This is a genomic window from Pseudoalteromonas sp. A3, assembly GCF_025942345.1.
GTDB lineage: Bacteria > Pseudomonadota > Gammaproteobacteria > Enterobacterales > Alteromonadaceae > Pseudoalteromonas > Pseudoalteromonas atlantica.
In genome coordinates this window covers 173,015-288,357 of sequence record NZ_JAPCKL010000005.1, presented here as the reverse complement: position 1 = coordinate 288,357, position 115,343 = coordinate 173,015, and the positions used below count along the sequence as shown (strand labels likewise).

108 protein-coding genes and 1 tRNA gene (2 of these 109 running past the window's edge) are annotated in these 115,343 nt (G+C 40.7%); 53 read left to right on the top strand and 56 right to left on the bottom strand.

Annotated elements, in window-relative coordinates:
* On the bottom strand, positions 1-188 hold the start of the coding sequence (fadJ, locus tag OIZ54_RS11790; RefSeq protein WP_264390453.1) for a fatty acid oxidation complex subunit alpha FadJ. Its footprint begins 2,035 nt before the window's first position; 188 of the gene's 2,223 nt are visible here — the first part of the coding sequence; its start codon is at positions 186-188; its stop codon lies beyond the left edge, outside the window.
* Complete coding sequence (fadI, locus tag OIZ54_RS11785; RefSeq protein ID WP_024031879.1) at positions 188-1,498, bottom strand: acetyl-CoA C-acyltransferase FadI; 1,311 nt, start codon at positions 1,496-1,498, stop codon at positions 188-190. The genes fadJ and fadI overlap by 1 nt, the downstream gene beginning before the upstream one ends.
* Before the next feature lie 329 nt (positions 1,499-1,827).
* Here fadI and OIZ54_RS11780 point away from each other — a divergent pair, with 329 nt between their 5' ends.
* From OIZ54_RS11780 to OIZ54_RS11740, 9 genes are all read left to right on the top strand, one after another.
* Positions 1,828-2,784 carry an AAA family ATPase gene (locus OIZ54_RS11780; protein WP_264390452.1) on the top strand — a complete coding sequence of 319 codons (957 nt, stop codon included), beginning with the start codon at positions 1,828-1,830 and terminating at the stop codon, positions 2,782-2,784.
* 3 nt (positions 2,785-2,787) lie between these two features.
* Entirely contained in the window at positions 2,788-3,732 is a 945-nt protein-coding gene (locus tag OIZ54_RS11775) for a DUF58 domain-containing protein (RefSeq protein WP_004587308.1), read from the top strand.
* Between the two features lie 2 nt (positions 3,733-3,734).
* A complete protein-coding gene (locus OIZ54_RS11770; RefSeq protein ID WP_264390451.1) occupies positions 3,735-4,169 on the top strand; it encodes a DUF4381 domain-containing protein in 435 nt (144 codons plus the stop codon).
* Positions 4,162-5,148, top strand: a complete 987-nt coding sequence (locus OIZ54_RS11765; protein ID WP_264390450.1) for a vWA domain-containing protein — start codon at positions 4,162-4,164, stop codon at positions 5,146-5,148. The genes OIZ54_RS11770 and OIZ54_RS11765 overlap by 8 nt, the downstream gene beginning before the upstream one ends.
* Positions 5,148-7,037 carry a vWA domain-containing protein gene (locus OIZ54_RS11760; RefSeq protein WP_264390449.1) on the top strand — a complete coding sequence of 630 codons (1,890 nt, stop codon included), beginning with the start codon at positions 5,148-5,150 and terminating at the stop codon, positions 7,035-7,037. The genes OIZ54_RS11765 and OIZ54_RS11760 overlap by 1 nt, the downstream gene beginning before the upstream one ends.
* The gene (locus OIZ54_RS11755) at positions 7,031-8,695 is read left to right on the top strand and encodes a BatD family protein (protein ID WP_121637182.1); all 1,665 of its coding nucleotides are present in this window, start codon (positions 7,031-7,033) and stop codon (positions 8,693-8,695) included. Before OIZ54_RS11760 ends, OIZ54_RS11755 begins: the two co-directional genes overlap by 7 nt.
* A gap of 63 nt (positions 8,696-8,758) precedes the next feature.
* Positions 8,759-9,316 (top strand): sigma-70 family RNA polymerase sigma factor, encoded by a 558-nt coding sequence (locus OIZ54_RS11750; RefSeq protein ID WP_039972214.1) that lies wholly within the window; start codon positions 8,759-8,761, stop codon positions 9,314-9,316.
* Entirely contained in the window at positions 9,316-10,068 is a 753-nt protein-coding gene (locus OIZ54_RS11745; RefSeq protein ID WP_054982184.1) for a DUF3379 family protein, read from the top strand. The genes OIZ54_RS11750 and OIZ54_RS11745 overlap by 1 nt, the downstream gene beginning before the upstream one ends.
* Positions 10,069-10,228: 160 nt before the next feature.
* A complete protein-coding gene (locus tag OIZ54_RS11740) occupies positions 10,229-11,074 on the top strand; it encodes a Tim44 domain-containing protein (protein WP_096042041.1) in 846 nt (281 codons plus the stop codon).
* A 279-nt stretch (positions 11,075-11,353) separates the two neighbouring features.
* On the opposite strand, the gene OIZ54_RS11735 is transcribed toward OIZ54_RS11740, so the two are convergent.
* From OIZ54_RS11735 to OIZ54_RS11720, 4 genes are all read right to left on the bottom strand, one after another.
* The gene (locus OIZ54_RS11735; protein ID WP_264390448.1) at positions 11,354-12,544 is read right to left on the bottom strand and encodes an amino acid aminotransferase; all 1,191 of its coding nucleotides are present in this window, start codon (positions 12,542-12,544) and stop codon (positions 11,354-11,356) included.
* Positions 12,545-12,624: 80 nt separating this feature from the next.
* Positions 12,625-13,284 carry a GAF domain-containing protein gene (locus tag OIZ54_RS11730; RefSeq protein ID WP_264390447.1) on the bottom strand — a complete coding sequence of 220 codons (660 nt, stop codon included), beginning with the start codon at positions 13,282-13,284 and terminating at the stop codon, positions 12,625-12,627.
* A gap of 56 nt (positions 13,285-13,340) precedes the next feature.
* Positions 13,341-14,990 carry a fused response regulator/phosphatase gene (locus OIZ54_RS11725; protein ID WP_264390446.1) on the bottom strand — a complete coding sequence of 550 codons (1,650 nt, stop codon included), beginning with the start codon at positions 14,988-14,990 and terminating at the stop codon, positions 13,341-13,343.
* Positions 14,990-15,295, bottom strand: a complete 306-nt coding sequence (locus OIZ54_RS11720; RefSeq protein WP_004587319.1) for an STAS domain-containing protein — start codon at positions 15,293-15,295, stop codon at positions 14,990-14,992. Before OIZ54_RS11720 ends, OIZ54_RS11725 begins: the two co-directional genes overlap by 1 nt.
* Positions 15,296-15,424: 129 nt before the next feature.
* On the opposite strand from OIZ54_RS11720, the gene OIZ54_RS11715 reads away from it, so the two are divergent.
* The gene (locus tag OIZ54_RS11715; protein ID WP_024031864.1) at positions 15,425-15,754 is read left to right on the top strand and encodes a translation initiation factor; all 330 of its coding nucleotides are present in this window, start codon (positions 15,425-15,427) and stop codon (positions 15,752-15,754) included.
* A 12-nt stretch (positions 15,755-15,766) separates the two neighbouring features.
* On the opposite strand, the gene OIZ54_RS11710 is transcribed toward OIZ54_RS11715, so the two are convergent.
* Complete coding sequence (locus OIZ54_RS11710; protein WP_264390445.1) at positions 15,767-18,781, bottom strand: EAL domain-containing protein; 3,015 nt, start codon at positions 18,779-18,781, stop codon at positions 15,767-15,769.
* A gap of 358 nt (positions 18,782-19,139) precedes the next feature.
* Here OIZ54_RS11710 and OIZ54_RS11705 point away from each other — a divergent pair, with 358 nt between their 5' ends.
* Positions 19,140-20,297: a chorismate mutase gene (locus OIZ54_RS11705; protein ID WP_054982179.1), complete on the top strand. Its 1,158-nt coding sequence runs from the start codon at positions 19,140-19,142 to the stop codon at positions 20,295-20,297.
* A gap of 104 nt (positions 20,298-20,401) precedes the next feature.
* Here OIZ54_RS11705 and tyrA read toward each other — a convergent pair whose 3' ends face one another.
* The 6 genes from tyrA to ffh all read right to left on the bottom strand — a co-directional run bounded on the left by tyrA (position 20,402) and on the right by ffh (position 25,379).
* Positions 20,402-21,535 carry a bifunctional chorismate mutase/prephenate dehydrogenase gene (gene tyrA / locus OIZ54_RS11700; RefSeq protein WP_264390444.1) on the bottom strand — a complete coding sequence of 378 codons (1,134 nt, stop codon included), beginning with the start codon at positions 21,533-21,535 and terminating at the stop codon, positions 20,402-20,404.
* 251 nt (positions 21,536-21,786) lie between these two features.
* Positions 21,787-22,146 (bottom strand): 50S ribosomal protein L19, encoded by a 360-nt coding sequence (rplS, locus tag OIZ54_RS11695; protein ID WP_004587324.1) that lies wholly within the window; start codon positions 22,144-22,146, stop codon positions 21,787-21,789.
* Positions 22,147-22,179: 33 nt separating this feature from the next.
* Positions 22,180-22,947 (bottom strand): tRNA (guanosine(37)-N1)-methyltransferase TrmD, encoded by a 768-nt coding sequence (gene trmD, locus OIZ54_RS11690; RefSeq protein ID WP_004587325.1) that lies wholly within the window; start codon positions 22,945-22,947, stop codon positions 22,180-22,182.
* The gene (gene rimM, locus OIZ54_RS11685; protein ID WP_004587326.1) at positions 22,947-23,483 is read right to left on the bottom strand and encodes a ribosome maturation factor RimM; all 537 of its coding nucleotides are present in this window, start codon (positions 23,481-23,483) and stop codon (positions 22,947-22,949) included. The genes trmD and rimM overlap by 1 nt, the downstream gene beginning before the upstream one ends.
* A gap of 17 nt (positions 23,484-23,500) precedes the next feature.
* Positions 23,501-23,749, bottom strand: coding sequence for a 30S ribosomal protein S16 (gene rpsP, locus OIZ54_RS11680; protein WP_004587327.1), 249 nt, complete (start codon positions 23,747-23,749; stop codon positions 23,501-23,503).
* A 250-nt stretch (positions 23,750-23,999) separates the two neighbouring features.
* Positions 24,000-25,379 (bottom strand): signal recognition particle protein, encoded by a 1,380-nt coding sequence (gene ffh, locus OIZ54_RS11675; protein WP_024031859.1) that lies wholly within the window; start codon positions 25,377-25,379, stop codon positions 24,000-24,002.
* Positions 25,380-25,632: 253 nt separating this feature from the next.
* On the opposite strand from ffh, the gene OIZ54_RS11670 reads away from it, so the two are divergent.
* The gene (locus tag OIZ54_RS11670; protein ID WP_024031858.1) at positions 25,633-26,439 is read left to right on the top strand and encodes an inner membrane protein YpjD; all 807 of its coding nucleotides are present in this window, start codon (positions 25,633-25,635) and stop codon (positions 26,437-26,439) included.
* Positions 26,440-26,500: 61 nt separating this feature from the next.
* A complete protein-coding gene (locus tag OIZ54_RS11665; RefSeq protein ID WP_004587330.1) occupies positions 26,501-27,769 on the top strand; it encodes an HlyC/CorC family transporter in 1,269 nt (422 codons plus the stop codon).
* A gap of 60 nt (positions 27,770-27,829) precedes the next feature.
* Here the strand turns inward: OIZ54_RS11665 and OIZ54_RS11660 are convergent, their stop codons facing one another.
* Together OIZ54_RS11660 and gshA are read right to left on the bottom strand one after the other, a co-directional pair.
* Positions 27,830-28,441: a transglycosylase SLT domain-containing protein gene (locus OIZ54_RS11660; RefSeq protein ID WP_024031857.1), complete on the bottom strand. Its 612-nt coding sequence runs from the start codon at positions 28,439-28,441 to the stop codon at positions 27,830-27,832.
* A 133-nt stretch (positions 28,442-28,574) separates the two neighbouring features.
* Entirely contained in the window at positions 28,575-30,161 is a 1,587-nt protein-coding gene (gene gshA, locus OIZ54_RS11655) for a glutamate--cysteine ligase (RefSeq protein WP_096739939.1), read from the bottom strand.
* Between the two features lie 617 nt (positions 30,162-30,778).
* On the opposite strand from gshA, the gene OIZ54_RS11650 reads away from it, so the two are divergent.
* The gene (locus tag OIZ54_RS11650) at positions 30,779-32,326 is read left to right on the top strand and encodes a methyl-accepting chemotaxis protein (RefSeq protein WP_055253022.1); all 1,548 of its coding nucleotides are present in this window, start codon (positions 30,779-30,781) and stop codon (positions 32,324-32,326) included.
* 46 nt (positions 32,327-32,372) lie between these two features.
* Here the strand turns inward: OIZ54_RS11650 and clpB are convergent, their stop codons facing one another.
* The 3 genes from clpB to rluD form a co-directional block, all read right to left on the bottom strand.
* Positions 32,373-34,949, bottom strand: a complete 2,577-nt coding sequence (clpB, locus tag OIZ54_RS11645) for an ATP-dependent chaperone ClpB (RefSeq protein ID WP_004587334.1) — start codon at positions 34,947-34,949, stop codon at positions 32,373-32,375.
* Between the two features lie 97 nt (positions 34,950-35,046).
* Positions 35,047-35,778 carry a peptidoglycan editing factor PgeF gene (gene pgeF / locus OIZ54_RS11640; RefSeq protein WP_264390443.1) on the bottom strand — a complete coding sequence of 244 codons (732 nt, stop codon included), beginning with the start codon at positions 35,776-35,778 and terminating at the stop codon, positions 35,047-35,049.
* Positions 35,778-36,755, bottom strand: a complete 978-nt coding sequence (gene rluD / locus OIZ54_RS11635) for a 23S rRNA pseudouridine(1911/1915/1917) synthase RluD (RefSeq protein ID WP_004587336.1) — start codon at positions 36,753-36,755, stop codon at positions 35,778-35,780. Before rluD ends, pgeF begins: the two co-directional genes overlap by 1 nt.
* A gap of 141 nt (positions 36,756-36,896) precedes the next feature.
* On the opposite strand from rluD, the gene OIZ54_RS11630 reads away from it, so the two are divergent.
* Positions 36,897-37,661, top strand: coding sequence for an outer membrane protein assembly factor BamD (locus OIZ54_RS11630; RefSeq protein ID WP_024031852.1), 765 nt, complete (start codon positions 36,897-36,899; stop codon positions 37,659-37,661).
* 278 nt (positions 37,662-37,939) lie between these two features.
* On the opposite strand, the gene OIZ54_RS11625 is transcribed toward OIZ54_RS11630, so the two are convergent.
* Positions 37,940-40,162, bottom strand: coding sequence for a TonB-dependent receptor (locus OIZ54_RS11625; RefSeq protein WP_264390442.1), 2,223 nt, complete (start codon positions 40,160-40,162; stop codon positions 37,940-37,942).
* Positions 40,163-40,575: 413 nt separating this feature from the next.
* On the opposite strand from OIZ54_RS11625, the gene OIZ54_RS11620 reads away from it, so the two are divergent.
* From OIZ54_RS11620 to OIZ54_RS11610, 3 genes are all read left to right on the top strand, one after another.
* On the top strand, positions 40,576-41,166 hold the full coding sequence (locus OIZ54_RS11620; protein WP_096739941.1) for a LuxR C-terminal-related transcriptional regulator: 591 nt from the start codon (positions 40,576-40,578) through the stop codon (positions 41,164-41,166).
* Positions 41,167-41,468: 302 nt separating this feature from the next.
* Positions 41,469-42,599 carry a porin gene (locus tag OIZ54_RS11615; protein ID WP_096739942.1) on the top strand — a complete coding sequence of 377 codons (1,131 nt, stop codon included), beginning with the start codon at positions 41,469-41,471 and terminating at the stop codon, positions 42,597-42,599.
* Between the two features lie 12 nt (positions 42,600-42,611).
* On the top strand, positions 42,612-43,019 hold the full coding sequence (locus OIZ54_RS11610) for a phosphate ABC transporter substrate-binding protein (RefSeq protein ID WP_096042052.1): 408 nt from the start codon (positions 42,612-42,614) through the stop codon (positions 43,017-43,019).
* 227 nt (positions 43,020-43,246) lie between these two features.
* Here OIZ54_RS11610 and OIZ54_RS11605 read toward each other — a convergent pair whose 3' ends face one another.
* From OIZ54_RS11605 to rlmE, 8 genes are all read right to left on the bottom strand, one after another.
* Positions 43,247-44,872, bottom strand: coding sequence for a methyl-accepting chemotaxis protein (locus tag OIZ54_RS11605; protein ID WP_154944761.1), 1,626 nt, complete (start codon positions 44,870-44,872; stop codon positions 43,247-43,249).
* Between the two features lie 209 nt (positions 44,873-45,081).
* Positions 45,082-45,166, bottom strand: a tRNA-Leu gene (locus OIZ54_RS11600).
* Positions 45,167-45,248: 82 nt separating this feature from the next.
* A complete protein-coding gene (gene secG, locus OIZ54_RS11595) occupies positions 45,249-45,596 on the bottom strand; it encodes a preprotein translocase subunit SecG (RefSeq protein ID WP_004587340.1) in 348 nt (115 codons plus the stop codon).
* A gap of 1 nt (position 45,597) precedes the next feature.
* The gene (gene tpiA / locus OIZ54_RS11590) at positions 45,598-46,347 is read right to left on the bottom strand and encodes a triose-phosphate isomerase (RefSeq protein WP_055253015.1); all 750 of its coding nucleotides are present in this window, start codon (positions 46,345-46,347) and stop codon (positions 45,598-45,600) included.
* An 80-nt stretch (positions 46,348-46,427) separates the two neighbouring features.
* The gene (gene glmM / locus OIZ54_RS11585) at positions 46,428-47,768 is read right to left on the bottom strand and encodes a phosphoglucosamine mutase (RefSeq protein WP_264390441.1); all 1,341 of its coding nucleotides are present in this window, start codon (positions 47,766-47,768) and stop codon (positions 46,428-46,430) included.
* Positions 47,768-48,613, bottom strand: a complete 846-nt coding sequence (gene folP / locus OIZ54_RS11580; RefSeq protein WP_264390440.1) for a dihydropteroate synthase — start codon at positions 48,611-48,613, stop codon at positions 47,768-47,770. The genes glmM and folP overlap by 1 nt, the downstream gene beginning before the upstream one ends.
* Positions 48,614-48,683: 70 nt before the next feature.
* Positions 48,684-50,627: an ATP-dependent zinc metalloprotease FtsH gene (gene ftsH, locus OIZ54_RS11575; RefSeq protein ID WP_004587344.1), complete on the bottom strand. Its 1,944-nt coding sequence runs from the start codon at positions 50,625-50,627 to the stop codon at positions 48,684-48,686.
* A gap of 66 nt (positions 50,628-50,693) precedes the next feature.
* Entirely contained in the window at positions 50,694-51,323 is a 630-nt protein-coding gene (rlmE, locus tag OIZ54_RS11570) for a 23S rRNA (uridine(2552)-2'-O)-methyltransferase RlmE (RefSeq protein WP_004587345.1), read from the bottom strand.
* Between the two features lie 88 nt (positions 51,324-51,411).
* Between rlmE and yhbY the strand changes: the two genes are divergently transcribed.
* A complete protein-coding gene (gene yhbY, locus OIZ54_RS11565; protein ID WP_004587346.1) occupies positions 51,412-51,708 on the top strand; it encodes a ribosome assembly RNA-binding protein YhbY in 297 nt (98 codons plus the stop codon).
* 136 nt (positions 51,709-51,844) lie between these two features.
* On the opposite strand, the gene OIZ54_RS11560 is transcribed toward yhbY, so the two are convergent.
* Entirely contained in the window at positions 51,845-52,969 is a 1,125-nt protein-coding gene (locus OIZ54_RS11560) for a serine hydrolase domain-containing protein (protein ID WP_374274993.1), read from the bottom strand.
* 136 nt (positions 52,970-53,105) lie between these two features.
* Between OIZ54_RS11560 and OIZ54_RS11555 the strand changes: the two genes are divergently transcribed.
* The 6 genes from OIZ54_RS11555 to OIZ54_RS11530 all read left to right on the top strand — a co-directional run bounded on the left by OIZ54_RS11555 (position 53,106) and on the right by OIZ54_RS11530 (position 59,264).
* Positions 53,106-53,909 (top strand): hypothetical protein, encoded by an 804-nt coding sequence (locus OIZ54_RS11555; RefSeq protein WP_029773447.1) that lies wholly within the window; start codon positions 53,106-53,108, stop codon positions 53,907-53,909.
* 87 nt (positions 53,910-53,996) lie between these two features.
* The gene (locus OIZ54_RS11550) at positions 53,997-54,854 is read left to right on the top strand and encodes a MipA/OmpV family protein (protein WP_004587349.1); all 858 of its coding nucleotides are present in this window, start codon (positions 53,997-53,999) and stop codon (positions 54,852-54,854) included.
* Positions 54,844-55,227, top strand: a complete 384-nt coding sequence (locus OIZ54_RS11545; RefSeq protein WP_248531130.1) for a DUF3019 domain-containing protein — start codon at positions 54,844-54,846, stop codon at positions 55,225-55,227. The genes OIZ54_RS11550 and OIZ54_RS11545 overlap by 11 nt, the downstream gene beginning before the upstream one ends.
* Before the next feature lie 195 nt (positions 55,228-55,422).
* Complete coding sequence (locus OIZ54_RS11540) at positions 55,423-56,130, top strand: response regulator transcription factor (RefSeq protein WP_054982162.1); 708 nt, start codon at positions 55,423-55,425, stop codon at positions 56,128-56,130.
* Between the two features lie 17 nt (positions 56,131-56,147).
* A complete protein-coding gene (locus tag OIZ54_RS11535; RefSeq protein ID WP_055253011.1) occupies positions 56,148-57,440 on the top strand; it encodes a sensor histidine kinase in 1,293 nt (430 codons plus the stop codon).
* Between the two features lie 471 nt (positions 57,441-57,911).
* On the top strand, positions 57,912-59,264 hold the full coding sequence (locus OIZ54_RS11530) for a sodium-dependent transporter (RefSeq protein ID WP_248531131.1): 1,353 nt from the start codon (positions 57,912-57,914) through the stop codon (positions 59,262-59,264).
* Positions 59,265-59,365: 101 nt separating this feature from the next.
* On the opposite strand, the gene OIZ54_RS11525 is transcribed toward OIZ54_RS11530, so the two are convergent.
* On the bottom strand, positions 59,366-59,815 hold the full coding sequence (locus OIZ54_RS11525; RefSeq protein WP_248531132.1) for a GNAT family N-acetyltransferase: 450 nt from the start codon (positions 59,813-59,815) through the stop codon (positions 59,366-59,368).
* Positions 59,816-59,873: 58 nt separating this feature from the next.
* Entirely contained in the window at positions 59,874-60,617 is a 744-nt protein-coding gene (locus OIZ54_RS11520; protein ID WP_004587355.1) for a sporulation protein, read from the bottom strand.
* A gap of 266 nt (positions 60,618-60,883) precedes the next feature.
* On the opposite strand from OIZ54_RS11520, the gene OIZ54_RS11515 reads away from it, so the two are divergent.
* The gene (locus OIZ54_RS11515; protein ID WP_248531133.1) at positions 60,884-62,458 is read left to right on the top strand and encodes a cation:proton antiporter family protein; all 1,575 of its coding nucleotides are present in this window, start codon (positions 60,884-60,886) and stop codon (positions 62,456-62,458) included.
* A gap of 405 nt (positions 62,459-62,863) precedes the next feature.
* Positions 62,864-63,085, top strand: a complete 222-nt coding sequence (locus tag OIZ54_RS11510) for a DUF3820 family protein (RefSeq protein WP_138577502.1) — start codon at positions 62,864-62,866, stop codon at positions 63,083-63,085.
* Between the two features lie 312 nt (positions 63,086-63,397).
* Here the strand turns inward: OIZ54_RS11510 and OIZ54_RS11505 are convergent, their stop codons facing one another.
* The 6 genes from OIZ54_RS11505 to ilvY form a co-directional block, all read right to left on the bottom strand.
* The gene (locus tag OIZ54_RS11505; RefSeq protein ID WP_248531134.1) at positions 63,398-64,645 is read right to left on the bottom strand and encodes an ATP-binding protein; all 1,248 of its coding nucleotides are present in this window, start codon (positions 64,643-64,645) and stop codon (positions 63,398-63,400) included.
* Between the two features lie 23 nt (positions 64,646-64,668).
* Complete coding sequence (locus OIZ54_RS11500) at positions 64,669-65,361, bottom strand: response regulator transcription factor (RefSeq protein WP_024031826.1); 693 nt, start codon at positions 65,359-65,361, stop codon at positions 64,669-64,671.
* Positions 65,362-65,375: 14 nt separating this feature from the next.
* Complete coding sequence (locus OIZ54_RS11495) at positions 65,376-65,756, bottom strand: DUF3019 domain-containing protein (RefSeq protein WP_024031825.1); 381 nt, start codon at positions 65,754-65,756, stop codon at positions 65,376-65,378.
* 1 nt (position 65,757) lies between these two features.
* Positions 65,758-66,621, bottom strand: a complete 864-nt coding sequence (locus tag OIZ54_RS11490; protein ID WP_282451978.1) for a MipA/OmpV family protein — start codon at positions 66,619-66,621, stop codon at positions 65,758-65,760.
* A gap of 111 nt (positions 66,622-66,732) precedes the next feature.
* Positions 66,733-67,779, bottom strand: a complete 1,047-nt coding sequence (locus OIZ54_RS11485; RefSeq protein ID WP_248462546.1) for a GGDEF domain-containing protein — start codon at positions 67,777-67,779, stop codon at positions 66,733-66,735.
* Positions 67,780-67,900: 121 nt separating this feature from the next.
* The gene (gene ilvY, locus OIZ54_RS11480) at positions 67,901-68,806 is read right to left on the bottom strand and encodes an HTH-type transcriptional activator IlvY (RefSeq protein ID WP_121637162.1); all 906 of its coding nucleotides are present in this window, start codon (positions 68,804-68,806) and stop codon (positions 67,901-67,903) included.
* A 139-nt stretch (positions 68,807-68,945) separates the two neighbouring features.
* Here ilvY and ilvC point away from each other — a divergent pair, with 139 nt between their 5' ends.
* From ilvC to OIZ54_RS11465, 3 genes are all read left to right on the top strand, one after another.
* Positions 68,946-70,418, top strand: coding sequence for a ketol-acid reductoisomerase (ilvC, locus tag OIZ54_RS11475; protein WP_029773436.1), 1,473 nt, complete (start codon positions 68,946-68,948; stop codon positions 70,416-70,418).
* Positions 70,419-70,582: 164 nt separating this feature from the next.
* Positions 70,583-72,502 carry a methyl-accepting chemotaxis protein gene (locus OIZ54_RS11470; RefSeq protein WP_024031820.1) on the top strand — a complete coding sequence of 640 codons (1,920 nt, stop codon included), beginning with the start codon at positions 70,583-70,585 and terminating at the stop codon, positions 72,500-72,502.
* A gap of 79 nt (positions 72,503-72,581) precedes the next feature.
* A complete protein-coding gene (locus OIZ54_RS11465) occupies positions 72,582-73,760 on the top strand; it encodes a tetratricopeptide repeat protein (RefSeq protein ID WP_264390439.1) in 1,179 nt (392 codons plus the stop codon).
* Here the strand turns inward: OIZ54_RS11465 and OIZ54_RS11460 are convergent.
* Entirely contained in the window at positions 73,746-74,060 is a 315-nt protein-coding gene (locus tag OIZ54_RS11460; RefSeq protein ID WP_004587367.1) for a GIY-YIG nuclease family protein, read from the bottom strand. The genes OIZ54_RS11465 and OIZ54_RS11460 overlap by 15 nt on opposite strands.
* A 107-nt stretch (positions 74,061-74,167) precedes the next feature.
* Between OIZ54_RS11460 and OIZ54_RS11455 the strand changes: the two genes are divergently transcribed.
* Complete coding sequence (locus OIZ54_RS11455; RefSeq protein ID WP_004587368.1) at positions 74,168-74,527, top strand: outer membrane protein assembly factor BamE; 360 nt, start codon at positions 74,168-74,170, stop codon at positions 74,525-74,527.
* Positions 74,528-74,591: 64 nt separating this feature from the next.
* On the opposite strand, the gene OIZ54_RS11450 is transcribed toward OIZ54_RS11455, so the two are convergent.
* Entirely contained in the window at positions 74,592-74,909 is a 318-nt protein-coding gene (locus tag OIZ54_RS11450) for an RnfH family protein (protein WP_264390438.1), read from the bottom strand.
* Positions 74,909-75,346, bottom strand: a complete 438-nt coding sequence (locus OIZ54_RS11445) for a type II toxin-antitoxin system RatA family toxin (RefSeq protein WP_055253005.1) — start codon at positions 75,344-75,346, stop codon at positions 74,909-74,911. The genes OIZ54_RS11450 and OIZ54_RS11445 overlap by 1 nt, the downstream gene beginning before the upstream one ends.
* A 145-nt stretch (positions 75,347-75,491) precedes the next feature.
* Here OIZ54_RS11445 and smpB point away from each other — a divergent pair, with 145 nt between their 5' ends.
* Positions 75,492-75,971: an SsrA-binding protein SmpB gene (gene smpB / locus OIZ54_RS11440; RefSeq protein WP_004587371.1), complete on the top strand. Its 480-nt coding sequence runs from the start codon at positions 75,492-75,494 to the stop codon at positions 75,969-75,971.
* Between the two features lie 379 nt (positions 75,972-76,350).
* Positions 76,351-78,942, top strand: a complete 2,592-nt coding sequence (locus OIZ54_RS11435) for a TonB-dependent receptor (RefSeq protein ID WP_264390437.1) — start codon at positions 76,351-76,353, stop codon at positions 78,940-78,942.
* An 88-nt stretch (positions 78,943-79,030) separates the two neighbouring features.
* On the opposite strand, the gene OIZ54_RS11430 is transcribed toward OIZ54_RS11435, so the two are convergent.
* Together OIZ54_RS11430 and fadR are read right to left on the bottom strand one after the other, a co-directional pair.
* The gene (locus OIZ54_RS11430; protein ID WP_004587374.1) at positions 79,031-79,636 is read right to left on the bottom strand and encodes a peroxiredoxin; all 606 of its coding nucleotides are present in this window, start codon (positions 79,634-79,636) and stop codon (positions 79,031-79,033) included.
* A gap of 235 nt (positions 79,637-79,871) precedes the next feature.
* On the bottom strand, positions 79,872-80,585 hold the full coding sequence (fadR, locus tag OIZ54_RS11425) for a fatty acid metabolism transcriptional regulator FadR (protein WP_004587375.1): 714 nt from the start codon (positions 80,583-80,585) through the stop codon (positions 79,872-79,874).
* A gap of 519 nt (positions 80,586-81,104) precedes the next feature.
* Between fadR and dsbB the strand changes: the two genes are divergently transcribed.
* Positions 81,105-81,623, top strand: coding sequence for a disulfide bond formation protein DsbB (gene dsbB / locus OIZ54_RS11420; RefSeq protein ID WP_024034224.1), 519 nt, complete (start codon positions 81,105-81,107; stop codon positions 81,621-81,623).
* A 1-nt stretch (position 81,624) separates the two neighbouring features.
* Positions 81,625-81,927, top strand: coding sequence for a DUF6170 family protein (locus OIZ54_RS11415; RefSeq protein WP_054982151.1), 303 nt, complete (start codon positions 81,625-81,627; stop codon positions 81,925-81,927).
* 11 nt (positions 81,928-81,938) lie between these two features.
* On the opposite strand, the gene OIZ54_RS11410 is transcribed toward OIZ54_RS11415, so the two are convergent.
* Complete coding sequence (locus tag OIZ54_RS11410; protein ID WP_024034225.1) at positions 81,939-82,235, bottom strand: ComEA family DNA-binding protein; 297 nt, start codon at positions 82,233-82,235, stop codon at positions 81,939-81,941.
* A gap of 345 nt (positions 82,236-82,580) precedes the next feature.
* On the opposite strand from OIZ54_RS11410, the gene OIZ54_RS11405 reads away from it, so the two are divergent.
* The 3 genes from OIZ54_RS11405 to OIZ54_RS11395 all read left to right on the top strand — a co-directional run bounded on the left by OIZ54_RS11405 (position 82,581) and on the right by OIZ54_RS11395 (position 84,677).
* On the top strand, positions 82,581-82,895 hold the full coding sequence (locus OIZ54_RS11405; protein WP_055253001.1) for a YebG family protein: 315 nt from the start codon (positions 82,581-82,583) through the stop codon (positions 82,893-82,895).
* Between the two features lie 137 nt (positions 82,896-83,032).
* Positions 83,033-84,196: a M23 family metallopeptidase gene (locus tag OIZ54_RS11400; protein WP_055253000.1), complete on the top strand. Its 1,164-nt coding sequence runs from the start codon at positions 83,033-83,035 to the stop codon at positions 84,194-84,196.
* Positions 84,186-84,677 (top strand): bactofilin family protein, encoded by a 492-nt coding sequence (locus OIZ54_RS11395; RefSeq protein WP_004587381.1) that lies wholly within the window; start codon positions 84,186-84,188, stop codon positions 84,675-84,677. Before OIZ54_RS11400 ends, OIZ54_RS11395 begins: the two co-directional genes overlap by 11 nt.
* A gap of 7 nt (positions 84,678-84,684) precedes the next feature.
* Here OIZ54_RS11395 and OIZ54_RS11390 read toward each other — a convergent pair whose 3' ends face one another.
* Positions 84,685-85,158 carry a hotdog fold domain-containing protein gene (locus OIZ54_RS11390; RefSeq protein WP_029773430.1) on the bottom strand — a complete coding sequence of 158 codons (474 nt, stop codon included), beginning with the start codon at positions 85,156-85,158 and terminating at the stop codon, positions 84,685-84,687.
* A gap of 183 nt (positions 85,159-85,341) precedes the next feature.
* Between OIZ54_RS11390 and OIZ54_RS11385 the strand changes: the two genes are divergently transcribed.
* The 3 genes from OIZ54_RS11385 to OIZ54_RS11375 are packed head-to-tail and all read left to right on the top strand — an operon-like array spanning position 85,342 to position 87,698.
* Positions 85,342-86,535, top strand: a complete 1,194-nt coding sequence (locus tag OIZ54_RS11385; RefSeq protein WP_055252998.1) for a multidrug effflux MFS transporter — start codon at positions 85,342-85,344, stop codon at positions 86,533-86,535.
* Positions 86,532-87,173 carry a LysE family translocator gene (locus OIZ54_RS11380; protein ID WP_121637156.1) on the top strand — a complete coding sequence of 214 codons (642 nt, stop codon included), beginning with the start codon at positions 86,532-86,534 and terminating at the stop codon, positions 87,171-87,173. Before OIZ54_RS11385 ends, OIZ54_RS11380 begins: the two co-directional genes overlap by 4 nt.
* A 60-nt stretch (positions 87,174-87,233) precedes the next feature.
* Positions 87,234-87,698: a methylglyoxal synthase gene (locus tag OIZ54_RS11375; protein WP_004587385.1), complete on the top strand. Its 465-nt coding sequence runs from the start codon at positions 87,234-87,236 to the stop codon at positions 87,696-87,698.
* An 11-nt stretch (positions 87,699-87,709) separates the two neighbouring features.
* Here OIZ54_RS11375 and yegD read toward each other — a convergent pair whose 3' ends face one another.
* The 6 genes from yegD to OIZ54_RS11345 form a co-directional block, all read right to left on the bottom strand.
* Positions 87,710-89,074 (bottom strand): molecular chaperone, encoded by a 1,365-nt coding sequence (gene yegD / locus OIZ54_RS11370; protein ID WP_264390436.1) that lies wholly within the window; start codon positions 89,072-89,074, stop codon positions 87,710-87,712.
* A gap of 61 nt (positions 89,075-89,135) precedes the next feature.
* Positions 89,136-89,978 (bottom strand): DNA ligase, encoded by an 843-nt coding sequence (locus OIZ54_RS11365; RefSeq protein ID WP_264390435.1) that lies wholly within the window; start codon positions 89,976-89,978, stop codon positions 89,136-89,138.
* A 33-nt stretch (positions 89,979-90,011) separates the two neighbouring features.
* On the bottom strand, positions 90,012-90,668 hold the full coding sequence (locus OIZ54_RS11360) for an HAD family hydrolase (RefSeq protein ID WP_264390434.1): 657 nt from the start codon (positions 90,666-90,668) through the stop codon (positions 90,012-90,014).
* A gap of 53 nt (positions 90,669-90,721) precedes the next feature.
* Positions 90,722-91,021 (bottom strand): hypothetical protein, encoded by a 300-nt coding sequence (locus tag OIZ54_RS11355; RefSeq protein WP_004587389.1) that lies wholly within the window; start codon positions 91,019-91,021, stop codon positions 90,722-90,724.
* 106 nt (positions 91,022-91,127) lie between these two features.
* On the bottom strand, positions 91,128-93,404 hold the full coding sequence (locus OIZ54_RS11350; protein ID WP_096042067.1) for a TonB-dependent receptor: 2,277 nt from the start codon (positions 93,402-93,404) through the stop codon (positions 91,128-91,130).
* 410 nt (positions 93,405-93,814) lie between these two features.
* Positions 93,815-94,678, bottom strand: a complete 864-nt coding sequence (locus tag OIZ54_RS11345; RefSeq protein WP_024034237.1) for a mechanosensitive ion channel family protein — start codon at positions 94,676-94,678, stop codon at positions 93,815-93,817.
* Between the two features lie 197 nt (positions 94,679-94,875).
* Here OIZ54_RS11345 and OIZ54_RS11340 point away from each other — a divergent pair, with 197 nt between their 5' ends.
* The 5 genes from OIZ54_RS11340 (at position 94,876) to OIZ54_RS11320 (ending at position 100,596) form a co-directional block, all read left to right on the top strand.
* A complete protein-coding gene (locus tag OIZ54_RS11340) occupies positions 94,876-95,082 on the top strand; it encodes a hypothetical protein (RefSeq protein WP_004587392.1) in 207 nt (68 codons plus the stop codon).
* 212 nt (positions 95,083-95,294) lie between these two features.
* Positions 95,295-97,430 carry a M3 family metallopeptidase gene (locus OIZ54_RS11335; RefSeq protein ID WP_096042068.1) on the top strand — a complete coding sequence of 712 codons (2,136 nt, stop codon included), beginning with the start codon at positions 95,295-95,297 and terminating at the stop codon, positions 97,428-97,430.
* 103 nt (positions 97,431-97,533) lie between these two features.
* Entirely contained in the window at positions 97,534-98,397 is an 864-nt protein-coding gene (locus OIZ54_RS11330; RefSeq protein WP_264390433.1) for a carboxylate/amino acid/amine transporter, read from the top strand.
* A 55-nt stretch (positions 98,398-98,452) separates the two neighbouring features.
* The gene (locus tag OIZ54_RS11325; protein WP_154944794.1) at positions 98,453-99,784 is read left to right on the top strand and encodes a glycerophosphodiester phosphodiesterase family protein; all 1,332 of its coding nucleotides are present in this window, start codon (positions 98,453-98,455) and stop codon (positions 99,782-99,784) included.
* A 77-nt stretch (positions 99,785-99,861) separates the two neighbouring features.
* On the top strand, positions 99,862-100,596 hold the full coding sequence (locus tag OIZ54_RS11320; RefSeq protein WP_029773421.1) for a dienelactone hydrolase family protein: 735 nt from the start codon (positions 99,862-99,864) through the stop codon (positions 100,594-100,596).
* Positions 100,597-100,608: 12 nt separating this feature from the next.
* Here the strand turns inward: OIZ54_RS11320 and OIZ54_RS11315 are convergent, their stop codons facing one another.
* Positions 100,609-101,532 carry a LysR family transcriptional regulator gene (locus OIZ54_RS11315; protein ID WP_024034243.1) on the bottom strand — a complete coding sequence of 308 codons (924 nt, stop codon included), beginning with the start codon at positions 101,530-101,532 and terminating at the stop codon, positions 100,609-100,611.
* 164 nt (positions 101,533-101,696) lie between these two features.
* On the opposite strand from OIZ54_RS11315, the gene OIZ54_RS11310 reads away from it, so the two are divergent.
* The 5 genes from OIZ54_RS11310 to OIZ54_RS11290 all read left to right on the top strand — a co-directional run bounded on the left by OIZ54_RS11310 (position 101,697) and on the right by OIZ54_RS11290 (position 107,388).
* The gene (locus tag OIZ54_RS11310) at positions 101,697-102,380 is read left to right on the top strand and encodes a type 1 glutamine amidotransferase domain-containing protein (RefSeq protein WP_064386837.1); all 684 of its coding nucleotides are present in this window, start codon (positions 101,697-101,699) and stop codon (positions 102,378-102,380) included.
* 104 nt (positions 102,381-102,484) lie between these two features.
* Positions 102,485-103,066, top strand: coding sequence for a rhomboid family intramembrane serine protease (locus OIZ54_RS11305; RefSeq protein WP_264390432.1), 582 nt, complete (start codon positions 102,485-102,487; stop codon positions 103,064-103,066).
* 90 nt (positions 103,067-103,156) lie between these two features.
* Positions 103,157-103,996, top strand: a complete 840-nt coding sequence (yghU, locus tag OIZ54_RS11300; RefSeq protein WP_264390431.1) for a glutathione-dependent disulfide-bond oxidoreductase — start codon at positions 103,157-103,159, stop codon at positions 103,994-103,996.
* 145 nt (positions 103,997-104,141) lie between these two features.
* Positions 104,142-106,082 carry a putative bifunctional diguanylate cyclase/phosphodiesterase gene (locus OIZ54_RS11295; RefSeq protein ID WP_264390430.1) on the top strand — a complete coding sequence of 647 codons (1,941 nt, stop codon included), beginning with the start codon at positions 104,142-104,144 and terminating at the stop codon, positions 106,080-106,082.
* 4 nt (positions 106,083-106,086) lie between these two features.
* Positions 106,087-107,388 (top strand): MFS transporter, encoded by a 1,302-nt coding sequence (locus OIZ54_RS11290; protein WP_264390429.1) that lies wholly within the window; start codon positions 106,087-106,089, stop codon positions 107,386-107,388.
* A 128-nt stretch (positions 107,389-107,516) separates the two neighbouring features.
* On the opposite strand, the gene OIZ54_RS11285 is transcribed toward OIZ54_RS11290, so the two are convergent.
* Both OIZ54_RS11285 and OIZ54_RS11280 read right to left on the bottom strand, forming a co-directional pair.
* A complete protein-coding gene (locus tag OIZ54_RS11285) occupies positions 107,517-107,969 on the bottom strand; it encodes a hypothetical protein (RefSeq protein WP_004587402.1) in 453 nt (150 codons plus the stop codon).
* Positions 107,970-107,980: 11 nt separating this feature from the next.
* Positions 107,981-108,256, bottom strand: a complete 276-nt coding sequence (locus OIZ54_RS11280) for an EF-hand domain-containing protein (protein WP_004587403.1) — start codon at positions 108,254-108,256, stop codon at positions 107,981-107,983.
* Positions 108,257-108,510: 254 nt separating this feature from the next.
* Between OIZ54_RS11280 and OIZ54_RS11275 the strand changes: the two genes are divergently transcribed.
* Positions 108,511-109,365, top strand: a complete 855-nt coding sequence (locus OIZ54_RS11275) for a PA4780 family RIO1-like protein kinase (protein WP_024034251.1) — start codon at positions 108,511-108,513, stop codon at positions 109,363-109,365.
* Positions 109,366-109,383: 18 nt separating this feature from the next.
* On the opposite strand, the gene OIZ54_RS11270 is transcribed toward OIZ54_RS11275, so the two are convergent.
* The 4 genes from OIZ54_RS11270 to OIZ54_RS11255 all read right to left on the bottom strand — a co-directional run bounded on the left by OIZ54_RS11270 (position 109,384) and on the right by OIZ54_RS11255 (position 114,390).
* Positions 109,384-110,058 (bottom strand): response regulator, encoded by a 675-nt coding sequence (locus tag OIZ54_RS11270; RefSeq protein WP_029773415.1) that lies wholly within the window; start codon positions 110,056-110,058, stop codon positions 109,384-109,386.
* A 9-nt stretch (positions 110,059-110,067) separates the two neighbouring features.
* Positions 110,068-111,522: an ATP-binding protein gene (locus tag OIZ54_RS11265; protein ID WP_264390428.1), complete on the bottom strand. Its 1,455-nt coding sequence runs from the start codon at positions 111,520-111,522 to the stop codon at positions 110,068-110,070.
* 260 nt (positions 111,523-111,782) lie between these two features.
* Positions 111,783-113,711 carry an alpha/beta hydrolase family protein gene (locus OIZ54_RS11260; RefSeq protein WP_264390427.1) on the bottom strand — a complete coding sequence of 643 codons (1,929 nt, stop codon included), beginning with the start codon at positions 113,709-113,711 and terminating at the stop codon, positions 111,783-111,785.
* A gap of 70 nt (positions 113,712-113,781) precedes the next feature.
* Positions 113,782-114,390, bottom strand: coding sequence for a flavin reductase family protein (locus OIZ54_RS11255; protein WP_154944808.1), 609 nt, complete (start codon positions 114,388-114,390; stop codon positions 113,782-113,784).
* 84 nt (positions 114,391-114,474) lie between these two features.
* Between OIZ54_RS11255 and OIZ54_RS11250 the strand changes: the two genes are divergently transcribed.
* A protein-coding gene (locus tag OIZ54_RS11250) for a cryptochrome/deoxyribodipyrimidine photo-lyase family protein (protein ID WP_264390426.1) crosses the window boundary here: on the top strand, positions 114,475-115,343 show its 5' portion. The gene runs 634 nt beyond the window's last position; 869 of the gene's 1,503 nt are visible here — the first part of the coding sequence; the start codon lies at positions 114,475-114,477; its stop codon lies beyond the right edge, outside the window.

Genomic DNA, 115,343 nt, shown 5'->3' with positions numbered 1-115,343 from the left:
AAGTTATCGCTTTTACCACTTATAAATACCATACCCTTTACTGACTCTTGTTTCGCTTGTTCAAGTAAAGCTTTTAAGTCATCTGCGAATGAGTCGCGCAGGGTATTCATTTTCTCACCCGGCACATCAATGGTTACTACGGCAATTTTGTTTTCATCTACCGTTAAATTAAATACTGAATCTGTCATTACGCGCTCTCCAATACAAAGGCTGCACCTAAACCACCAGCAGCACACGCTGTTGTTAATGCTAAACCGCCACCACGACGTTTAAGCTCGTGTAAGCTTTGCGTAATTAAGCGAGCACCGGTTGCTGCAAATGGGTGACCATATGCCAGTGAGCCGCCGTTAACGTTAAACTTATCCATGTTAATTTCGCCAATTGCTTTGCTACGACCAAGTTGCTCTTGCGCAAACTTATCTGATGCAAACATTTTCATATTGGCAAGTGTTTGCGATGCAAAGGCTTCGTGCATTTCAATTAAATCTAAATCAGCAAGTGTAATACCTGCTCTATCAAGTGCGATAGGCGTTGAATGCGCTGGGCCCATTAGCATGTCTTTTTCTACACCAATTGCCGAAAACGCAAAGCTACGTACATAACCTAAAATTTCGTAGCCTAGTGCTTTTGCTTTGCTTTCGCTCATCATCAGTACGGCGGCTGCACCATCGGTTAATGGTGTTGCATTAGCAGCGGTAACCGAGCCATGTTGGCGATCAAATACCGGTTTAAGCTTAGCGTAGCCTTCAACTGTAGAATTTTTACGAATGTTATTATCTTCTTCAATAAAGCTTTTATATGGCGGTAAGTGCGCCGTCATTACTTCATCTTTTAACTTGCCATCGGCCCATGCTTGGGTTGCAAGTGAATGCGAGCGATGCGCTAGTGCATCTTGATCTTCACGGCTTATGTTATGTGTTTTAGCCATTTGCTCAGCAGTTTGCCCCATTGAAAGGCCTGTTGAGTACTCAGCAACCGCAGGCGGTACTGGTAATAAATCTTTTAAACGCAGTTTTGAGAATATTTGTAAACGCTGGCCTAAGGTACGTGCTTTGTTTAAATCAACTAAGCTACCTGCCAATTTTTTACTTACGCCAATAGGTAATACTGAAGATGAATCGGCGCCACCGGCAATACCTACATTTACAGAGCCTGCCATAATAGATTCAGCTACATTAGCAATGGCCTGAAAGCTGGTAGCACACGCACGCGATACTGAATACGCGTCTACGCCTACTGGCATACCCGTACCTAAAACAATTTCACGTGCAATATTTGGCGCTTCTGGCATTTGTACTACTTGACCAAATACAAGTTGATCGATTTCTGACTTGTCGAAATTTAATCGTTCAAGCATTTCGTTGACCACCAACTTACCCATATCAAGGGCTGGTACATGGTGAAACGCTGTTGCTTGTTTTGCAAAAGGAGTACGTAAGCCGCTAACGATGGCAATACGGTCGCCTTTTGGTGTTTTTAGTATGTTTTGCTCAGACATTTATGCTCTCCCGCTGACAGGTCTGACCTGTTTGTTTTCCTCGATTCTAAACAACCCGTGTGCTAAAGCCAATAGATAAACACAAATTTATACAAAAGCACTAAAGGTAGATATATACATAGTGCTTAATATTGACTACCACAATAGGCTTTTTTACGCGTTTTTACAAAGTTTTGTGGTACGCTAAAAACCGTTAAAAAATAACGAACTATTTTTAAAAATACAGTCTAACTCTTGAGTTACTCACTTATAAACCTTATAACTAGGTCAGTATTAATCACCTAAAATAAATTAGGTACAAACCCAGCTGACGAGGAAGTCTATTTATTATGGCAGCTAACGCATTCAAACAATTAAAAACGTACTTAGATACACAAATTATTGGCCAGCCAGAGCTTACTCAAGCACTCCTTATTGCCATTTTAGCTGATGGCCATCTATTAGTAGAAGGCCCGCCAGGGCTTGCAAAAACCCGAGCTGTTAACGCCCTTGCTAAAGGTATTGAAGGCTCGTTCCAGCGCGTGCAGTTTACGCCCGACTTATTACCTGCCGATGTAACTGGCACCGATATTTACCGCCAACAAACCAGCGAGTTTGTGTTTGAGAAAGGCCCTTTATTTCATAATCTTATTTTAGCCGACGAAATAAACCGTGCCCCAGCAAAAGTACAATCAGCACTACTAGAAGCCATGGCTGAGCGCCAAGTAACGGTAGGCAAAAACACCTACCCGCTAAGCGATTTGTTTATGGTAATGGCTACCCAAAACCCGCTGGAGCAAGAAGGGACTTACCCACTGCCAGAGGCACAATTAGACCGCTTTTTATTACATCTAAGCATTGATTACCCAGGTGCAGAGCACGAGCTAGATATACTCCGGTTAACCCGTGGTGAAGCACTTAATAAACAACAAGCGGTTATGCAACAAATTACCCAAAGCGATTTATTTGCCGCTCGCCAAGCTATTTTAGGCTTGTATTTAGCCGAGCCGCTTGAGCAATATTTAGTACAGCTTATTATTGCCACTCGTGAAGGAGCTAAGTTTGATGAGCAACTTGGCCGTTGGATTGAGTTTGGTGCAAGCCCGCGTGCCACCATTGCACTTGATAAGTGTGCCCGTGCCCACGCTTGGTTACATGGCCGCGATTTTGTAGCACCCGATGACATTCAAGCCGTTGTACATAATGTACTGCGCCATCGTATCATTTTAAGCTACGAAGCACAGGCTGATGGCATTACTAAAGATCAGGTTATAAGCCGCATTGTTGAACTTGTAGCCGTACCCTAAGTTATGCAAACACAATTAGACTCAAAGGCGTGGCTAAAAGAAAGCCACAGCCACGGTGTAAATTTAGCGCTAAAAGAACTGCTGTATTACAAAGCTAAAGCACAGTTATTAGAGCTGGCACCAAAAGTTAAAATTAAAAACAGTTTAACTGGGCAATACCTTGCGCCCCATAAAGGCCGAGGCATGGAGTTTGCCGAAGTGCGTCATTACCAGCAAGGTGATGACATTCGCTCTATTGACTGGCGAGTAACAGCGCGTACTGGCGAAACCCATACAAAGCTTTTTCAAGAAGAAAAAGAGCGTCCTGTTTTTGTATTTACTGATTTTTCAAACTCTATGCTATTTGGCTCAAAGCTGCTGCTTAAGTCGGTACAGGCTGCGCACATTAGCGCGCTAGTTGCGTGGTCGGCGTGTCAACGCGGAGATAGAATTGGCGGTATCGTGTTTAATCAACACTCGCATTTAGAACTAAAGCCCAGCGCCCGCGAAAAAGCGGTATTAAAGCTGTGTCATAATCTATGCGACAGCCACCAGCAAGCACTTAACAATATAGATAAACAAGCAACCAATAACTTTAGCGATAATTTAAAACGCCTTAACCACTTAGCTAAACCTGGCAGCTTAGTGTATTTAGTCTCTGACTTTAATGCCTTAGATGATGCAAGCTTTAAACAATTAGAAATACTAAGCCGCCACTGTGAGCTGATAGGCTGTCATATAAGTGATCCGTTTGAACATACGCTCCCCGCGTTTAAAAACGCTGTCACTGTTAATGCCAACGGCCAAGATTTTGCGCTACCGCTTATGGATAAAAGCTTTAGAGAACGCTTTGCAAAAAACGCCGAGCAAGCATTTAGCACACGTCTAAATCGCTTAACTAAATCGGGTCTTAACTTAATATCATTCAATGCAGCAAGCCCGCTTGAGCTGCAATTAGTGAGAAAATAACCATGCAAACCAATCCACTCGATGGCCTGCACGATATCATAGCGCCAAGCCAAGTTAGTTGGTGGCCACTCGCCCCTGCTTGGTGGGTTATTATTACCCTGTTGTTTATAGCACTGTGTGCAGCTGCTTTTTGGTTTTACAAAAATTATAAATTTAAAAAGCCTAAGCGCTACGCAATCGATTTAAGCCACAACGAGCAAAGCGCGCAAACACTTCATATTATTTTAAAGCGCCTAGTAATAGAGTATTACGATAAACACCTAGCAACGCAATCAACAGCTAACTGGTGTAACACACTTAATACCTTAACCGGTTTAAGCTTTACCGAGCATGAGCTTTTAAGCCTGTATAATGCGCAGCAAACCAATGACGCGCTTAACGAAAAATTACGCCAAGGCATAAAGCAATTTAAACTAAAGGAGCCAGTACATGTTTGAATTTAGCTGGCCATGGTTGTTTTTATTACTACCTCTGCCCTTATTACTTTTATTATTAAAACCTGCTGCCAGTAAAGCCCATACCCGGTTACGTATTCCAAGCTTTGCCAAACATAATTTAGCCAGCCAAAGCCTTGAAAAAAGCGCACGTAAACTAACTATTTTTGAATGGCTACTTTGGCTATTACTGGTCACTGCTGCAGCCAACCCGACATGGTTAGACGACCCTATTTCATTACCAAACGAAGGGCGCGATATAATGCTTGCGGTCGATTTATCTGGCTCAATGACCGAACAAGACATGGCTTACAACGGCCAATATGTTGATCGCCTCACTATGGTAAAAGCGGTATTGAGTGACTTTATAGAACAGCGCCAAGGCGACAGGTTAGGCCTAATATTATTTGGCGACACCGCATTTTTACAAACGCCACTGACTCGCGATGTTAAAACCGTAAGTAAAATGCTCAGTGAGTCTCAAATAGGCTTAGTTGGACGTGCCACTGCTATTGGCGATGCGCTAGGTTTATCAGTAAAGCGTTTTGCCAACAAAGATAAAAGTAACCGTATTGTGGTGCTATTAACCGATGGCCAAAACACCGCAGGTAATTTAAAACCTGAAGATGCCCTACTCCTTGCCCGCGAAGAAGGCATAAAAGTATATACCATAGGTGTAGGCTCAGATAACCCCCGTGGATTTAGCCTATTTAATATGGGTGGTATGAGTGGAGGCAGCTTAGATGAAAGCTTGTTAAAAGACATTGCCGAACAAACCGGTGGGTTATATTTTAGAGCCAAAGATGTAGCTGGCCTTCAGCAAATTTACGCAGAGCTTGATAAGTTAGAGCCAATTAGCGCAGATGAGCAAACATTTCGCCCGCAAAGCTCATTGTTTTACTACCCACTACTTATTGCTATTTTACTCATTAGTTTAAAAGTAATGTTAAGCACCTTACGTGCATTAAAGGAGCCTAACTAATGGACTTTACATTTATTCGTCCCGCTGTTTTGTGGCTTTTAATACCTGCACTTGCGTTGTTTTTTATAGCCTTTATTAAGCATAAAAAACAAAGCGCAGATAACCTAATTGCCCCTCATTTGGCGCCGTTTATTATGAACGAGTCAAACACTAAAGCCAGCCAGCCACTTTGGCTGCTCGCTGTATTTTGCTGTTTAGCTATTATTTTTAGTGCAGGTCCTAGTTTTGAAGAAAAACAGGTCCCTGTATTTCAAAGTAAAAGTGCCCGTGTGATTGTAATGGATATGTCGTACTCAATGTACAGTACCGATATAGCACCAAATCGTTTAATGCAATCACGCTTTAAAGCACTCGATATGATTGAGCTATTTAAAGAAGGCGACACCGCTTTAGTTGCTTATGCCGGCAGTGCATTTACTATTTCGCCACTTACAAACGATGCCACTACGCTTACTAATTTAATTCCGAGTTTAAGCCCCGACATTATGCCCGACAAAGGCTCTAATGTTTTAGCTGGCCTTGATATGGCAAAAGAGCTTTTAACGCAAGCAGGCTATATTGATGGCGATATAATATTAGTCACCGATGGCATAGACCAAGAAGAGCAAAGCGATATTACTAGCTTTACCAGTAATTCTTCTTATCGGCTAAATATTTATGGCGTAGGCACAGAGCAAGGCGCTCCTATTAAATTACCTGAAGGCGGTTTTTTAAAAGACAGCTACGGTCAAATAGTTATTCCCACCATTAACATAAGCCGCTTAAAAAGCCTAGCGACGCGCAGTGGAGGAAAGTTTGCCCTTTACCAACCAAGCAGCAGTGACATAGCCACTTTTGCACCAAGTGCCAACAGTGAGTTATTAAAAGATGAAAAACAAAGCCATGCCCTGTGGCGCATAGACGCAGGTATATATGGGTTACTTATTTTACTGCCCTTAGGCCTTTATTTATTTAGAAGTGCAGCATTTATAGGTGCCTTTTTAGTACTCAGCGTTTTGCCAACCCAACAGGCAAGTGCATTAGAGCTCCCCTCTTTTTTAAAAAACACTGATCAGCAAGCGCTTGATGCTTATAAAAATAAAGATTTTGAACGGGCCGCCAATGCCGACTCAAGCAGCTTAAAAGGGTCTGCATTGTACCAACAAGGTAATTTTGATGCCGCACTAGAAGCCTTTAGTAAAGATAAATCAGCCACTGGTTTTTATAACTATGCCAACGCGCTTGCCAAATCAGGACAGCTAGAACAAGCCATAGATGCTTACAAACAAGCACAAACGCTACAACCTAACTTTAGCGAAGCCGCTGATAACCAAGCTTTGGTTGAGCAGTTGCTCGAGCAACAGCAGCAACAGCAAGAGGGTGATTCGCAAGATAATCAGCAACAATCTGATCAAAGTGAGCAACAAAACAATCAGCAATCAGATCAAAACCAACAAGGTGAAAATAGCGATTCTCAATCAGAGCAAAGTCAAGGCGAGCAATCACAAGAGCAGCAAGATGAGTCTGACACTGAGCAAGACCAACAAAGTGCTGAGTCGGGTTCACAATCAGATAAACAAAATGAGCCAGAACTACAAACTCAGCCGCAAACTAACCAAGAGCAAAAACAGCCTGAGCAAACAAACGAAGAACAAGCTGAAAATACTCAGCCGCAAACAGCGCAGCAGCAAACGTTAACAGATGAGCAAAAGCAAAACGCTCAACAACAAGCCGCGCAAGCACAAACGCGTGAGCTCACCAACGAAGAGAAAGAAAAAGCCCAGCAGCTTAACCAGTTATTAAGAAAAGTACCGGACGATCCGGCAATTTTATTACGGAATAAAATGCAATTAGAAGCCCAAAAAAGACAATATCAACGTCGCCCTACAGGAGTAGAAAAATCATGGTAATGCGATTATTTTGCTGTTTATTGCTATTAAGTGCGATGCCATCATGGGCCGCCACCAAATTAGAGGCAAGTGTAGATAAAAACCCAGTCCTTGCTGGCGAATTTTTTATGCTTAACATTTCAGTTGACGACACAATAAAAAGCGAGCAACCCGACACCTCGGTGTTACTTAAAGACTTTGTAGTTGGGCCAACAAGTTTAAGTACACGCACCAACATTATAAATGGCAGCATTAACAAGCAAACAACCTGGTCTGTTAAGTTAATGACCCGTAATGAAGGTGAATACACCATTCCGGCTTTTAACGTCGCCGGTTTAAGCTCGCAGCCAATAAAATTAAAAGTGGCAAAGCGCGCTGCCGATGCTGATAAAAATAACGATATTTTTTTAAAAACATCGCTCTCAAGTGACTCGTTGTTTGTTCAAGAAGCTGGCGTATATACGATTAAACTCTACCTAGCAAAAGAGCTGCTTGATGGCAGCCTAAGTACGCCCAGTATGCAAGATGCACAGCTTACTCAATTAGGTAAACAAACCGAAAGCTATGAGCTTGTAGATGGTAAACGTTATTTAGTGATCACCCGAGAATACTTACTACAACCGCAAAAAAGTGGTGTATACACCATTGTTGGCCCTACGTTTCAAGGCCGTGTACAGCAAAATTACCGCCAATTAGAGGTGTCGGCTTTAGGGGATGATCAGCAACTTGAGATAAAACCTATTCCGGCAAACTATAAAGGCGCATGGCTACCCAGTGAGTTAGTTAATATTGATGAGCAGTGGCAGCCTGATGAAAATACAGTAGAAGTTGGCACGCCTATTACACGCACTATTACTTTAACCGCGTTAGGGGTTACTAAAGAGCAACTGCCCGAAATTGATATGAAAACCATTGCGGGAATTCGCAGTTACCCCGATGATGTAGAAACAAACAATGCCGTAAGAAACGGACGGGTTGTATCTCAGCAAACAGCGTCATTTGCGTTATTACCACAAAAAGCGGGCACCTACACCCTCCCAGAAATAACACTGCCTTGGTATAACACCAAAATAAACCGCATTAGTTACGCTACATTGCCTGAGCGCACTATAACGGTAACTCCTAGCGCCAATGCTATAAACCCAGGTGCTATTGCAAACGACAACCTTAATACAGGTGAGCCAACTTTGCCTGCTAATAAAGTAAGTAATACACAGCAGCCCAATACAGCAATAGCCGCGCCGCAAAGTGTTATTCCGCTTTGGTTAATTATTGTTGCCGTGCTTGGGTATATTTTTTGGATAATCACTGCAATTTTTTATTGGTTAAGCCGTTCTACTAATAATGAGCTAAAAAATAACAGTGTATCTGTAAATAAAGCCCAGCCACTTTCATTAAACGCGCTTAAAAATACAGCTAAATCAAATAATCTCAATGCATTTTATAGCGAACTAAATGCGGTAGCGATTAAGCTAACGGGCAAAAAAGTGACTGCGATAGATACGTTAATACACAACATCAATAATGATGAACTGGCGACTCAGGTTAACCGTTTACAGTCAGCTCTTTATGCAAATAGCAGTGCGGATGTCGATCTTAATGCTATTATTAACATAATTGAGCAGCACCAAGTTCAACGTACAAAGTCGCAACAAGCTGTATTAAAAGACCTTTATTAACTAGTTTGATAAATTTAGGTCTTTTCATGCATTAAATAATAAATTTTAATTAAAAAAGTACTTATGCTTGGAAAGAAAAAATCAAATAATCAGGTCTTAGTTGATATGGCAGAGAAACAAAAGCGCTATGAAGCCTTGGTCCATGTATATAATAAGGAGCTTTATCGCTTTGCTTATTGGTTATGCCGTGACCCACATATTGCAGATGACCTAGTACAAGAAACGTTTTTACGTGCTTGGCGCTCGCTTGACTCATTATTGGATCAAAAAGCCGCCAAGCCGTGGCTGCTGACTATTTTGCGCAGAGAAAATGCACGTCGCTTTGAGCGCAAGCAGTTTGACTACAGCGATGTAGAAAACGATACACTTGTCGATGAAACCAGCCATTCGTTAGATGATGAAATGGAGCAAACGGTTATCCAACGCCAAATTGCGCTGCTATCTGATGAATACAGAGAACCCTTACTTCTGCAAGTTGTTATGGGGTGCTCTGGTGAAGAAATAGCAGAGATTCTCGATTTAAATAAAAACACGGTTATGACTCGTTTGTACCGTGCCAGAAACCAACTTAAAGAGGCTTTAAGCCGTGATGATGAACAACTTAAAGGGGCATCAAAATAATGGATGAACTTGAGTTTCGTCGACGCACTATTGCGCAGCCAAACGATTTAGATAAGGAGCTTTTAGAGTTTGCTAAAGAGAGCTCTGAGCGACAAAACTTTATAAGCGATATGAAAGACTTTGATAAACAAATTCAAGATGCGTTAGATGTGCCTGTGCCTGACAACCTTGCTGAGCGTATTCTTTTAAACACCTCGTTAAAAGAAAAAGCAATGCAAGAAGAGCAAGCAACTGGAGATAACGTTGTAGATGCACGCTCACGTTTTAAGTTTGACCGTGTTCACTTAGCCCTAGCCGCGTCTTTTTTTGTAGCTATTGGCGCATTCTTTTTTAGCACAGAGCAACACATTGCTCATGAAGCAGGCGAACATGCTTTAACCCATGTTTACCATGAAATTACCGCCCTTGAAAAAACCAATGCTATTAGCCTACAAAGCGTTAACGATAAGCTTGCACTGCTTGGCGCTCATATAGAAGAGCTGCCAGGTAAAATTACTTATGCGATGTTTTGCGACTTTAAAGGTGAAAAAGGTCTGCACTTAATTTTTGAGTCGGACTTTGGCCCCATGACGGTCTTTATTGTTCCTTCTGAGAATAAGTCGTTTGGGTTTGGCGAAGATGATTTTCATGATGCGCGCTTTGCAGGTCATATTAATCGAGGCGACAAAGCCGATACTATTTTAGTGGCTAATTCCGGCGCGCCAATTAATGTGTACAACGAGCGGGTTACCAATGCCATTCGCTGGCTGTAACTAGCGCTTAACGACTAAAAACCGCTGAGTAACACTGAGCGGTTTTTTTGTGCCTATTCAGCGCTCATTTTTCATCCAAAACAATTGATTTTAAATGTAATTATTAATTTTTACTGAAAAGTTAATTATACTCACCGCTCAGTTTAACTTAGGGAATTACATGAAGAACATCATCGTTATATTTTCATTACTTGCACTACTGTGTACAGCAAGTTTTGATGCACACGCACGCAAAAAGTTTGGTAGTAGTAAACGCGGTACAACCCCAGCAACACAACAAACCACACAAAAGCAAAAAGCCGATACCACAGCACCTGCAGCCAAGACAAAAAGCAGTAAAAAAGGCATTATGGCCGGCGTATTAGGCGGATTGTTAGCCGGCGGTTTAATTGCCGCTATGCTAGGAGATAACTTTGAGGGCATGCAGCTATTAGAAATTATTTTATTAGCAGGCGTTGCCTTTATTTTGTTTAAACTTATTACGGGGTTTATGCGCGCTCGCCACTCCCCGCAATTAGCCGGTACTCACGCTACGGGGCACTCTGCTTTTAAGCAAGCAGCCACAGAGCAACCTACCAGCAGTGGTTTTACCCAGCAAAGCGCACACACTGAGCAAGTACCTTTCAATTTACCCCCTAATTTTGACGTAAATGGCTTTTTACAAGGCGCGCGTAGCCACTATCACACTATGCAAACTGCGTGGAATAATGCCGATTACGCCACGATGGCTGAGTATTTAAGCCCATCGTTAGCTCAAGAGTTTAAAACTGAGCGCGAAGCGATTGAACGGGTAGCGACTGAGGTGATGTTTATTGATGCCGAGCTTGTACGCGCTGAAACAACAGCAAATTCGTGGCAAGTAAGTGTGCAATTTAAAGGCAAATACCGCGACTTAGACGATAAAAAAGAAGAGCCTATTTTAGAGATTTGGCACCTTGAGCGTGCTACCACCTCAGATGCTCCATGGCTAATTGTAGGCGTAGAAGACTTAATCGATAGCGAATAGTGCTGTAATTATAGTTATACCAATTCGCCTAATTAAGTGATCAACTTTAAGGGAGGATAAACGTGTTGAGAGCTCGGCAAAAAAATTCGCTATTTAGGTGTTTTAATTTAGAGTTTTTTACGCAGGTAGCGACACGTTTAGCCCCGTAAAATGATTAAGTATTATTGCGGATTGGTATTGGTGGCAAACGTTGGCTAATTGGTATAAATAACAGCTAAAAAAAACCGCCCAGCCTAAAGTTTAGGCTGGGCGGTTTTTTATTACTGTTATGTAGTAGTATTATTTACAAACGTCAGCAACGGCGTTTGCGAAATACTCAATGTTAGTATCACTAATACCCGCTACATTTACGCGGCTAGAACCAACAATGTAAATACCGTATTCTTTTTGTAGGCGCGCAATTTGCTCTTTATTAATGCCTAAGAAAGAAAACATACCGTGTTGACGTTCAATAAACGAAAAGTCTTGCTCTATCTCTTTTGCTGCTAAGCTTTCTTTAATTAAGCTACGTAAACCATTAATACGATTACGCATTTCATCAAGCTCACTGTGCCATATTTGTGTAAGCTCTGTGCTGCTTAAAATAGTGTTTACAATGTCAGCACCGTGCGCTGGAGGCATAGAGTAAATACTACGAACAACGCTTAATAGCACTGAATTTGAAATATCAGCGGTTGCAGTGTCTTTTGCAATAATTGAACACGCACCAATACGCTCACGGTATAAACCAAAGTTTTTAGAACATGATGAACAAATAATTAGCTCTTCTACTGCATCAGCTAAAATGCGCAGTCCACGTGCATCTTCTTCAAGTGACGAGCCAAAGCCTTGGTAAGCAATATCAATAAGTGGTGTAAAGCCAACTTCTTTTGCAAGCTGAGCAACTGTGTTCCACTGTGTCTCGTTTAAGTCCATACCACTTGGGTTATGACAACAAGCATGAAGTAGCACAATATCCCCTTTTGGTACTTGCTTAAGGGTGTTTATCATGTCGTCGAACAATAGATCTTTGTTTTCGTAATCGTAGTACGGGTATTCTTTAACGTTTAAGCCCGCAGCTTCAAACAAGCTAATGTGGTTTGCCCATGTTGGCGTAGTTACCCACACTGTTGCGTCTTTATTGCAACGCTTAACAAATTCAGCCGCAACGCGAAGTGCACCTGTACCACCTGGTGCTTGTGCTGTACGTACGCGGTTTGCTAAAAGTGCTTGGTGCTCACCTAGTAATAGGTTTTCCATTTTTTGACAGTAGTCTAAGTTACCCGCTAAACCAATGTAAGATTTGCTTGTTTCGTTTTCTAAACGAAATGCTTCAGCTTTTTTTACCGCTTTTAATACCGGTGTGTTGCCTTGCTCATCTTTATAGACACCTACACCTAAATCAATCTTGTTAGGGTTTGTATCTTGTTTATAGGCTGCCATAAGGCCAAGAATAGGATCTGTTGGTACTGGTTTTAATTCTGAGAACATTAGCTATCTCTTATCATTAATTAGGGGTTGGCTGTTGTAGTAAGCTTAACATAAAAGCTTACCTTCTTGGCTAGTGATATTTACACTAGAAAGTGAGGAATTTTAATGCAGCACGCAACTAATACAGCCAGTGTACGGCTATCAAAAAAGTCGTTACTAAATGCCTCTGCATCTATAATACCGACGCATTCATGTTGCTCATTAAATAAGGGTAAACAGGTTTCAGCTTTCACTTTAGGGTCGCACGTATAGTACTCGCCACCTTGTGCTAAATAGTTTTCTACGTTGTTAATTACACGCCCGCGCTTAGACAATGCAACTTGTACATTATTGCTGCCTGCTGCAAATGCTTCAGTAAGAGGAAACAGTGGACGGCTTGGCGCACCTTGATACGCCAGCTTTAATAATTGCGGACCCTGAGCAGTGTCAACCGCTTGATAAATACCATACCAATCGACCTGTGTTTGCTGCTCTATGTAATTAACTATATTTTGTAGGTTTGCTAGTTTTTGCTCGTTTTGAGAAGTCGCGCTCACGTGATCAGTAATTTTAAATGGCTCATCTTGTAAATAACCAAACAAACTACACGCACCGCCTTCACCGAGTTCAGGAATTTGATATTCCCAACGTACAGACGGCAGCGCGCTTGCAGCAATATACTGTTCTAGCTGCTCTAGCTCTTTGGCAATTAATTGTGGGTCTATCTTTAATTGCGCTATATCAAGGTAAGAAGAAATCATTTGGCCATCCATACATCTAAAATTTTTTAGATAATAACATGGAAATTTTTTCTGAGCTATAGCAACTTGTAACACATTTCGACTTGGTTACCACTTGCGTTATACGTGACTTTTTCTGCCACTTCTTCGAGTAACGATAAGCCACGGCCAAACTCTGCGTTGAGTTCGGTGCGTGTAGAAGAGTCACTTGAGAATCCCCTACCCGAGTCACAAATAATAAAGTACAAGCACAAGGTATCTGGGCAATAACGCATATCAATAATAATCATCGCCTCTTTCATTTTACTCAGTGCTTGCTCTCTTAATTCATAGTATTTAAAAAAGCCATCGTCTTGTTTTTTTATGTCTGAATCAAGGCCTAACACACCATGATCAAGTGCATTGTTATACGCCTCAGAAAGCAATAAAAATATATTTGAGCGATGCGACCTAAGCCCCTCAACACTGCTTAATACATTAACAACATCATACACAGGGTCTGTGCATTTAATTTGCTGCGCGTTCAAGCTGAGTGAAAAGTTAAATGCCAAATTAGAATACGCCTCTTTGGCCTCAGGCTCTGGGGTTAGCGGCAAACAATTAAGCAGCACTAAGCTTAAGTCGTCTAATTGCTCACTGCCATTGGCAAAGGTATTTACATTATCTATAACACGCTGACTGCTGATCATCGACTTGCTTTTAAGTGCTGCTAAAAAGCGCTGCTCACCATAAAAAATATCGGCGTCGTTGTTAGTTTCTATTATGCCATCGGTTGAAAGCACTAAGCGGGTGTTTTTATCAACTTCTAAATTAATTAGCTCATATTCAAATTCATCGCGGTCTAAAATCCCCAGTGCCATGTGTTGCGACTCAAGCGTTTGCTTTACTTCACCATCGGTATTTATTAAGTACGCATCTGGTAAGCCACCAAGCCATGCTGAAATACTTTTGCCCGAGGCACTGAGTTCAATAATAGTCGCCGCGCAGAACATGTGCTCTGGCAGTAAATTATGCAGTAATATATTGATCTCAGAGGCGATATCGTTAACAGCCATGCCTTTTTGCACCATAGTGTAAAACACCCGTGATGCAGGTAATGCTCCAATCGCGGCCGCTAACCCATGCCCGGTAAAATCACCCAACATGCAATATAAATTGCCTATTGGGCTTTGCGCGACTAAAAACATGTCACCGTTAAACATAGAAGCAGGAGAAAGGCTAAAGTCTAAATGGTCTTTAAACTTATCTTGGTTTTCGAGCGAGTTATTAAAAATGTGCTCAATTATTTCGTGCTCGCGCTCTATTTGATTGCGATGATACTCAAGTAAGGTGTTTTGTTGATGGGCTTTTTTACTTAATTCGCGCGTACGGCTGTGCGCTTTAATTTTTGCGTTTAAAATTACTTTTTCAAACGGCTTTTGAATAAAGTCATCCCCGCCTACTTCTAAACAACGCTCAAAGCTGCTTTGATCTTCAAGCGAAGTAATAAAAATAATGGGAAGATAAACGTCGTTGTATCGCTGCTTTATCAGCTTTGCAGCTTCAAAGCCATCCATTACCGGCATAAGTACATCGAGTAGAACAATATCAATCGCTTCTTTTTCTAACACCTCAAGTGCTTCTAGGCCGTTAAACGCAATTGATATTTTATAGTTTTCTTCGAGCAGCATTTTTTCGAGCAGGATGCGATTAAGCGCCTGATCGTCAACAATAAGTACGTGGGTCATTAGTTAATATCAAACTTCTTATCAAAACGTGATATTTGCAGTATTTTTTTAAGCTGAGGCTGACAATTACTGATCTCTATTGTTTGTACCTGGCTTTCAATGGTTTTTTTCATGTTAAGCAACATACCAAGAGCAGAGCTATCCATATAGTCGGTCTCTCTTAAATCGATAATCACTTTATTTGTTTTAGGCTCAATTTGGGCATAGGCTTGGCGAAATGATTGCACTAAATTAAAGTCAAATTTGCCTTTAATTTGTATCGTTAAAGTACTTTCATCAACCGATAAACTCTTTGTTAAACTCATTATAAACTCCAATAATATTTCCTTTGACCTAAATATAACCTGTTAAAAGTATTTAGCAAAAATAAAAACACTCGCCAGCAAATTTGTTATTATTTAATACATCAATAAAAACGTTTATTTAGGTAAATTATGAGTGATAACCGCTTAGTATATTCAACCGATATGGGCCGAATTAGCCAGCCAAAGGTTGAGCAAGAACCCACTGCAAAACTATTTAAAGATGGCTTTATCCGCATAGAGCGCCAAACTAAGGGCCGAAAAGGTAAAGGTGTGATGTTGGTTGTGGGTATAGATCCAAAAGCACACGATCTAAAAAAGCTAGCTAAAACCATAAAAAGTAAAATGGGCCAAGGTGGCGCGGTAAAAGAAGGCATTATTGAAGTTCAAGGCGATGATCGCGAAAAACTAAAAGGGATTTTAGAAACCCTTAAATTTAAAGTAAAAATTGCGGGTGGCTAAACCCGCAACTTTTTATTTGCTACTAACAATGTTAGGCGTATCGTTTAAGTTTTTGTATAACGCTGGCAGTTCGCTCTCAGCAATCGGTTTGCTGTAATAAAACCCTTGCACAATATAACAATTATTATTTTGCAAAAACTCTACTTGTTCAATCGTTTCAACCCCTTCTGCAACTACGTCTAATTTAAGCTTTTGCGCCATGGCTATAATAGCGGCGGTAATTTCCATGTCATTAGAATCGGCAGGGATATCTTTTACAAACGAGCGGTCAATTTTTAATATGTCGACCGGGAATCGTTTTAAGTAACTTAGTGACGAATAGCCAGTACCAAAATCATCAATCGATATTGAAATGCCCAGTGCTTTTAGTTCATGTAATTGCGTAATGGCAGCTTCAACATTGCCCATTAGCATACTTTCGGTAAGCTCCAAGTGTAACCGCTTAGCACTTACCCCGGTTTGTTTAATTATACTGTTGAGCATGGGCACTAAATTAGCGTCTTTAAACTGACGTGCCGATAAATTAATAGATACGTTGTTATCTCGTCCAGCTTGCGCTAAACGCACGGCAAACTCGCACGATTGCTGTAGTACCCACTCACCGAGTTCAACAATGAGCCCTGTTGCCTCAGCTATAGGAATAAACTTGGTCGGCGATATAAGCCCTTCTACAGGGTGGAACCAGCGTAGTAGCGCTTCATAGCCTACAACGTGCTGAGTTAATGAATTTATTTGCGGCTGATAATAAACCTCAAACTGTTTTTCTTTAATTGCATGGCGTAATTCGTTTTCAATGAACAGCCTTTCATTGGCAGCCGCGTTAAGCTCTTGGCTATAAAAGTGGTAAGTATTACGCCCTTTTGCTTTTGCCTCATACATTGCTAAATCAGCATGTTTTAAAAGCTGATCTTCTTCAAGGCTATCGTAAGGGGCCATTGTAATACCAATACTAGCGCTGACTATCACTTCGTTATTGCCAAGCTTTATAGGCACATTAAGTGTTTTTTGAATAGTATTTGCGACATCACTGGCATGCTCTTGGCTTTCAATACCACTGAGTAATACAGCAAATTCGTCGCCCCCTAGGCGGGCAATTGTATCTTCGGCGCGTAAGCGTGCTTTAAGGCGGTTAGCAACTTCAATTAGTAACTGATCGCCTGCATCGTGGCCTAACGTATCGTTAATGCGTTTAAATTCATCTAAATCAAAGTAAAAAAGCGCAAACGCATAATGGCCGCGCTCAGCCAAAGCCATTGATTTACGCAGCTGCATTCTAAAAAATGTTCGGTTTGCTAAGCCCGTTAAGGTGTCAAAGTACGCAAGCTGCTCCATTTTGCGCTGGCTTTCTTTAACAAACGAAATATCTTGTGCGGAGGCTACATAACTGGTGATCTCACCGCCGTCTTCGCGAATAGGAGAAACACTTAACGATACCCAAATAGGCTGTTTATCATTGCCCTGAATCAAGGTATCACCACGCCAGTAGTTTCTACTGCGAAGGTCGATATTGATATCTTCAACCAAAATGGCCATCTCAGATGCGATAATATTCAACAGCGGCGCACGGTTAAAGTGGCTCTCTGGGTAGCCTGTCATCTCCAGCATTTTGGGATTAACATATTCTATAACAAAGTTTTCATCGGTGATCACCACACCGGTTCCTGAGAAGGCAACGGCTTTAGAGAGCCTATTAGCGGCTTTCTCGGCAATTTCTTTTTCTGTAATTCGCTGGTTTAACCCATCTATAAGCTTACGAATTTCTACGGTCATATCTCTAAATGAGCCGTTTAGCGTGCCTATTTCGTCTTTGTTCTCTGGCGGGAATTCGGTTAGTAATTGCCCTTTACCAAAGCCAGTAACTGCATGTACTAATGTGTGAATTCTGCGAAGCACTAGCTGATACAGCGCTTGGTGTAACAATAAGGCAACCAAGACCGCATAAAGCACAAACAAGCCAAAAAACTTCAGTTTTAAATCTTGCAGAGCAGAGAGCGTTGATGAGCGTTTTTTATAAACCCCAATATACCAGTCTAATTTATCAATTTTACGAATATTAATAATGTGTGCTTCATCGTTTTGTACAAACGAATTAGCATACTCTGGTAATTTCATGGTAATTGCTTCATTTATAATGGCTTGCAATTGCGGATTAACAAATTCGTTTGTTGTTATTGTTTTATCCTTGCTGCCATAACTTGCTTGTAGCGCTGGGTTAAGACTCGGGTGCGCAAGCAGTTGGCCTTTTTTATCAAATACCAGTAAATGTTTTTCTTTATCGCCCACAGGTAAAAATGAAATCAACGTGTTTAAATCTATATCGCTGCCGGTCACGCCTAAAAATTCATTATCAACATACAAAGGGACAAGCAAACTAATAACCCATTTATGCCATACTTTATCGTAATAAACCTTAGACCAAACGGGTTCTCTGCTGGGGTTTAAATCACTTTGTACATACTTAAATGTTGCACCATTAGAGCCTCTGAGTTCAGCCGGTGCGTTTAACGCCCAATTGGGAGGCGAGACACGGATGAAATCGTCTTTGGTGATCATATAAAAATTAAAAAAGTCGTGAATTAAGGTTGGTGAAATGACTTTCCATAACGACTCTGAGTTATTAAATAAACGCTTATAAAAAGGAGAATAATGCTGCTGAGGAAGAAATGCGGCTGAAAGGCCGTCGCTCGATGCACTGCGTATAGTGCCGTCGCTATTAAATTGTAACTGGGTTTTGTTAGATAAATTGATTGCTGAACTATCACTAAATAGCTGCTCCGACACAACATTATTAGCCTGTTTGGCAACGGCTGATTTTGTTTTGATTAGTGCGTCAAATTGCCTGATAAGTAATTCGGTGGAGCTTTTAAGTACTTCATGCTCTTCGAAAACTAATTGTTTTTCTTCAGATTTAAGCATCAGCGCGGCAGCGCACACACCGGCAATTAAACAAATTGCAGATATAAGCAACGACAGCTTTACACTTAAAGAATTTAGTCCAAAACGCGATGGAGGGCGTCTATACACCACAGGCCAACCTTACTATTTTAGTTGTTGTTATTTTTAGCTAATACCTGAAATATACCAGATCCCTATTCATATTTATAAACTATTTGTAAATTTTATCTAAATGTTAGCTAGGAGCTGATAATTATTCATTATGTCTATTTAAACTGGCTTGCTTGTTGACTTTGCTAGTAACACCTCATACATTAACAGCATGAAAATTATCTTATCTTGCACTTTTTTTTCTTTTTTTAGCTTCTTTATATAAAAGAGGCTGAACTGTTTGTGAGATAAAATCAATCGAATAGCAAAGCCTCCCACTTGGGAGGCTTTTTTGTTTTAGTTGCACTAAGCAACTTATTTTTGGAATGAGGAAACCAAAATGACCAACGATGTTTTAAACGCGCTCAGACACGACATTAACGAAATAGACTCTGATCTATTGGTGTTATTAGCTAAGCGCCGCCGTATTAGCCACGGTGTTGTTGAGTATAAAATTGCGAATAACAAACCGATTCGTGATGAAGCGCGCGAACTAGCCTTACTCGAAAAGCTGATTGGTTATGGCAAGTCGCTTGGTCTAGATGCGTATTATGTGAATAACGTTTTTCAAACCATTTTGGAAGACTCTGTGCTGCATCAGCAAGCCATGCTGCAAAAAAACTTAAACCCCGATGCATTAAGCGAAACACATCGCGTTACTTACTTAGGCGGGCAAGGCTCGTACAGTCAACTAGCATGTCATAAATACTTTAGCCGCCGCCCTGGTAAGTTAGTCGAAATTGGCTGTACTTCGTTTGATGAAATTACGGGCAAAGTAGAAAATGGCCAAGCAGATTTTGGTTTGCTGCCTATAGAAAACACTAGCTCGGGCAGTATTAACGAAGTATTTGATTTATTACAACATGCTCAAGTATCAATTGTAGGTGAAGTTACACACAGTGTAGAGCACTGCTTACTTGCCACCCCAGATACTGAATTAAGCCAATTAACTAAAATTTATGCCCATCCTCAGCCATTTGCTCAATGTAGTCGCTTTTTACAAGGCCTCGGTGATTTACAACATGAAACCTGTGATTCAACCTCAAGTGCTCTTCAGTCAGCTTTAAATACGCCAAATAGTGCGGCTATTGGCTCAGCGCAGGCAGGTAAAAACGTTGGCCTTGAAGTGATTAAATCAAACCTTGCGAATCAAAGTGAAAACCACAGCCGCTTTATCGTGGTGGCGCGCAAACCTCTGCAGGTATCTAAACAAATACCGACTAAAACCAGCCTTATTATGGCCACTAAACAACAAGCAGGTTCATTGGCTGATGCGCTAATGGTGTTTAAGCAACATCAAATAAACTTAGTTAAACTAGAGTCTCGTCCTGTACCGGGTAACCCGTGGGAAGAAGTGTTTTATGTAGACTTAGAAGCAAACCTTGCCGATAGCCAAGTACAACATGCCTTAGAGGAGCTAAAAGAGCATACTCAATATGTACGCGTTTTAGGCTGTTATCAAAGTGAGTCTTTACAAGCTGTGAGTGTAAATACCTAACCTAACACGCAAATACTAAAAAGGGCCTAAGTAGGCCCTTTTTTAATCGCTCATTTAAAATGCTTTCAACGTATAGCTTAAGTAACTACACATTTTTAACCCTTTTAATCTAATACCTTGGCGTCATTTGCTTTATTTAGCAGGCTACGGCTTTGCGTTAAAAAGTGCGCGGTCGAGTCTGAAAAATACGCTTTAGCATCAGCAAATGCATCGATGAGTGCGCCTTTATCTCCCGCTTTTAGCTTTTCAAGAGTTTGTGCAAAGGTCTCTTGGTATTGCGCTAATAAACTCTCAACATTATCAAACTGGGCCAACATTATATCTGAGTATAGCTCAGGAGATTGCGCAAATAAACGCCCTACCATCATCAACTCTAACTGATAAATAGGAGACGAGCAGCTTCTTAGTTCCTCAAGCGTATGGCTTTGCTTTGCTAAAAACTGCCCATAAACAAAGGTCGTTAAGTGGCGCATTACTTGTATTATTTGCATTGCTTCATCATGCTTTTTAGCATCTAACTCAACAAGTTGGCAACCCCATACTTGCAACTGCTGTAGTAAGCCTTTCGCAGCATCATGCGCTCGGCCTTCACACACAACAACAGTTTGTTTAACCCAGTGAGAAATATCAGGGCCAAACATAGGATGCAGGCCAACAACGGGCCCAGAGTGCGCCGCCTTTAATGCCTTAATGGGTGATTGCTTAACTGAGGTAATATCAACAAGCAAACAGTCATCATCAAGTTTAGGTAGCTTAGCAACAACGGCCTCAAGTGCATTGATAGGCACGCTGATCATCACTAATTTTGCGCCAGCTAAAATGGCTTTAGCATCGTTTTGCTGATCTTTATCTAAAATCTTAACTTCATAACCTGAACGAATAAACTGCTGAGCAAATAACTGGCCCATTGCCCCTTGCCCACCTACAATTACAATAGGTGATAAATCAGGAGCTGCACAGGCAAGTTTAGCTTGTTGGTTTTGATAGGCTTCGCGCATCATGCGCCTTAATATGTCTTCAACAAGTTCAGGGCTGACTCCTTGTTTAATCGCTTCATCACGACGAGCAGCGAGCAAAGCAGCTTCTCTTTCAGGGGCATGCAGGGGGGCGCCATTTTGCTGCTTAATAGCACCAATTTTTTGGGTTATTGCATTTCGCTTTGCAAATAAAGCAACTAATTGCGCATCGCATTCATCAATGCCATCTCGTAATTGTGATAAATCACTTAATTCAGCCACGTTTCTCATTCCACCTATAAACAACTCATTTCGTAAATATATATTTACATTTAAGTAAACTAATCAATACGTTAAATACTAACAGGATCAAGTATGGGTTAAAAGGCTAATGTAGCAACGCAAGTGAAGATTACTTAATACAGAGGGGTGCTTTTGTGAAGAGGTAGTATGTTATTTAATACTTAAAAACCAAAACGGGTTGCAACCGTGAGGCTGCAACCCGTTTTCTTTGCGTTGATAAACAGCGCGTATTAGTTAAGTTTTTCTCTAATACGTGCAGATTTACCAGAACGCTCACGTAGGTAGTAAAGCTTAGCACGACGAACCGCACCGCGACGCTTAACTGTTACGCTATCAATAAGAGGGCTGTGCGTTTGGAATACACGCTCAACACCTTCACCGCTCGAAATTTTACGAACTGTGAATGCTGAGTGAAGACCACGATTACGCTTAGCGATTACAACACCTTCAAAGGCCTGTAGACGCTCTTTGTTACCTTCTTTTACACGTACCTGTACAACTACTGTATCACCAGCGCCGAATGCTGGTACGTCTGTTTTAAGCTGCTCTTCTTCAAGCGCTTTAATAATATTTTGGTTTACTTTTGCCATTATGTTTCTCACTTTCCTAGGTGTAACTGTCTTCTAGCCACAAGCTTTTTGGTACTCTTGCTGAAATTGTGCGAGTAATACCGCTTGCTCCTCAGTCAGAGCTAGGTTATGCAACAAGTCAGGACGTCGTAGCCAAGTTCTGCCTAATGACTGCTTAAGCCGCCATTTTGCTATCTCTTGGTGGTTTCCACTGAGTAGTACAGCAGGCACCTGTTTGTCGTCCAATGTTTCTGGCCGTGTATAGTGAGGACAATCTAGCAAGCCATCCGAAAATGAGTCTTGCTCTGCTGACTGGTTATGACCTAACACGCCTGGCACTAATCTCGCTACTGCATCAATTAATGTCATGGCAGGTAATTCACCACCACTCAAAATAAAATCACCAATTGACCATTCTTCGTCAACGTATGACTCTATTATTCTCTCGTCTATACCTTCATAGCGACCGGCAATCAAAATCAGCTTTTCAGAGTTTGCGAGTTCGCTAGCCCCTTGCTGATCTAATTTGCGCCCTTGCGGGGACATATAAATTACTTTTGCGCCATCACCTGCCGCTTTTTTAGCGTCAAGAATGGCTTGTTTTAATGGTTCAACCATCATTAACATACCTGGGCCGCCCCCGTAAGGACGGTCATCTACGGTTCTGTGCTTATCTAAAGCATAGTCACGTGGATTCCAGCAGTTAAAGTCAATTAAGCCATTTTTCACTGCGCGACCAGTGACACCTTGGTGTGTAATAGCATCAAACATGTCTGGAAAAAGGCTTATCACCCCTACCCATAATGAACTAGTTTGAGTCATTAAAACCCAGGATCCCAGTCTACGGTAATTTCTCTCGCTTCGTATTTAACTTCTTTAATTACTGAATCAGTTAAAAAAGGAATCAAACGCTCAGCTTGACCAAATGCATCTTTACTGTTTGCCTTAACAACCAGTACGTCATTCGATCCTGTCTCCATCAGGTCATCAACAGTGCCTAAATTATAACCTTTATCAGTTACAACCGACATGCCAATGAGATCTCGCCAATAAAACTCGCCTTGCGGGAGTTCTGGTAATTGCGCTGAATCAACAGATATTTCAGCATGGGTATAAGCCATTGCTTCGTCTCTGTCGTTTACTTGCGCAATTTTAGCGATAAAGCCTTTGTTGTGGCGACGCCAGTCGACCACTTCTAAGGTCTGCCATTTACCTTGTTGCCCTATCAACCACGGGCTGAAATCGAAGATCCCTTGGGGATCATCAGTAAATGAATGTACCTTAAGCCAGCCCTTTATACCATATGGGGCACCGAGCTTTCCTACGACAATAATTGATGAGGTGTTCTCTTGACTCATGGTTACACTTACGCCTATTAAGCCGCTTTACGAGCGTCTTTAACTAACTTAGCTACACGATCAGAAAGACCTGCGCCCTGACCTACCCAGTGATCAACACGAGGTAAATCTAAACGAAGTTTTTCTTCTTGACCTGAAGCAATTGGGTTAAAGAAACCAATTTTCTCGATGAAGCGACCGTCACGCGAGAAACGGCTATCCGCAACCACAATTTGATAGAAAGGGCGTTTTTTAGCGCCACCACGTTGCAAACGAATAGTTACCATACCGTCCTCTAAATAGATTGACTGTTTTCATTAATAAGATTTACTCCCCAGTATGGGGAGCTGGGGAATTGTACGAGTTTTTAGCAACAATGCAAGTAAGAAGTGAAGCAAAAAGCCACTTTAGTAGGTTAAACTGTGATCTGAGCCACAATTAATAGATTATCATGCACCACGCGCATAATTTATTCAACAAAAAAGGGCCAATTAGCCCTTTTGTTATACATTATATAGCGGCTATTTAAGCGCTACATTAAAATTTAGGGCCACCGCCACCCATCATTCCAGGTGGTAACATGCCTTTCATGCCGCGCATCATTTTTTGCATGCCGCCTTTACCTTTCATTTTTTTCATCATTTTTTGCATTTGCGTAAACTGTTTTAGCAGTTTATTTATCTCTTGTACCTGTGTACCAGAGCCTGCGGCTATACGTTTTTTACGAGAGCCTTTAATAATCTCAGGACGCGCACGCTCTTGTTTGGTCATAGAGCTGATGATTGCTTCCATTTGAATGAAGGTTTTGTCACCCATTTGGCCTTTTACAGCATCGGGTAAGTTTTGCATACCAGGCAGCTTATCTAGCATCGACATCATGCCACCCATATTTTTCATTTGCTTTAATTGCTCTGCAAAATCATCAAGGGTAAAGCCGTTGCCTTTAAATACTTTTTCAGCGACCTTAGCTGCTTTTTCCTTATCGACTTTCATTTCGACTTCTTCGATTAATGAAAGTACATCCCCCATGCCTAAAATACGCGATGCGATACGATCGGGATGGAACGGCTCTAGTGCATCTGTACGCTCACCCACACCCATAAATTTAATTGGCTTGCCGGTAATATGACGAATAGATAAAGCAGCACCACCGCGTGCATCACCATCTGTTTTAGTTAAAATAACACCGGTTAGAGGTAGCGCTTCATCAAATGCTTTAGCGGTATTCGCCGCATCTTGACCCGTCATTGCATCAACCACAAATAATGTTTCGATTGGGTTGATTGCTTTATGAAGGTCTTTAATTTCGCCCATCATTTCGTTATCTACGTGCAAACGGCCGGCGGTATCGACTAAAACAACGTCTATAAATTTCTTTTTAGCATGAGAAATAGCAGCGGTGGCGATATCTACTGGTTTTTGCGAAATATCACTTGGGAAAAAATCCACGTCAACTTCGCTGGCAAGTGTTTCAAGCTGTTTAATAGCCGCCGGACGGTATACATCGGCACTAACAACTAGCACTGACTTTTTCTTACGCTCTTTTAAAAACTTAGCAAGCTTACCAACACTGGTTGTTTTACCCGCACCTTGTAAACCAGCCATCATAACAACGGCTGGCGGCTGTGCATTTAGGCTAAGCTCTTCGTTGGCTTCACCCATCGCTTTTTCAAGCTCTTCGCGCACTATTTTTATAAATACTTGGCCAGGGCTTAAACTTTTAGTTACTTCAACACCTACGGCACGTTCTTTAACTTGCTTTACAAACTCGCGAACAACAGGCAACGCAACGTCAGCTTCTAAAAACGCCATACGTACTTCACGCAGCGTGTCTTTAATGTTGTCTTCTGTTAAACGGCCGCGGCCACTAATATTTTTTAAGGTTTTACCTAATCGTTCTTGGAGGTTCTCAAACATGTAACGGTTCCGATAAGACGTTTATATTGACCCAATAAGCTCACGCTTATTTGCATTTTACTTATTAGATGGGAGCAATAGTATTAAATTTCAATTAAAAACAGTATACCGTAAATGATGGCGCACAATACAGTATTGAAGCACAGCTTATTGAGTTTCTTTTTTTAGGTCTATGCAATTGCTTTGCTATAAAATACAATGTGCTTATAACAACAAGAATTATTTGACTCTAATTATAAGTGGCCCAAGCACAATGCTGATTATTAGTTTAACTATTATTGCCAGTTTATTTTATGTGTTAGCAACGTCTCACGTGTTAACACGCCTGTTTCATCAACAAGGTCCTAGCCAAAAGGTAACGGTTATTTTAAGTACCGTGGCTATACTAGCGCACATGCTGCTGTTGGTTAATTCGGTGTTTCGCTCCGACGGGCAAGATTTAAGTATTGTTAATGTTGCACTACTGACCTGCTGGGTTATTGTGGTGTCGGTTACTGCGGTGTCGTTAAAGTTCCCTGCTACATTGCTGTTACCGGTCGTCTATGGCTTTGCAGCCCTACTCACCATTGCGAGTTTGTTTATACCGCACCATATTTTATTACAAAGCTTTAATATTGAAATAGGCCTTATCACACATATATCGCTATCACTGTTAGCATATTGCGTGTTAATTATTGCCACTTTATACGGCGTGCAGTTTTACTTTATTGATAAACGCTTAAAACGTAAAGATTTAGCAATTGTGCATAGCCATTTACCACCATTAATGGTGGTAGAACGTCAGCTCTATCAACTATTAAACTTAGGTACGGTGTTACTTACCTTTGCCTTATTAACAGGGTTTGTGTTTTTAGATGGGATGTTTGCAAAAGAATTTATCCATAAAACCATATTATCGCTTGTCGCATGGGTTATTTTTGTCACTGTTGCGCTTGGGCACATGAAAAAAGGCTGGCGTGGTAAACCTGTGGTTATTACCATCATGGTCGCTGCATTTATCCTCACACTTGCTTATTTTGGCAGCCGTTTTATACAAGAAGTGGTGTTAAATAAGTTTTAACTTGACTCTGTCAGCTCACTCTAGCTTAATACGCATTGGTTTATAAAAAAAGGATCCATCGTTGGACGACATATCGACAAGTACCTTGTTTATCATTTTAGGTTTATTGGTGCTTTTTTCTGCTTATTTCTCGGGTTCAGAAACCGGGATCATGTCAATTAATCGTATACGCTTGCGCCACCTTGCAAAAGAGGAACATCGCGCAGCTAAACGAGTCAGTAAATTACTTAGCCGTCCTGATAGACTCATTGGCCTAATATTAATTGGTAACAACCTTGTAAATATCGCTGCTGCCCAGGTAGCCACTATCATTGGTATTCGTTTATACGGTGATTTAGGTATTGGTATCGCAACCGGTGTGTTAACGCTAGTGGTACTAATATTTGCAGAAGTAACCCCAAAAACGCTTGCTGCGTTGTACCCTGAAAAAGTAGCCTTTCCAAGCTCTATAATTCTCAAAGGGTTACTCAAAATACTATTCCCATTTGTGGTTGTTGTTAACTGGATGACCAACGGTATTTTACGTCTATTTGGTATCAGCTCAGCACAAATAGATGAGCACAGCATGAGTAAAGAAGAACTTAAAACAGTGGTAAATGAGTCAGGCGCATTACTGCCAGCTCGTCACCAAAGCATGCTGACTTCTATTTTAGACTTAGAGCAAGTGACCGTTGAAGATATTATGATCCCTCGTAACGAAATAGTGGCGATTGATATTAACGACGATTGGAAGCTCATTAGCCGCCAATTAACTCATGCTCAGCACACCCGTGTATTACTTTATCGCGACAATATTGATGACGCGGTAGGTTTTATTCATTCGCGTGACGCTCTTCGTCTTTTAACCAAAGAGCAATTTGATAAACCGTCATTATTGCGTGCTGTACGTGAGATTTACTTTATTCCTGAGGGGACATCCCTAAATACCCAGCTATTAAAGTTCCAACAATCAAAAGAGCGTATTGGTATAGTGGTTGATGAATATGGCGACATACAAGGTCTCGTAACCCTTGAGGATATTCTTGAAGAAGTGGTTGGCGATTTTACTACCACGCAAACTCGTACGCCAAGTGAAGAAGTGACCACACAAAGCGATGGCTCTTACCTTGTTGATGGCGGCGCTAACGTGCGCGACTTAAACAAAGAGATGGGCTGGGAGTTTCCTCTTGATGGCCCTAAAACACTCAGCGGTTTAATTGTAGAATACCTAGAAGATATTCCAGATGCTAATTTAAGCCTTAAAATAGCCGGCTACCCTGTTGAGGTGTTAGAGGTAAAAGAGAATATGATCAAACAGGTAAAAATTAAGCCAAATCAACGTAAGTTGTAAGTGTAAATAATGCATTAAAAAAGGAGCCTTGGCTCCTTTTTTTGCTTTTAATATATGTAGTTAGCCAAAAAGCAGTCGCTCAAACCAGCCTTTATCAAGCTCCTCTTCACAACGTTTAAGCTGCGCACCATAACGGCTTGCGCGGTGTTTTACTTTATTAGCGACACTCATTAGCCACTTTTTCTTTTTATAGGTACCGCGCTTATAACCGCCCCACCCTTCGTGATAATTTAAGTATTGGGCGTAAGCATCCCATTTAGAGATACCATTTACTTTATGTGTTTTATAAACAAACCATGCCATAAAGTCGATTGCATCGTCAAAATCATCTCTGTCAGCCCCACTGTTACCCGTTTCACGAATATAGTCAGACCAAGTTGGAGTTTTTGCTTGTGAGTACCCGTAAGCATCACTGGCACGCCCAGTTGGAATTATCCATAAAAAATACTCCATGGGTGGTGCGGCATCATGACGAAACGAACTTTCTTGGTACATCATGCTCATAAGAACATGTTTAGGTGAGCCCCATTTTTCTTGTGCATCTTTTGCATCAAAGTACCAATCTGACTTTTCTTCAAAAATTTTACAAAGATCATTAGGTTGCTTTGGCGGCGCAGTGGCACACCCAGCTAAAGAGAGAGCAAAAGATAAAATAATTGCATTTTTTTTCATTTTTATAAGATCTCACTGAACTTTTTAAAAAAGCGTGGGTCTGAGTATATGAATGCAGCAGTATAGCATTGTTTCATCCCTGAAGAATATTTACGCAGCCACCTTGGGCTGCGTTTTTTTTGCTTAAAAAAACTTAAGCGGGTGCTTTGGCATTAAAATATTCATCTAAAAAGTCAGTAAAGCTTAGCGTGTCGGCGCGCTCTATTTCTTCTCGCGCTTTATCCGAGAGAACAACTTGTTGCTCTAGCCATTCTTTAGAAAACACATTGTAGTTGGCTTGCGCATGGCTTTGCTTATATTTATTAGCCAATTGAATAGCAAATAAACCGTTATCTATACCCGCACTTTCTAGCTCGCGCACATAACGCCCTGAAAAAGTCAGCGCAGGGTTATCAACCCAAGTAGCCATTTGTGCGATGGTTTCGCTGTAATAGGTCACCCCATACGCCTTATCCATATGCTCAGCGACTTCACTTAGTTGGTCAAAAATTTCTCCCCCCCAACTTTGTAACGTACGCTGTTGGTTGTTGTCGTTAAGCATAACACCTAACTGACGCCCCTGATTAACCACTGTGTCTAAATTCTCAGTGCTGCGGGCTTGCTCTTTCCACTGCATTTCTGGAGAGTCTTTCAACAAACAATACGTTAAAAACACATCTAAAAAATGAATTTGCTCTATATCAATGCCCGTTTCACTAAACGGGTTTACATCCAGCGCTCTAATTTCAACATACTCAATGCCTGCTCTTAATAATGCATCCGTTGGTTTTTCACCACTTTTAGCATTACGTTTAGGGCGGATCGGCGAATAAAATTCGTTTTCGATTTGCAGAATATTTTTATTAAGCTGCTTAGGTGTTGCTGTGGTGTAGTCATCAATATCGCCGTATAAGTCAGAAGGCGTGTTGATTGCTTTTTTAAGCCCAGCAACGTACTCATCAAGCGAGTTATACATTACGCGTAATGAAGATTGCGCACTGTTGGTGTAACCTAAATCACCCAAGCGTAGCGCGGTGCCTACTTCTAAATAAAGTGTGCCTTTACCTAGCTTTTTAAACGGTAGGTCAGTTTTGCGACCTTGTAAAAAAGAATTACATAATGCAGGTGAGGCACCAAACAAGTAACTAATTAACCAAAGCTCGCGTTTAAAATTACGAATAAGCGCTAAATAACCATCCGAAATAAATGCTTCTAGGCTTTGCTCACTTTGCTTTAAGGTGTGTAAAGATTGCCAAAGTGTTTCTGGAAAAGAAATATTAAAATGAACACCCGCAATCGCTTGCATCATACTACCGTAACGGTTTTTTAATCCTTCACGGTATAGGGTTTTCATACGCGCAGTATTTGAGTTACCAAATTGAGCCAGTACGATGTCATCTTGATCTTCAATAAAGCATGGCATACTGATGGGCCATAAAAGCTCATCACCCATGTGCTCAAGTGTAAACTTTTGCAGGTCTTTTAATTGCGCTAAGGTTTCTGTTGCTGATTCACTAACAGGGGTAATAAATTCAAGTAATGACTCTGAAAAGTCGGTAGTAATATGTCCGTTTGTTAATGCACTACCTACGCCTTTAGGATGTCCTAAAGTGGAAATGGCGCCATTACCTTTAATACGCAACGACTCTCGCTCAATACCACGTTTGATCCCTTTAATTGCGTGCTGATGCGGTGTTGCTGATAACGCGTTTAGCGCGCTAGATAAATCATGTATAGTCAAAAAATGCTTCCTCGGCCACGTGGCTTAATCATAGGGTTATGGGGGCTAATTGCCCATACTCAAGATTAAATTGTTAAGAACAATATAATTTTTCAAAATTTTTAGCTATTTACCCTGTTGAGCATGCGCTTGATACAATAAGCATCAACCAGCAAGCTAATCTTGCCACTGCTCACGCTAATATACAATCGCTTTGCTAGGGCGTGTTGGCCTTTGTGAATTGAAATTTGTCCAAACTAAGGGCGATTCAATTGCGGCGCGATATTTGTAACCTAATGGGCTCGATAACTGCCCTGCGTTATTCTAATGACTTACATCCATGTAAGAATAAGTAAAAACCGAACAAAGCTTTCGCGTCCTGCTCTTACCCCTTGCCTAAAAACCAAACACACTGCTGTAAATTCAGCCACCAAAAATCAACGTGCCCCAAAACATAAAGACCCTGAATTAATAGATTACACTTCATAAGCTTTAACATTTTAAACGCAGTATTTGATATAGATCATAAAAAGTCGCAATTTTGATGACAATTTTATTTAGCGCAGCGCCTTTACTTCACCTCCTTTTGTTTACCCAATACAATGACAAGTTAATTAAAAAGGATGGTTAAAACTAACATGCGTCATAATCAAAGCTTAATAAATGAAGAGGTTCACTTTAGTGATGCTCAGCAATTGGTATCCACGACCGATTTACGAGGAGTCATTACGTATGCAAATAAGGCATTTAGCGATGTAGCAGGCTTTAATGCCCAGGAGCTCGTTGGTAAAAATCATAATATTGTGCGTCACCCAGATATGCCCAAAGCAGCATTTAAAGAAATGTGGAGTACGCTAAAAAGCGGCCACTCATGGCGCGCCATAGTAAAAAATAGATGTAAAGATGGGCGCTATTACTGGGTTGATGCATTTGTAACCCCTATCTTTGAAGGTGATCAGTTAGTTGGCTATCAATCTGTACGTACAAAACCAGATAAAAAACATGTTTTAACAGCCCATAAACTATACGAAAAATTAAATAGCGGTAAAGCCGCTTTTAATTTTAAAGAGCGCACACACTTGCGCCAAATGCTTACGTTAGCCGTTGTATTTAGCTGGCTAATAATGAGTGGGTTTGCCTTTTCAACCATGGCAGCGGTTATCAACGTATTAATTTGCGTGTTTATTTTGGCCTTAAATTATCAAGAGCTAGTGGCAACCCCTGCTAAATTAAACACCTATAAACAGCATTCTGACTCTATCTCGCGCTATGTTTTTTGCGATAACTCGCCGCTAAGTGTGAGTGACTATAAAGAGCAAATGTTACTTGCTAAGCTCAGAACTGTATTGGGGCGCGTAAAAGATGCTACCTATGCCTTTAATAACATTGCTGAAAACCTAGATGATAAATCGACGCTCACCGAAAAAGGCATTGAGGCGCAAAGCACACAGCTTACACAAATCGCCACTGCTATGGCGCAAATGACCGCCACTATTGGTGAGATTTCGAATAGTACAACAACTACCGCCGACAAAGTTAATTCGACTCAGCACAGCTGCGCGGATATAAAACAACATATTGCTGATAACAAAAAAATGGTATCGGAGCTGGCAACCCACGTAGATCATGCTGCCAATACGGCTAATAACCTCGCGCAGGAAGCAGATAAAATAGGCCAAGTAATGAATGAGATAGAAGGTATTGCTGAGCAAACTAATTTACTAGCGCTTAATGCTGCAATAGAAGCCGCAAGAGCAGCCGAGCATGGCCGTGGTTTTGCCGTAGTTGCTGATGAAGTACGTGCCCTTTCTTCTCGTACGCAAAGTGCTACGGGGCAAATTCACAGCTCGATTAAAGATATACAAGATACATTGGTTAATTGGTCAAAGGTAATGCAAAGTACAAAACTACAAGCTGAGGGCTGCGTACAAACAACCGAGCAAACACACCAAGAGCTCGATAGTATATTCAATCAAATTAGTGAAATAGCTTTGCTAACAAATAGTATATCGACGGCTGCAGAGGAGCAGCAGATGGTGAGCCATGATATTGCTAATAATGTAGATAATATAAAAGAGGTGAGTAACGAAAACTTAGCTTTAAGTTTTGACGTTGCTAAAGATGCCGCAGAATTAGTTGCCGGCTCTCAAAAAGTAAACAACCTACTTTATACATTTAAAGTATAAAGCAATGCAATAAGCCGCCTGCTTGGCGGCTTATTGTGCGTCTAGATTAGCGTTTTGAAAAAATCAGGCCCTGCTCGTTTGCATCTATCACGACAATATCGCCAGGGTTGTACTCTCCCCCTAATAGCTGCTGAGCCAGTGGGTTTTCGATTGTTTGCTGAATAGCTCGTTTTAATGGCCGAGCACCGTAAACAGGGTCGAACCCGCTAGAGGCTATTTTTTCAAGCGCCGCATCACTGATCTCTAATAAGTAGCCCATTTCTGTTAAACGCTCGCGCAATTTAACAAGCTGAATATCGGCAATTTCTTTAATATGCTCATTGGCAAGTGGATGAAATACGACAGTTTCATCAATACGGTTTATAAATTCTGGCCTAAATTCATTAACGAGCACATTCATAACTTTGCTCTTAAGCGTTGCGTAGTCGTTCGTGCCCGCTTGCTCTTGAATAATATCTGAGCCTAAATTTGAGGTCATAATAATAACCGTATTTTTAAAATCAACCGTACGCCCTTGCCCATCAGTAAGGCGGCCATCATCGAGTACTTGCAATAAAATATTAAATACATCGGGATGCGCTTTTTCTATTTCATCAAGCAAAATTACAGAATAAGGCTTACGGCGAACGGCTTCGGTTAAATAGCCGCCTTCTTCGTAACCAACATAACCGGGAGGCGCACCCACTAAACGTGCTACAGCGTGTTTTTCCATAAACTCTGACATGTCGATACGCACCATGGCATCTTCTGTATCAAACATAAAACCTGCAAGCGCTTTAGTAAGCTCTGTTTTACCCACCCCAGTGGGTCCTAAAAATAAAAATGACCCTATTGGTCGATTAGGATCGGCAAGCCCCGCACGAGAGCGTCGTATCGCATTCGCGACCGCAACAACTGCTTCGTCCTGCCCTATCACTTTACTGTGAAGTTGCTCTTCCATTTTTAACAGTTTTTCTCGCTCACCTTGCAGCATTCGCGATACTGGGATCCCGGTCCAACGAGAAAGTATTTCTGCAATTTCGTCTTCGCCTACTTGGTTTTTTAGTAAGCTCATTTCTTGCATTTCAGCTTGCGAGGCTAAATCAAGTTTTCGCTCAAGCTCTGGAATTCTTCCGTATTGCAGCTCCGACATACGCTGTAAATCGCTCGCTCGGCGGGCAACCTCTAAATCAAGGCGCGCTTGTTCAAGCTCAGCTTTAATTACTTGCGTGCCTTGTAACGAGGCTTTTTCTGCATTCCATACTTCATCAAGCTCTCGGTATTGCGCTTCTAAGTCGGTGATGAGCTGCTGCATTTCGCTGCGCCGCTTTTGGCTTGCATCGTCTTTTTCTTTAGCTAAAGCGTTATCTTCAAGTTTTAATTGAATAATACGGCGCTCAAGCTTATCTAAAGACTCAGGCTTAGAATCTATTTGCAAACGAATTGAAGAGCCAGCCTCGTCAATTAAATCAATGGCTTTATCTGGTAATTGTCGGTCACTAATATAACGGTGCGATAAATGCGCAGCGGCGACAATTGCCGGGTCAGTAATATCCACCGAGTGATGTAACTCGTAGCGCTCTTTTAAGCCGCGTAAAATGGCAATGGTGTCTTCAACTGAGGGCTCTTCAACCAATACTTTTTGAAAACGACGCTCAAGTGCGGCATCTTTTTCTATGTATTGGCGGTATTCATCAAGCGTAGTGGCGCCCACACAGTGTAGCTCCCCTCTAGCAAGCGCTGGCTTTAACATATTGCCAGCATCCATAGCGCCATCGGTTTTACCTGCGCCCACCATAGTGTGAATTTCATCAATAAATAAAATCACTTGGCCTTCTTCTTTAGCCAGCTCGTTGAGCACCGATTTTAAACGCTCTTCAAATTCACCACGGTATTTAGCACCCGCCACCAGCGCGCCTAAATCTAGCGATAAAACACGCTTACTTTTTAGGCCCTCTGGCACTTCGCCATTTATAATGCGCTGCGCTAACCCCTCTGCAATGGCCGTTTTACCTACCCCTGGCTCACCAATAAGCACGGGGTTATTTTTAGTACGGCGCTGCAAAACTTGAATCGTGCGACGGATTTCGTCATCTCGCCCAATAACGGGGTCGAGCTTACCTTGCTCTGCGCGCTCGGTTAAATCAATGGTGTATTTTTCAAGTGCTTGTCGGGTTTCTTCGGCGTTAGGGTCATCGACCTTTTGGCCACCGCGAATTGCTTTTATAGCACTTTCTATTTTAGTTGCAGTGATATTAAGCGCTCTAAAAATATCACCTAAAGGGCCTTTGTCGTCACAGGCCGCTAATACAAATAATTCGCTCGAAATATACTTATCTTTACGTTTTTGCGCGTACTTATCACATAAGTTAATAAGCGAAGCCATGTTATTAGAAAGCTGTACGTCGCCCCCTACTCCTTCAACTTTAAACAGCTTTTCTATTTCTTGAGAAAGCTTGGTGTTGAGCTCATCCGCACTCACGCCTGCTTGTGCAAGCAAGGCGCGCACGCTAGAGCCATTTTGCTGTAAAAGCGCATACATTAAATGTACGGGTTCAATAAATTGATGATCGCGCCCTAATGCTAGCGACTGAGCATCTGAAAGCGCAGATTGAAATTTACTTGTGAATCTATCTAAACGCATGAGGGTTTACCTATTTAATAAACTAATTACTTAATAAATGGGTATGTTAATAGAATTGTTCAAGGTGTTAAGAAGAATATTGTGGGGAAATAGTGTTTTATTTGCGCCAGATCAAACTTGCCATACGTCCTGTTTTACCTTCTCGCCGATAAGAGAAAAACAATGATGGCTGAGAAACAGTACAATAATCGCCTCCGCTAATATTAATAACGCCGAATTGCTCAAGCTCAATGCGAGCGATTAGGTAAATATCGCACAAGTATTTATTATTGCTTTGTAATTTAAACGCCTCTTTAAACAACGAGGATTTTGCAATAAATCGCGTAGCAACCTCGGCGCCCACTTCAAATTGCTCAGCACCAATAGCAGGCCCAAGCCACGCATATATTTGCTTACTAGGCGCGCTAAAACAGGCAAGCGTATTTTTTATGATCCCTTTTTCAAGGCCGCGCCAACCACCATGCACTGCTGCAACTTCATGGCCATCATGACTTGCAAACAGAATAGGCAGGCAATCTGCACTCATAATAGCAAGAGGCTGATTTTTAACTTTTGTATACAACGCATCAGCACTGTGTAATGTTTGAAAATTAAAATCTGCATCAACGCAGAGCACATCGCCACTATGCACTTGATTAAGCCACAGTGGCGGGTTTGGCAGGGATTGCTCAACCAAAGCACGGTTTTTTAGCACATGCTCTGGATCATCATCAACATGTAGGCCTAAATTTAAGCTATTAAAAGGCGGCTTTGACACGCCGCCTTCTCGTGTGGTACTGAGCGTACCTACCGAGGTTAAATTAGGCCAAGGTGCTGACAAAAAAGCCATTAATACTCTATGTTAGGGTTAGCTTTGGTATCTTCTCTAAGCACCTGAGTCATTGCCACCATGTCATCTGGAATAGGCGCTTGCCAGGTCATCATCTCGCCCGTAATAGGGTGCGCAATACTCAATTTTACTGCGTGTAAGGCTTGGCGATTAAATGTACGTAACATTTCAAACAGCTCTGGCGTAGCACCTTTAGGTGGACGAGGACGCCCGCCGTAGGCTCTATCACCAATTAACGGGTGGTTTATATACGCCATATGAACACGAATTTGGTGTGTACGGCCGGTTTCTAGGCGAAGGCGTAAACGTGTATGAGCACGGAATTTTTCAGCAACACGGTAATGTGTAATAGCAGGCTTACCCATTTCGTGAACTGCCATGTGTGTACGCTGCGTTGGATGACGGCCAATCGGCTTTTCAACCATGCCACCTGCGGTCATAGTACCATTACATAAAGCTTCGTATTCACGCGTAAAGTTTTCGCGTTTTTGCAGTGCTTTAACTAAATGTGTTTGCGCCTGAATAGTTTTAGCCACCACCATTAAGCCTGTGGTGTCTTTATCTAGACGGTGCACAATACCTGCACGCGGTACGTTAATAATATCCGGAAAATGATGCAGCAATGCATTTAGCACTGTGCCATCTGGGTTACCTGCACCTGGGTGAACGACTAGGCCCATAGGTTTGTTGATAACCAAAATATCATCATCTTCATAAACAATGTTTAATTTGATATCTTGTGCTTCGTATTCGCGTGGTGCTTCAATGCTGGTTTCAACATTTACAACTTCACCACCGAGTAGTTTTTCTCGTGGTGTGTTATAGATTTCACCGTCAACGGTGATTTTATCATCCAATATCCATGTTTTTATACGTGAACGTGAATAATCAGGGAACAATTGCGCTAATACTTGGTCTAGACGTTTACCACCTAACTCGGTAGGAACCTCGGCTTGAAGTGAAATTTGTTCTGACATTAGTAACTTTACCCAATTTACCAGTGCAAGCTGTGCCTGACTGGGTTAGAATCGCTTTTAATAAAAGCATAATATAATACGCATAGTTTACTCGGTTTTACCGCCGTGGCCTAGCCGAAGACATCGAAGGTAACAAATAAAATGATAAATAAAATAGGGAAACGTGCATTCGCCATTGTTTTTTCAGCTTCTGTACTTACTTTAGGGGCCTGTTCTTCTGCGCCTGACCAAGAAGATATCCAACGCGTTCCTAACAAATCTGCACACGCTTTGTATGAAGATGCAAAACAAACGCTCGACTCAGGTTTATACGCCCGTGCAATTGAGCTGTTAACCGCTATTGATTCACGCTACCCATTTGGCCCTTTCTCAAAGCAAGTACAAATGGATTTAGTGTATGCCCATTACCAATCAGGTAATACAGAGCAAGCATTAGCGACCATTGACCGCTTTATTCGTTTAAACCCAAACCACAAAGATTTAGATTACATGTACTACATGCGTGGCTTGGTTAACATTAAAGCAGATAAAAATGCCTTCCAAGAGTATTTTGGCATAGACAGAGCTGACCGCGATGCAAACCGTACACGTGTTGCATTTACCGATTTATCAACGCTTGTAAAACGCTTTCCAAAGAGTGATTACGCACCAGAGGCTAAACGTCGCTTAGTGTGGCTTTTAAACCGCATGGCGCGTTACGAGCTAAAAGTGGCTAATTACTACTACGAACGTGAAGCTTACCTAGCGGCCGCTAATCGTGGTAAGTACGTTGTTGAGCATTACTCGCAAAGCAGCTATTTAGAGCCTGCACTTGAGATGATGGAAAAAAGCTACGAAAAGCTTGGCCTGACAGATTTAAGTGAGCACGCAAGACTAACGCGTGAATACAATGAATCTAACAAATAAGAATGGCAGAGGTTTTTATTTAAACCTATGTTGATTGTTTAAAAGCCCTCTCTGAGGGCTTTTTTATTGCCTAAAAATAGGTTTTGTTGGTGGCAGTGGCACTTTTTAATACTTAGCGGTTAGCCATCGCACCACACTGAATAGATCAATAGCAATTGCACTACACGCTTGTATAGCGCTTTTAAAAAAGGGATTCACTATTGATCTAAGTTTTGCTTTTTACAGGTGGAAAAAAAGGTAAGCCTAAGCTTACCTTTTAATTAACTCATTGCGGGTTATTAAAGCTCAAAGTCTTTTTTGAATTTTAAACCAAACTCGCTACGGTCATTACTGCGCATTACACCAACAAAACCTGACTGTTGTAAACGACCTACATCGTAAACCTCATTTAATACGTTTTCACCGTATAAGGTTACTTCCATATCGCCATAAGGGTTAGTGTAAGAAATATTAAAACCAACTAATTCACGCGAATCAATAGTCTCGCTTTCATTGTAAACCGACTGGCCTTGCATTTCGCTTCTGAAAGAGTAGTTAGCGTTAAATGCGACGGTTGCACCGCTGTCTAAATCCATAAAGTAAGAAGGGGCAATCATTACAGTCCAACGTGGTGTTAATGCTGGTGAATCACCTTTACCAATACCTTGTACGCCTGCATCTACTTCTGTAATTTCAGAATCTAAGTAACCTACAGAGCTGCGAATTGTGAAATCGTCTGTAATGGCAACGGTAGTTTCAAGCTCAATACCTTGCGCTTTAGATTCACCTGCATTTTCAACAATCGTTACAAAACCACCGCCTGCAGTAGGGTCAGAAAATGGTAAAGCAAGGTCAGTGTAATCTGTTACAAATACAGCCAACATCATAGATACATTTTCATGTACCTGACCTTTTAAGCCCATTTCGTAGTTAATTGCTTTAGTTTCATCAAACGATACAAACTGATCGGGGCCGCCAAATGGACGTGGAGGGAAACCGCCTGTTTGGTACCCTTTTTGAATTTGACCATATACATTCATGTTATTGCTGATTTGATATGATGCGTTTACATCCCATGTTACAGCGTCAAACTCTGCACTTACGTATTTACGTTCAGCAAATGTTGGGAAAATCGCATCGGCATCTTTCTCATCTTTTGAGTAACGAAGGCCACCACCAATACTTAAATCATCTGTTAAATCGTAACTTGTATTAAAATATACAGCATATGAGTTTGTTTCTTGGTTAATTTCAAAATCGCCATAGCCACCAAATGAAGGTGTAACACCATCGTTTAATAAGCCATTAGGTGTATTGAATGGGCTAAATACAAATGGACCTGAACGTGTAAAGCCATCTTCATTAAAGAAGTAAAGGCCTGATACAAAGTCCATATTGTCGTAAGTCGCATTTAGTTGAATTTCAAACGAGTATTGGTCTGCACCACCCTCTTCTGGGAACTCAGATAAGTTAAGAGGTGACGCATCATCATCAAGTCCACCTTCGTATTCAGAAGTACGGTAACTTGAAATAAATTTAGCCGTGTACGTATCATCAATTGCCCAATCAGCAGTAAATGACGTACCCCACCCTGAGTAAGACGTAGATTCAATACCAGCAACGGTAGTGCCTAAATCATCAGGGTCAGATGGGATCATATCCTGTGTTAATAAAGGAAAGTCACCATTAAATACATCATTTGCATCAAGCGGCTCAGTTAACTCAATAGTGTAAGGCGATTGACCCGACTCGTTATCAACACCGTCAAGTGAAAAAGTAAACGCTAAATCGCTATTGGCCTGCCATTTAAGGGCTACGCGACCGCTAAATTCTTCTTCTTCACCAATTTCTTTTTCTGGATTAGCTAAATTGACAGCTTCACCCACACCATCGCGCGTTTTGTATGATGCACTTGCAGACATACTCACTTCATCTGTTAGCGAGTTATTAAAGTATACATCGCCAGCAATACGTCCGCGGCTACCAATTTTAGCTGTAGTTGAAACAATCCCTTCATCACCTGGTTGCTTAGTAATTACATTTACTGCGCCACCTAAGGTATTACGACCATATAATGTACCTTGTGGTCCACGTAGAACTTCAACACGCTCTACATTTGGTAACGATAAGTTTGACCCCATTTGACGGCCTAAGTAAACACCATCTAAATAAACACCTACACCCGGATCGGTTGTAATTATGTGATCTTGTAGACCAATACCACGAATAAACACAGAGGCATGCGCCGCATTACCTACACCGTAGCGAGTGATATTTAAGTTTGGAACGTATTTACCAATATCTTCTAGGTTACTCATATTGGCTTTATCAATTAGGTTAGCACCAATTGATGTGATAGCGGTTGGAGATTCAAACAAGCTCTCTGTACGTTTACGAGCTGTAACTTCGATTTTTTCAAACGCGTCTTGTTTTGCTGTTGTTTTAGCTTCTTCAGCATTTACTGAGGTAGTTAGTGCAGCGACAACTGCGAGGCTTAACTGTGAGAGTTTGCGTAGTTTCAAAATATTCTCCAAAGGATACCGTATAATTTAGTTATGCGAACTTATTGGCTTGGGCAATAAGTTTTGGGCATAAAAAAAGACGCCTAATAGCATCTTTCCTCTGGAAGGGCATTATATTACATATTTGTGAAGAAATGTATAAAAATTTTCATTTAATAAACATACAGGTACAAATTAATTATAATTTTTGATTATTGTTGGATAATATTACTTACATTATAAATAATTAAGGCAGGCTATAAGGCCTCACTTTTAAGCAACCTATTCAAATACATAGCAAAACAGTGTAATAGATATAGATGAACTAATTTTCTTTATAGTAATAGTTGCTTCAAATAACGGCTTTAAACTTCATTGAAATCGTCAATAAATAACAATATAGTATAATTATCAACCTTATGGATTGAATCGTTATGGAATCAGACAATACTAGTAATAAAAGTCTTAAATGTTTTAATAACCCTGATTACACCTCGCTATTTTGCGTAGCTGCGAAATACAATATTTTACTGGTTAACTACCAAGCACTTAACATAATTACTACCCATGATTTAATTACGCAATTTATGGCGCAGAATAAGCAACAAGGGTTAGTTATTTTTGATGTCCCTAAAAATTGCAATGCACTTTCTTTAAAAGAGTGGCCTAATCTAAAAGGGTTATTTTACGAAAATACCGATGAAAAATATTTTCAAAAAGGCCTTGAGGCAATTGAAAAGGGGAAGCTCTGGTTTCCACGAGATATTTCTGATTGTTGGATGAAGCAAATGCTAGCCACTGAGAAGCAGTCAGCGGTACAATCAAGCAACTTAACTAGCAAAGAAATAAAAGTGTTAAACTTGTTATTCTCAGGGCTACACTCCAGCGCCATTGCAGACAACTTATTTATTAGCGAAGCAACAGTTCGTGTGCATTTGCACAAAATTTATCAAAAAATTTCTGTTAAAAACAAGCAGCAGGCCTTGTTGTGGTGTCAAGCCAATCTTAATAAAGTAAATAATTAAGCTTAAAGATGTAGCATAACGACAAATGCTTTTAGGCTTTTAGGCTTTTATATGCGCAATAAGCTTATATTAATAAAATAGTATTCCACTCTTTAATCATCATTTAGTACCTAAATAAAAAAATATCTAATGAAATCATACTGCTTTAGATAATTGTTTCTATGATTTAACATTTGTAACCAAAAGAAAAACACGGTCGGTAAGGTTTTTTTAACTAACTTCCTAAAATTATTAGATAAAAACTAAAATCACTTCTATAATCCCCATGAAATCAACATCTAAATAACAAATAGGAAATACATATGAAAAAGCTATCTGTAGCAGTAGCAATATGTGCCGCACTTGCATCTAGTTACACGAGTGCTGAAGTTCGCATAAATGGCTTTGCATCTATAGTAGGTGGCAAAAGTCTAGACAGTGATCAAACTTTATACGGATATGATGACGATATCTCATTTAAAAATGAGAGTAAGTTCGCCTTACAACTCTCTGCTGACCTTCAAGAAAAGCTAACAGCTACAGCGCAAATTATTGCGCGTGGAGAGGATGACTTTGACGCAACATTCGAATGGGCCTATGTTACCTATGAATACAGCGATGAACTGCAATTAAGCGCTGGTAAAATGCGTGTCCCTTTTTACAAGTACTCTGACTTTTTAGACGTTGGCTATGCTTATCGCTGGGTTCGCCCACCGAGATCTGTATACGGTATTCCTTTTTCTACTTATGAAGGACTTAGCGTAGTATACAACAGCCAATTAGGTGACTGGGATTCTACATTACAAGGCTTTTACGGCGCTTTCGACGGTGATATTGATGTATTTGGAGATAGCTTACCTGCTGAGTTAAATAACTTAGGTGGTGTTAACTGGAGTGTTTCTTACGACTGGTTTAGTGCGAGAGCCGCATACATTGTTGCTGATACTTCAATCTCTTCTGATGACAGCGACCTAATTCAACTTATCGACGTTCTAAACACGAGTGGATTGACCGATACTGCCAATGATCTTGTAACTGATGAGGACGAGACCACGTTTTTCGGAATTGGTTTCTCAGTTGATTATGACAACTTCTTATTTGATGCTGAGTACACTCAATTTGAAGTAGAAGGCAGTATTTTAGCTGAACAGTCACAATACTATGTATCTGGAGGTTACCGATTCGATGATGTAACTGTTCATGTAACTTATGAGAATAATGATGATAAACACGATTCATCACGTTTCAATACGCTTGAGTCAATTCCATTATTAAATACTACTGTAAATTACGCATTAGAAAGTATGCGCGCGCAAAGCAATGTATACACCATTGGTGCACGATACGACTTCCACCCATCGGCTGCATTTAAAATTGATTTTAGTCGTTTTGATGATGACGTAACTGATATTGACACTGATGTAGTAGCTGTCGGCGTTGACTTAGTATTCTAATTGGAGCGAAATATGAAAAAATTAATCCTAGCCAGTGTACTGTCGGTATGTGCGTTTAGCGCCTATGCTGAAGTTGCGGTAATAGTAAACCCTGGCAATGCAAGTGCACTTGATGGCGATACTATTAAAAAGATTTACCTAGGAAAAGCAAAGTCATTTGCTAACGGTAATAAAGTGAACCCAGCCACTCAAAATGGTACCGCTGTTGCTGATGAATTCAATTCTAAAGTAGTTGGTAAATCAAGTAGCCAATTAAATGCCTATTGGTCAAAACTTGTTTTTACCGGTAAAGGTACACCACCAGAGAAATTTGATTCTGACCAGGCTGTTATTGATTTTGTTGCTAGTAATGGCGACTCAATTGGTTACATAGACAGCAGTAAGGCAACAGATAAAGTTAAGGTAGTTGCTACGTTTTAAGCGCGGTAGCTAGATATAAAAAAACCACCGATTAGGTGGTTTTTTTATATCTAAATATTACGGCTTTATACTAATACCCTTAAATAAATAAGCAATTGAGAGGCAGACAAAGTGTGTAGTAAGCTAAGCAAAAAATTATTATTTAGTTGCTCTAAATAACGTTTTTTTGAATGCAGCTAGCACTTGGCTTAGCCTCTAAAATGCTTAAGTATTATTGCAAGTTAATATTACTCAATTTTAAACTTCGCGGTGGCATCTAAAAGGTTATCTGAAAGGTAGTGTAGGTTTTTCGCTACATCCCTCACCGCCGCGAGTGAGTCCATGGTGTCTTCAAACGATTCATGCATATTCGTCACATTTTCTACAACCATCGCAGCAACCGATGTTTGCTCTTCTGTTGCAGCGGCGATTTGTGAGTTCATGCCATTTATTTCTAGCATTTGCTCTGCAATTTTTTCTATCGAAACGCCAGTTTTCTCTGCTGCTGTTGCGTTATCTGTGGCCATATCTCGCGCTGATGTCATCGCCGTCACAGACTCATTTGCAGCCTCAGTCAAGGTGCTAAGTAACTCACGAATTTCATTCGTTGAATGTGCTGTACGTGATGCAAGCTCTCTTACTTCATCCGCAACCACGGCAAAGCCTCTACCGTGCTCACCTGCACGGGCCGCTTCGATAGCAGCATTTAGTGCTAATAAATTAGTTTGCTCAGCAATAGATGTAATCACATTAAGAATTTGAGACACATTTTTTGTATCATCAGCTAACTTATTGATAGTTGAGGCGGCTTGATTTATTTCATCACTTAACGTACGCGAGGCGGTGACTGACATTTGAACTTGAGTTCTGCTTTGTTCTACCTCTTTTTCTGCTGTTTGCGCTGCATTTGATGCACTTGCCGCCGATTGAGAAATATCACCCACGCTTTGCTTCATCTCTTCCATAGACTGTTTAACCACCTCAGCCTCTGTTGTTTGCTTTGTGGTTGCGCGTTCAGCCTGCTCCATACCTTGCACTAAGCGAGTTGAGTTCTCCATTAGTGGCTCACATACCGCGATTACTTCAAGTACTGTTTTTTTCAGCAAAGCGATGAAGGAGTTGAAGTTAATTGATACTTGACCAATTTCATCCTCTGAATTTACGCTCAGATTAGTGCTCAGCGACCCTTTACCGTTTGCGAGTAGACTCAGGTTATTAGCGGCATCACTTGCAGAGGCAGCAATACGTTTAGCAATCCAAATAGCCATAAATAGCAGTAAAATTAACGAAACAATAGATACCACCAACATAAGTGTTAGTGCGTGATCAGAACGCTCTTTAGTACTTGCAACTAACTCAAAAAAGCGATCGTCCGCTTTTGCTTGAGCGGTTTTAAACTTTTCAAGCACATCATTATACAGTGCTGTTTTTCTTTGTGCTTGTTGCTGAATTTTACTGAAGTCAGCTGTTCCATTTACCATGCCATTGGCAATACTGGCTGATATTTTTTCGTAATTTGCTAACTGAACTTTCGTGTCACTATGAATATACGAAGCGTTTATTTGCTCAACCGCATTTATGTTGTTGCTTAGTGCATTGTATGTGTCTGCTGCTTTCTCTACTAACTCCTGCTCACCAAATGTAACTGCTTGCGTATAAAACTCATCGAGCTTTTCTAAAAGACTTACATTTGCTGATGTTAACTTAACAACCTGATATGAAGACTTTTCCATTTCATCAAGTGCGATTCTATTGTCATTCATTGCAAAGTAATTAATCAAAACGATTGCTAAAAATGCTACAACCGCAATGCTGGTAATCGCATGTATTTTTTTACTTATGCTGAGGTTTTGAAAAGAGAAGCCTGAAGCCATTGTGTATACCTTATTTTGTTGTCTATATCTATTATCGGCTTATTACCTATAAGTGTTAACTAAATTTGTAATATTTCTAGTTTTTTTTACAAATACAGCGAGTTTTAAACAACTAATAAACGCAAAAAGGATTGAACGATTAATAAGCGAGCAAATGGAGAATTTCCCATAAAAAAACCAGTAGCATTGCTGCTACTGGTTTTATAATTTGGTGCGGATGGGGGGACTTGAACCCCCACGCCCGAAAGCACTACCCCCTCAAGGTAGCGTGTCTACCAATTCCACCACATCCGCAATTTTTAAGCTTTCGCTTAGGTGTTAAACTTATTGACTTACTTGAGGAGTATAAGTCGTTTAACGTTAGCTTTACGCTAAATTAGTTTGGTACGTCAGAGCTCTGCTGTTGAGTAACAGGTACGTCTTCTTCTGCTGGCGCTACAGTTTCTACTGCAGGTGCAGCTTCAAGGTTTTCCCACTCATCGGTCTTTTTAATTTGACCGGCAGTTAAGTTACCTAACACAATACTTAAAACAAAAAACACTGTTGCTAAGCTTGTTGTTGTTTTGGTCATGAAGTTACCTGCACCTGATGAGCCAAAAACTGTGCCCGAAGCACCGGCGCCAAATGAAGAACCCATGTCTGCGCCTTTACCTTGCTGGATTAAAACCATACCAACTAAAGCTAAAGCAACAACTAAATAAACTACTAATAAAATTTCGTACATCTTATACGGTCCCTTTTGCACTGTTACAGATTGCAGTGAACGAATCTGCTTTTAGACTAGCACCGCCAATAAGCCCGCCGTCTATATCTGGTTGTGCAAATAATAATTCGCTATTTTTTTCGTTAACGCTACCACCATATAAGATGGTAAGCCCTTGTGCTAAATCGCTATCTAATGAAGCAATTTTGTCACGGATAAATTTATGAACAGCTTGTGCCTGTTCTGGCGATGCAGTCTTACCTGTGCCTATGGCCCAAACGGGCTCGTATGCTATCACAGAATCTTTCAGTGCTGCTACACCTAATTTCTCAATTACTGCATCAATTTGTGCAGCAACCACGTGTTCGGTTTGACCGTTTTCTTGTTCGCTCTCGCTTTCGCCGATACACAAGATAGGTGTTAGTCCCACTTGCTGCGCACGGGCAAATTTTGCGGCTACGGTTGCATTGCTTTCTTTGTAAATACTGCGTCGCTCTGAATGACCTACGAGTACGTACTTAGCACCTAAATCTTTAATAAGCTGAGCATCCACTTCACCGGTAAAGGCGCCAGGGGTATTTTCACTTAGCGTTTGGGTACCCGTGGTAACACCACTGTCAACCAGTGCGGATACTAATGGAAATGGAGGAAATAAAACAATGTCTATCTCATTTGATTTAACACTGTTAATGGCATCAGACAGTTGAGTGACAAGCTCTAAAGAGCCATTCATTTTCCAGTTGCCTGCGACCATTGCCTTACGTATTGCCATTTTCCACTCCAGATTAGAAAGCGGGCGAGATATTAACTTTTCTCGCCCTAAGTTACAAGAGGTTATTGTTCTCAATCAGTTTATTTGCTCATAGATTCGACAACTGCTGCAATTTTTTGCGCACTGTCTATGACTATTTTTTCTTGTTCGGCTTCAACCATAACACGTACTACCGGTTCAGTGCCTGATTTACGAAGTAAAACACGGCCTTTTTCGCCTAAAGCTTGCTCTACTTGCGCAACCGCATCTTGTACTTCTGGTGCTTGTGTAGGGTCTGTGCCAGGTGCGTAACGTACATTAATCATTTTCATTGGGTACTTTGTAAAACCAGCCCCTAAATCTTGTAATGTGCGATTTTGAGCCACCATTGCAGCCAATACTTGAAGGCTTGAAATGATACCATCACCCGTGGTGATTAAATCAAGATTTAATACATGGCCTGAGCTCTCACCGCCAATTCTCCACCCTTTTTGCTGCAGCATTTCCATTACATAACGGTCGCCAACTTTACTGCGCGCAAATTCAATTCCTTTTGCTTTTAATGCATTTTCAAGCCCCATGTTCGACATAACCGTGCCAACAACACCACCACCTAGCATATGATCTTCAGCCGCTTGACAGGCAATAATGTAAACTAAGTCATCACCGTCAAATACGCGACCGTTGTGATCAACCATCATTACGCGATCACCATCACCATCGTAAGCAATACCCACATCAGCATTATGCTCTAGCACTTTGCGCTTTAACGTATCAACGTGTGTAGCACCACATTCATGGTTTATATTCACCCCATTAGGCTCACATGCATGAGTAATCACCTCAGCGCCTAGCTCACGCATTACCGACGGTGCAATATGGTAGGTTGCGCCATTGGCACAATCTAGTACAACTTTTAAACCTTCAAGTGATAAGCCTTGTGGAAATTGGCTTTTACAAAATTCAATATAGCGCCCATCAGCACTTACTAAGCGCGAGGCTTTACCAAGTTTATCTGAGGCAACACAGGTCATTGGTTCATCAAGCATCGCTTCAATTTGTAGCTCAACGTCGTCATCCAGTTTTAAGCCTTGGCCATTAAAAAACTTAATCCCGTTATCATAATAAGGGTTATGCGATGCACTAATTACAATACCAGCTTCGGCTCTGAACGTTTGCGCCAAATATGCTACAGCGGGCGTTGGCATTGGCCCAAGCAGTACGACATCTATCCCTGCGGCAATTAAACCAGCTTCAAGCGCGGTTTCTAGCATGTAACCTGAAATACGGGTATCTTTACCTATAATTACTTTTTTTGTTCCACTTAGAGACAAAACTCGACCTGCGGCCCAGCCTAATTTCATTGCAAACTCAGGGTTAATTGGAGCTGTGCCCACTAAACCACGTACCCCATCGGTACCAAAATATTTTCTTTCGCTCATTATAAAGCTCCTTTTTCGCAAGCTTGGAGTACACCAAGCACATCTGCTGTTTCTTTTACATCGTGTACACGAATAATTTTTGCGCCATTTTGCGCGGCAATTAACGCACCGGCTAAGCTGCCCGCTAATCGCTCATCTGTTTTTCTGTTTAGCAAATTACCTATCATCGACTTGCGTGAAAGACCTGCTAAAAGCGGTAGTTCAAATTTATTAAATGCATAAAATTTAGCAAGTATTTCAAAATTATGCTCTAGGGTTTTGCCAAAGCCAAAACCTGGGTCGAGGATAAGTTGCTCCACCTTAATACCCGCTGTTTCGCATGCGCTTATGCGCTGCTCAAAAAAGAGGTTAATTTGCGCTAGCAAGTCAGTATAAGTGGGTTCACTTTGCATTGTCCGTGGCTGCCCTTGCATATGCATTAAACAAATTGCTACATCGGGATACTTAGCGAGTGTGCTAAGGGCGTGGGGCCCTTGTAATGCACGTACGTCGTTAACTATATCAGCACCTGCTAAAATCGCCTGCTCCATGACCTGCGCTTTACTGGTATCTACCGATATTACGCAGTCACTTTTAGCTCTAATTGCTTTTATTGCAGGTATCACTCGATTAAGTTCATCGTCTAAATTAACATCTGGCGCGCCTGGACGTGTAGACTCCCCGCCAATATCAATGATAGTTGCACCCTCGTCTAACAACTGCATTGCCTGTTGCACCGCGTGCGCTGTATCTAAAAACTTTCCACCATCAGAAAATGAATCTGGGGTCACATTTAAAATACCCATCACACATGGTTTTTCTAAATTAAGTTTACGCCCACGGGGAAGGTTTATTATGTTAGTCATCGCCAACCTTTTAGTTATTTGATACAAAAAAGCCCCGAAGTACGGGGCTTTTAAAGTATTATTTTAACGATTATTCAGCTTTATCATCAAGGTTTGTTTCATCTTTTTTCGATGAATCATCCGGTTTTTGGCTTTCATCAACCGGCTTTTCTTGAGGTGCGACTGTTTTAGTTGGCTTATCGTCTAAACGGTCGTGTGCATCACGTGGTTCACGCACAGGCTGACGCGCCATTAAATCATCAATTTGTTTAGCATCAATTGTTTCATATTTCATTAATGCATCTTTCATCGCATGAAGAATATCAATATTTTCTTTTAATATATCTTCTGCTCTTTGATAATTACGGTCCGAGAATAAGCGTACTTCGGCATCAATTACTTTAGCTGTTTCATCAGACATGCTCATTGCGCGACCACCGCCGCCACCCATGTACATCTCGTTTTGATCTTCAGCGTAAAGTAACGGACCTAGTTTTTCACTCAAGCCCCACTGCGTTACCATTTTACGTGCAATATCTGTTGCACGCTCAATGTCGTTACTCGCACCCGTTGTTACTTTGTCTTCGCCATAAATAAGTGCTTCAGCAATTCGGCCACCGTAAAGGCTTGAAATCATTGACTCTAAAAGCTCTTTAGAATGGCTAACACGGTCCTGTTCAGGTAAGTACATAGTTACACCAAGGGCACGGCCACGTGGAATAATCGACACTTTATAAACTGGATCGTGCTCTGGCACCATACGGCCAACAATAGCATGACCCGCTTCATGGTAAGCCGTCATTTCTTTCTCTTGCTCACTCATCACCATGGTCTTGCGCTCTGCACCCATCATGATTTTATCTTTAGCGGCATCAAATTCAGCCATACTTACAACACGTTTATTACCACGTGCGGCATAAAGTGCGGCTTCGTTTACAAGGTTTGCTAAATCAGCACCAGAGAAACCAGGCGTACCACGTGCAATAACTGCCGCTTCTACGTTATCGCCTAATGGCACTTTACGCATATGTACTTTAAGAATTTGCTCACGGCCACGAATATCAGGCAAACCAACCACTACTTGACGGTCAAAACGACCAGGACGAAGTAATGCAGGGTCTAGTACGTCAGGGCGGTTAGTTGCCGCTATAACGATAATACCTTCGTTACCTTCAAAACCATCCATTTCTACTAGCATTTGGTTTAGTGTTTGTTCACGTTCGTCGTGTCCACCGCCCATGCCAGCGCCACGCTTACGACCTACAGCATCAATCTCATCTATAAAGATAATACAGGGTGCAGCCTTTTTAGCTTGCTCAAACATGTCACGTACACGCGATGCGCCCACACCAACAAACATTTCAACAAAGTCAGAACCTGAAATGGTGAAAAACGGTACTTTTGCTTCACCGGCTACGGCTTTTGCAAGTAATGTTTTACCCGTACCAGGAGGACCCACCATTAGTACGCCCTTAGGAATACTACCACCAAGTTTTTGGAACTTAGAAGGGTCACGTAAAAAGTCTACTAACTCTGTTACGTCGTCTTTTGCTTCATCACAACCTGCTACATCAGCAAAAGTTGTTTTAACTTGGTCTTCGCTCATCAGGCGCGCTTTGCTTTTACCAAACGACATTGCGCCTTTACCGCCACCACCTTGCATTTGACGCATGAAGAATATCCATACCCCTATAAGCAGCAACATTGGGAACCAAGAGATAAAAATACTTGCTAAAAACGATTGTTCTTCAGGCTGAACGCCTTTCACATTTACATCATTTTTAAGTAAATCATTAATTAAATCTTCATCGTACATTGGCATTGTGGTTTGAAAACGCTCACCACTGCTTTTAGTACCTGTAATATTACCCGTTCCACGGTCAATAATAACTTCTTGTAAAGAGCCGCTACGCACGTCTTTTACAAATTGAGTGTAACTTGTTTGACGATCAACTTGATCGCCGCCATTAAAGCTCTGAAATACTGACATTAGCACAACTGCAATAACCAGCCAGAGTATTAGATTTTTCGCCATATCGCTCAAGGGGTTAACCTCTTGTATCCAATTAATTTAAATTCAACTAAACGCCAAGCAACTGTACTACAGTTTGTAGCCGGTCGCTACTATATATACTTCCCGAGAACGGGCACGTGAGGCATCAGGTTTGCGTATTTTCACTGCTTTAAAACTATTACGAACGTCTTGCAAGTATTGATCAAAGCCTTCACCTTGAAACACTTTAACAACAAATGCACCATTTTTCTTTAATACTTGATGACACATATCAAGTGCTAATTCTACCAAATACATGCTACCCGCTTGATCTACCGAGTTATTACCGCTCATATTTGGTGCCATGTCAGAGAGTACCACATCAACATTTTTACCATCAATGCGTTTTAACAATGCATCAAGTACGGCTTCTTCACGAAAATCGCCTTGTAAAAAGTCAACCCCCGCAAGTGAGTCCATAGGTAATATGTCACACGCAACAACCTGACCTTTATCAGATACTTTCTCGGCTAAGTATTGTGACCAGCTGCCAGGTGCAGCACCTAAATCAACAACGGTCATACCAGGGCGAAGCAGTTTATCTTTATTTTGGATCTCATCTAATTTGAAAACAGCTCGAGAACGCCAGCCTTTTTTTTGCGCTTGCTGAACATATTGATCATCAAAATGTTCTTTCAGCCATCGCTTTGAACTGGCTGAATGTTTTTTATTTGTCATAAATTAACACGCAACTAATTAGTAATATTCTTTAGATGGCGTTAGAATACCCTTAATTCAAGCCATATTCAGCAAAATTTGTATAAACATGACATTATCAAACAAACAAAAGCAGTTTTTAAAAGGTCAGGCGCATAGCCTTAAGCCTGTAGTTTTACTAGGTTCTAACGGTTTAACCGAGGGCGTAGTAGTCGAAATTCAAAGTGCATTAGAAATTCACGAATTGATTAAAGTAAAAGTACCTACTGACGATCGTGAAACAAAAGCACTTATTTTTGATGCAATCGTTCGTGAAACCGGCGCTACTAAGCTACAAACAATAGGTCACACTGTTGTATTGTATCGTCAAAGTGCAGAAAAAAAGATTCAATTACCACGCGCATAAGTTAATTGTGCAGTGAGTCTTTTTATAAAAAAACCAGCATTAAGCTGGTTTTTTTATTATATGCGCTTATTTATGCTTTTTACCTTTAAACAATAAATTTAAAGCACGGCGCTTTTTAAGCAATTTTAGGCCTGTTTTATTTAGTGCGTTTGTATTTTAATAAACGGTCTAAAAATTCAGTAGTTAATTCGTTTATCACGCCTGTTTCCGCGTTAACAATCAAGCTAAAACCCACATTTAAATGCGGTATAACCACCAAATCACTGCGATAGCCTTGCACCCAGCCACTATGATAATAAAGCGTTTCATCGTTGTAGTTATAAACACGCCAGCCTAATCCATAATAAGCTTGTTCTAATTCCTTTTTCCATACTCGTCTATAACGCTCTTTTTTTGTAAGTGTATAAGGACGTGTTTGTGTAGCAAGTGCATCTAAAGAAAGTACATCTAGGTTTTGCCCTAATTGCGCATTTAACCATTTTGCCATATCGGTGGCACTTGCATTTACGCCCGCAGCCGGACCAACTTTATAATAGTTTTTTTTCAGCTTGGCTGTGTACCAACGCTTTTTGCCTCTAACGTGCGGCAGCGCATAATTTTTGTCCTGCACCATTGCATCGTAGCCTAAGCTAGTATCGCTCATTTTTAATGGTGTAAAAATCCCCTCTTGCAACCACTGGTCATATTTTTTATTGGTACTGCTGTAAATTACATCATCAATTAAACTAAACATCACATTTTGATAGCCATAGCATTGGCCTGGTTCGCAAATGGGCTTTACTGTTAATAGCTTTTCGACAATATCGGGGTAATTCATTCTTGATTCGATTAAATTGTCATACGCATTAGGGACCAACCCGCTGGAGTGGCTTAATAAGTGAAACACTTTTAAATTGTCTTTATAAACCGTGCCTTTAAAGGCAGGTATATAATCACTTACCGGTTTAAATAAATCTATTAACCCTTCACTTGCAAGCTTTGCAGTTAACGACCCTGCAAATGTTTTTGACACAGAAGCCAACCTAAAGCGGGTGTGGCGGTTAACCTGTGTGCCACTTCTTGCCTTAGTGCGGCCCATGGTGTGGATATAATCAGCGTTACCAATACTCACTATCGAAAGCGCAGCGCCAGGAATACCTTTACTGTTGAGTTTTTTTTCTGCGTAGCGTCCATACTGTTTTACGAATCCATCCCAGCTTGAGTCTGCTTTAGCTATTGCCTGAAGCGGTAAAGATAGACAAATAGCGACCCAAACGTACATAAAATTAGTGAGATACTTCATTCGTTACAAATTTATTCTTTTTTAACTACATCTATGTGCATAATATCATGAAGTTTTGATAGGACTAACGTACAATGTTGCGATTATTGGCTTTTTAAGTGGATGTTAAGTATTTATGCGTTTTATAGTTGTATCACTTTTTATATTATTATCAGCAGGTTGTGCAATTACCAAACAGCCGGCCGAGCCTTTGGCTTTACCGTTAAAGCCAACATTAAAGAGCGAAACTTACCAGCTTGAGTATAAAACAGAGCACGCATCGCCAAAAGTTAAGTCTGTACAGTTACCGGCGCACAAAGTAACACGCGGCCAAACAGTGCGTATTACAACCGATAAAGCAAGCGTAACAGACACGCTATTAAAGCAAATAACACAAGCCTTGAACGATAAAGGCTTAGAAGTGACTGATAGCAAAAACAGTGACTACACGTTAGCTATTCATCAGTTAGATTTAGCATTTACTGACGATACAAAATATGCGTTAACTCAACCTGAAAACCCTTACCCTTTATTTGCCAAAGTAGCGCAGCAATACCCTACTCAACAATGCGCCACCATACTAGCGCAAGTGAGCATGCGCATTACGCACCGCGCCTCTGGCGATGTGGTGTGGTTTGCAAAATCATCAATAGACAGCGCAAGCTTCCACCGTGAGCCTTTATTGTTTAGCTTTGCCCAAGAGCAAAAAATTACTAATGAGTTAGAAGTGGCAACATTTGTACATCAACAAAATACCGAGCAAGCCCGTATAGCGCGCGCAGGTAAGGAAGTAACTGTACCGCCCTTTAAAACCATTACTAAATTAAGCAGCTTAACTAAACTACAAGGCCCATGTACGCGTACAGAGGTGAGTGCCTTAACGCCTATGATGCAATATTACTTAAGCAGTATTTTAATTGACAAAATAAAAGTGCAATAACGTAAAAAACTACATTTTTTTACAGATTCAAGGATTCACTTACCAATATAATACGCTTAATAACAAATAATAATTAGGTCCCCAGGGATGAAAAACGCTTTCTTACAGCATACTTTTATTAATAGCGTATTGCTTTGCGCCAGTTTTTTGAGCTTTCAAAGCCAGGCAAGCAATCGATACTATGCTGATAACACGCTAGAGCCCACCCAAGGTTTTGCGTGGGATTGGAGCGCTGGGGCTGGTTATTATGTAGAAGACTCTTACCTAATTGGCCTTGATTCCTACGACGATGGCATTGAACTCGATTTAAGCCTGGCTATTTCCTACGAAAACTTTTATCTCGACTTTGATCATAACCAGTTAAGCGGCGGCTTAGTTGTGGGTTACAGCCTTATAGATAAATTTGATTGGGGCTTGGATATATTAGGCACCAATACTCAGGCTGGCTTTGATGACAAAGGTTTAGGTTTTTACAACCACGGTGTAATAGAAGAGCTTGCGGGTATAAAATCGCGTAATTACGATTTTGATGCTGGGCTAAGATTAACGCGCCGCTTTGAAAACTCGCAAATTTCGTTTGAGTTTTTACATGATATTACAGGTACACATAATGGCTGGGTGTTTAACACCTTTTTTAGCCATATTTTGCCATGGCGTAATTGGGAGTTTAGATCTGGGGTGGGTATTAGCGCTTATTCGGGCAGTTTTACTAACTATTACTTTGGTATAGATGCAGACGAAGCCACCGCTAATCGCCCTATTTACACCCCTAATGGCAGTACCAGTATTATGTTTGAATTTCATGCTGAGTACCCTATTTCTCAAGATTGGGTGTTTTTGTCTGGCTGGTTAACAACGTGGTTTTCAAAAGAAATAGACGACAGCCCCATTATTTCTCAAGGGTATCAACATAAAGCCAAGGTAGGCCTACGTTATGTATTTTAGATGGATCTGTTTATTATTGATCTTCCCTGCTATTTCATCTGCTAAAACAACAGATAAAACGGCCCCATTAATTGCGCTGCCCGACACCTGTGTTGCACTACGTGAAGGCCGCAATTGCTACGCTGATGTAACCCTTAGCTGGCAGCAAGCAACTATTGGTAATTACTGCCTAAGAGACGCAACATCGAAATATATAATGCAATGCTGGTTAAAGCAGCAACAAGGCGTATTTGAATATACCTTCGACTCCCAGCAAAGTATTTCTTTTGAATTGTTTGATAGTAATACAGCCCAAGTTATTGCCACAACAGAGGTTAAACTGCAGTGGGTTTATCAAAATAGACAAAAAAAACGCCGCTGGCGCTTGTTCTAATTAGAGGTATGACATTTCGTGATTGATTTTACAGCAATGTGTTTGGTAATTAAGTAAGTCAGCGCTTATAAAGTGTGGTCGTTCACCTAAATAGGCTCTAACGCAGCACAAATCCCAAACTTATGCAGCCCTTAGGGTTATTTAAGGGCGAGTTTCAATCCACACACGGCAACCCTCTAACACTAAGGAAGCTTTATGGATAATTACGGCACTATTTTATTAGTTGAAGATGACACCTCTTTAGCCCAATGGGTTGCAGAGTACTTAACCGAGCAAGGCTATACCACCCATGTTTGCCACCGAGGCGATGAAGTAATAAGCCAGGTAAAAAACTTAAACCCTAACATAGTGTTGCTCGACATTATGTTGCCAGGCCAAGACGGTATAAGTGTGTGCAGAGAGCTACGTAGCTTTTACACCGCGCCCATTATTATGCTAACCGCCCGCGATGATGAAATGGATGAAGTAATTGGTTTAGAAGTAGGTGCGAGTGATTACATCATGAAACCAGTGCGCCCTCGCGCATTACTGGCCCGTATAAAAGCAGCACTGCGCCTTACCAGCGAACCGACTAAAGTAACCACTAACGAGAGTGTGATTACTGTAGGCGCACTCAGTATTGATACTCAATCACGCAGTGTAACGCTTAATAATCAAGATATGGCTATTTCTAGTGCTGAGTACCTCCTACTGCACTATTTAGCCAGTAATGCAGGCCAAGTAGTCTCGCGTGATGCTGTGTTTAAAGCAACCAAAGGCCGTGAATACGATGGGCTTGATAGAAGTGTTGATGTACTAATATCTGCGCTGCGCAAAAAGTTTCATGATGACCCGCAAAACCCAGAAAAAATTAAAACAATTTGGGGGCGTGGTTATTTACTTGTTGCCACTGCGTGGGAATAGTAACCGTGGCGGTTTAAATGAAAAAATTTTACATTTCACTACTCGGTAGTGCGCTGCTTTCTATTGTTGTATTGGGCTGGCTAATCGATGCATTTAGCCAACAAACTCAAACACCGCATGATGAATTTAGCCTACAAAGCCAAATGATCAACGGCTTTAGTAAACATTTGAGTAGTGTAGCGACCTCAGAGCGCGCAGCTTATGTAAAGCAATTGGCAAACGACTTTAATGTAAAGCTTGATTACAAAAACAATGAATCCCTTGCCCTGCCACCGTCTTTAATACTACAAATGCATACCCAAAGCGGCCTTATTTTAGAAGACCAGCAAGGTTTTTATATGCTCTACAGTAGCGAAGTATTGTCGCCTTATCATCTTTCCATGCGCCTAGACAAAGGCTTTGAAACAGATCAGCGCAACGATATTATTTTAACTTTGTTGTTTTATGCTGGGCTCTGCATTTTTATGGGCTTTATTATTGCCCCACTTGCTAAACGCTTAACAGTATTAAACGATGCGGCTAAAAAATTTGCCGCAGGAGATGTGCAAGCGAGAATAAAGGTCTCTCACTTTACCTACATAAGAGATGTTGAGCTTACATTTAACCGCATGGCTAGCCAGATAGAAAAGCTCGTGGCGGAAAACAAATTAATGGCATCGAGCTTATCGCACGATATTAGAACCCCTATCGCATGTTTACGCTTTGGCTTAGATGCAGCGCTCGACAGCGCAGACATGCCTAAAGTTAAGCAATACCTTGTGCGTATGGAAAACGATCTTGATCATATGGAATCGATGCTTAAAAGCTATTTAGCCTTTGCAACCCTAGAGCAAAATGCCAACCAGCTCACCTACTCGCAAACTAATTTATCGCACTATCTTGAGGATTTACTTACACAGCTTTCGCCTAAAATTGAAACCAGCCAACTTAAAATACAACTAAACAGTAGTGACGATATGGTTTTTGCTGACTTACATTGGCTTGCCCGAGCTATTAGTAATTTAATTGGCAATGCCTGCGACTTTGCAAAAGACACTATTTATGTCAGTGCAAAGCGCGATGAGCATTATTTATATATTACAGTTGAAGATGATGGCCCAGGCATCGCACCAGAGAACTTTAATAACGTTTTTAGCCCATTTTTTAGAGAAGAAAGCCACCGTAACCGTGCTGATAAAAGTTATGGCTTAGGCTTAGCCATTGTTGCAAAAGTGGCAGATTGGCATCACGGCAGTGTAAGCGTTAGTAAAAGTGCGCGGCTTCAAGGGGCGTGTTTTACCCTTAAAATTGGCCAGCATCACGATTCGTAAAATATTATTTACACAACTGTAATTAGGGCCTGTTGGCCTTTTAGGGTTATAATTTGTTCTATCTAGGGGCTGTTTAATCGCGGCGCGAGGTTTGTAACCTAGTGGGCTACGTAAAAACCGAGTAACAAAGAGTAAATAGCCCCTAGGCAGAACCCTTAGGGCAGCGCCTGTTTGGCATTTATACGTCGTTATCGCCTATTTATGGGGAACAACCACACTACATAGGCTCTGCCTTGCCTAAACACCAAACAGACTGCTGCAAATTTAACCTCGAAAGGTAAACAGGCCCTAAAATTTATTACACAAAATCAACTCCTTATTCTAAACCTGTTGATAACATTAATTAAATGCATCGCGTGATAGACACACCAGACGATAATTATTGTCACAATTGGGCAAATAAGTACTTTTTATTTATTTGCAATTCCAGTAAATTGTCAGCGCCGTCAAAAAATAGAGAAGTACAACAATATGAGCGCAGTTAGAGGTGAGTTTAGCTCTCGCTTTGGATTTATAATGGCCGCCGCAGGCTCTGCAGTAGGTTTAGGTAATATTTGGGGTTTTCCTACCCAAACAGCTAGCAATGGTGGTGCCGCTTTTTTAGTCGCTTATTTGGTACTCGCGTTCTTTTTAGCATACCCCGCACTTATGGCTGAGCTTATAATTGGCCGCCACGGACAAGCTAATGCGGTGTCTTCTTTAACAAAAATAACATCACACGCGTGGCAAAAGCGCTTTGCTTTTATCGTGGGTTTTGGCGGAATTTTATGTGCGGGCTTTATTTTAAGTTTTTATGCCATTGTGGCAGGCTGGATGCTCAGCGCAACAATTGAACCTATCACTACTTTAGCTGGTGCAAACCAAGCTTCAACGTGGTTAAGTGAGCAGTCACTTACACGAAACATCATTTTTACAGTGGTATTTATCATACTCACCGTGGCTATTATTAGTCGTGGCGTAGAAAACGGCATAGAAAAATGGTCTAAGCGTCTGATGCCTGCGCTTTTAGGTATTTTATTTGCCCTAATTGCTTACGTTATGACCCAAGAAGGTGCTATGCAAGGGCTTAAAGCCTATTTAGTGCCTGATTTTTCATCTATATTTGATGCAAATTTACTCGTAAGTGCACTCGGTCAAGCGTTTTTCTCTTTGTCATTAGGCACCAGCGTGATGATTATTTATGGCTCTTACATAAGTAAAAAAGAAAACCTAGTCACGCTAGGCGCATATGTAACCTTAATAGATGTGTTTATCGCGTTTGTAGCGGGCCTTTTAATTATACCTGCCATGTATGTCGCACAAGCTCAAGGCGTAGAAATTTTTTCATCTACAGGCAAACTTCTCTCTGAAGACACACTCGTGTTTCAAGTGCTACCAGCATTGTTTGATGGTATGGGCTCTGTGGGTTTATTTATAGGCTTTGCATTTTTTGCCCTAATGAGTATAGCCGCACTTACCTCCTCTATTTCAATGTTAGAGGCGCCGGTATCGTATACTGTGGAACGCTTTGCAATGAGCCGCCTGCAGGCTACATGGCTAATTGGCGCGCTAATAAGCGCAGTGAGCATTACCATAGTATGTAACTTAGGAAGCTTATTTGGTTTAGTGATCACCCTAACAACTAAAGTTGCTCAGCCTTTACTTGGCTTAATGTGTTGTATTTTTGTTGGCTGGATTTGGTACCGTGGCTCACTACTAAAAGCAATACAGCAAGGTAACCCTGAGGTTCATAACACACTATTTTGGAAAGTATGGCCTGTATACACTAAGTTTGTGTGCCCTATAGCTATTGGTGCTGTGTTTTTACATTCGGTGTTAAGTTAAAACGTTATTTTTAACTTACCCGAGTTCAGGTTAAGTACTAAATTAAGCAAAGCCCACGCGTTAAGTGGGCTTTTTAATAGCTTAAATTTACTCGTAATAAATTAGCTTAGTGTATTTAGCACCATATCTTGATGAGGGATGCCATCTTCTAGGTATTGCTCCCCTACTTCTGTAAAGCCAAAAGATCGATAAAATGCTAATAAATAGGTTTGTGCGCCTATATAAATATGACGCTGTGGCCACTGCTTTTTGCAACATGCTATGGCCGCATTTACAAGCTCAGTAGCCCGCCCTTTACCTCGCTCACTTTTACAAACCAGTACACGGCCTATTGCACTGTACTGCTCGTTTTTTTCATAGCAGCGGACATAAGCTAATAAACTATTATCTGCAATTGCATATAAATGCTGAGTACTAGGGTTAATGTCTACCTCATCGAGTTCAGGGTAAGGGCATGTTTGCTCTACTACAAATACATCAACACGGCCGCGCATTATCGTAAATAAAGTACGCGTATCAAGCGCATCAAAATACGCACATTTAAACGACATATAAAATCCTAAAATAAAAAACCCAGCCTAAGCTGGGTTTAGTTAAACTACGCATCACTTAGGCAAACAAACGCTCTAATTGGTCGCACAACTGCGATAAATTCACATGGTCGTGCTCTATGGTTAAATCAACATAACCATCGCCTCTAAATGCTCTATCCAGCTCAATTAAAACATGCGTTTTGTGTGCTTCTGGTACAAACGATAATTCAATTTCTTGAATACCAAATAAGCTGCGGCTATTAGGCTTGTACTCTAACTCTTGATAACACCCCGATACCGACTGAAAAGTAGGCGCACGTAAATGGCCTTTTTCAACATCAGCTTTTAATAAACTAAACCCTAATTTATCCATTGCTTGCATACAGGTTTTAACAGCTTCGTTAGGGTAAATATGCAAGTGATCTTTATCTGTAGGGTCTAGTGCTAAATCAATATCAAGGCCTGTTTCAATCCATACATGTGATTGGTTGTAGCCGGCATTAATTTCGGTAATTGGCGTTTCTGGATGAAGGCGCGCTTCAAATGGAATGCTTTTAACTTCGCCTGGCTCAACAGTGCCTATGTCGGTTATACGCCACTGATCAATTACATGATTAGTAAAGTACTCACCTTCTTCGCCATCAACTTTAACGCGAGTCATTAAAAACAAATCAAGGCCAGCAATTTCTTGAGCCACATCGCCTGCAGTTATAACGATATTAGCGTTAAAAAGTTGCCCTGGCTGAAGATGCTCAGTTTCTAAAATTGTATCTACTTTTGCAGCGCCAATACCTACCGACGCTAAAATCTTTTTAAACATATCTATCTCCTTAAGCTGAGCGGCTCAGTTTGTTGCTCAAGCTTAAACTCCTTCGTTAAAGCATCTTAACCATATTTAAAAGCCAATGTCAGTGAAAAAATGTTATTTACATGCTATTTACGATTAAATACGTGTTTAATGTGCATTTTTTATACGTAGCTGGGCAAGTAATTGATTAAACGCGCTCATTTTTAGGGCTATTTTTATTTTCAATGGTATAAAATTTTCGCTACACTGCAATCCCAAATGAAGTGATATTAAGAATTATGGAACTAATCTATTTTGCCGCCGCGTTTGTTTGTGGCTTTGGTGTTTATCAATTAAAACTTCCTCCCCTTATTGGCTTTTTACTTGCCGGTTTTGCATTAAATTTATCTGGCTATAAAAGCACCGAACTACTCGATACCATTGCGGCACTGGGTGTAACACTTCTTTTATTTAGTATTGGCTTAAAACTTAAAGTAAACAGCTTAATCAAGCCCCAAGTATGGGCACCCGCTACCCTACACATTATTTTTAGCAGTGCATTATTTAGTGGCTTTATGTTACTGCTAGGTATTTTTGCTGTGCCTATGTTTGTTGATTTAAGCTGGCAAAGTGCCTTATTAGTTGGGTTTGCGCTAAGCTTTTCAAGCACTGTATTTGCGGTAAAAGTACTTGAAGAGCGCGGTGAAATGGCAAGCCTACACGGAAAAATAGCCATTGGCATTTTAGTTATGCAGGATATTTTTGCGGTTATATTTTTAGCCATTAGCACCGGCAAAGTACCTAATATGTGGGCTCTTGCTTTAATTATTGCACTCCCTTTAGTGCGCCCACTTATGTATGCAGTGCTTAACCGCTCTAAACATGGTGAGCTATTGCCGTTATTTGGCTTTTTCTTTGCGTTGGTAGCCGGTTATAACGCTTTTGATTTTGCAGGTTTAAAGGGCGATTTAGGCGCGCTAATTATGGGGATGATGTTTGCGCCACATAAAAAGGCGGGAGAGCTTTCAAAATCGCTGCTTAATTTAAAAGATATTTTGCTGGTCGGTTTTTTCTTAAGTATTGGTTTAAACGCAGAGCTTACAGCTAATTCATTAATTGTAGCGTTAATCCTTATATTTGTGCTGCCAGTTAAAACCTTACTTTATTATGTGTTTACGAATACCTTTAAACTCAGAGCGCGCACCTCGTTACTCACTGCATTTAGCCTTGCTAATTTTAGTGAGTTTGGCCTTATTGTGTGTGCTGTGGCAGCCTCTACAAGCATGATCACCTCAGAGTGGCTGGCGGTAATGGCTATTGCGGTGTCTATTACCTTTGTTATTGCATCGCCTCTTAATAAACGCTCAAACGAGTTATACGTAAAAATTGAGCGCTGGTTATTAAAATTCGAAAGCAAAACCCGCTTAGCTGAAGAGCTACCCGTTAATTTAAACGACACTAAAATCGTTATATTTGGTATGGGACGCATAGGTACAGGTGCCTACGAAACAATAAATGCGACTCACCCTAATGTAGTGGCGGGCATTGATATAAAACCAGAGGTGGTAGAAAAACATATTAAACGCAATAGAAAGGTACTCCTTGCCGATGCCACCGACCCTGACTTTTGGCAGCGCGTTAACCACTCTCATGTTGAAATGGTGATGTTAGCTATGCCAAAGCATATGCAAAATATTTTTGCACTAGAGCAATTACAAGCCTCAGGCTATAACGGCCAAGTAACAGCTATCGCCAATTACCCTGATCAACAAAAAGAGCTTGAACAAATGGGCGTAAACTCGACCTATAACTTTTATTTAGAAGCAGGAAGTGGTTTTGCCGAGCACGTAAAGCAAGAGCTATTTGAAAAATAGCACTTTTATACTAAACAATAAAAACAACCAAATGAAAACGCCTTATTTTTAATAAGGCTTTTTTATTAGTTTTAGTTTAAAAACTCATTTTATTTACATTCCTTTACATTACTTCTCTCTATCTGTAAAAAAAACAGATAAACTACCGGTGTTGTTTAAATAAACGCCTTCGCACCTATGTCGCATAATTAGACTCCAGCTAATTAATGCAAGGTAAGCATTTATTTATCAACACAAATTTATTCAATCAGAGGGCCTACTCCCTCGTTCAATAGGCTGTTTCTTGCCCGTCACAGCCTATTTTATTTCTGTTTACTTGCCCGCTTACCCAGCCACTATTTAATGCGTTTATTATTAATAAGCAGTAGTATTACTATTATACGTTTTATCAATTACTGACTTATTATGGATACAGCCGAACTCAAGCTCGCCATTAATACAATTATGCCCTTTGGAAAATACGCAGGCAGACCCTTATTGCTTTTGCCAGAGCCCTACCTAGTGTGGTTTAAACAGCAAGGGTTTCCAGAAAGTAAACTCGGAGCGCAGCTTGCAATGATGTACGAGGTTAAATTAAACGGGCTTGAGCAAATGCTGATGCCCCTACTTAAAAAAAATAAAAAATAATTGAGAACTTTTTCCACGTAGCCGGGTCTACTATTTTGCTACTTGTTGATTTTGGTTTTTAACCACAAAAAGCGCCTTAGGCGCTTTTTTTATGTCTGGCGTTTTTAGGTAAGTTACTTTTATACCAATCCGCATAATAAAGTGATCTATTTTGAGGATGGAAAAACGTGTTGATAGCTAAGCAAAAAATTTGCTATTTAGTTGTTCTCGGCAATTACTCCTGCATTGCTCTACCTTCTGCATCCATGCAATCGTAAATGAGAATTTTTAACGTAGGTAGCGACACATTTGTCCCTACAAAATGATTAAGTATTATTGCGGATAAGTATTAGGTAAGGTAACTATAAACTTAGCGCCACCAAGCGATGAGTCAGTGATTGAATAGTGCCCTTTATGCCACGATACAATTTTTGCCACTATTGCTAAGCCTAAACCAAAGCCCCCTGTGCTTTTATCACGGCTTTTATCTAAACGAGTAAAAGGTTTAAATACGCTTTCTCTGTCGCTTTTTAAAATACCTTCTCCGTCATCTTCCACAATAAAGTAAATTGCATCACCCTGCGCTTTGAGTGTGACATCAACACGACTAACAGCGTACTTTAACGCATTGCCCACCAGGTTTTGCATTACACGCGCAATAAAGTGCGCATCACACTTGTACACTAAAGCCTGTGGTAACACCGCATTAAACTCTATGCCGCTTGCAAAATTTAGCTTATTAATGACCGATTGTGTTAAGGCCGCCAAATCAACGTCGCTTGTCACTAAGCTTGGTTGCTGCGAATCAAGCCGAGCATATTCAAGCATTTCACACACAAGCGCTTCAAGTTCGCTTATATCTGCCTGCATATTAGTTAGGTAATGTTGCCCTTTTTCCGATTGCAGTGTTTCTTCTAACATGGCTATACCAAATTTTAATCGTGCAAGAGGCGTTCTAAATTCATGAGATACAGAGGAGGTTAGTTCTTGTTGCGCACTAAGAAGATGCTCTATGCGCTGCTGCATTACTTTTAGAGTATCAGTAACGGGTAAAAAAAACGATTTAGAAGGACTGCTTAAGTTAAAGTCTTGCGAGCCATCTACCGCTTCGCACGCATGGCTTAATTTAGAAAAATCACGCCATAGTAAAAAGCTCCACAGCCCCACAGGTAACCCTACAATAGCCAGTAACATTAAATACGGGATAACAGAACTTTCAGGTGCTTTTATAACGCCTACTGGACCAATTTGAAGTAGTTTGTTATCACCAAGCTCAACATACCACACTATGCGCTGCTTTTTATCATACAGGTACAGGTAATGATTTTTATCTAATGAGGCTTGCTGCTTAAGGGGTAAAATAAGATCTTTGCGGGCAATAACTTGGCTTTCAAAGCTGTGTTTTAGCTTATCTAGCCCATCATCGGTTTGCGATAATAACCAAAGTGCTTGGCCAAACTCATCATCTAACAGCACTTGCTGCTGCGTCTCTTCGTAAGGCCAAATTTGTTCTATAACACCACTAACAATAAATAAAGAAACAATGATATAAACATATAAACTTATAAATAGTTTGCCCATTATTCCTTATTTACCTTCATATATTATTTTTCCCAGGCGTCTGATACAAACAAGTAACCTTGCCCCCACACGGTTTTTATACGGTAAGGTTTATCGCTGTTATCACCTAGCTTTTTGCGAATTCGTGACACGCGTACATCAACGGTACGGTCAAGCCCATCGTATTGACGGCCAATCATATGTTGATGAACATGTTCACGGCTTAGTACTTCGCCTGCATTTGAGGCAAGTAGCCATAATAGCTCAAACTCATGCGATGTAAGTACTATTTCGTTTTCGTTTAATTTAACAATTCGGCTGGTTTTATCAATGACTAAATCACCAAACTGAATCTCTTCTGCGGCCTTAACCACGGGTTGCCCGCGACGCAGTAATGCATTTACACGCGCCAGTAAAACACGCGGTTCTGCAGGTTTTACCACATAATCATCTGCGCCAAGCTCTAAGCCAATTACCTGGTCAAAGTCTTCACCTTTTGCAGTAAGCATTAAAATTGGCAACGAAAACTTATCACGTACTTGTCGACATACGCTAAAGCCATCTTTACCTGGCAACATAATATCTAAAATCATTAAATCAGCAGCGTTATTCTCAAGATAACTAAATACTTCATCACCACGGCTTAATACGTCTACTTCTAAGCCATTATGTTCAAGATAATCTTTTGTTAGTTGTTGTAAACCTAGGTCATCTTCAACAAGTAAAATTTTTGGCATGAGTTGCTCCTAAATTAAAAATAGCTCCATGGAGAGCGAAGCCTGCGCCTACTTTTTTTAGCATCAGCACTTTGCACTTCAACGTGTGTTTTAGCAATTAACACACCGGTATGAGGATTGATTAAGGAGTATATGGTCTCTACCTGAACACGCGCTTTATACTCAAACTCACCAACAGCCTGCTGTTGCCAGCATTTAATCAGTTTGTTTTGTTGGTACAGGCATGCATCGCTTGGCGATGGTTGCTGCCAATTAAACTTTAAATCAAGATCGCAAAACGCTTGCTGCTCAGACACAACACACACTTTGGGAGAGACCTTTAAAGACGCATTTTGCGCTACAACGGGAGGGCTAAACAGAAAAACTGTAAGCACAATCAACATTAAATACTTCATATTAAAAAGTATGATCGAATCCTATAAAAGCAGTCATTGAATAGTTACGTTCAAAAAGCGGACTGCCATCCATAGCTGAATAGTCGTAATATGCTACATGAAAACGAAGACTGTTAGCCTCACTCAATGGCCAACTGGCGTCGATTTTAGCATAAGGTTGCCAGCTACTACCAACGTCAATTTTACCTAATGAGGTTTCGTGTGCTTTTAAACCATAATAGTAGCTGTTTAATTCAGCTGATTTATAGTTAACCCCAAGCGTTGGCTTTAACTTTAAACGCCCTACTTCACTGTGGTACTGCCATTGTATAGCGCCTCGAGTACCGTTATAAACATTACTTATATCGTGTAATAACTGTATCGATAGCACATGATTTTGCTGCACATAATGATAGCTGCCCCCAGCATCTAGGGCTAAATGGCGATTATCAATATTATCGATATTTATTTTTTTAGGCTGAGGATTATTTTGCGCTAATGCAGAAGCACCTGCGGTTGCTGGTAAAACAAAGAGGTTATTAGGATGCCAATCAATAAAAAAGCGTGACTCTGCGTTAAGTTCTGAAACGATATTAAAATGATGCTTTTGATTTTCTACAAGTGTGTAGCCAAGGCGACCATTATCGAAAAACCAGCGCTCGCCATAAAAAGCAATGCGTGGGATCACAGGGAGCGGGACGTTTTTTCCGCCATGCAGAGGGTTGGTAATAACACCCGCGCCGACACTTAGATTTACATGCCACTTCTTAACAGTAATATGTTGCTGTGCATACTCTTGTTCGTTGTAGGCCTGCGAAGCTGTGCTAGGCACGCAAACAAGACACACCACAAAGCAAAAAATGTAAATAAAAGTATTGAGCCGCATTAACCTAATCTAAATGAGTAAAATAAGTAAGTCACCCATACTAGCAAGGTAAGCACAAATGTGCGCCACCTGGTTACAATCATTCACAATTTTTATACATGCGTATCACATTTAAATATCAGAGGCTATTTCAATACGGTTGCGACCATGTGTTTTAGCTATATATAAAGCACGGTCGGCGCGCTCAATAAGTACCGAACCTTTCGTGAATGGACGTAAAATAGCGAGCCCAAAACTTGCAGAAATTGCACGTTTAGAATTTACATCGTCTTTTTTACGGATAGTTAATGAGGCAATATCTAAACGAATTTTATCAGCAAACACCATAATCTCGTTGATGCTGTCAAAATACCCGGTAATACAAAACTCATCACCACCATAGCGGTAAACATTCAGGCTATCGGAAATATTTTGCGAAACTTTTTTGGCTACTAATTTAAGTACTTCATCGCCTTTTTGATGACCAAAATCGTCGTTAAAACGCTTAAAGTGATCAATATCAAACATGATTAGTACCGCCAATACGCTCTCGTCAGCTTGCTCTGAATAGGTTTGACAAAACTGCTGAATATCATCATCAAACTTTCTTCTATTAAAAAAGCCTGTCAGGGGGTCTGTATCGGCTGCTTCTTGAGAAAGGTTAAGTGCTTCTTTTAAATCTTTAATTTCGTTATAGGCTACCGCAAGCTTAGTTTGAAATTCTCGCGCATAGTCTTGCATAGCCACCGACTCGTCGGTTAAGCGTTCAACACAACCGAGTATTTCGTTAAACGAATTTACATTAGCTAAACTTGCCAACTCATTTTGAGAATCTACCAACGACGTGGTAAAGCTTTTAGAATGATCGAGGGTAACGCTTATATCATGCTGTACTTGCTCCATAGTGCCATGGAAGCGATCAGCCATTTCTTGAAAAAACACTAAGTCATCTTCGCTTAAATGCTTATCAAAAATTTCTTTTGCTTTATTTTGAGTACATGTTTGTTGCTCAGCAATGACGTGATCAAGCTCAGCATTTAATGCTGGCTTACTGCCTTGCACATAGCAATACCAAATAGCGTAATTGATAGGCGTTACCGGCATTCGGTATTTTACCATCAGAGGAATTGCTTTTTTTAAACATTGAGCAGAATGAGCGAGCGATACAGCATGATCCATAATTATTATAAACTCTCGTGCGTCATTATTTTTTATTATTAAGCTTTCATGTTAAGTAATAGTAAACTCATACGCAACTGTTAATCATACTATTTACTGAATTATATTAATCGTTAAAAGCTTAAATAACATTTGCGCCTAAAGTTTGTGCAATATTCCATAATGCACTGATTGCAGGGTCGTTAAGTTCTTTTTTTAGCACCGCCAAACCAATATCAAACCCTTCTGGCTGGTAATTTTCACTAGGCAGTACGTGTACCTTGTCTTGTAGCGGACTATTATCTAGCACTATTTTGGGAACCATGGCGACACCTAATCCTAGGCTCACCATAGACACCATAGCTTCGTGCCCTGCTACTTGTGCATAAATTTTTCCATGCACATTATTTTTCCGCCACCACTGCTCTAACCGCTGCCTAGAAAAACCTTGCTCAGGTACAATAAACTCCAGTTCTGACCAATCAATATGTGGGGCGTTTTTCGCTATTTTTTCGCTGATCGGGCATTGAATTTTAGGGCCAATAAGAACCAGTGGAGAGTGACCTATATTAACAAAAGCAATTTGGGCAGGCAGTTTACTTGGCCGTGCAGCAATAGCCATTGATTCATGGGCATCCAGTACTCGGTTTATTGCCAACGCCGGATCGCCGGTATTTAGCGTTATTTCTATATGCTGATGCTGCGCGCGGAGTTGTTCTAATATTTGATGCAAAAAACTATACGAGGCGGTGACTGAGCAATAAATACTCACATTACCGTAAATATGCTGGGTTGGGTCTTTCACATTCGCTTTAAAGCGCTGCCAATTAGCCAGTGTAGAGGTGGCGTAATCAATAAACGACTCCCCTTCTTTAGTTAATTTTACACTTCGGTTATCGCGTATAAATAAAGCAACGCCGACCTCATCTTCAAGCTGCTTAATATTGCGACTTAATGTAGGTGCACTTATATGGCACAGCTCGCTCGCCCTGGCAAAATGGAGCGTTTTAGCTAACGCTAAAAAGTAATTTAAATGCTTATGATCCATTACACGCCTCTATGTTTCATTTTTTGAAATACTTTAGTGCAAATATATCATTTTACGCAAGCAAAGTTTTTTTTTATGGTGTGTTTAAGCAAAGCAAATACGCTTTGCATCTAACAAACACGAATTATAGGACACTAACATGGCGAATTATTTTAATACCTTACCTTTACGCGAGCAGTTAGCTCAATTAGCGCAATGTGAATTTATGGACCCAAGTGAATTTACCGATGGTGTTGATGCACTTAAAGGTAAAAAGCTGGTTATTGTTGGCTGTGGCGCACAAGGTCTTAACCAAGGTTTAAACTTACGTGACTCAGGCCTAGATGTATCGTACACGTTACGTCAATCAGCAATTGATGAGCGTCGTCAGTCATACTTAAATGCATCTGAAAACGGTTTTACTGTAGGCACCTACGAAGAGCTAATTCCGAGCGCTGACGTAGTATTAAACCTAACACCAGATAAGCAACATACGGCCGTTGTAACTGCCATTATGCCTTTAATGAAACAAGGCTCTACACTTGCTTACTCGCACGGTTTTAATATTGTTGAAGAAGGCATGCAAATTCGTGAAGACATTACGGTAATCATGGTTGCTCCTAAGTGTCCTGGCTCTGAAGTTCGCGAAGAATACAAACGCGGCTTTGGTGTACCTACTCTTATTGCAGTTCACCCAGAAAACGACCCACAAGGTCACGGCTTAGCACAAGCTAAAGCCTACGCTGCGGGTACCGGTGGTCATCGTGCCGGTGTACTTAAGTCATCGTTTATCGCTGAAGTTAAATCAGACTTAATGGGCGAGCAAACAATTCTTTGTGGCATGTTACAAACCGGTTCAATTTTATGTTTTGATAAAATGATTGAAAAAGGCATTGATGCGGGTTACGCATCAAAACTAATTCAATACGGCTGGGAAGTAATTACCGAAGCCCTTAAATACGGCGGCGTTACTAACATGCTTGACCGTTTATCAAACCCTGCAAAAGTAAAAGCGTTTGAACTAAGCGAAGAACTTAAAGTTATTATGCGCCCGCTTTATAACAAGCACCAAGATGACATTATCGACGGTACTTTCTCACGCGTAATGATGGAAGATTGGGCAAACGACGATGCAAACTTACTAAAATGGCGTGCAGAAACTGCCGAAACTAACTTTGAAAAAACCCCTGCTGGTGATGTAGAAATCTCTGAGCAAGAGTTTTTCGATAACGGTATTTTAATGGTTGCTATGGTTAAAGCGGGCGTTGAGCTTGCATTTGAAACCATGACTGCAGCAGGTATTATCGACGAGTCGGCTTATTATGAGTCTTTACACGAAACACCATTAATTGCCAACACAATAGCACGTAAAAAGTTATTCGAAATGAACCGTACTATTTCTGATACTGCAGAATACGGCTGTTACTTATACAACCATGCGTGTTTACCATTATTGGCCGATTTTATGAAAAACATCGACACCGATGTTATTGGTAAAGGCTTAAATGAGCAAAGTAACCAAGTAGATAACCAAACATTGATTCAAATTAACACTGCACTACGTGAGCACCCTGTTGAAATTGTTGGCGCTAGACTACGCGGCTACATGTCAGCAATGAAGAAAATTGTATAACTAGTTTCGCTTGTTAGAAACCAAGCCCACATGCGTACGCTGTGGGCTTTTTCGTGCTAGTAATAATAAAAAGCGAGTATACCCTTTTAGATATATTGCAATAATTAGCGCTTAATTAATAATGTGCTAACATGGCTATCTACCTAGTTGTAAAGTTAAATAATATGACGATAAAAAACCTAACTATCACTCAAAAAATCACCATTTTAGGCAGTACCATTGCAATCTGTGTCGCTGCATTAATTGGTTTAACGTCTTTATATAGCTCTGAAGATATTATAGAACGACGTATGATTGAATCTGAGCTACCCAGCAAATTACACAGTATTAGTAATCAAATTGGTGGCGAAATAAACGAACTACTAGGTGCTGCACAGCAACTATCATCAAATGAATTTATCTTAGAGTGGGCGCGCTCAAATAACCAAGACGACACACTACTGCTTAAAGAATTAAACCGCGTAGCAAAGCAGTTTGATTTAGCAACGGCGTCGTGGGCTAACCGTGATACAGCACAATATTGGAACCAACACGGATTTTTACGCGTGCTTAAAAACGACGCGGCTGATGGGTGGTTTTTTGGCTTTACCAACTCAAATAATCCGTACTCAATCAGTATTTATCAAGAATCCCCGACTGATGTAAAAATGTTTGTAAATCATCAACAAACAAATGGGCTTGGATTAGCGGGGCTTGCAAAAAGCATCACCGACATGCAAAAGCTACTACAACAATTTAAAATTGAGCAAACAGGCTTTGTATTTATTGCAGATAAAAGCGGCTTAATTCAGTTACATAAAGATGCAAATAAAGTGGCTAAAGTAAACATAGACACACTTTATGGCAGTAATGTTCATAGTACTTTGTATAACCCTTCTGGTTTTGCAATTACAGAATTATCACTTAATAACGAAGCCACATTTTTAGCAGCCATGCCAATAGCCAATACCGACTTATACGTATTAGCCCAAGTACCTAAAAGTGAGGTGTTTGCGACAGTAGGTACATTGGAGTGGCAAATATTTACCTTTACGCTAGTGATAGCCCTAGTTGCTAGCATGCTAAGTTACTTGTTAGCACGTTCTTTAGCGTCACCGCTTTCGGATATGGCCGAGCTGTTCTCACGTTTAGGATCAGGCGATGCTAATTTAGCGTACCGTTTGCCAGAGTCTAATCAGCCAGAGCTAAACAATTTAAGCCATGGCTTTAACCAGTTTATTCATAAAATTGAAACTGCCATCAAGCAAGTCGCCAACGAAAGTACAGAAATACGCCAAAGTTCTAATCATGTATTTGAACAAGCAAAAAACAACTCGCAGTCTATTGATAATCAAAAAGAGCAAACCATTTCGGTTGCTGCAGCCATTAACGAAATGGGCGCAACTGTACAAGAAATAGCACAAAGTGCGGCTAATGCAGCTAAGTTAACGCAAAGCAGTCAAGAAAACACCAGCCAAAGCCATCAGCAAGTACTGCAAAGCCAAGCTACAATTTCAGCGCTTGCCACTGATATTGACGGCATTACCGAGCAAGTAACACTGCTTTCTAAAAAAACAATTGATATAGCGAGTATTGTTGACTCTATTCGCGGCATTTCAGAGCAAACTAATTTACTGGCCTTAAACGCAGCCATCGAATCGGCACGGGCTGGTGAGCATGGTAGAGGCTTTGCAGTGGTGGCCGATGAAGTACGCGCGCTTGCTAATCGTACCTCGCAATCAACCACCGAAATTCAGTCAATGATTGAAGAGCTAACCACTATTTCTGAAGATGTAGTAAACGATATTAGTCAATCTAAGCAAAAAGCCCAACAAAGCGTAGGCGCAATGCAAAGCTCTGTTGAATTGCTTGATGCGATAAGCGAAACAGCAAATCAAATAAACGACATGGCTACCTTAATTGCCACCGCTACTGAGCAGCAAAGTAACGTGGTTGCTGATGTAGGACGTAATATTGAGCAAATAAGTGAAATTAGTGACCGTGCTATGAATGAGCAAATAAACACCGAGCAAGCAATTCGCGATTTAGCAAATAGCGCTCAAGCGCTTGATGCACTCGTCGCCACCTTTGAAAAACACCACTAAACACGTTTTGTAACACTTTAAAAAACCACCTGCGCATATTGCATCTACACTTATAGATGTAATATGTTGGGGGTGGTTTATGAACATATCATGTTTTAACGTATTATTACTAAGTAGCTGCTTATATTTAAGCGCATGTAACACCACGGTGCGTGAACCACCACCGCTTGCCCTTGCAAACCATCCAACATTTAACCGTATTAACGTTGAAACCGAGCAAGACATATTTAAGCTCGACAAAACAATCACTTCCCAACTTGATGCCCACTTAACCAGTAAGCGCAGCGCGCATTACTTAGCGAACAGTATTTTAAGTTTTTTATTAAAAAACGGCGATAACTCGTTAACCTATCAAAGTGGTGCCACATTGAGTGCATCGCAAACCTACGCTAATTTAAATGCTAATTGCCTGTCGTTATCGATATTAGCGTATAGCTTAGCCGATTATTTAGGTATAAAAGCGCGCTTTCAAAAGGTTCATATTCCTGAATATTGGGCAATGAATAAAGGAGTTAATTTACTGACAGGGCATATTAATTTATCAATTGACAATGCGCTTATGCAAACAATACCAGCCACAATGGTTTATCAACGTGATAAACAGTTAACCATAGACTTCGACCCGAATATAAGAAAACAACGCTTTAAAACCAGCCCAATAAGCAAAGAGTTTGTTACGGCTATGTTTTATAACAATAAAGGCGCTCAAGCGTTAGTAAATAAAAATTATAATTTAGCTTATAGCTACTTTAGTGCCGCCGTTGAAGCCGCCCCATTATACAGTGGTGGCTGGGGAAATTTAGGTATTGTATTTAGGCAGCTTAATTATTTAAAAGAAGCTGAACAGGCATATAACTATGCTTTATTGCTTGATAAAAATAACCATACTGCCATAGGTAATCTCGCTGTGCTGTACACCTTAAGTAACCGCGCTAAACAAGGTCAGCAAATGCTAAAACAGCTCAATAAAAAGCGCCAAGCTAACCCGTATTACCATATATCATTGGGTAATAGTGAACTGGTACTTAAAAATTACTCTCAAGCGATTAAGCATTTTAAAAGCGCTTATAAAATTGACGCTAAGTTACACGAAAGCCACTTTGGCCTTGCGCGAGCATATTATTTTACCGGCAATATAAAGCAGGCAACACATTATATGCGTTTAGCGGGTATAAACGCCGAGTTTAACTATGACAAAGCCCGCTATCGTAATAAATTAAAAGCATTAAAAAATGCCACAGCTTCACTTAGTCATTAGCTGTTGTACGTAGTGCTCTTTTTGGGCCCTACTTAATTTTTTAATTTGCCACTCTAACTTGCTGGCTTCGCTTTTTGAGCCCACCTTTTGTTGATGAATTAAAACTAAAGGGCCTTTGCCTTTTAAGTTTTTTGCGCCTTTACCCGCTTGATGCGTGGCTAAGCGCTTATCAACATTGGTTGTTATACCTGTATACCAGTGGCCTAAACGCGTTTGCACTATATACAAATACCACGTTGAGGGTACTTTGTGTGCTTTGCTTATATTTATACTTAAACTTTTTTGTGTGTTTGTGGTCAAAACTTTACCCTAACCCTCGTAACTAAAAACAATTTCTTAAAAGGGTTTTACCTTCAGTGACTAATCGGTATCATGCAGATTATAAAAAATAAGGATCACAACTAACAATGCAGTCGTTAAAAACTTTTTCTCTTTGGCTTATCGTTGCTCTCACATTCAGCTCTTTAGCAGGTTGTTCTAGCTGGGTATATAGAATCAATATCCCACAGGGTAACTTTTTAGAGCAATCAGATGTAGATAAGCTTCGTGTAAACATGACACGAGAGCAAGTTATTTATGTATTAGGTCGTCCAATAGCAGAAGATGCGTTTGATAATAGTACCTGGCGTTATGTGTACAGCTTTAACAAAGGCCGCGATAATGAGCAGCATAAAGAGTTGCTGGTTAAATTTGAAAATGATCAACTAGTTGCTGTTTCGGGTGATTATGATCAACCAGAAAACTTTGATACTCCGCTAGAGCAGTAAACGCTCTAGTTATTAAAAAAAGGTGAGCATGGCTCACCTTTTTTATTTACTACATTAATGACCTTTATAAAGGACGCCCACCGGTAACTTTATTTGCTCGACCTTCCTCTTTTGCTTTTTCAGCACGCTTTCTTCGAGCATCTTTAGGGTCTGCAATTAGTGGACGATAAATTTCTATTCTGTCGCCATCTTTTAATTCGTAATGCGCTTTTACTGTTCTATTCCATACACCTAAAGTAAGCGCAGTTGGGTCTATTTCAGGGCACTTTTCAATGATCCCCGATTGAATAACAGCTTGTTCGGCTGTGGTTCCTTGCGTTACTTCCACTGTTAATGTGGTTGCTTTAGTCGGTAATGCAAAAACTATCTCAACGCTAATCATTATCTTGCTCCGTATACATCTTTTGCACGTTGCGTGAATGCGCTAACCATATTTTTAGCTACATCATTAAATATTTTACCAAACGCCAATTCTATAAGCTTGCTAGAGAATTCAAATTCAAGCTTAAGCTCAACTTTACAGGCTTTTTTATCTAACGCTTGAAAATGCCAACGCCCTTTAAGAGTTTTAAATGGGCCATCAACCAGCCTTAATTGCACGGTTTGCTCGTCAATAAAGGTGTTTTCAGTGGTAAACCACTTTTTTATACCCGCCTTGGATATTTCTAAACTCGCGGTCATGTTATTATTGTGCTGCGAAACGATTTTAGAGTCTGAGCAATTAGGTAAAAACTGCGGATAAGCTTCTACATCATTAACTAGGTCAAACATCTCTTTAGTGCTGTACATAACCAGCGCACTTTTTTCTATTTGTGGCATACTCACTCCCAACTGTGTGGGCGAATTTTAGCAAGCTTTGCGCGTTTCCCCAAATTTTCATGGTCTTAAGTTCACCAGATTATTTTAAAGACACATATAAAAAATCGATGTAAAACATCTCTTAATACGTATATTATAGGGCACTATGGCTAAGAACAAATCATCAAAATCGAACAGTAATACCATCGCGCTTAACAAAAAAGCGCGTCATGAGTATTTTTTACACGACAAGTTTGAAGCAGGTGTTGAACTACAGGGCTGGGAAGTAAAAAGTATCCGAGCTGGTAAGGTAAACATCTCAGAAACTTATATTCATCTTAAAAATGGCGAAGCTTTTTTATTAGGCAGTCAAATTCAGCCTTTAAATAGCGCCTCGACTCATGTTATTTGCGATCCAATGCGATACCGTAAACTGTTATTAAGCCGCAAAGAGCTTGATAGATTAGTCGGTGCCACTGAACGAGATGGCTACTCACTTGTTGCCACTGCCATGTATTGGAAAAAATGTTGGGTGAAACTTGAATTTCACTTAGCAAAAGGTAAAAAAATGCATGACAAACGTGAAGACGGCAAAAATAAAGATTGGTCGCGTGAGAAAGAACGCCTCATGAAACATAAAGTATAAACACAACGCCTAATTTATTTAGGCGTTTTTTTTAATTTCTCACCGGTTAAATTTAAAACAACCTGATCAAATTACCCTCAGCTTTATTTAATTCATCCCTGTGCGTGATATAAATAAATTATTACACTTTATTTATTTTTTTTAATTTCTTTAGATGCCTGTCCATTTTAGTGCGCAAATTTTATGGTACAAAGCGAGTAATTTAGCCTTGTCTATCCCTTTTCGTTGTTTCTATTATTGAATATTTTTCCCTCAATACTCTACAAAAACTCATACTAAAATCGCAAAGGGTGTAGATTGATAACACTTAAGTTACATGATATTAATGTCATCGCTTGTTAAGCAACTAAATTTATAACATATCAACAAGGACTTAAGGATGAAGCAATCAATTGCATTTACACCTAGCATAATTGCAGGTGCTACAATCGCACTTTCAGCAGGGTTTACAACAACAGCTTATGCTGCTGAAGAAGCAAAAAAAGTAGAACGCATTGAAGTAACAGGTTCGCGCATAAAACGCACCGATATCGAAGGGCCTTCGCCAGTACAATCTATTGGCAGAGCAGATATCGAAAACATGGGTTACGATAACCTTCAACAACTCCTCGAAAGAATGCCTGTGGCAGGCAGCGGTACTTTCTCAACACGCGGCAACAACCAAGATTCAACTGCAAATGGATCTGCCGCGGTCAGCCTACGTGGTTTAGGTGCTGATGCTACATTGGTACTAATCAACGGCCGCCGTGTGGCTATTAGTGCCTTTGCCGAAGGTATAACAAACTCATTTGTCGATATTAATAGTATTCCGGTATCGGCGATTGAACGCATTGATATTTTAAAAGATGGCGCATCAGCAATTTATGGCTCTGATGCAGTAGCGGGCGTAGTCAACGTTATTTTGAAAAAAGACATAGATGGCGTTGAACTAAACTTAGGCTACGGTGGTACCGATGGCCCTAATTACGAAGAAACAACAGCAAGTTTAGTATGGGGTACAACTAGCGAAAAAAGTAGCGCCTCAATTATTATTGATTACTTTAAAAACACCTCGCTTTCGTCAGATGAAATGGGCAGCTTAGGCACCGCTAATCAATCGCCTTATGGCGGCGAAGACTTTCGCTCTTCTCGTGGCTTTCCAGGCTACTTTTATGTTGATGGTGTAAAAACAATTGACCCAGATTGTCCTGCAGAAAACGCCACATCAAGCGGTAGTTGTTTATTTGATTACGGCCCATTTGGCTACATCGCCCCTGAGTCTGAGCGCGTAGGTGCTATTTCTCAATTTGAATACAATTTTGATAATGGTATTACCGGCTTTTTAGAAATGGCAGTGCAGCATAATACCTCAGTTGCAGCCGGTGCCCCTACTCCACTAGATGAAGATGCAGGTTTAACAGTACCCGCTAGCCACCCTAACAACCCGTTTGGTGAAGATATTCAAATTGGCCGTTACCGCACGGTTGATGCGGGCGCTCGCCAATGGGATATTGAATCAGACACGCTTCGCTTTGTAGCTGGCCTAAGAGGCGAAATTAACGAATGGAGCTGGGAAGCTGCGGTTCAAAAAGGCCGTAGTAAATCACTTCAAACAGGCGATCGCTCGCAAGGTTGGGTTCGCACCGACTTTTTACAACAAGAGATTGATGCCGGTAACTATAACCCATTTGGTGGCACGTATAACAGCCCAGAAGTTATTGACAGAATTACCACAAGCTTAGTACGCCGCGGTGAGTCTCATATGACCTCATTCGACGCTAACATCTCTGGTGAAGCATTTAGCTTTGGTGATGATGTGGTTATGATGGCCGCGGGTATTGAATACCGTGAAGAAGATGTAACCGATACACCGGATGACCAATTTCAGCGCGGTTTAATTTTTGGTACTGAGTCTGTGTCTGCTGCAGCAGAGCGCGACCAATACGCAGCCTATGTGGAATTTTCAATCCCACTTGCTGAAAACCTAGAGCTACAACTCGCTGGCCGTTACGATGATTACAGCGACTTTGGTAATACAACAAACCCTAAAGTCGCTTTACGCTGGGCACCTACCGACGAAATAACCATTCGTGGTTCGTGGGCACAAGGGTTTAGAGCGCCATCGCTTGCACAAGTAGGTTTAGGTCCATCACAAGAAAGTCAGTTTTTTGTAGATACTTATCGCTGTGAAGCAACTGGCCTTGATTGTGACGCGCTAGATTACAACATTGAATTTGCTGGTAACCCTGATTTAGAAGCCGAAGAGTCAGAATCATGGAACGTTGGCTTTATTTGGGCACCTTCTGCTGAGTTTGGTTTAAGCGTAGATGTGTGGAGTATTACCCAAGATAATAAAATTGATGAACAAGAATTTGGCCCAATTTATAACTCTGAGTGTAATAACCAAGATAGCACGGTGTGTGTACGCCTAGCACCTAGTGGTGGTAATAGCTTAGGCACCATTCAAAAAATATACAGCACCTTTGAAAACGTCTCTTCGCAAGAAGTGTCAGGTGTTGATTTATCAGCAAATTACAACCATTCGCTGGATGATTTAGGCTTGCTTAAATTTAACTTAGAATGGGCGTACCAAAACAAGTTTGAAAAAGACGGCCGCGATTACACGGGTGAATACAATTACCCAGAGCACCGCTGGATTTTCTCTACTAACTGGGAAATTGGACAATTTAATACCAACGTAAATATTAGCTACGTAGGCGAGTTTGAAGATACCCCAGATATAGACTTTGACGGTAACTTAGACTTTGATAGCAATACATCGCGTATGGTTGACTCGCAAGCACTGGTAGATTTACAAACATCTTACCGTGTAAGTGATGCAACTAAAGTGTCGCTTGGTGTAAATAACTTATTTGACGAAGAGCCACCATTTGCCATTGGTGATGGCGATGCCGACCTTTACGGGTATGCATCGGGTGTACACAACCCACGAGGTCGTTACTTCTACACTAAAGTAACCTTCTCGTTTTAATTTAATATAGCCCATTATTAAATGGGCTATGCTAAAAACAAAAAAACCGCCATATGGCGGTTTTTTTTATTAAAACGTAGGGGCTAAATTATAGCTCGCCTTCGTTTTCAGATAGGAACTTAGCAACACCTTCAGGGCTTGCGTCCATACCTTTTTTACCTTCTTCCCAACCAGCAGGACATACTTCGCCGTTTTCGCTGTGAAATGCTAGCGCGTCAACCATGCGGATCATTTCGTCGATGTTACGACCAAGTGGTAAGTCGTTCACTACTTGGTGACGTACGTTACCTTCCTCATCGATTAGGAAAGAGCCACGAAATGCAACGCCCGCTTCAGGGTGCTCAACGTCGTATGCTTTACAAATTTCGTGCTTAACGTCTGCAACTAGTGCGTATTGAACTTTACCAATACCGCCGTCTGCTACAGCAGTGTTACGCCATGCGTTGTGTGAGAATTGTGAATCGATAGAAACACCAATTACTTCTACGCCACGCTTTTGGAATTCTTCGTAACGCTTATCAAATGCGATAAGTTCTGAAGGACATACAAACGTGAAATCTAGTGGGTAAAAGAAGATTACTGCTTTTTTACCTTTAATTGTTTCATGAAGGTTATAGCTATCTACAATTTCACCATTACCTAGTACAGCTGCAGCGGTAAAGTCTGGTGCCTGGCGGCCTACTAATACACCCATTTTATTCTCCAAATATTTTGAGTTTGTTGTCGATTGCATACGCAATGCTGATACTTATATGGGCGCTAAAAATAAAAAAACAATAGCGCCAACACATAATTACGTGGCATTTTAAATTTAATAAGGAAAAAAGAACAATCGTATTTAGCGATGTGCACAATCGAAAATACCGAACAGATATTAAAACTTTATTACGCCTATAAAAAAACCTGCATTTGCAGGTTTTAAAAATGGGTTAATCCATGATATCGGAAGGCATATCGCCTTTAATATTTTGCCAGATTTCACCGGTTTGATGGCCAAACTTACGCATCATTGAAATCGCGCCATCATGCTCACGGTTTTCAGCCAATACTGTTAGGTCTTTATAAAATTGACGTGCTAACTGGCGAGTGCCTGCGTCTGAGAAATAATGACAACCAATTTTAAAGTAAAACCCTCTAAAACCGTTAAGTATAAGTACGTATATGCGGTTATTACCAGCGACAGCTAATTCGTGGTGTACTTTGTAATCGTAATCTGCAAAAGCTTGCGCAGTGTCTTCAAGTTCATCGCTTTTTGATAAAATCTCAATAACACGCTCAGGGTTAAGCTTTATCGCTGCACGGGTATAAATAGCACTAATATTAGTACGTGCAGATAATAACTGATCGGTCAACTCTGGCATTTTGTCTTCATCTAAGCGCGCCAGCGTTTCGAGTATGTTTAAACCCGATGTTTCCCAGAAGTTATTCACTCTGGTTGGCTTGCCGTGCTGAATAGTTAGCCAGCCATCGCGTGCTAAACGTTGCAGTACTTCACGTAAGGTTGTTCTGGTTACACCAATTAACTCAGAAAGCTCACGCTCTGCAGGTAGAATTGAACCTGGAGGGAAATCGCCGTTCCAGATAGATTCAACTATATACTCTTCAGCAAATCCTGCTGGGCTTTTAGCTTTAAAAATTCTCATTCAATTCCCACTCGAATTAATCACAACTCATCGTTTTATACGAATAACTGACAGATTGTACCAGATGAAATATAACTAACAAGTAAACTCGTTGATATAAGTGCCAACCAACCGCTGAAAATTTCGCAATAGTAAATAATAAAATTCAACATGCTTAAATTAGGCCTAATTCGCTAAATAAATTAACCCTAGTCATAGTAGGTACATTAATACCATTGCTGTTTTTGCTTCACCATTACATTACTACAATAATTCCCGTGTGCGGCAGCAAGTACATTTAAAAGTCGCATACAGCAGCCTGTTAACTGTAACGTTTAAACAAGCCTTTTTAGCGAACCAATCTTATATTACTTGTTCACTTAGCAAATTAAGCTTAACCTTTCCCTAAATAGGATTGGCCATAACCGCTTATTAATTTCATCTTAAAAAAAGCCACTTCGGTAGCTTTTTTACCCTTTTTGTTGCTCGTTACTTTATCCTAGTACATAATTCAACGTCTTATTTCAATGCGGATTTTTTATGAACTGGCTAGCACAACTCCCTACTCAACGTACTCCATGGCTACTATTTACAGGCATTGTATTTTTATTAGAAGTCACCGCACTGTTTTTTCAATACCAGATGGGACTTGCTCCATGCATTATGTGTATTTACCAGCGAACTGCGGTATTAGGCTTATTAGGGGCAGGCATTATTGGCGCAACTAAACCACAAAGTAAACTAGTACGCGCTATCGCTTATTTAGTGTGGGGTGTATCAAGTGTGTGGGGTTACTTTATTGCACGTGAACACATTGAAATGCAAACAACCACCGATCCCTTTGCATTTAGCTGTGAGTTTGAGCCAAACTTTCCTTCATTTATGCCATTGCATGAATGGATCCCAAGCTTTTTTCAAGCCACAGGGGATTGCGGTAATATCGATTGGCAATTTGCGGGATTAAGTATGCCAGCATGGATGGAAATACTATTTGCGTTATTTACTATCACGCTTTTTGTACTTGTTACCACTCGCTTACTTACTAAAAAGACTATTTAATATGTTTACGTTTTTTACCAGTCAGCTGCCTGAACTAAAGCACCTTAAAGTGAGGCAGCGACAAGCCGTTGTTGCTATTGCGCTAAGTATGCTACCTGCCACCGATAGAGTGTTATTAAGAATAGTAAAGCTGATATTGCTCAGCCCATTGTTTTTGTTATTTACTGTTTTTAAAGGGTGGGAACTCATTCCCTTTTTAATTTTAGGTGGCCTGTTTTACCCGCTTTTAACCACCCCGATTGAAATAAACTTCGCTAAAAAATATTTAGCCAAAGCACTTGAGCAGTATTCACAGGGCGCTTAGCGCCCTGCCTATTATAAAGACACTTTTCCTTCTAGTTTAGCTACAAGCTTTTTACCTATTCCTTTTACGTTAGTTAAATCGCTCAGCTGGGAAAATTCACCATTTTCAACCCTGTAATCAACAATAGCCTGCGCTTTTTTCTTACCTATACCAGGCAACTTGGCCAGCATTTCTGAGTCGGCACTATTAATATTAATAACTGGCGCTTGCGGCATTTCAACCATAGGCTTATCTTCAACAGGGTTAGCGTGGGTAAACGCGCTAAAGCTTAAAAAGCTAATAATAAGTAGCGTTAATAGATTTTTCATTTGTTATTCCTTATTTTTGTTTATACCAAAGCGTTATAGTTAAACGGCTAATTTGGCTTTAAACATGTGCTTAATTTTTATTTGAGGAAATAATGTTAAATAAGGAGCAACGCGCATCACTTATATTATTTCCAGTGCATAATCACCTAAATCCGAAAACCTAAAATGCAGCTGGTACAACAAGTGATTGCTTAACTAAAGTAAAGTTACGCTTTTTTGTCAAATTGATGACAAGCTAAAAATGCACCGAATGCTTGCAATTTTACACACAAACATTTACTGTATATAAAAACAGTGACCTATGGGTCAGTAACCACATTACCACGCAATCAAGCAGGAGAGATCATGGCTGTTGTTGTTAAATATGTTGTAGAACGAAACGGAGTTGAGCGAATGACGTTTACTACTAAAAAAGAAGCGGATGCCTATGACAAAATGCTCGATATAGCAGAATCGCTTGAAGTAATGCTGGAAAAAGTAGATGTGCCACTGAGCGAGCAACAGGTTGAATCGCTTGCGCTTGAAATTGCAAAGAGTAAAGATGACTTTATGGCGGTGTTAAAAGGCGCAAAAGAGCCCACAACAAAAAGTACAGCTAAAGCTAAAAAAGCCGACAACGTAGCATCAATAAAAGATAACGATGAGCAACAAGCTAGCTAATTTGTGACTATTTTAAATAAAGGGCTGCTACTAAATAGCAGCCCTTTTTTATTAATTTTGAACAGTTACAAATTTTTTCTGGCTTTTTAGACTGAAATTGATACATTAATCCGGTTAATAGCGAGTGTTTATGTGCCATGTCAGTATTTATTAAGTCTTTTTACCAAAAATTTTTCCCAGCCCGTCAGTTGCTTATTCGTCAAAATGGCGAAGTTAAGCATGTTGTTTTGGCGCCTTGGTTTCAGCTTTTTACAGTACTGCTTATTTTAGGCACTATTACTTGGGTCGGTATTTCTAGTTTTCGTGTTTATAGCCAAACAAATAAAATTACCGACATAGAACAAAGCCAAATTGATAAACAACAAGTGTGGCAAAAGCAGGTCCAAGAACAAAAAGCACTGCACGCTAAGCAATTAGAACAACTTGCTGTACTAGAGCAAAAGCAGGCACTTTTGCAAGGTATGATTGAATCCCTCCCCGCATCTATTAGTAAAGAGACAATAAAACTAGAAGAACAACTTGAATCGCCTGTTAATCAAGACAAAGGCGAGTTTCATGAACCACTTGTAGATGAAGAGCCGAAAAACAAACACGCCAGCCTTCTAACGCCAATCACTTTTGCCGCACGTTATGAGCGCTTAAATAAATACTACGAGCACAATTTTGCGCTTATTGATGCGCAAATTAATAAACGCCATGATGCAATTTTAGCGATGTTAAAAGGCGCAGGCTTAGAATCAGCCCTTGAACAACATTTAGCACTGGGCGCACAAACCAGTGCGCAAGGTGGCCCGTTAGATGTATTTGACGAAACTAAAATACCAGGGCAGTTTTTAGCCATTGTTGATAAGCTATTATTACTTAACAACCTTGAAAACTTTTTAACAGAGCTGCCTAACTCACTGCCCTTGCCTGCGGCTAAATACTATATTTCGAGCAACTTTGGGTTACGTAAAGATCCGATGAACAACCGCCGCGCTTTTCACAAAGGTGTTGATTTAGCCGGCTGGCATAAAACCGAAATTTTTGCCCCTGCTGATGCACGTGTATTGCGCGCTGGTAAAAATGGCGGCTATGGTAACTTTATCGAGCTAGAGCACAAAAATGGCTTGGTCACCCGTTTTGGCCACTTAAATAAAATTAAAGTGAAAAAAGGCCAAACAATTGCTAAAAATGAGGTAATTGGATTAATGGGCAGTACTGGCAGAAGTACCAGCACACACTTACACTATGAAGTGTTACTCGATGGCAAACATGTCAATCCTCTAAAAATAACAAAGGCGCTTTCTCGTGTTCGGTAAAAAAAAGCAACCAAGTAGTCAAACTACGTTAAAAAGAGTAAATCATACCCCTTCTATTATTTCTGAAGATGTGCGCTTAACTGGCACACTCACCAGCCAAGGCGAAGTTCAGCTAGATGGCCGAATTGATGGCGATATAAAGGCAGAGCACTTGGTAATTGGCTCTACCGGCATTGTTGAAGGTGTGGTTGAAGCTAAAAGTGTCATTGTAAAAGGTAAAATTATTGGCTCACTAAACGCAAGTGAAGTGAATATTCAAAGCAGCGCTCACGTACATGGCGATGTTTTTCACGATACACTAAGTATTGATGCTGGAGCCATTATTGAAGGCAGCTTAAAACAGCGCTTTGAAAAAGAAGAACCGGAACTTATTAGCGAAGATTTAAAGCCGGCTAAAGAAGTAAAAACTTTGCTTGATGATGCTGATAGCGACTTGTCGTTTGTTAATAAGCAAGCCGCTGATAAAGCCAAATCTAATTAAGCGCTCATTACTTTTTCTCGGTTATGTACATCGTAATATCTGCAGTGAACACCAGTTCATTGCGGGTATTGTAAAGCTTAACTGGCACCACTAAATCTTCTTTATCTACCCATTGGCGAGGCAAGTCGATTTCTGCAATAGCAGTTACATCGGTATCAACCTTTGCTAAATAGTGTACCGTCATTCCTTTTGGGATCCAGCGATGCGTTTTATAAGGCACGGTGGCATCTACCATTACACCAGCACACAACTCAGCTAAGTTACATTGTGCAATAGCATGAATAGTCCCAATATGGTTATGCACACTACGGCGGTTTTTTACGACAGCGCTACAGTGCCCTTCTCTTAAATCGAGCACGTAAGGTTTCATTGAGCCAAAATACGGGGCTTTTATGCATACCGCTTTGCTAAACAACCAATTGCCAAAAGGTAAGCGTTTAAATTTAAGCCAGGTTTTTAAAAGGGCTGATTTATTACTCATTGTTATTTCCCATTTTGTGTTTATAAATTCAAATTAACACATCAGACCAGTTAAAAAAAGCGCAATTCACCGCGCTGTTAATCCTAATGTCATGAAATATTTATCACAATAAAGCGTGGCTCACTCATAAGCCCTTTCTTTTTTATATGCGGGCACCTAAAATAGCCAGCAAAAGGAGACCTAATGCAAACACAGCCCGCTAAACCTAACTTAATTTTATTACTCATCTTAGCGTTACTCGTAATATTTTGCCCTATGGCAATTGATATTTATCTTCCCGCTTTTCCAACTATTGCCACGCAATTTAACGTAACCGAACAGCAGGTTCAGCAAACAGTGGCTATTTTTATGCTTACTGTGGGTTTAGGGCAATTGATTGCAGGGCCGCTTGCCGATAAGTTTGGCCGAAAGCCGGTAGCGGTTGTAGGTGTTAGCTTGTATGCAGGCTCTGCCTTACTTGCCTACATGGCACCCTCTTTTGCTGTATTAATGTTTGCACGCGCTCTGCAAGGGTTAGGTGCATGTGCTACGTTTGTGGTTGCTTTTGCCATTGTACGTGATAAATACGGCAGCGAACGCAGCGGGCAAATGATTACCTATTTAAATGGTATTGTGTGTTTTATTCCTGCGCTTGCGCCTATTTTAGGTGCTTGGCTTACCGTGCAATTTGGCTGGCGCATGAACTTTATGTTTTTAACCTTGTTTGCATTAGCGGGCCTGGTCATTACGCTCACCTTATTTAGAGAAACCCGCCCTGCTGATAGCCACTACCAAGGGCATATATTGGACTTACGCCGCTTTGTGCCAATATTAAAAACACCGATATTTTTATTTAATAGCTTACTGTGTATGGTCGCCATGTCGGCGATTCTTGTGTATGTCACCTTGGCACCTGGGTGGATCATTACGCACTTAGGGGGCACCGTTGCCGACTTTACTTTTTGGTTTACGCTCAATGCCGTATTAAGTATTGTAGCCAGCTTTATTACGCCCATTTATATTAAACGTAATAGCCAAAAAGCCCTGCGTGTTGGGGTTACAGTATTGGTGGCCTCTGGCATATTGATGATTGCACTTAGCCATATAGAATCGGCCATTGCGCTTATGCTACCTATTTTAATTGCAGCACTTGGTTTTGCCCTAAGCTTAGGCTCTGCGGCTGGTATGGCGTTATCGCGCTTTCCAAAACAAGCCGGTACAGCCTCTGCCTTAATTGGTGCTATGCAAATGAGTGGCGCTAGTGTGCTTGTGTTTTTAACGCAATATTTAGGCCTTAGCACACCTTGGCTAATTGCTTTTCATTTATTGTTACTGGCACCACTTTGGCTAATTTTAATGAGTAAAAAAGCCCATACATTGCACCCGGTTAATACATGATCAACCCTGATTTTTTAGCATCATTTTTACTGGCGAGCTTTTTAATGGCGGTGGCCCCTGGGCCATCAAACGCATTTTTAATGGCGCAAACATTTGCCAATGGCAGAGCGGCAGGTATGCAAAGCGCATTTGGCTTTGCTTTAGGTGGAGTAATACACACATTTTTTGCTGTTATTGGATTAAGCGCGGTATTAAAAGCCTCGCCCACCGCTTATAGTGCAGTACAGTACTTAGGCGCGGCGTATTTGTGCTATTTAGGGTTTGTGATGATTAAAAGCACTTTTTCGCAGCCAAATACCGTGGATTGCGCTAGTGATGATAAGCCTCATGTAAGCACCAGTAAAAAGCCAAATGTCATGTTTCAAGCCATGATGACCGAGGTATTAAACCCTAAAGTCGCGTTATTTTTTATTGCTTTTATCCCTCAGTTTGTAGACCCAAGCTTATCATCGGCAACGTTTCAATTAGCTTTTTTTGGTCTGCTCTACCCTATTTTTGCTTTCCCAATTGACTGTACGTATATTTATTTTGGCGACAAAATAGCGCAATTTTTCAAAAAATACCCACATAGCCAACTTTGGATAGACCGAGTGACTGGCATGGTATTTATTGCACTGGCCATTAATTTATTATACTAATTACACTAAATTGGTATTACTTAACCAAAGCCTTGGTTACTCAACAAAATAAGATGCAGCATGGAACAAAAAAAACAATCGCTACCCGCTAATAAAAATATTGCCTTAGTTGCGCATGATGGTAAAAAAGCCGCGCTTAAATTATGGTGCGAAAAACACAAAGAAGCCTTAAGCAGACACACCTTATACGGTACTGGTACCACAGGCCATTTAATCGAAAAAACCACCGGGCTAGAGGTTATTCAGCTATTAAGTGGTCCTATGGGGGGCGATCAACAGCTAGGTGCTAAAATTGCTGAACACGAAATTCATGTATTGGTGTTTTTTTGGGATCCGTTGGCATCGCAACCACACGACCCTGATGTTAAAGCATTACTGCGTTTAGCAGCTGTTTGGAATATTCCTGTGGCCTGTAATGAAGTCAGCGCCGACATGTTATTAAGCTCGCCTTTAATGGACACTGAGCTTGAACGTACTTTGCCAGATTACGAAAAATACCTCGCAACCCGACAAATTAGTCTTTAAAGCCTTTTAAGCTACTTATAAAGCATGCTGGCCCATTTTGTTAGGCCAGCCGTTACGCTACCAAAGTGATCGCCATTCAGCATTTTAATATCACCTAAATGCTCACTTAACGCCGCTTTAATAAGTGGTGACTGTGCACTTCCCCCTGTTAAATAAATAACATCTGGAGTGGTTCCTGCATCGGTAATTGCTTGTTTTGCTAACGTTACTATTTGGCTAATACTACTTTCTACTGCAACCGCTAAATCGCTTACCGATAGGTTTTTACTAAGGTCATTATCTAAAAAGCGAAGATCGCAATCAAAAACATCTGCCGATGAAAGCGCTATTTTAGCCGCCTCACCTTGCTGTACTAACTGATGGCCCTGTTTATTTTGCTGTAAATGAATTAAGCGTTTGAAAAGCGCAGGTGCACTGACATCGCGTAATTGGGCAGTGAGTTCTCGGTAGTGGCTTTCACTATAAAACTGACTTTGTAAATTTACATCATTAATTTTACAGGCTTGCCAAAAAGGTTGGTTTGGTAAAGGTAGGCCCGATTTAAAGGTACTGCCTAAACCAAGCAATGGCATTAAACCATGAAAACTAAGCGCTATATCTAAGTCATTCCCGCCAACTCGCTTACCGCTGTGGGCTAAAAAGTCACTATCGCGCTCACTGTTACCTCTAAAGCTTGGCCCCATTTGTACAAACGAGCAATCGCTGGTACCACCGCCAATATCAATAACCAGCACTTTTTGGTCTTCCACTAAACTACTTTCGTAATCAATCCCTGCTGCAAGCGGTTCGTATAAAAACTCCACGCCTTTAAAGCCCGCACGCTTAGCTGCGCGCTCTAAAATACCTACAGCTTGCTGATTTGACTGCTCACCGCCAACAGCCTGAAAGTTAACTGGACGACCAATAACCGTTTGCGTAAGTGGGGTTTTAAGTGAAAGCTCCGCGCGTTGCTTTATTTTTAAAATCATTGCGGTAGCAATATCTTCAAAAAAATTAATTTGCCCTTGCTTTAAGCCTGTGGCACCAAAAAACGATTTAGGTGATTTTACAAAGTAGCCTTCTTCAGGAAACTCCACATATTCACTAATGGCTTCACGGCCAATAAAAAGCGTTTCATCTGTAGGTTCTAAATCAAGATCTGACTTAATACGCGGGAGTGTATTTAATAAAGCTTGGCGCTGCGTTAAAAAGTCATGCTCGTGGGCAGTGCCTTTTACATGCTTTGCCACAAAGTCGACAACTAATGCGCTATGGTGTGTATAAAGAGTAGAAGGTAAATAATGTTTTCCTTGCTCAAGTGGCACTAACTGTACTTCCTCTTGCTCCATAACACCCATGGCACAATTAGAACTACCGTAATCAAAACCTACAAACATACTTCACCATACATTAGAAAAAGGCCGCGCAATTTAGCATACTTTGCCAAAATTATAAACGCTAATGACCCTCCCTCACCCTTAAAAAGCTCGCAAAACGTGGTAAGTCATGCTTTGTTAACCCATGGTACCGATACGTTACCGTGCTACCTATAGCCGGAGGTGTTTGGCGCTGTTTGTTACTAAAGCCCGTGCCTATTTTAAATATTTGCCCATGAGGTGTTTTTACTTTTAATGCACCTAACATACCGGTGTATTTTCCTTTACCCGGTAAATGTGCAATCACAACAGCTTCAGCATCAAGATAGGGCTTTAACTTTAATAATGTATTGCTGCGCCCGCTTTTATATTTAGCATTGGCTAAATGCAGCATCACCCCTTCAGCCCCTTGCTTAGTTAAATCTTCAAAGTACGCTGTTAATTGGGCTGTGCTAGTAAAGCGGTGTTGCTTAACTGCAGTTATATGCTGCTTATTGATTTGTTTTACCAAGGCTTGGTAGTTTTTATAACGCGCACTAAAAGGAAGGGTTGAGTCTGGCATATCAAATATTTGATAGCGTATAGCGTGCCAATCTGAATTACTGGGGCGTTTAGTTCTTACAATCCCACTGACCAAAGAAAATTGAGTGCGCGCTATCCACAGCTCCCCATCTAACCAAACATTTGGTAATGGCGCCGTAAACCAACTCGGGGCGTTAATCGCATTTCCTTTACGGGTAATAAATTTATCGCCCGTCCATATTGCTCTTACACCATCAAATTTTTCACTAACGAGGTATTCACTAATATTGCCATGTTTAGATTCATCATATACTTTTGCCAATAACACCTGAGGCTGCGCCGCAAAAACAAGCGATGAGCCAATTAAGCTGACAATGAAAAGTAAGTACTTTAGCTGAGCCATTACTGCATCCCTGCAAATAAAATAAGGCTTTAACTATAGTTGAGATTCGACCCACTGCCAAAACTCACCTAGGTCAGCCATTTTGTACGTCGCCTTACTAAAGTCATGGTCAATTGTATGATGATTTGCAATCGCAACGACTCTAACCTGTGCATTGGTTGCAGCACAAACGCCCGTAAAGGTGTCCTCTACAGCAATTGCATGCTCTGGGGCTACATGTATGTGTTCAAGCGCTAAAAGATAAGGATCGCCTGCTGGCTTTGGATTTGTTACATCGTCTTTTGTCACTACAGTATCAAATAACTCATAAAAACCTAGCCCTTTTAAAATAGGCATGGCTTCGCTGCGAGCACTACCGGTTACTAACGCCATTTTTAGCCCACTGTTTTTAACAGCGTGTAAGGTTTGCTCAGTAAAAGGCATAACAGGCGGTAAATTAGTTTTTACGTATTCACCAAATAACCGATATTTTTCATCTGCTAAAAACTGTGCGCTGACGTCTAAATTATGCTCATTTTTAATATCAATTGCTGCTTCTAACGTTGGGCGCCCTGAAAAGCGCTGACAAAACTCCACTTCGTTATAACTTACATTGTAGGGTGCAAGCAGCTGGCTCCAGCACTCAAAGTGCATGCTTTCAGAGTCAACTAGCGTGCCATCCATATCAAACAATACTGCGTTTAAGCTCATCCTCATTCCTTAAATTTTGACGTTAAAAAAGGCGCCTAGGCGCCTTTATAATATTATGCTGTTAAGCCAGCAGGTGGCTCAGCAAATGCTTCCTCACCGGTTTCAACATCAACCAGCTCGTAGCCTCGGGCTTTGCGCACAACCTTAAGTACTGGTTTTTCTAGCGCCGTTTTTAAACGATCGGCATCAGCTGCTAGCTCATCTAGCGTTGTACCAAAAGGTGCTGCGCCTGTTTCTGACCAATTAGTTACTTTGCCATTTAAGTTATATTCTACTTCGTGTATTTGATATTGCGCTGCTTCATCTTTCGTTGCTTCACAAAAAATTACACGGTAGTTCCAAAATCCAGCCATTTTTCTATCTCATTAAAGTTAATTAACGCTACTTTACCAGCTTTATAAAAACATAAAAGCCTGCACAAGGCAGGCTTTTAAAAATTAATAAAATTTAAGGTTATCTTTAGAAGAAGTTAACTTTAAATTCAGCACCAACAAAGCGAGGTTCATTAACAATCCCAGAGTTGTTACTAAAATCTACACCACCAATAAATACTTCTTCATTCGTAATATTGCGGGCAAAAGCAGATACCTCGTATTCGTAATCTCCATCGAACCACTTATAACCAGCACGCACACCGCCTTCAAGCAACGCCTCACCAGTAAACTCTACTGAGTCATATAAAAAGAAATCTATTTCACTACGGTAAGACCAATCAGTGTAAGCATAAAACTCTCCGTCACCAAGTTCTTTAGTATAACGAAGGGTAAAGTTAGCAATCCATTCAGGGGCATGCGGTAAGCTATTTCCATCTAAACTATAACCTTGCTCAGTTAGAGGGTCAGTAATAGTACATGCAAAACAACCAGAAGCAAATAGCTCATCATCCTGCAGTTCTGTATTGTTATAGCTGAAGTTAAACGTCATATCAAACTCATCGTTTAAAACCCACTGCGTATCAACCTCAAAACCATAACCAACTGTTTTATCTGCATTTAATAATCTAGCTGTATTTCCAAATTCACCACCAACAGCTGTTAATTGCTGATCACTCATTTGGTAATAAAAAACTGTTGCATTAACACGGCCACTACCATCTAGAACATCAGATTTAATACCTGCTTCAATAGAGTTTATAGTTTCAGAATCAGCCACAGTAACATCGTCACTAAATAAAATACGGCCCTGAACGCTAGGCGCACGGAACCCATTCGCGGCGCGTACGAATAAATTTACATCATCAGAGTATTTATACGCGGCAGCTAAGTCCCATGAAACGTGGCTATCTTCAGGTGAGACTGATTTAGTTAAATCAGCAATTACAGCATCTGGAGATGAATAACGAGAAGCAGTAAAATCCCTTTCATCATCAGAATAGCGAAGGCCGGCTGTAACCTCTAACTTTTCTGTTAATTGAAACTCTGTTGAGCCAAATAATGCCCAAGCAGTAGTTTCTTGATCTTGTCTAACATACCCTGTCAAAAAGTTTGCGCCTAAACCATCGTAACCGTATGTTTCTATAACTTGATCTTCTTTGTAATAAAAAGCACCAACTTGATAATTAAAATCACCATCAAAATTACTTGATAGACGTAACTCTTGAGAATATTGATCGTGCTCTGGTAATGCATCTGCAGTTTCAGAAGCTAAAAAGATAAAACCTGGACCCATTTCAGGAGTTGGGCATCCCGGGATAAAGGTATTTCCACAACCAAAACCACCATCCACATCTGCTCGAGAATAAATTTCAGCACTTTCCCACCCAGAAATAGAAGTTAATGTATAATCATTAAAATCGTATTCTAGCTTTAGATTTGCCCCTTGACTTTCAACATTTTGCGTCGAATATTGGACAGTATCTTGAGTTATAACCTCTGGATCAAAGCCTGATACAGCGTTGTTTGTTCCGCTTTCAATAGCATTTGCATGAAAAACAATAGGAGAACCATTTAAGTCACGCGTGTGGTAGTTAAATAGAGCATTAAAATTATCATCTTCGTACAAAAATTGTATACGCGCAGCCGTTTCCTGATAACCACCGGTGGCATCATCAATAATATTCCCTTCTAACCTATTATCAATGTAGTCGTCTCGCTCTTGCCTTAAAACAGAAACCCGCGTCGAAAGTTTATCAGTTAAGCCTGTACTTATAGCACCTTCAAAGTCTATCGAATTAAATGAGCCATACGATAACGAAGCGTACCCCTCTAAATCTTGTGTTGGTCGAGCAGAATCAATTTTAACCAAACCAGCAGGTGTATTTCGTCCGAACAATGTACCTTGAGGGCCACGTAACACTTCAACACGGCCAGTATCGAATACCGGGAAACCTTTTAATATAGGACTTTCTTGAACAATTTCGTCTACAACTAATGATACAGGCTGTGAGGAGTTAAGGTCAAAATCAGAATTACCCAAACCACGAACATAAAAACGTGGAAACGTACGACCATATGAAGATTCAACTGAGAGACTTGGAATTTTCGCATTTAAAAAGCGAATATCCATTCCTGCAGAACTATAAGCATCTAAACTATCACCTTGTAATGCTGATGCTGAAACTGGCACTTCTTGGGCGTTTTCTACACGTTTACGAGCTGTAATCTGAATAACTTCTAGTTGATTGCTTTTTTTAGCGGTATCTTCTTCAGCAGCAAAAGCCGAAACAGATGTACCAGCAGCAGATAGTAGTACTGCATTAATAATGGTCGCTATTGCAGATTTTTTTAATGATTTCATGTCGGGTATAAACCTTTTGTATGCACTCTTGTTCAACGGTTTTTTGTGTTGCGCAATGTATTCATTGCGGGCTCGTACAATTTTTCGCGTCTAGCTTTATGGCGCGCGGACCTCATCACCGAGAGTACAAAAACGGAGTAATGAGGCTGAACGAACGATGAAGATTATACCATCGTATTACAAATTTACTGCATAAATATGTACAAAAAAGTAAACTTTTTTGCAACATTTAACCTCATTTTATAGCTTTTTTACCCGCTTTTAGATGCAAAAGACTAACAATACGGACATATGTCCTTTCTTTCAAAAGCCGCTTTAAAGTAGCAACCTGCGTATTTTTACAAATAAACCCAAACTAGAAACGCGCAGTTAAAACCCGTTAATGCTTGCTAAATTTTTAAAGGCTAAATTCATTGAGTACGCTTTAACGCAATTTCTCCATCAATGTGAATATCGCGCTGTGGAAACGCAATCACCACATCATGTTTTTCAAAAACAGCATAGATACTAAAACGGATATCACTACGTACTTTTCTGAGCATGGTTTCTGACTCTGCACAAACCCAAAAAATTGCATTAAACACCAGTGAGCTATCAGCAAAGTCGTCAAATAAAACAGAGGCTTTTGGATTTGTTAGTATCGCATCATGATCATCAAGCACTTGTTGAATTAACGTTTTAACTAACAATACATCGCTGCCATAAGCAACACCTACGCTAACCGAGGAGCGGGCATTACCGTCTATTAAGGTCCAGTTAGTCACTGTGTTTTCTAATAGTTGCGAATTAGGGATTAACATATGCACACCATCGTTACGGCGAATGCGGGTAGAGCGCGTATTAATAGTTTCTACTACGCCCTTTGCATTACCTACTTCTAAAAAGTCCCCAATACGAATTGGCCGCTCCCACATTAAAATCCAGCCACTAATAAAGTTATTAATAATGTTTTGCGCACCAAATCCAACCCCAATGGCTATGGCCCCTGATACAAATGCAAAGGCCGTAAGCGGAATACTTAAAACCTCTAACGAGGTGAAAATTAATATTGCGATACTCAAAATAAAATAAATGCGCGTAAATAGATGAACCGCGTCTTGGCTGATTTTTTTTGCCAGCAGTGTTTTTTTAATAAGTTTGCCAATGCGCGTTACTACAAACCACATAGCAAATAAAATTAAAGGAACTTGTATAACCTTAGCCACAGTGATGTGTACGTCGTTATAGGTAAAAATAACCAAGCTGAGATAATGTTGAATGTGTTCGAGCGTCATGTATTTTCCAAAGTATTATTTATTGTTTGTTATTTGTTCAGTAAAAATGAGTGTGGTTCAGTCTTCGCTAAGCTTAGCACGGCATAATAGTGTTAAAACGCTAAGTTAATAGGTTTAACGTTTTTGTTTAAACAATTTATTAACTCTTTATTGCACCGAGTGCTATATAAATAGTGTACAAGCACTGGAGATTACATATGTCACAACTTACTCTAAATCAAAGACTCGCTACTTTGCAGCCGCAGGTAGATTTAAATTTGTTTGAAAGCAGCCTAGATTACCGCAATAAAATTTTGTGCCTTCTTGCTGAGCAAGAACAAACACTTGCTACTATTAATAAAGAATTTGGCCAGCAATCTAATAGCTTTGGTTCTGAAAAACGCTTTGTTCTTGGCTATAACTAGCCTTTAAAAAACACACACAATACAATATTTAAGTAGCCTTACGTTTATTTTTAAGGCTACTTTTACCTCCAAATCGCATTTTTAGTAGCTAATTTGCGTTTAAATCCCGCTTAATACCGATAAACTTTATTGTATAAACGCCAAAATTTGATAAGTTAACTGGGTTTTCGACTCGAAAAGCCTATTTCGGCTCATCTTTTTATGGAGTTATTATGCGTAAAACACTGATCGCCACTACTATTGCTAGTGCCCTAATCCTATCTGCTTGTTCATCTAACGAAACTCAGAACACAGCTAAAGAGAGCGCAGCACAAGTGCAAGATATGAACGCAAACAATGTATTATTCAAACCAAGCCCATTACAATACATGGCACCAGAGTTTGATAAGTTTGGTACAAAAGACTACGAAGCAGGCTTTGATGCAGGTATTGCTCAGCACACTGCGCAAGTTCAAGCAATTGCAAACAACCCAGAACCAGCAACATTTGAAAACACACTTGTTGAGATGGAAAAATCTGGTGAGTTGTTAAACCGCGTATCTGCTGCTTTTTACAACCTATCGGGTTTAATTTCAGATGACGAATACCAACGTATAAGCAAAAAAATGGCGCCGGTATTATCTGCTCACTCTGATGACATTTACCTAAATGGTGCGTTATTTAAGCGTGTACAAACTATTTACGACAATAAAGATGCGCTTAACGCTGAAGATCAACGCTTAGTTGATTTCTACTACAAGCAATTTGTAAAAGCCGGTGCTAAGTTAAGCGATGCTGAAAAAGCAAAAATGCGTGAAATAAACGCTCAGCTTGCAGAGCTATCTACTGCGTTCTCTCAAAACATTTTAAAATCGTTTAAAGAAGACGTTATTGTTGTTACAGACAAATCTAAACTTGCTGGCCTATCTGAAGGTGAAATTGCAGGCCTTGCAGCCGCAGCTAAAAAAGCAGGCAAAGACGGCTACATGATCACCCTGGTTAATACCACTCAGCAGCCTATCTTATCAAGCCTTGAAAACCGTGAGCTACGCGAGCAAATTTTTAAAGCCTCTACAAACCGTGCCGCTAAAACTAACGGCCCTATCATTATTGAAGAAACGAACCTGCGAGCACAAAAAGCAGAGCTGTTAGGCTTTAAAGATTGGGCATCGTATGTAATGACTTCGCGTATGGCACAAACAACCGATAACGTGTACGGTATTTTAGATGACCTTGCACCAAAAGCTGTTGAAAAAGCCAAAGCAGAAGCGGCCGCTATCCAAAAAGTAATTAATGATTCTGGGGAAAGCTTTGAGCTTAAGCCATGGGACTGGGCGTTTTACGCAGAAAAAGTACGTGCTGAAAAGTACGACCTAGATCCTGCGCTAGTTAAGCCTTACTTTGAAATGAACTCTGTGATCCATGATGGTTTATTCTTCGCAATGAACAAGCTTTACGGTATCACCTTTAAAGAGCGTAAAGACTTACCTGTTTACCACGAAGATGTAACAGCGTACGAAGTATTTAACGCAGACGGCAGCGCTATTGGTTTATTTTACATGGACCCATACGCACGTGAAGGTAAGCGTGGCGGTGCATGGATGAGTGCATACGTAAGCCAAAGCGGCTTAAAAGGCACTAAACCGGTTATTTACAACGCACAAAACATTCCAAAACCAGCTGAAGGTGAGCCAACGCTAATGACCTTCGACGAAGTATCGACTATGTTCCATGAATTTGGTCATGCTGCGCACGGTTTATTCTCAAATGTTAAATACCCAAGCCTAGCGGGTACTGCTACAGCACGTGACTTTGTTGAATTTCCTTCACAGGCACACGAAGACTGGATGATTGAACCTACCGTACTTGCTAACTACGCTAAGCATTACAAAACGGGTGAGCCAATTCCACAAGCATTACTTGATAAAGTATTAGCATCGCAAAAATTCAACCAAGGCTTTGGTACTACTGAATACTTAGCAGCTGCTTTACTTGATATGGAATGGCATTCATTTGGTTCTGATAAAAAAATCAGTGATGTTCAAAAGTTTGAAAGCGATGCGCTAAAAGCACACGGTATTGATTACTACCCAGTGCCACCGCGTTATAAATCAAACTACTTTAGCCATACTTTTGCCGGTGGTTACTCAGCAGGTTACTACGCCTACCTATGGACTGAAGTATTTGCAGCCGATGCGTTTGCACATATGGAAAATAACGGTGGCCTAACCCGTGAAAACGGTGACAAGTTCCGTGAAGAAATCCTATCAAAAGGTAACAGCCGCGACTTAATGCAAAGCTACATTGAGTTTAGAGGCCAAAAACCAACGACAGACGCACTTCTTAAGCGCCGTGGTTTAGTTGATTAATAACCTCGTTTATTAATTTTAACCTTATAAAAGCCCGCTTGCGGGCTTTTATTGTTTATAACAGATAAACTAGCCACACTATAAATTATAAAAAACGACAATTATGGGCTATTTATTTGCAGTTACCCTACTTTGGGCTTTTTCATTTAGTTTAATTGGTGTGTACCTAGCAGGCCAAGTTGATGCGTGGTTTAGCGTATTAATACGAGTTGCATTAGCCACATTGGTTTTTTTACCCTTTTTAAAACCTAAACTTACCTCAAAACCACTCGCAATTAAGCTAATGCTGATAGGCGCTGTGCAACTGGGTGTTATGTACAGCTTTTACTATCACTCCTTTTTATTTTTAAGCGTACCCGAAGTGTTGCTCTTTACCGTTATGACGCCGCTTTATATAACGCTTTTAAACGATGCACTTAATAAGCATTTTAACCCTCGCTTTTTTACAGTTGCGCTTATTGCCGTACTGGGCGCGGTAGCTATTCGCTGGGAAAGCCTCAATAGTCATTTCATCATCGGTTTATTACTGGTTCAAGGTGCCAATATTAGTTTTGCCACCGGACAAGTAACTTATAAACGTTTAATGGCCACTAATCAGTTGGATGACAAAACCGTATTTGGTTGGTTTTTTATTGGCGCCTTAGTAGTGGCAAGTGCTTGCTACGCTTTATTTGGCAATACAAGCAAATTACCGAGTACACCTACCCAGTGGGGTATTTTAATATATTTAGGTATTGTAGCCTCGGGCCTTGGTTACTTTTTATGGAACAAAGGGGCAACAAAAGTAAATGTGGGAGCATTAGCCGTTATGAACAACGTGCTTATTCCTGCCGGTATTATTGTTAACGTGCTTATATGGAATAAAAATGCCGACATTATGCGCTTAAGTATGGGGGGTGCAATTATGTTAGCGGCACTGGTAATTAATCAAATAGGGACAAATAAACAGAACGTCACATCCTTGTAGTTAATTTGTCATTGAATGCGATTAGGGTTGAATAAAATAACGTTAAGGAACAAACATGAAACATCTCACCCTAATAACAAGCTCAGTAATACTTGCACTACTGAGCGGCTGCGACGACGATGTCGAAGTTGTAGAAAAAGACGTAGTCGTTACCAATACCACCGTTGAGGTTGTTGAAGTACCGACGCCTGTAATTGTTGAAGTTGCAAAAGGCGAGGCGCCTGATATTCAATTAGGTACTCGTGCCGACTACCTTATTAACGATATGGCACAGAGCGATTTAAAAACAAAATTAGAATCGTGTACAGATGGGCCATTTTACCGTACAGATTTTTCTATTGGGCATCGTGGTGCGCCAATGCAATACCCTGAGCATACCAAGGAGTCTTATATAGCTGCGGCGCGTATGGGTGCAGGTATTGTCGAGTGCGATGTAACCTTTACCAGCGACAAAGAGCTCGTGTGTCGCCACTCTCAGTGCGATTTGCACACCACCACCAATATATTAGCCATTGATGAACTTGCCGCTAAATGCAGTGTGCCTTTTACTCCAGCTAACGCGGCCAGTGGCACGCCTGCCACCGCTAAATGCTGCACAAGCGATATCAGCCTGAGCGAATTTTTAACGCTTGAAGGTAAAATGGATGGCGCCAACACCCAAGCCACTACTGTTGGTGAATATATGCAGGGCACGCCCAGCTGGCGCACCGATTTATACGCCACAAGTGGAACATTAGTAACTCATAAACAAAGTATTGAGTTATTTAAAAGCTTGGGTGTAAAAATGACCCCAGAGCTAAAATCGCCGCAAGTGAGCATGCCTTTTGAGGGAATGACACAACAGCAATACGCGCAAAAAATGCTTGATGAGTACACGCAATTGGACGTACCAAGCAGTGATGTGTACCCGCAATCGTTTAATCTTGATGATGTGAAATATTGGATAAATAACAACCCCGACTTTGCAAATCAAAGCGTATATTTAGATGGCCGTGACAGCGAAGCGGGCTTTGATCCAAGTAACCCTGCAACATGGCAACCAAGTATGGAAGAGCTAGTAGCCGATGGCGTTAAAATATTAGCGCCCCCTATTTGGATGATGCTCACCATAGACAACGAAAGTAATATTGTCCCCTCACAATACGCCATTGACGCAAAAGCTGCAGGGCTTGAACTGATAGCATGGAGCCTTGAGCGCTCGGGGCCTCTTAACGAGGGCGGTGGCTACTACTATCAATCAATCGCCGATGTTATCGATAACGATGGCGACATGATGACGGTGGTTGATGTACTCGCGCAGGATGTTGGGGTTATGGGTATATTTTCGGATTGGCCCGCGACCGTAAGCTACTACGCAAGTTGTAATAAAATGCCTGCAAGCATTTAAAAAACCAGTATCAGTGGTCGTTTATTTTTTTGCGCTCAGTTACCATAACCTTATTAATTATTTAACTGAGCGCTTTTATGATAATCCAACACCATAATACCGACCTACCCACCCCAACAGGCTTAATGCGTACTACCGTTTACCGCCCACAAGCAGCTGGCCAATATCCAAGTATTATTTTTTACTCTGAAATTTTTCAGCAAACCGCACCTATTGCGCGCAGCGCTGCTATTTTAGCGAGCCATGGTTTTGTTGTGTTAGTGCCTGAGGTATTTCATGAGCTAAACCCGATTGGTACTGTACTTGCGTACGATGACGCGGGTAAAGATAAAGGCAATGCCGATAAATGGCAAAAGCCACTTGAGCACCACGACAGCGACACACAAGCACTCATCGACTTTGTACAAAGCCAAGATTACTGCACTGGCACAGTGGGCGCCATGGGTGTGTGCATTGGTGGGCATTTAGCTTACAGAGCCGCATTAAACCCACACATAAAAGCTGCATTTTGTTTATACGCCACCGATATTCATAGTGATACCTTAACTGCTAATGCAGGTAACAATTCGTTTGAACGCATGGCTGATATTCAAGGTGAAATACACTTTATTTGGGGTAAGCAAGACCCACATGTACCGCAACAAGGCCGAAGTAAAATTTACCAGCAATGTGTAGCCACGGGTATTAATTACCACTGGCAAGAAGTAAACGCACAGCATGCGTTTATGCGTGATGAGGGCGAGCGTTACGATGCCGCGCTTGCAATTACTATGTACCAGCAAGCGGTTGCATTATTTAATCGTACTTTGTAATTAAGTGCGGTTTTACGTGCTTTTTAGCATGCCCAGTGCAGTATGCTGTTTAACAAAATAGGCTTTTAAATAATCAATAAACAACCTGAGCTTTTTGGAGCCTGCCGCCCCAGGTGGAAACACGCCATAAAGCTCAATATCTTTTGTTTTATAATCATCGAGTATTATTTCTAACAGCCCTGCTTGCACTTTAGGCCACGCATCATACAACGGAATGCGCCCAAGCCCGTGCCCAGCCTCTACAAACGCGGTACGCGCAGCGGCATTATTGGTGCTTATGCCGCCTTGTAGTATTACATCGTATTTTTTGCCCTCTTTGCTAAGGGTTAATGTTTTACTGCTAAGTTGGTACACCACCCATTTATGTAAGGCTAATTCAGCTGGCGTTTTAGGTTTGCCAAAGTGTTCAAAATACTCAGCTGAGCCACAAATACAGGTACTCATGGTGGTTAGTTTAGTGGCTTGTAAGTTTGAGTCACTTAAAGCGACCCCACGAATAGCAATATCAAAGCCGTTTTTTATAATATCAACCACATCATCGGTTAGTTGCAGGTCTATTTCAATTTTGGGGTATTGGCGTTTAAACGTATTAATTGCCGGCACAATTAGTTGCATGCCTACATTAACAGGGCAGCTAATTTTTAATACTCCTTGTGGCTCACTTTTAATGTTTTCTATTTGCTGATTAGCTGCGTTTGCTTGTTCTGTGATCACTCTACAGCGCTCATAATACGCAATGCCCGCCTCAGTTAAAGCCATAGTGCGGGTTGAGCGATTTAGCAGCGTAACTTCTAATTGCGTTTCTAATTTTTTAAGGTGATAACTTACCACCGCACGCGTTAACCCCAACTGCTTTGCAGCCGCGGTTAAACTGCCCTGCTCGACAATTTGCGCAAATACCACCATGCTTTTAAGTTGCTCAAACGACACTTTCATCACAAACCCACCAATGATTATTCAACCCAATAATTGTATCAATAATTAAACCAATAAAGTTAAATTTATCATCGTTGTTTAAATCCTTTTAAGTGCATATAGTTATTACAGCACCTTGGTTAACACCAAGCTTTAATTTACTCACTAATCGAAGGAATATTGTTATGGCTAAAAAAATACTTATGGTACTTACCTCACATTCAGAGCTTGGCAACACAGGCGAAAAAACAGGTTTTTGGGTAGAAGAATTTGCAGCACCTTACTATGCATTTGTTGATGCTGGTGCAGAGGTAACACTTGCATCCCCTGCGGGTGGCCAACCGCCAATTGACCCAACCAGCACGCTTTCTGACTTTGAAACCGATGCAACAAAGCGCTATGATAACGACAGCGCAGCACAAACACTTATGGCAAACACCAAAGTATTAAGTGAAGTAAACGCCAGCGACTTTGACGCGGTATTTTACCCAGGCGGCCACGGCCCACTATGGGATTTAGTAGATAACAGCGATTCAATCTCACTTATTGAAAAGTTTGTAAAAGAGCAAAAGCCAGTAGCGGCTGTTTGCCACGCAAGTGCCGCTTTTTTAAATGTTAAAGATGCACAGGGCAATGCGCTCGTAGCCGGTAAAAAAGTAACAGGCTTTACTAACTCAGAAGAAGCCGCCGTGCAATTAACAGACGTAGTGCCATTTTTAGTTGAAGATGAACTCATTAAAAAAGGCGGCGATTATCAAAAAACCGACGACTGGGGCGTATTAGCGCTCGAAGATGGTTTAGTGATTACAGGCCAAAACCCAGCAAGTTCAGAGCTTGCTGCGAAAAAACTATTAACTAAACTAGGTTAAAATAACCCCTGTGCGCGGCGTATAACGCCGCGCTTATTAAATCGCTTTTAATAGCGAAAACATACTCCTATACTGGTACAAAACAATCCTACTAAAGCGTTTATATGCCAACTACCCCATCATCATCTTCACTGATAACCAGTACTCGATTTGCAATATTTAGCGTAGTTTTTATATGCCTAATACTACAAGTGATCAATAGTTTACCTGGCATTACGCTTAATGGTTTAGGTATTTACCCTCGCAGCGTTCAAGGGTTAATCGGTATTTTATGCGCCCCATTTTTACATGGCAGCTGGTGGCACTTTGCTAGCAACATGTTGCCTTTTGCTGTACTTAGCTGGCTAATTTGCCAATACAGTGTAAAACGCTTTTATACCGTGTTTATATTTACTGCGTTAATTGGCGGGCTATTAGTGTGGGCCTTTGGTCGAAGTAGTTTTCATGTTGGATTAAGCGGCGTTATTTATGGTTTATGGGGATTTATACTGTGCTATGGCGTGGTTAGGCGCTCGTTTAAGTCTATTGTTATTGCCCTAGTAGTGGCAGTGCTTTACAGCGGATTTATTTGGGGCGTGCTACCACAACGCTTTCATGTCTCGTTCGAAAGCCACCTTTTTGGAGCGTTAAGTGGGTTCTTTTTAGGGTATAAACCTGCCAAAGCAGATAAATTAAAAGCACGATAATTTTTTCATTGCCTTTAATTAATTTTTTACGCCCCCAGCTTGTTATCTATGAGTATATAAATTAATTACATTTTTAAATTGAGGTTATTTATGAGTAATGAACACGAATACACGCCGCCTAAAGTTTGGACGTGGGACAGCGAAAGTGGTGGTAAATTTGCTAATATTAACCGCTCTATTGCCGGCGCCACTCATGACAAAACCTTAGACATTGGCAAGCATGCGTTTCAACTTTATTCATTAGCCACGCCTAATGGCCAAAAAGCGACCATTATGTTTGAAGAGTTATTAGAGCTTGGCCTAACCGATGCCGACTACGATGCCTATTTAATTAACATTGGCGAAGGCGACCAATTTGGCTCAGACTTTGTTGATATTAATCCAAACTCTAAAATTCCTGCGCTAATGGATCACTCTACCACGCCACCAACACGCATTTTTGAGTCAGGTTCAATTTTACAATACTTGGCAGAAAAATTTGATGTGCTAATCCCAAAAGATTTTAAAGCCAAGACCGAGTGCCGCAATTGGCTATTTTGGCAAATGGGGTCAGCGCCTTATTTAGGTGGCGGATTTGGTCATTTTTATAGCTACGCACCAACAAAAATGCAATACCCAATAGACCGTTTTACTATGGAAACTAAACGCCAGCTCGATGTATTAAATCGCCACTTAAGTGAAAACGAATACATGGCGGGTAGTGAATATTCTATTGCCGACATTGCCATTTGGCCTTGGTATGGCTCGTTGGTGCTTGGAAAATTATACGACGCCGCTGAGTTTTTAGATGTTGCCTCTTACACTCATGTAATGCGCTGGGCAGAGCAAATAGCAAAGCGCCCCGCTGTTAAACGTGGTCAACGTGTTAATCGCACCTGGGGCCCTGAAGAAGAGCAACTTAGCGAACGACATAACGCCAGCGACTTTTAATCTAACAGCCCATAACAAGACATTGTGTTATGGGCATTTTTTTATTTAAATCTGCATTTTCCCTGTCATTAAACTATATTTATTATTGTGTTTTTATAAAATGTAACCTGCTTTACCCGCATTACTTTTCATAAGGCTTTAATGAGTGCAATATAAAAATTTAAATAGTGATGAACGCAGAGAAGCCGTAAAACTTTTATATTCTAATGCTTTATCTGGCATTGGTGTTTCGGCGTTAGTTAGCTTTGTACTTGTATTTGCATTTGACCTAACGGATGAGAGAACAAATCAAGAAAAAATAATTTGGCTTTTTTTCATGCTGGTTGTTTTAGCAGCAAGGCTAATGGATGTTATTTACTTTAACTACACCAAAGAAGTTAACCAGCCTTTTAATGCAAATAGCTTTTTAAAACGCTTTTCGGTGGGGTGTATAGCGACCGCGATTTCGTGGTCATGTTACGCACTGTGGTTTCATAAAAGCTCATCCACCGTTGAAATTACCACCACAATAGCTATTTTGTCGGCATTTGCTGGTGGCTCAGCCAATTTGCTCTCGGGTAGTCGCTTTACCTCGGTGTGTTACAGCATTATTTTATTAATGCCTTACTCTGTAGTACTAACCTTATCTGATGACTATTACCACTATGTATTAGGCTTTTTGGGCATTACTTTTTCGGCAATTATGGTCGCCTCTTCTTATAAGTCGGCCACATTTACCCAAACAGCCATAAAATTACGAAATCAAAACCGCGAACTACTTAACGAGATGGAAAGCAAAGTAGAAACACGCACAGAAGAAATTTACCGTTTATCAAATACTGACCCGCTAACAAGCTTGTTAAACCGCACCGCTTTTTTAAAAGTGGCAAATAAACAACTGGCAGATCACCCCGAGGAAAAACTCGCTTTACTTTTTGTAGACCTAGATGGCTTTAAGCAAATTAATGACTCTATGGGTCATAAAGTTGGCGACCAAGTACTTAAAGAAATAGCCGAGCGACTCACTAACGTTTGCACCCGCCACTTATACAAATGCCGCTGGGGCGGAGATGAATTTTTAATTTTAACAACCTATGAGGATGAACAAGACTTATTTGGTTTTGCCAAAAAGGTTATTAAAAGCATTCGTGCCGAGCATGAACGATATAAATACCAAAGCTGGGTATCTGCCACTATTGGCATAGCGTTATTTCCTGAGCATGAGGGCGATTTAAGTGCGTTAATTCGTTCAGCAGATTTAGCTATGTACCATCAAAAACGTATTGCCAAAGGCTGCGTAAATATTTACAACAATGACTTAAAGCGCCAACAAGAACGCGAACAATTGCTCAGTAAACGCTTAGCAAGTGCAATAAAAGACAACGGCTTGCGGTTAGTGTTTCAGCCTATTGTGGATAGCCAAACAGCGAAGGTGACCTCGTTTGAGTCACTTTTACGCTGGCAATTAAATAACGAAGCGATATTTCCTGATGAATTTATTGCCATTGCCGAGCAATACAACCTCATAACCGAACTTGGCTTATGGGTTATTGAGCAAGCGTGTGTGCAAGCTTGCACGTTTAAAAACGTACAACCCCCTATTGCTGTGAGCGTTAATGTATCTGTAATACAACTTCAAGACCCTGATTTTGTCACTAAGGTTGTAAATATCGTTGATCAATACGGTGTAAAGCCAGAAAACCTACACCTTGAAATCACTGAATCTGTGTTTGCTGAAGATAAGCTCACCTTTTTAGCAGCAGTAAAAGAGCTTCAAAAACAAGGATTTTGTATTTCTATTGACGACTTTGGTACTGGGTACTCATCCTTGTCGAGCATGTTAGATATTGGTGTAGACATAGTAAAAATAGATAAAAGTTTCATTCAAAATATGGATAAGCGAGGCTTAAGTATAATTCATGCGATTGTGCAAATGGCCTCAACACTTGATTTTATAGTAGTTGCCGAAGGTGTAGAAACCCTAGAGCAAGCCAACATGCTAAAAGAAATTGGCGTGTCTCACCTACAAGGTTACTACTTTTCTAAACCTATGGAACAACACTTTGTAGATTCGTACCTCAAAGAGCAAAACAAATTGTGTAGCTAGCAGTATGAAAAAACTCACTAAAGAGCAAGTCTATAAACGCCTTAACAACGATGAAGACGCACGCGCCTGTAAAGACATAAACGAAGATGACTGCAAAGAGGTGGCCGGTAATTTTATTCTTTTATTAACAAGCCAGCTTTTTAGTAAATTTGCCGATGCCCTCCTCAACCCTAAAGTCACTCTGCCTTGGTTAATGCAAAGCTTAAACGTGCCAAGCGCGTTTATAGCGTGGCTGGTGCCTATAAGAGAATCTGGCTCTTTATTACCACAATTAGCGATAGCCAATATTATCCGTAAACTCTCTGTAAGAAAGTGGGTATGGGTTTGCGGTGCATTTGCCCAAGCTTTATGTATTGGCGCTATGGTTGGTGTTTCATTTGTGTTAGAAGGCACTCAGGCTGGCTATGCAATTTTAGCTCTGCTGGTGCTCTTTAGCCTCGCCCGCGGGTTTAATTCTATTGCCGCTAAAGATGTATTAGGTAAAGTTATTCCTAAAAAGAAGCGGGGCAATATTAGTGGCCTGGCGGCAAGTATTGCCGGCTTTGCAACACTCACTTTTGGTTTAATGATGTGGTTTTTTTCGGGGCAAAAAGAGCAAAATACGGTATTAATTGCGCTGTGTTTAGGCGCTGTTTTGTGGGTTGTTGCTGCACTTTTTTATAGCCGCATAAACGAATACAAAGGGGCGACACAAGGCGGTAGAAATGGCTTTTTAAATGCGCTAAGTAAATTAAAGCTGCTTTATCAAGATAAACAATTTGCACACTTTGTAATTACCCGCGCCTTTTTACTTTGCTCAGCCCTAAGCGCGCCTTTTTATATTATTTTAGCAAGCTCTCAGCAGTTTGAATTTTCATTATTGGCAGTATTTTTAGCCGTGTCTGGCTTAGCAAGTTTAATTTCTGGGCCAATATGGGGAAGACTCAGCGATTTTTCTAGCCAAAAGGTGCTTGTGATCAGTGCGTTACTTGTCACCATAAACGGCGTGAGCGTGTTTGTAATAGCCACATGGTATAGCCAGCTGTTTGAATATGCTTGGGTAATACCTGGTTTTTATTTTTTGCTTTGCATTGCTCATCAAGGCGTACGGCTCGGGCGTAAAACCTATTTAGTGGATATGGCACAAGGCAATAAACGCACTGATTACGTGTCGGTTAGTAATACTGTAATAGGCATTTTGCTTTTAATGTTAGGCAGTATAGGGCTTATAGAAGCATTTTTATCAACCGCACAGCTTATTTTGTTGTATAGCCTGCTCGGTTTGTTAGGTGCTATTAGCGCGATTTTTTTGCCTCAAGCGGAGTAATACCAATGCACAATAATACGTGTTCAATTAAGCGAATTGGTATATTAAAAAAGCCCAACAAAATAATTGCCGGGCTTTGGACTTAAGACCTAAGGATAAACAGTCAGCTTTACCTCAAGTTATAACACCTAAGCAGTTACATTTAGCAGTGAATCGCCTTCACTTAAACCAAATTTTTCTTGTACCGATGAAAGAATTGATTCTTTATCTTCATCAGATAGCTGGCTTGAATACTCAGTTAATAACTCATCTAAGTAGCTAACCACTTCGTCAGTATCAACAGATTCTAGCGAGTTTTGCGGCGGCGGTGGCGGGCGCTGCCCTTCAGGGCGTCCTGCATCGCCAATACTTTTAGCGTCAAAATCAAGTTCGCTCATTAAATCAGCCAACTCTTTTGTCGGCGAGATCCCCTGCTCTTCAAATGCGGCTTGAATACTTTGCGCATCTTCCGTACTTAGGTTTTGTGCATCAAATTCTGCAAGTGTTTCTTTAACAAACTCAGTTTGCTCTGAAGTTAAAGCGCTTACTTGGCTAGATTGTTGAGTCATAAAACTCGCTGAGCTACCAATACTGTTGATCATATTTTTCTCCCTTAACGTGCGCGGCGTGGTGGCTTGTGTTCACTTAATTCTTGTTCGCTAATTTCGCCATTCCCATCGGCATCTATTTCGTCAAAAATAGTTTGCGCATCGCCTTGCGGTGGCGCACTTTCGCTAAATTCTGCAAGGCTAATCACACCGTCGCCATCTGCATCTATGCTTGAAAAGTCAGGTTTAGGTGGTGGGTTATCACCGCCTCTGGCTGCAACATTGGCTGAAAAAGCCATTGATAATAATGCAGCAACGGCAAAAGTAGAAAAATGCTTCATCGTGGTCACCTTGGGTTAAATATTAATAAAGGGTATGAATATAAAGTACGCTTAAAAAACGCAAACATTGTGCAAACAATAAGGAAATAAAAATAAATCCGATTTTTATCATGTTATTTTTACCTTATTCGGTATTTCGGTTATTGTGATAACTAATTACTTAAAACCACTTTCAACACCTGTTTTGAGAGCTAACATACTAAGGACTTATTAACATACATGTTTAATCTTCCAATTTTTCTAGTTGTATCGCAGTGAAAATACCTAAACGCCTCCAGCCACTCGTTGATGATGGCCTAATTGATGAAGTGATAAGCCGCTTAATGAGCGGTAAAGAAGCGGATGTATTTGTGGTACGCAGCGGTGGCGAAATTCGCTGTGCTAAAGTCTACAAAGATGCCGTTAAACGCAGCTTTAAAAAGGCAGCTCAGTATCAAGAAGGCCGAAAAGTAAGAGGCGGACGCCAAGCCCGCGCCATGGGTAAACGCTCAAGTTATGGTCGACAACTAGAAGAAGAAATTTGGCAAAATGCAGAAGTAGACGCGCTTTCACGTTTATCACGCGCTGGCGTCAGAGTTCCTGATACTTATTACTGTATTGATGGTGTGTTGTTAATGGAGCTTGTGTGCGATGAAGACGGAGATGTTGCTCCACAGTTAGGGCATGTGACCCTTACACAGCAAGACGCTATTGAGCAGTACAGTATGATGGTTCATTATATTAAATTAATGCTGTGCGCTGGTATTATCCACGGTGACTTATCAGAATTTAACGTACTTGTTGATAGTAAAGGGCCTGTAATTATTGACCTTCCGCAAGCTGTAAACGCCGCAGCCAATAACAGTGCGCAAGCAATGTTTACGCGCGATGTAAACAACATACGTCGTTATTATGCGCAGTTTGCACCTAGCCTATTAAACACTCATTACGCTAAAGAAATGTGGGCACTGTTTGAAGAGGCCAGCTTAACGCCAAACACTGTGCTCAGCGGAGAATTTGAAGACAGTAACGAATCTGCAGACGTAGATGCGGTACTCGATGAAATACAAGCGGCCGAATACGAAGAGTTCGACCGTTTAGAGCGTATTAAAAACGCTGACGATGAGTAAAACTGCGCTCACGTTTAGCTATTGAGGGTGAACAAACCGATAGCCCACACCGTAAACCGACTGAATAACGCTGTCGGTTTGCGTTACTTCATCAAGCTTTTTACGTAACTTTTTTATGTGGCTGTCTATAGTGCGGTGGCTAACTATACGTTGGTCTGCGTACATGGTGTCCATTAAGCTATCGCGTGAATAAATTCTGTTAGGGTTTGAATACAAAGGCTTAAATAACTGAAATTCAAAATTAGTAAGTTCTATACTGCTATTTTTATAATTTACACTGTAAGTACTTTCGTCCAGTGTCATGGCATTATTTACCGGCTCTTTTGTGGTATTAACACGCCTTAAAATTGCTTTTACTCGCGCCACCAGCTCAGCATAACTAAACGGTTTACAAATATAGTCATCGGCGCCCAGTTCAAGTCCGAGTAACCGGTCAATCTCCTCCACCTTTGCCGAAACCATAATAATGGGCACATTAGAAAACTTTCTTATCGCTTTGCACAGCTCTATACCGCTTTGCCCTGGCAACATAATATCTAATAAAATAACACTTGGCTTATTACTTTCAAGCCAGCTAAGTACTTCATCACCATGATGAATAAGGTGCGTTTGATAATGATGACTTGTTAAAAAGTCGCTCATTAAATTGGCAAGTTTTATTTCATCTTCAACAATGAGTATTTGCTCACTCATACTTATCCTCTACTGAACTAATAAGGGTAATTTAATAACAATGCCAAGCCCGCCAATACTGGCTTTTTCGGCTGATATTTCGCCATTATGACCTTTAACAATATGCTGACAAATAGACAAACCTAAACCAGAGCCACCCTCTTGGCGATTGCGAGAGCTGTCTACACGGTATAAATATTCAAACAAGTGCGATAAATGCGTTTGCTCAACGCCTATCCCGTTGTCCTCTATTATAAGCTCTAAATAGGCTTGGCCTTTAATATTTACGTTATTGGCACTTAAAGAAATAGTTGAGCACTGGGCGTAATGCACCGCATTCATTAATATATTATCTAGCAATTGCAGTATACGTGTTTTATCTGCGTTTACTGTGGTGTTGTTAGCACTATTAAGAAGGTAAAAATTAATAGCGTGCTGCTCAAAAATAACGTGATACTTTTGCTCTATGGAGTTAAGTAAAAAGCCTACGTCGGTAGGTTGCATGGTGTAATGCATGCCGCCTAGTTCTGCGCTGTTTAACATGTGCAGGTCGTCAATCAAGCGTTTTAAATGCAGCGCTTCATCGTTAGCAGAACTAATATTTTTATTATTTGGTTCACGTATCCCAAGCAACATAGCTTCGAGCTCACCGAGTAAAATGCTCATTGGCGTTCTTAGTTCATGAGAAATATTAGCTAACCAGCGTTTACGTACTTGCTCATCTTTAGCGAGCGTAAAGGCCAAAGTGTTAAAATCTTCACTAAGCTGGCCCAGCTCGTCTTTTCTATCTAATAAAAGTTTGGTGCTGTACTGCCCTTTGGTTAGCTTATGCATACCACTGGCTATTTGCTTTACAGGGCCAACTAAATGCCTTGCCAGTAAAAAAGACAACATTAAGGTAAGTAGCCCTGCGGTTAACGCAATAAGCCATAAATAGTTAGTTTGTTGCTTTAAAAAATCCAGCTCGTACCCATCTGCTAGGCTTTTTCTTTTTGAAACAGCAAGGTAAGCAATTGTTTTACCTTCAAGCTCTATGGGCGTTTTAATGTACTTTAAATCCTCAAATAATTTACCAAAAATACGCTGCTGGTTTTCATCCAGTAGTGCATAGTGCGCGGCATGCTCGGGCGGTGGACGTCGATCTCGTTGCTCCATATGCTGTGGGGGTCTGGGTCTGCGTTCGCCGCGAATTTCTGGGCGCTGTGGCATATCGCGTAAACTAGGTAAAAACTGGCTTGATTGCAATTGCGATTCAACCAACCTTAAAAAGCGCTGATCGTTACCTATAATTTTATCCCACGAGGGAGTTTGCGCGTATTTATTAGCCAGCTGTACCGCTAATGGCTCTAATGCTTTTACTTCTTTGGCGTTTACAAAATCAATAATACCTTGGCCAATACTGTACTGAATAAGCACAACTAGCCCCGCAATAATGCTAAAGGTGAAGCTAAATAATATTAAAAAAAGTTTGTTATGAATTTTCATTTATTTTTTATAAACCTGACTCTAAAAGCATTTGAGCTGTTATTTATTGCGTATTTTTTACTGCTAAAACGTATTTTTAAAAGCTCTAAGCACTTTTAAGAATAGCCTGTAATAACAATTGTATTAATTGCATGTTCTATTATAGCGACTTATAAATAGCGCCTTTAATAACAACGTATAACGTTAACAAGTAAAAGTGCAAACAATGTGCATTATAAAAAAATTACGCTCAAAAAAGGCGACCTAAGTCGCCTTTGTTATTAATCGTTTTTTAAATGCTTATCAAAAAAATCGAGAAACGCTTGTAACGTTTTAATTCTATGCGGCTGATAGGACAAGTAATGATCGCCATCTTCTAGCTCAATGTAAGTAACATCTTTATCTTCGTCATCTAGTTCATCTTCCATTTCTCTACTATGGTAAATAGGGACAACACTGTCGTCGCTACCATGCACAAGTAAAACAGGTTTGTTGATTGATTTAGCAAAATTGACCGGCGAATTGGCCTCTAACTTATCGCTATTTGTTCCAAACTGTTTTCGTACTATGTCTTTGTTTGTAAAGTGGCGGGCTTTACTCACAATATGCTCAAGGTCAGTTACCCCTGCAAAACTTGCCGCACATTTAAATGTTTCAGGGTGTTTAATAACAGCCATTAAGGCGGCATACCCACCGTAGCTTGCGCCACCAATACAAATTTTATCAGCCTGAGCAATCCCTTGGTCTATTAACCAGTTAGCTCCATCTTGTAAGTCATCTTGCATGGCTAAACCAAAACCTTGGATCGACTGCATTAAAAAGTCATAACCATAACCGCTTGAGCCACGAAAGTTAGGCTGTAACACGGCATAACCATTATATGCCAGTAGCGCAGTCCAATAGTCAAAGCCTGCATAGTCTCGCGCCATAGGCCCACCATGTGGAAATATAATAGTGGGTAACTTATCGCCTTTCTCATAGCCAACAGGCAGCGTTAAGTAGCCTTCTATAATAAGCCCGTCACGTGCTTTATAGCTGATGTGCTCTTTACCGGCGTATACGCTTTCGTTAATGTGTGGGTAAACGTCTGCAAAAAATGTTAAATCACCTCGCTTTCTGTCACCTAACATGTAGGCGCCTGATGTTTTATCTGAGCTGACATACAGTACATATTTTTGCTGATCGTCGCTGGTGCTAACAATATCCATTTCAAATGAATCTTTAGGTAGTGATGCTCGTAAAGAGCGATGTAGCTTGTCTAAGTCTTCATCCCAATACGCAATACCATCTTCTAAATGCGAATGCGTAAAGCCTGCCACTTCGCCAGTTTTACGGGAGTAAAAAATATCGCCATCGACATCGTACTTGTCGTCGCTAAAAATGAGCTCACGTTTGTTAGTTGATAGATTAAGCTTAAATAATGCATCACGCCCTTCATGTAGCGCAGTGATGTATAAAAAGTTAGGGTCTTTATCAAAGCCAAGTATCGAAATGCTTTGCTCACTAAATACTTCGTAGCTAAATAGTGTTTGCCACGACTCATTTTGCTCGTTGTACAGCTCGTAAGTAAATTGTGTTTCATCCATTTTTTTAGCAATACGAACCTTGCCTTGTCTATCAGCAAACCAACTGGTTACATCTGCACGAGCACGTTGTATTTGTTTTTTGCGTAAGGTAGTTAGGTCAAGTTCATACACAGCTGGGGTATTGGCAATTTTAAAGTCGCCCTGCACGAGTATTTTATTTTCTTGCTCCGGTAAAAAGCTAATAATTCGGTCAGAAAACTGAGGCTGCTTTTCATCACGCGTGTTGTTTGCTCTAAACGCCAGTTTTATTCCTTTATCATCACTTAGATTATACGAATACATTAATGTAGACGCATACTTAACCCCACCAAATTGATATTTAATGTATCGTGCGCCCAATAACAAAACATCATTATTTGCCCAACTAAACCAGTCAAAAAATACAGTGTGGTTATCCGATTTAATAATCGGCTTGCCCTTGCCTGTTGTAAGGCTTTGCACCATTAAAACTAAATCGCCATCAAGGTTTCTAACATACGCAATGTTATTTCCATCTGGTGAGAGCCTAACTTGGCTTATGCTTTTTAAGCCTGCAAACGCTTCTATGGGTAGCTTTTTATCAGAGGCTGATAGGCAGCTAAAACTAAGTAGGGCAAATACTAAAGTGAGGTAAAGTTTAGACATTCAATATCCATTTTTTTTATAAGTAACGCTTAATGAGTTAACAGTAAGTGTATAAAGTTAATCTGTTATTTTACAATTGTGGCCGCTTTAGTACAAATTTATCTTTAGTAGAGCTAAAGTAGTCTCCACCCATTTTACCTACGCTGTTTAATCGCGTGGGATCTATATAGCCATTCACTAACACGTTATCGTCAATATAAATTCCCACCACGTTGAGTAGCATAACCTTGCCGCCACCTGGTTCGTCGCTTATCTGAATAACGTCTCTTAAGGTGCACTCGTATCTTACTTTAGCCGCTGCGGCGCCTGGAGATGTTACGTGTGTACTGGCGATTGTTTCAATATTTGCCGCCTCAAATTCACTCACATTATGTGGATAATTAGCGCAGCTTTGATTCATTTTCTCTACTAGCTCTTCACTAACAATATTAACCACGCAATTGTTAGTGGCTTGAAGGTTTAAAAGCGTGTCTTTATTGGCTTTGTCGCGTGGGTTTACTTGGGTCACGCTCAGCACTGGCGGGTTACAACTGGCCACTGTAAAAAAAGAGTACGGGGCAATATTAGCAATCCCCTCCTTACTAAGTGTGCTTACCCAAGCAATAGGACGCGGGCTAATACCCCCCACTAAATACGAGTAAACATTGTGCTGCGTGCTTTGCGTTAAATCTAAAAACATAATTTTCCTTTATGCGTCGTACTGCAAATCGTAAAAGCGCTTTATTGCGTACAGTATTTCATAACTGCAGCCACTTTTTTAAATATGCGCAAAAAAATAAACATAGTGTGGTTTAAACGCGATTTACGCCTTAGCGACCATCAACCACTTAAAAATGCATTTAGTGATGATTTACCCACGTTACTGCTATACAACTTTGAGCCACTAATGCTTGAGGATGCACATTATAATGCGCGCCATTGGCGTTTTGTTTATCAATCAATAGGCGAAATAAATCAGCAGCTAACTCGCTACAAAGCAACACTGTATATTTTTAACCAAAACATGCTGACACTGTTAAACACGCTTAATCAGACATACCAAATAGCAAACATATTTAGCCATCAAGAAATTGGCTTAAACAATACTTTTGAGCGCGATAAAGCCGTTGCTATATGGTGTAAAGCTAACAAAGTTAACTGGCTTGAGTCACAAACGGGCGGCGTTATTCGCGGCAAAAAAAACCGTAAAGACTGGAACTCACGCTGGCAACAAACAATGCAGGCCCCTATTGCTATTCCTAATTGGAAAAACATAAAAACCATTACACTTAATAACTACCAAACACCTAAATTGCCCGACAGCTACACGCAAAATGACGACAACTTTCAAGTAGGTGGGCCTTTAACTGCGCACACAATATTGCAAAGCTTTTTTGCTGAGCGCGGTAAGGGATATCAAAAAGGCATATCTAGCCCCAGCTTAAGCCGTATTCATTGCTCTAGGCTTTCGCCTTATTTAGCGTGGGGTAATATTAGCCTTAAACAGGTGTACCAAATGGCTATTGATGCATACCATGCAAAACACCCAAGCAAAAAAGGCTGGAAGCGTCCGCTTGCTGCATTTGTATCGCGTTTGCATTGGCACTGCCATTTTATGCAAAAATTTGAAAGTGAGAGTACGATGGAGTTTAA

Excerpts from the sequence above, each read along its gene's own strand:
- smpB (WP_004587371.1), top strand. The coding sequence starts at position 75,492 with ATGGCTAAGAACAAATCATCAAAATCGAACAGTAATACCATCGCGCTT.
- OIZ54_RS11455 (WP_004587368.1), top strand. The coding sequence starts at position 74,168 with ATGCAGTCGTTAAAAACTTTTTCTCTTTGGCTTATCGTTGCTCTCACA.
- OIZ54_RS11335 (WP_096042068.1), top strand. The coding sequence starts at position 95,295 with ATGCGTAAAACACTGATCGCCACTACTATTGCTAGTGCCCTAATCCTA.
- fadR (WP_004587375.1), bottom strand. The coding sequence starts at position 80,585 with ATGAGAATTTTTAAAGCTAAAAGCCCAGCAGGATTTGCTGAAGAGTAT.
- glmM (WP_264390441.1), bottom strand. The coding sequence starts at position 47,768 with ATGAGCGAAAGAAAATATTTTGGTACCGATGGGGTACGTGGTTTAGTG.
- OIZ54_RS11765 (WP_264390450.1), top strand. The coding sequence starts at position 4,162 with ATGTTTGAATTTAGCTGGCCATGGTTGTTTTTATTACTACCTCTGCCC.
- OIZ54_RS11660 (WP_024031857.1), bottom strand. The coding sequence starts at position 28,441 with ATGAAAAAAAATGCAATTATTTTATCTTTTGCTCTCTCTTTAGCTGGG.
- OIZ54_RS11510 (WP_138577502.1), top strand. The coding sequence starts at position 62,864 with ATGGATACAGCCGAACTCAAGCTCGCCATTAATACAATTATGCCCTTT.
- OIZ54_RS11540 (WP_054982162.1), top strand. The coding sequence starts at position 55,423 with ATGGATAATTACGGCACTATTTTATTAGTTGAAGATGACACCTCTTTA.
- OIZ54_RS11740 (WP_096042041.1), top strand. The coding sequence starts at position 10,229 with ATGAAGAACATCATCGTTATATTTTCATTACTTGCACTACTGTGTACA.
- OIZ54_RS11605 (WP_154944761.1), bottom strand. The coding sequence starts at position 44,872 with ATGGCTTCAGGCTTCTCTTTTCAAAACCTCAGCATAAGTAAAAAAATA.
- OIZ54_RS11715 (WP_024031864.1), top strand. The coding sequence starts at position 15,425 with ATGAGTGATAACCGCTTAGTATATTCAACCGATATGGGCCGAATTAGC.
- fadI (WP_024031879.1), bottom strand. The coding sequence starts at position 1,498 with ATGTCTGAGCAAAACATACTAAAAACACCAAAAGGCGACCGTATTGCC.
- OIZ54_RS11320 (WP_029773421.1), top strand. The coding sequence starts at position 99,862 with ATGATAATCCAACACCATAATACCGACCTACCCACCCCAACAGGCTTA.
- OIZ54_RS11560 (WP_374274993.1), bottom strand. The coding sequence starts at position 52,969 with ATGTACGTTTGGGTCGCTATTTGTCTATCTTTACCGCTTCAGGCAATA.
- OIZ54_RS11375 (WP_004587385.1), top strand. The coding sequence starts at position 87,234 with ATGGAACAAAAAAAACAATCGCTACCCGCTAATAAAAATATTGCCTTA.
- OIZ54_RS11350 (WP_096042067.1), bottom strand. The coding sequence starts at position 93,404 with ATGAAATCATTAAAAAAATCTGCAATAGCGACCATTATTAATGCAGTA.
- OIZ54_RS11315 (WP_024034243.1), bottom strand. The coding sequence starts at position 101,532 with ATGAAAGTGTCGTTTGAGCAACTTAAAAGCATGGTGGTATTTGCGCAA.
- OIZ54_RS11280 (WP_004587403.1), bottom strand. The coding sequence starts at position 108,256 with ATGAAGCATTTTTCTACTTTTGCCGTTGCTGCATTATTATCAATGGCT.
- OIZ54_RS11285 (WP_004587402.1), bottom strand. The coding sequence starts at position 107,969 with ATGATCAACAGTATTGGTAGCTCAGCGAGTTTTATGACTCAACAATCT.
- OIZ54_RS11705 (WP_054982179.1), top strand. The coding sequence starts at position 19,140 with ATGACCAACGATGTTTTAAACGCGCTCAGACACGACATTAACGAAATA.
- OIZ54_RS11520 (WP_004587355.1), bottom strand. The coding sequence starts at position 60,617 with ATGTTTAAAAAGATTTTAGCGTCGGTAGGTATTGGCGCTGCAAAAGTA.
- OIZ54_RS11255 (WP_154944808.1), bottom strand. The coding sequence starts at position 114,390 with ATGTTTTTAGATTTAACGCAAAGCACGCAGCACAATGTTTACTCGTAT.
- clpB (WP_004587334.1), bottom strand. The coding sequence starts at position 34,949 with ATGCGTTTAGATAGATTCACAAGTAAATTTCAATCTGCGCTTTCAGAT.
- OIZ54_RS11615 (WP_096739942.1), top strand. The coding sequence starts at position 41,469 with ATGAAAAAGCTATCTGTAGCAGTAGCAATATGTGCCGCACTTGCATCT.
- OIZ54_RS11515 (WP_248531133.1), top strand. The coding sequence starts at position 60,884 with ATGGAACTAATCTATTTTGCCGCCGCGTTTGTTTGTGGCTTTGGTGTT.
- OIZ54_RS11345 (WP_024034237.1), bottom strand. The coding sequence starts at position 94,678 with ATGACGCTCGAACACATTCAACATTATCTCAGCTTGGTTATTTTTACC.
- OIZ54_RS11670 (WP_024031858.1), top strand. The coding sequence starts at position 25,633 with ATGCTGATTATTAGTTTAACTATTATTGCCAGTTTATTTTATGTGTTA.
- OIZ54_RS11260 (WP_264390427.1), bottom strand. The coding sequence starts at position 113,711 with ATGTCTAAACTTTACCTCACTTTAGTATTTGCCCTACTTAGTTTTAGC.
- OIZ54_RS11465 (WP_264390439.1), top strand. The coding sequence starts at position 72,582 with ATGAACATATCATGTTTTAACGTATTATTACTAAGTAGCTGCTTATAT.
- OIZ54_RS11430 (WP_004587374.1), bottom strand. The coding sequence starts at position 79,636 with ATGGGTGTATTAGTAGGCCGCCAGGCACCAGACTTTACCGCTGCAGCT.
- OIZ54_RS11495 (WP_024031825.1), bottom strand. The coding sequence starts at position 65,756 with ATGAAGTATTTAATGTTGATTGTGCTTACAGTTTTTCTGTTTAGCCCT.
- OIZ54_RS11265 (WP_264390428.1), bottom strand. The coding sequence starts at position 111,522 with ATGAAAATTCATAACAAACTTTTTTTAATATTATTTAGCTTCACCTTT.
- ilvY (WP_121637162.1), bottom strand. The coding sequence starts at position 68,806 with ATGGATCATAAGCATTTAAATTACTTTTTAGCGTTAGCTAAAACGCTC.
- OIZ54_RS11470 (WP_024031820.1), top strand. The coding sequence starts at position 70,583 with ATGACGATAAAAAACCTAACTATCACTCAAAAAATCACCATTTTAGGC.
- OIZ54_RS11270 (WP_029773415.1), bottom strand. The coding sequence starts at position 110,058 with ATGAGTGAGCAAATACTCATTGTTGAAGATGAAATAAAACTTGCCAAT.
- yegD (WP_264390436.1), bottom strand. The coding sequence starts at position 89,074 with ATGTTTGTAGGTTTTGATTACGGTAGTTCTAATTGTGCCATGGGTGTT.
- OIZ54_RS11485 (WP_248462546.1), bottom strand. The coding sequence starts at position 67,779 with ATGGATCATGCTGTATCGCTCGCTCATTCTGCTCAATGTTTAAAAAAA.
- OIZ54_RS11385 (WP_055252998.1), top strand. The coding sequence starts at position 85,342 with ATGCAAACACAGCCCGCTAAACCTAACTTAATTTTATTACTCATCTTA.
- OIZ54_RS11325 (WP_154944794.1), top strand. The coding sequence starts at position 98,453 with ATGAAACATCTCACCCTAATAACAAGCTCAGTAATACTTGCACTACTG.
- pgeF (WP_264390443.1), bottom strand. The coding sequence starts at position 35,778 with ATGGCTTTTTTGTCAGCACCTTGGCCTAATTTAACCTCGGTAGGTACG.
- rplS (WP_004587324.1), bottom strand. The coding sequence starts at position 22,146 with ATGGCAAAAGTAAACCAAAATATTATTAAAGCGCTTGAAGAAGAGCAG.
- OIZ54_RS11330 (WP_264390433.1), top strand. The coding sequence starts at position 97,534 with ATGGGCTATTTATTTGCAGTTACCCTACTTTGGGCTTTTTCATTTAGT.
- OIZ54_RS11735 (WP_264390448.1), bottom strand. The coding sequence starts at position 12,544 with ATGTTCTCAGAATTAAAACCAGTACCAACAGATCCTATTCTTGGCCTT.
- OIZ54_RS11720 (WP_004587319.1), bottom strand. The coding sequence starts at position 15,295 with ATGAGTTTAACAAAGAGTTTATCGGTTGATGAAAGTACTTTAACGATA.
- OIZ54_RS11610 (WP_096042052.1), top strand. The coding sequence starts at position 42,612 with ATGAAAAAATTAATCCTAGCCAGTGTACTGTCGGTATGTGCGTTTAGC.
- OIZ54_RS11305 (WP_264390432.1), top strand. The coding sequence starts at position 102,485 with ATGCCAACTACCCCATCATCATCTTCACTGATAACCAGTACTCGATTT.
- OIZ54_RS11340 (WP_004587392.1), top strand. The coding sequence starts at position 94,876 with ATGTCACAACTTACTCTAAATCAAAGACTCGCTACTTTGCAGCCGCAG.
- OIZ54_RS11780 (WP_264390452.1), top strand. The coding sequence starts at position 1,828 with ATGGCAGCTAACGCATTCAAACAATTAAAAACGTACTTAGATACACAA.
- OIZ54_RS11745 (WP_054982184.1), top strand. The coding sequence starts at position 9,316 with ATGGATGAACTTGAGTTTCGTCGACGCACTATTGCGCAGCCAAACGAT.
- OIZ54_RS11405 (WP_055253001.1), top strand. The coding sequence starts at position 82,581 with ATGGCTGTTGTTGTTAAATATGTTGTAGAACGAAACGGAGTTGAGCGA.
- OIZ54_RS11730 (WP_264390447.1), bottom strand. The coding sequence starts at position 13,284 with ATGATTTCTTCTTACCTTGATATAGCGCAATTAAAGATAGACCCACAA.
- ilvC (WP_029773436.1), top strand. The coding sequence starts at position 68,946 with ATGGCGAATTATTTTAATACCTTACCTTTACGCGAGCAGTTAGCTCAA.
- trmD (WP_004587325.1), bottom strand. The coding sequence starts at position 22,947 with ATGACTCAAACTAGTTCATTATGGGTAGGGGTGATAAGCCTTTTTCCA.
- OIZ54_RS11755 (WP_121637182.1), top strand. The coding sequence starts at position 7,031 with ATGGTAATGCGATTATTTTGCTGTTTATTGCTATTAAGTGCGATGCCA.
- OIZ54_RS11450 (WP_264390438.1), bottom strand. The coding sequence starts at position 74,909 with ATGATTAGCGTTGAGATAGTTTTTGCATTACCGACTAAAGCAACCACA.
- OIZ54_RS11435 (WP_264390437.1), top strand. The coding sequence starts at position 76,351 with ATGAAGCAATCAATTGCATTTACACCTAGCATAATTGCAGGTGCTACA.
- rluD (WP_004587336.1), bottom strand. The coding sequence starts at position 36,755 with ATGTCAGAACAAATTTCACTTCAAGCCGAGGTTCCTACCGAGTTAGGT.
- yhbY (WP_004587346.1), top strand. The coding sequence starts at position 51,412 with ATGACATTATCAAACAAACAAAAGCAGTTTTTAAAAGGTCAGGCGCAT.
- dsbB (WP_024034224.1), top strand. The coding sequence starts at position 81,105 with ATGAACTGGCTAGCACAACTCCCTACTCAACGTACTCCATGGCTACTA.
- OIZ54_RS11750 (WP_039972214.1), top strand. The coding sequence starts at position 8,759 with ATGCTTGGAAAGAAAAAATCAAATAATCAGGTCTTAGTTGATATGGCA.
- OIZ54_RS11355 (WP_004587389.1), bottom strand. The coding sequence starts at position 91,021 with ATGGCTGGATTTTGGAACTACCGTGTAATTTTTTGTGAAGCAACGAAA.
- rlmE (WP_004587345.1), bottom strand. The coding sequence starts at position 51,323 with ATGACAAATAAAAAACATTCAGCCAGTTCAAAGCGATGGCTGAAAGAA.
- OIZ54_RS11775 (WP_004587308.1), top strand. The coding sequence starts at position 2,788 with ATGCAAACACAATTAGACTCAAAGGCGTGGCTAAAAGAAAGCCACAGC.
- OIZ54_RS11365 (WP_264390435.1), bottom strand. The coding sequence starts at position 89,978 with ATGGCTCAGCTAAAGTACTTACTTTTCATTGTCAGCTTAATTGGCTCA.
- OIZ54_RS11390 (WP_029773430.1), bottom strand. The coding sequence starts at position 85,158 with ATGAGTAATAAATCAGCCCTTTTAAAAACCTGGCTTAAATTTAAACGC.
- folP (WP_264390440.1), bottom strand. The coding sequence starts at position 48,613 with ATGACTAACATAATAAACCTTCCCCGTGGGCGTAAACTTAATTTAGAA.
- OIZ54_RS11630 (WP_024031852.1), top strand. The coding sequence starts at position 36,897 with ATGATAAATAAAATAGGGAAACGTGCATTCGCCATTGTTTTTTCAGCT.
- rpsP (WP_004587327.1), bottom strand. The coding sequence starts at position 23,749 with ATGGTAACTATTCGTTTGCAACGTGGTGGCGCTAAAAAACGCCCTTTC.
- OIZ54_RS11380 (WP_121637156.1), top strand. The coding sequence starts at position 86,532 with ATGATCAACCCTGATTTTTTAGCATCATTTTTACTGGCGAGCTTTTTA.
- OIZ54_RS11770 (WP_264390451.1), top strand. The coding sequence starts at position 3,735 with ATGCAAACCAATCCACTCGATGGCCTGCACGATATCATAGCGCCAAGC.
- OIZ54_RS11400 (WP_055253000.1), top strand. The coding sequence starts at position 83,033 with ATGTCAGTATTTATTAAGTCTTTTTACCAAAAATTTTTCCCAGCCCGT.
- OIZ54_RS11725 (WP_264390446.1), bottom strand. The coding sequence starts at position 14,990 with ATGACCCACGTACTTATTGTTGACGATCAGGCGCTTAATCGCATCCTG.
- secG (WP_004587340.1), bottom strand. The coding sequence starts at position 45,596 with ATGTACGAAATTTTATTAGTAGTTTATTTAGTTGTTGCTTTAGCTTTA.
- OIZ54_RS11760 (WP_264390449.1), top strand. The coding sequence starts at position 5,148 with ATGGACTTTACATTTATTCGTCCCGCTGTTTTGTGGCTTTTAATACCT.
- OIZ54_RS11505 (WP_248531134.1), bottom strand. The coding sequence starts at position 64,645 with ATGGGCAAACTATTTATAAGTTTATATGTTTATATCATTGTTTCTTTA.
- OIZ54_RS11410 (WP_024034225.1), bottom strand. The coding sequence starts at position 82,235 with ATGAAAAATCTATTAACGCTACTTATTATTAGCTTTTTAAGCTTTAGC.
- rimM (WP_004587326.1), bottom strand. The coding sequence starts at position 23,483 with ATGAGTCAAGAGAACACCTCATCAATTATTGTCGTAGGAAAGCTCGGT.
- OIZ54_RS11555 (WP_029773447.1), top strand. The coding sequence starts at position 53,106 with ATGCGTTTTATAGTTGTATCACTTTTTATATTATTATCAGCAGGTTGT.
- OIZ54_RS11415 (WP_054982151.1), top strand. The coding sequence starts at position 81,625 with ATGTTTACGTTTTTTACCAGTCAGCTGCCTGAACTAAAGCACCTTAAA.
- yghU (WP_264390431.1), top strand. The coding sequence starts at position 103,157 with ATGAGTAATGAACACGAATACACGCCGCCTAAAGTTTGGACGTGGGAC.
- ftsH (WP_004587344.1), bottom strand. The coding sequence starts at position 50,627 with ATGGCGAAAAATCTAATACTCTGGCTGGTTATTGCAGTTGTGCTAATG.
- OIZ54_RS11535 (WP_055253011.1), top strand. The coding sequence starts at position 56,148 with ATGAAAAAATTTTACATTTCACTACTCGGTAGTGCGCTGCTTTCTATT.
- OIZ54_RS11545 (WP_248531130.1), top strand. The coding sequence starts at position 54,844 with ATGTATTTTAGATGGATCTGTTTATTATTGATCTTCCCTGCTATTTCA.
- ffh (WP_024031859.1), bottom strand. The coding sequence starts at position 25,379 with ATGTTTGAGAACCTCCAAGAACGATTAGGTAAAACCTTAAAAAATATT.
- OIZ54_RS11500 (WP_024031826.1), bottom strand. The coding sequence starts at position 65,361 with ATGCCAAAAATTTTACTTGTTGAAGATGACCTAGGTTTACAACAACTA.
- OIZ54_RS11550 (WP_004587349.1), top strand. The coding sequence starts at position 53,997 with ATGAAAAACGCTTTCTTACAGCATACTTTTATTAATAGCGTATTGCTT.
- OIZ54_RS11445 (WP_055253005.1), bottom strand. The coding sequence starts at position 75,346 with ATGCCACAAATAGAAAAAAGTGCGCTGGTTATGTACAGCACTAAAGAG.
- OIZ54_RS11530 (WP_248531131.1), top strand. The coding sequence starts at position 57,912 with ATGAGCGCAGTTAGAGGTGAGTTTAGCTCTCGCTTTGGATTTATAATG.
- OIZ54_RS11620 (WP_096739941.1), top strand. The coding sequence starts at position 40,576 with ATGGAATCAGACAATACTAGTAATAAAAGTCTTAAATGTTTTAATAAC.
- OIZ54_RS11290 (WP_264390429.1), top strand. The coding sequence starts at position 106,087 with ATGAAAAAACTCACTAAAGAGCAAGTCTATAAACGCCTTAACAACGAT.
- OIZ54_RS11360 (WP_264390434.1), bottom strand. The coding sequence starts at position 90,668 with ATGAGCTTAAACGCAGTATTGTTTGATATGGATGGCACGCTAGTTGAC.
- OIZ54_RS11310 (WP_064386837.1), top strand. The coding sequence starts at position 101,697 with ATGGCTAAAAAAATACTTATGGTACTTACCTCACATTCAGAGCTTGGC.
- OIZ54_RS11525 (WP_248531132.1), bottom strand. The coding sequence starts at position 59,815 with ATGTCGTTTAAATGTGCGTATTTTGATGCGCTTGATACGCGTACTTTA.
- OIZ54_RS11650 (WP_055253022.1), top strand. The coding sequence starts at position 30,779 with ATGCGTCATAATCAAAGCTTAATAAATGAAGAGGTTCACTTTAGTGAT.
- OIZ54_RS11490 (WP_282451978.1), bottom strand. The coding sequence starts at position 66,621 with ATGCGGCTCAATACTTTTATTTACATTTTTTGCTTTGTGGTGTGTCTT.
- tpiA (WP_055253015.1), bottom strand. The coding sequence starts at position 46,347 with ATGGCAATACGTAAGGCAATGGTCGCAGGCAACTGGAAAATGAATGGC.